The organism is Clostridium sp. FS41 (genome assembly GCF_000954015.1).
Lineage (GTDB): Bacteria > Bacillota > Clostridia > Lachnospirales > Lachnospiraceae > Enterocloster > Enterocloster citroniae.
The window spans coordinates 1-115,343 of record NZ_JYHN01000040.1 but is presented as its reverse complement, the minus strand read 5'-3'; the positions used below and the strand labels follow the sequence as shown (position 1 = coordinate 115,343).

Below are 115,343 nucleotides of genomic sequence, written 5' to 3'. Positions count from 1 at the left end.
AAACGGGCTTCTGGGGTCGTTGGGAACCGTGTTCTTGTTCAGCGTAATAAACACCTCATCACAGCGGTTCTGCAGTTCCTTGCCGGAAACATCCATTCCCCGCAGGTCCACCAGCATCAGGTGATTGTCCGTGCCCCCTGTAAGGAGCTTGAAGCCCTGGTTCTGAAGAGCCTCTGCCAATGCCTTTGCGTTTAACACTACCTGGTGCTGATATTCCTTAAACTCAGGTCTCAGGGCTTCCCCAAAGCAGATCGCCTTGCCGGCGATCACATGCTCCAGCGGTCCGCCCTGGGTTCCCGGGAAGATAGCCTTGTTAAAGTTAAACTTCTCAGCCGCTTCCTTGTTGGCCAGGATCATGCCTCCCCTGGGTCCCCTTAAGGTCTTGTGGGTGGTTGTGGTCACTACGTCAGCGTAAGGAATGGGGCTTGGATGCTCCCCTGCTGCAACAAGGCCTGCGATATGGGCCATATCTACCATGAGATATGCGCCTACTTCGTCAGCTATTTCACGAAATCTCTTAAAATCAATGGTTCTGGCATATGCGCTGGCGCCTGCCACAATGAGTTTTGGCTTTGCCTCTTTGGCGATCCGCTCTAACTCGTCATAGTCAATGTATCCCTCGTCATTCACGCCATATGGTACGATATTGAAGTAAAGGCCGGAAAAGTTAACTGGGCTTCCGTGGGTCAGATGGCCGCCATGGTCCAGATTCATACCCATGACCGTATCCCCTGGTTTTAACATGGCGACAAATACCGCCATGTTGGCCTGTGCTCCGGCATGGGGCTGGACATTGGCGTAATCACAGCCAAACAGTTTCTTGGCACGCTCGATTGCCATGGTCTCCACCACGTCCACACACTGGCATCCGCCGTAGTAACGCTTTCCTGAATATCCCTCCGCATACTTATTGGTAAGTACGGTTCCCATCGCCATCATCACCGGCTCAGAAACGATATTCTCAGATGCGATCAGCTCCAGGTTGCGTCTCTGGCGCGCGCACTCCGCCTGAATGGCCTCGCCCACTTCCTTGTCATATCCGGTAATAAAATCCATTACTTCATTAACCATTGTCCTACCTCTTCCTTTCGTTTTCGCCTGCTAACGTGACAGCCTTTTTCTGCTGATTATAACCTATCTATGGTTAAAAAGCAAGTCATAGAGCGGACTCCGGAGAGAATAGACTGACAACTTTTTAACGCACTTCTTAATGTTTCCGTAATAATCATAGTACTTTCTTTATACTTTAGACACAATTTGGTCACAATTATAGTCTATTATCAAATTCGTTCCAAAAATTTACGTTTTATGGAAAATCTCATCGGGAGGTTTTCAAAGGAGAGGAGAACTATTATGAAAAAATCTATGACAAAATCCATGACAGCTGTTCTGGCAGCAGCAATGATCGCAGCAGGACTGACTGCTTGCGGCGGTTCTGACAACAAGGCAGAAACCACCACAACTGTAGAGACCACTGTAGCTGCTACAGAGGAGACCACCACAGCAGAGGCTTCCGAGGAAGAGACCACTGTTGCTGAGGAAACAAGCGAAGAAGCTGATGCAGAAGCTACCACAGAAGAAGCTGCCGATGCTGAGGAATCCACTGAGGCTGAGGCTTCTGAGGAAGAGTCCACCGAGGCTGCCGCTGACGCAGCAGCTGCTGTAGAGGAGACAACTAAGGCTGCTAACTAATCAGCGTTAGGCAAGACCAAAAGGCCGGGGCATTTGTTTGCCCTGGCTTTTTTAGTCCAAAATAATGACAAATGTCATTCCACCTGTTACAATCAACATCTGTTTCAATTCCCCGGACCAGGTTATAATGATCTTATAAGAAAGGGGGGCGAAACAATGAATTCAAATGAATTTTACAATGAGTTAAAACACCTCACCCAGCTGGGATATCTGGACCAGGTCCAGCTTGACCGGATCCGGGACGAGTACATAGAAACCAGGAGGGACCACCGTAACATGTTCCTGATATTTGCCTTGTTAGGTGTGATCTTTGTGGGAGCGGGCGTGATCTCCCTGTTCGCCTATAACTGGTCCATGTTTTCCAGGGAAATGAAAGCCCTGATCTCATTCCTTCCCCTTTTTGGCGTTCAGGGACTCCTTTACTGGAAAATACGCACCCAGGCGTCCGATGTATGGATCAAATCCCTTACCCTGGCTCTTGGCATTGCGTTTTTATCCGCTCTGGGTCTGATCTACCAGGCGTACCAGATCTCCCTCAGCCTTCATTCCATGCTGCTCACCGGCTTTCTGGTCATGCTGCCCGTGGTCTATCTTTTGGACGGATATTATCTGGCCATCCTGTACATGGCGGGCATATGCTGGGCCGGCGGAAACAGTGACTACACCCTGTTAGTCCTCCTGTTGGTCCCCTATTATATCAATCGGGTGAAACAGGGGGAGACCTGCTGGCAGTTATCACTGTGTTTCTTTTTCTGGATCCTTTATCTGGCCTTCCTGTACCTGTCAGGCGGCGCCTTTTATGCATGTGTCCTTGTGCTGTTTATCTATATGACCATTGAAAAGCCCGGCCTTTACCCCAGGCTGGCGGGAAGGCTGCTGTACACAATGCTGTTTTTAAAAGCTGCCTTTTATGTGTTCTTTAATGAGCTTACAGAACTGTTTGCGTACGGGGAGCCCAACCGGTATTTTCCTCATCTCCCCCGGTTCCTGCTTCTGGCACTGATGATCGCGGCTCTGGTCCGGCTGTATCTGTTTTGTCGAAAACAGCCAGAGGATGGGCGTGTGGGCCTGCTCCTGTCCCTGATCCTGTGCAGCCTGCTGGTAACAGACCTGATCCTGTTCCCAGAGACCTATGTGTTTGCTTATGAAGTCCTTGTGAATCTCTGCCTCATTGCATTCAGCCTGTACAAGCTGCTGGCAGGTGTAAAGGCAGCCAACCTTCCCTCTGTCCGGCGCTACACGGCCGCCATCATCCTGTATATCCTGTTCAAGGTATTTCTCGGGAATTACCAGCTGATGGTAAAAGGGATCGTCTTTCTCATGGCGGGCCTGGCTTTCTTTTCCGTCAATTACATGATGACCTTAAAGCTGAAAGGGGTGAATACGCATGAAACAAAATCGGAATAAAATGATCCTGTCGGCATTTTTACTGCAGATCCTTGTACTCCTCTCTGTCATTGCCCTGGTTTACGTGATATCAGCCAAGGGCCAGACCGTGACCCTTACCATGACCGGATACGATCCCTATGACGCCCTGCGCGGGCGCTACATCCGGCTCAGCAATCCGGACAGCCGAGTCATTCTGGACCCCGGATCCATAGAGCGCTACGAAAACAGGCGGTGCCGGGATCCCTACGTGTACGTGGTTCTGAACAGGGATCCCGGCACCGGCCTGTCCTCATTCTCCTATGCATCCCTGGACCGGCCCGATCCTGCAACACCCTATATCAGATGCTCCTCCGATTATCTGCGGACCTATGAGGGGGAATCGTGGGTCAGCATCCATCCCAGGATCGATCAGTATTATTTAACCGAAAAACATGCCGGGCACCTGGACCAGTCCATCCGCTGGGATACACCGGTCCGTCTGACCCTGAAAATATGGCACGGCATGTATGCCATTGATGGGATCGAGGTGGACGGGCAGGCCTATTAAAGCTCCCGATTTCTAATATCCATACCTAAAAAACGTACGGTTTTCCGCCACAAAGGTTCATACTCTGCAAAAACCGTACGTTTTTCACATTCCATATCTAATTTTGGATCTTGGAATTATAGTCCAGGCAGGCCGTAACCTCCTGGGAATACCGGTTCATATACATAAAATAGATCATGTCCACCAGATACAGCATGGCAAGCCTGCTTATAGTGGAGGTCCTCCGATCCCTGGCTTCGCTGCCGTACACATAGATGATATAATCAAACTCCTCCTCAAACTGCCGGTTGCTATGGTGGGTCATCAATATGGTGGCAGCGCCTTCTTCCCTGGCGATCCTCAGATTATCAAGCACATCCCGGGTGGTCCCGCTGTAGGTGATCCCCCAGAAGATAGTCCCCCTCCCTGCGTTCCTGGCTGCAAAATACTGCAGATTAATATCATTTAATGCCTGACAGTTTTTCTTGATCCTCTTAAACCGCAGTTCTAAATCCTTTGCAATGATCCACGAACTTCCAAGCCCAAGGACCACGATCTCCCCGGCCTCATGAAGCCTCTCGATCATCTGGTTCATCTGAACCGTATCCCGGTCTCTTCCCTCCAGGCTTTAAGGCGTCCGGCCAGCTCATTTTTTATGGTAGCATAATCCGGATGGGAATTCAAGTTCTCCATCTCATTGGGATCAAAGAGCAGGTCATAGAGCTACTCCCCTGCTTTCTGCCGATTCATGATGCCCCCTTCCACCAGGGCCTGCTTGATCACGGACTCGTCACAGTTGGCCAGATTATACTGTTTCCAGTCATTGTCATAATACTCAATATACTTGTACCGGTCTGTGCGGATACAGCGCTGTGGCTCGTAGGACGCATGGAAATTCACTTCCGCAAACACCTCATCCCGCACCCGTACTCCCGGGTCCTTAAACACGGCTGAGAAGTCCCTGCCCTGGGCATATCCGGGCACAGGCAGGCCGCACAGGCTGCACAGTGTAGGCAGCAGATCGATCTGGGACAGCAGGCCGTCATAAACGCGGCCCATAGACTGTGGGAATCCGGGCACCCGCATGATAAAGGAAACCGCCATTCCCGCGTCCTTCAGCCCGCATTTGGAATAGGGGTTGGGGAGGCCGTGATCCGTTGTATAGATAATGATTGTTTGATCGTAAAGCCCGCTCTCTTTTAAGCCCTGCATCACACGGCCGAAACAACGGTCATAGGAGGCCAGTGACTTATGAAGCCTGGCCGTGTCCTCTCGGGTGCTTTGGTTATTCATTACATTTCCAGGAACCGCTATGTAATTGGGATCATACTGTTTCCGGTCCTCATCCGACAGTTCCGGGTAGATCCTGTGGGTGGCATGGGTTCCGTAAGAGAGGAAAAAGGGCCGGCTTCCATCATAGGAATCCAGAAATCCCCTTACCCTTTCTGCATTCCTCCAGTCCCATTCCAGCAGATCCGTATCATTTGCCACAAAGGTATCTTCCACTGATAGATTCGTATCATACCCCAGATCACGGCTTGCCCTCTCCGCCCGCCAAAGGGGTCTCCAGAAATCCCTCTCATGCTGTACCCCCGCCAGTATGGAATGATAGCCGTGTTCATGCAGATAGGATGCCATATGGTGTTTTTTCTCAGTAATGTCATGCCCCCTCTGGGACAGGCCGTTCAGTCCGTTGCAGTGGGAATACTGGGATGTCATCATAGCCCCCCGGCTGGGTGAGCAGGTGGGGCTGGCACAAAACATAGCCTCAAATACCATTGCATCCTTTGCAAACTCCATCAGGTGTCCGGTGGGAACATGAAACCCATAGGGGCTGATGTATTTTCCCGTATCATGGGTGTGCATAAGCAATATGTTCATTTCCCTAGATTCCTTTCTTCTTAATATAAACCGCGGTGAGGACAAATGAGATGCCGGCTGATATGAGGCAGACCAGGGTATACTCCACTGCACCGCCGTTGAGGAACAGCAGGTAACCGGGGATCGCCGAAACTCCCATACCGGTGGCGCTCAGATGCATCAAAGCCGAAAACAGGCCGCCGAATGCGCTTCCGATACAGCCCAGCACAAAGGTCACGCTGTAGGGCAGGGTAATTCCAAAGATTGCCGGTTCCGTGATCCCAAACCATGCCGCAATGCTGCTGGAGCCTGCCAGGGCCTTTAACTTTTTGTCTTTGGCAAAGCAGAAAAACGAAGTCACCACCCCTGCCTGGCCCACCACTGCAGCCGTCCTTATGGGCATGTACATATTGGTGCCCATTTCCTCCAGGAAATTGATGTCAATGACCCACAAGCCATGGTGTATTCCTAAAATAACAAGGATCTGCTGAAGGCCCCCGATGATAAATCCGCCGATTCCAAAGGGGAGCTGGACCAGCATCCGGAACGCGCTCACCACTCCTGCCTCGACCACATGGATCACAGGACCCACACCAAACAGAATAACAAACAGGGAGATCCCCAGGGTAAGGATGGGGGTAAGGATGATATCAAACACATTGGGCACAAATCTACGGCACATATTCTCAATCTTTGCAGTGAGCCATCCGCCTACAATGGCGACCAGCACAGAACCCTGGAATCCGGTGAGCTTAAACGTAATCCCCAGCAGCTGGATCAGCATGGGTTCTGCATTTCCCTTGCCAACCGCTCCCGCTGCCGGAAGGGTGCTGCTGATCACCATCAGGCCCAATACAAACCCAAGTATGGGCGACCCGCCGAACTTCTTTGCCGCGGAATAACAGATCAGTGCCGGAAGAAAGGAAAAACCCGTGTCAATGAGGATTGCCATGATGTTGTACCAGTTGGAATCCGTGGCCATCAGTCCGCTTCCTGTCAAAAATGACCTCACGCCCATCAGAATCCCGCTGGCAACGATCACTGGGATCACTGGGAGAAAGATATCGCCGAACATTCTTGATATCCTCTGGATCCCATTGCCTCCCTTTGCTTCGATCTGCGCTCCATTGCCCGTGCCGTCTCCCGCGCCCTTTTCCAGGCTCTCCCCCGCGCCCTCTCCGGCCAGAGCCGTAAATTCCTTATAAACCTTATTTACGATCCCTGTTCCCAGTATGATCTGGAACTGTCCTCCGCTCTCGATCATCCCCTTTACAAGAGGAAGGTCTTTTAACTCTGCTTCCCGCACCTTTTTTGGATCCCTTAATACAAGCCGCAGCCTGGTTGCACAGTGAGCTGCCTGCATCACATTCTCAACACCGCCTGTATACAGGAGGATCTTTTCAGCCGTTTCTCTATCATCCACCATAATAAGCCCCTTTTCTACATATTATTACCAGCGCGCTTTGGTTGTCTCCATTATATAGTGACCGTGGTTTAAATACAATCATCCCGGGGCCTTGTGGTATTTATTCCGGAAAACAGGTATTTATTTCAGCGGGAGTGCCTTCCCTGCAGTCCCAGTCTCTTATACTGTTCCTCAGGAGCCTCCGACTCCCTCATCAGCCGGATCATGGCTTCCTTCATGCGCTCCTCCACCGCCTTATCCTTTATGGGATGGTTCTGTCCCGGGTCCTCCTTCAGGTCAAACAAAAGGTCCCCGTACTTCATGTGGCGGTCATACCAGTAGGAAGAATTATCCGGTGAGGTGGATGTCTCTGCCGGTATTTTCATCAGTGGCACACCCTTTGTAAACTCAAAGGAATCACACAGCTCCCGCTCCGCCTTTTTCAGTTCCTCCACTGAAAAAGGGGTGAAAATATGGGTGGGCATTATGGTGTAATTGTACAGAGTCTCCTCCCTTCCCGAGCGCATGTACACATAGTCTCCGTCCGTTATATTCACATGCTTTCCAAACCCGCCGAACAGCGCGTACTCACGGCCCACAGCCCCCTGGCGCAAAACCGGAAGCAGGGATCTTCCCTGCATCTGCTCCGGTATGCCAATGTGAAAAAAGTCGCAGAGCGTTGGCGCAATGTCAATGGTCTGTGACAGCGCCTGGTTCCTGACATTCTTTCCCCCTGACACGGGATCCCAGATAAAAAAGGGAAGATGGGTGATCTCCTCGTACAGGGGCATATAATTCTTAGCATAATAACCATGCTCTCCCAGAAGAAAGCCATGATCCGTGTTCACGATCAGCATCGTATCCTTCCACATGTCGTGTTCATCCATAAAATCAAGAAGTTTTCCAAGATAGGTGTCGCAAAAAGTGAGCAGCGCACAGTAATTCAGCCTGACGCTCTCCAGCGTTTCCTCATCCGTAACCGGTTCATAAGGAGGCCAGTCAAAGGAAAGAGCTTTGTCACTGTACATCTTCTTATAGGATTCCGGCACGTAAAACGGCTCATGGGGGTCAAAATACTCCACATGCAGGCACCAGTTGTCCTGTTCCACATTCTTTTCCAGAAACTCCATGGCAGAGCGGAAAACCCTGACATGAGGAAAATCCTCCTCATCCTTTATGTATTCCCGGTTCACATACTCCTGCCGCTTCAGATCCTGAAAATCCGTGTAGCCGCAGACATCCCCTTTCCACAGGTCCCCTTCCTGCCCTCTCACAAACTCATAGGTTGAGAACTTTGTATGATATGTCAGCCCTCCTTCCTGCCAGTAATGGGCATGGTCCGAAATAAAATGCGTGTAAATTCCATTCTTTCCCAAAAGTTCATACACAGAATTGTCATAGGGTTCCATCGGCCCCCAGCTTCTGTGGAGAAAATTATACCGCCCCGTGTGCATCTCCCTTCTGGCAGGCATACACGGCAGGCTTCCCGCGTAAAAACAGTCAAAGGCGGCAGTCCGCTCCTGAAGGCGCCGGAAATTCTCCGTGATGGTAAAGTCACAGCCATACGTGGACAGCAGGTGACGGTTCAGTGAGTCATACATAATGTTGATTACTTTCATTTGTTTCTCTCCTTTGCATACGTATTCATAAAAATGTAAAATAAAATGGCTATGCGAACATAGTCCATTTCATTCCTTAAACCGGACCGCTGGATTCCCTGATAATCAGCTGGGGCAGGATCTTTGGACGGATCCCTTCCCCCTCTTCCCCTCTGAGTTTTGCGTACAAAAGCCGGCAGCATTGTTCCGCGATCTCCTGCCCCGGCATGCTAACAGTTGTAAGGCGGGGACGGAACCAGGCGCCTATCTTTAAGCCGTCAAACCCTGTCACGCTGATCTGATCCGGGATCCTGATCTGAAGCTCCTTTAATGCCTCCATGACTCCCAGGGCCATGGCGTCATTGTACGCGCAGACAGCCGTATAATCCCTGAACATATCCTTATGCTCCATCACGGCCCGGTATCCTGACTCAAATGTAAGGTCTCCGTGGAGAAACTGTTTGGGTTCCAGGATCACGCCGTACTTTTTCAGTCCGTCCCGGATTCCCTGTTCCCTGAGTCTGATGGCCCCCATCTTCTCCATGGCGGACACACACAGGATCCGCTTGTGTCCGCACCGGCCCAGATACTCCCCCAGCACCTCACCGCCATGGTGGTGGTCCACAGCCACGGTGCTCCTCTCCTCAGCCCCCGCCTGTTCCGGATTATAACGGATAATGGGGACCGGGTGGCCTGTCTCATACCACCTGTCCTGGGAAATGCTGGACTCGATCACGATCAGCCCGTCCACCTTCCGGTTGCGGATCACCCGCTCAACGCCTGATATCTTATCCTCCGGTTCATGACCGCCCAAGGCCAGCAGGTCATATCCGTGGGCCTGCAGATGGTTGCGGATACAGTTAAAAAGGTTCCCTATATAGATATTGGAATCAAAATCAATAAAATGGTCCGGAAAGACAACGCCGATCGTCCCGGTGCTGTTGGTCTTAAGACTTTTTGCATTGCTGTTGATCTCATAACCGTACTCTTTGGCCACGGCACGGATCCGCTCCGCCGTCTCCCCTTTTACAAGACTGCTCCCATTCAGGCTTCTGGAAACCGTTGACTGGGACACGCCCAGAAGTTTTGCTAATTCCTTTGAGGTCATCTCATCCTTCCCTCCAATGCCGGGCATGGCCTGCGCCACGCAGGCAGGCCGGGATGAACTTAATCCATCCGCCCCTCTCTTTGCATACGTATGCTTTTTTATTTATACTACACCGGGACAGCGGATTTGTCAATCCTCTGTCCCGTTAAACATATATATTCCATATGCCAGGCCTTCATGCCCTTACATCAGCCCCTGAACCTTAACGCTTCTCACTTTCCTAACCTTGCCTTTTAAGGTTTTATCCTTAAGCGCATCTAAAACCATTTCCCCCTTTTGGTTCAAAATCTCCACATAGCTCAAACTGTCCCTTATATCTATGATTCCTATGTCCGTCACATCCACGCCATCGATGGTGCAGATTGTGGCCACAATATCATTGGCTCTGATCTTTGATTTCCGTCCTCCGCCAATGGCCAGCCTCATTATATCCTTATTAAACCCATTTCCATCCTGGTCCTTTAACCTGGTTTTCACGCGCTGGCTTTCCCAGAATGCTTTTTCCCTGTCATGTTCCGGAACCGGCGCTTCCTCCACGTAAAACGTCCGGCCCATGTACTCCTCCACCATCTTAAGCATCCGCCTGTCATCTTCGCAGACCAGGCTCACAGCAGTTCCCGTCTTTCCATTTCTGCCCGTGCGTCCGATCCGGTGGACATAGGTTTCTCTCCCAGTTGGGAAATCATAATTGATCACATGGGTGATATCCTTAAAATCAATGCCTCTTGCAGCCACATCCGTTGCGATCAGGAATCTGAATCCGCCTCTGCGAAAGGCATTGACGGTTTTCAGCCGCTCCTTCTGCTCCATTTCCCCGTGAAGCATTCCGCAGAAGATCCGGTTCCTTCTCAGCTTCTGGAACAATACGTTCACCATCTCCCTGGTCCCGCAAAAAATAATGGCATTATCGGGATTTTCCAGCTTTAGGACCTTGATAAAGGTATCATACTTATCCTCGGATGCTGTTTCATAAAACAACTGCCTGATGGCAGCCTCCTCCGGCTGTGCATCACATGTCACGGTAACTGCATCCTGAACAAAACCATCTGTCAATTGGCAGACCTCAGGCTTTAATGTGGCGGAGAACAGGGAAATCCCCGCATCCTGCGGAAGCTTTGAAAGAATTTCCTTTACCTCGTCCGCAAATCCCATATCAAGCATCAGATCCGCCTCATCGATCACCACCCGGCTGACCTTGTTAAGCTTCAGGGTTTCCCTGCGGATATGGTCCATCAAACGTCCGGGGGTTCCCACAATCATGTGGGACTTCTGCTTCAGGGTACAGATCTGCTTGTCAATGGGAAATCCTCCGTAAACGGCCGCCACCTTCAGCCGTTTCAGCCGTCCGATAAAAAACAACTCATCCCGCACCTGTTCCGTCAATTCCCTGGTGGGTTCCAAGATCAGGACCTGGGGCAGATTCTCCTCCCAGACCGCGTGCTCACAGACCGGGATTCCAAACGCCGCTGTTTTCCCGCTTCCCGTGGGCGCTTTTGCCAATACATTGTTTCCTGACAGCATAAGGGGGATAACGGACTGCTGGATCCGGGTGGGGGTCCGGTAGCCCAGTACCTCCAGGGACTTGATGATATCGTCTGACAGTTTGTAGCTGTTGAAAAAATTATTTTCCTCTATGTTCATATATCCTCACAATTTTTCTTAGTCATTTATGGTGCGTGGACCATATTCCGCTGCTCTAATGTGCATTTAAATACAACGGGCCATATTACATCACCAACTCAAAATCCTGACCGCACCGCTCCACACCATTGACAATCAGTGTAAGGGAATGGGTTCCCGGATAATGCCTCCTGGTACTTAGATCCGCAAAAGAATGTTTTTTCTCATAAAACTTTTTTTCATTATCATCCAGCAAAATTTCAGAGATCTGGAATATTTTCCTGTTTCTTCTCCCATTGGCCTTTACGTAATCAATTCCGTATTCCAGTCTTACCTTTGCGGCCTCCTTAGCGGAAATGTAAAAGGAAAAAACAATATCCTCCCCTATTGAGACAGCGGACGGCGCCAGGCAAAAGTCTTCCACTTCTATGGAATCAACATCGTGATATCCGAACATAGCCATCACATCCCGATTGCCCTTTTTTAACAATGTCCTGCATCCATGCTTTACGATCCAATCCGTGTATTCGTTTTTGCCATACCAGTCCTTTGCAAGCTTTATGACCAGTTCCGGATGCGTCTTGGAAATATCATTCAGGTTATTGGCAACACTCTTTCGTACATACGGGGATGGATCGGCCTTCAGCTGCTCCAATATAGGCAGGATCGGTGAGGGATCCTTTTTATACTGATTCAATGCCTGTCCCCAGGGCAGCTGAGGCCGGCAGCCCTCACTGGCCAATCTGCGGACATGCTCATTTTCATGTTTGGACCAGGCATACATCTGTGCCATCATCTGCTCCTCATGGTGAATGATAAAAGGCCTTACTGCAAATTCAGAGGAGGAATAGGTGGTATATCTCTCCAGCGCAGCTATGGATAGATCCCAATTCTCCTCATCCTGTCCGTAGACCTCCACAAAATCCGGAAATAAAATCCCAAACAATCCGGAAGGACAGTCCGCGATCACCTGGTCTAAAACAGCAAGGGCCTCCCTGTAATCTGCGGGCAGATATGTTCCCAGACTTATATTTATTTTTCTTACCCTGGCTTTTAGCTCCAGATCATCCCATGTCTCATCCATGGTTGATCTCACAAACTCCTCCGCCTGAAAGGCTGGGTAAACGGATCGAATCGCCGCTGCGATTTCATTAAGAGATTTTGGGTTGAACATGTTTTTTAATAAATCAGCCATGTGTTTTTTCTCCTGTTGTATTATATGTACTCTCGAAGTCTCCTCGGCACCCGTCTTTGCGGCTGAGATTCCGAGAGTGCACTTATTTTTATCAGCTGTTTTCCCGAAGGATGCCATCAATTTCAGCAACGGAAGCCTTCCTGTTCTCCTCATTCCCAAGGATATACACTTCTGCATCCATATGCAAAAGATACTTCTTTAAAAATTCCCAATAATACAGGTCGATCCCTGCCGCCTCATAAGTCCGGATCCCTGTTTCCCTGATCTGACACTGTTCTTTCCACTGCTGCGCCGCCTCCCTTGACCGGAAAAGCAGCAGATTTCCTCCCACTGAATATGTTTTTCCCGTATTACATGCCCCGGAAAATTCCATCAAAGCCCAAAAGGGAGTACCCACGGTCCTCTTTGTGGGCAGACAATGCAGATTTCTCAAGTATCTTTCCGGATTTATCTGAAACATAACATTTCCTATTGATCGGAACAGGTCAATGCCAAGCCATGTATGGGGTGACTCCGGGTCAATACCTGCCACCCTGCTGTCCGTGAAAAACGCCAGCAGCCATTGAAAGCTTTTTAAAACTTCCAACAGATCATCAAAACCTGCAAACAGTTTTAAAAACTCCGGCTGGTCAGCATACAGCACCTGGCCGTCCAGGCCCGCTGATCGCTTCAAGTTCTCTGCCAGCCTCCTGGTCACCGGATAAACAAATACCGTGTCCGGTTTTTCCCTCGGGTTAAAAAACAAGACCGTAAAACAGCTGTCATTTTCCTTATGAGTCAGGTCCCCTATATACAATTCGCCTTTTTCCCTGGCCTTTTGAATCCATTTCAAGCAGTGGGAAAAGTCCTCCAACAGGACAAACAGCATCTTAGACCCGGCTGGTAAAAATCCCGCACGCTCATTTACGCTGTCATATTCCATAAACGGAATCATTAAAAATCCTGCTTTTTCAAGGAAATGCTCCAGTTTCCTTCCGCTCCACTCATAGCCGGAATACCAGGACCCATCCGCCAGGTCAGCTCTGCCTATGACAAATACATCTTCCGCCTTACCTAAGTTATAGCAGTTTTTAATCACCAGCACGCCTTCCTGGCGCAGCATCTCCTCTCCAATGTCCCGTCTTACCCGAATATGCGAAAGATCAAAGGCTTTCACCCGCTCTGCCAGCTTTTCAACATAATCGAACTCATCAATCATACAGCGGTCAATATTTTGCAGTGCATGCTCCACCATATCTGAACAATACTTTATAAGGCCCGCATGTTTTAACTGTCCTATCCATACCTCCGGCTCCCATTGAACTTTCTGGTATCCGGATTTTCCATTTCCCTTTTTCCATTCCTGATACAGACCGTAAAACCGTTCGTCAAAATATCCGTGGCAGTCCAGATATGCCTGAAAAGCTGTTCCATCTCCAACCGCTGCCCGCCATTCCTCAGAAGCCACGTCCATATGCAACGCGTCCTTGCATAGCAGTGTTATCTGCCTGCATTTTTCCGTATGATCCATGTGTGTATCCTGGACCAATTCATAAAAATAAGAAGAAAACTCCCGGTACTCCTTTGTCTTGCTATTATACCCTTTCTGCACCGCTCTAAAGCCGCCATACTGGTAAAGAGACGCCAGTTCCATACTGTTTGCATAAATTTCATGAATTTTCCGCGTTCTCTGTTCCAAAATCAGATTTATCTTCTGTACGTGCTCCGCGTGCCGTTGATCCAGGGAATCTGCCGCTGCCTGTTCAAGGTCCAGGATATTCATCAGAATACCCGCCACTGATATCCCCTGCAGCTGGGCATGATAGATCTCATGGGCTTCCGAAACCTGCCCTGACTGAAACTTCAGATTATCGCCCATTGGCAGATAAATGCTCCCGCCTTCTTTAAAACAATACGTTCCCAGTATAACAGATCCCGCATCAGATTCTGCGTTAGATTCTGCATTAGATTCTACATCATCCCCCACATCATCTCTCCTTTCGCCTGTCCTAACTGGAACACATAACAGATCCTGCAATGGGTGTTATGGCCCACCGTATAGCCTAAACTACGGCCGATCATATGGCCCACATTATGACCGGTATCTTTGCGCCACCCATTCACACAGCCAGATCCCATCTTCATTTACTTTAATGCTTTCGATCCGTTCCAGTTCTTCCAGAATTGTTGTATACCGCTCCTGGGTAAATTCCTTGTTGGAGGTCTGCCTGCACATACGGTTCGCGCAGTCCCATCCCTTTTCCAGGGAAATGATGTGGCGTTCATCCGCATTTTTCCACAATGACATAATAACGACAGCCTGTTCTTTAGTAATCTCAACCGACATCACATTCCTGATCATTTTCCAGATATGCAGGGCGGCACACACCTTTAAAATAGGGATATCCATAGCCAATGCCACGCCGGCCTCCACAGATTCAGGCAATGTATCAATCAGCTTTTTCATGTTTATCTTTATATTCCCAGGCTTGATAGACGTTCCTCTTTTATAATCACTCAGGGAAGACATGACCAGCATATGCATCACAGGCGGCTCCTGCTCCGGGGGAGTCATTATAATACAGCTGTCAAACATAGCATGTTTCACCTCAATGATCTGTGTATCATCTGCCTTCTGGATTCTGCAGTATTGTTCAATCTCTGATTCAAGTTCTTTTCGTTTGGATCTCATTAAGTCATTTCGTCTTTCCATTGTATCTTAATCTCCTTAGCCAGCCATAACATGTACAGTATCCGTTTATTTAAGGCCATCACGAACCGGCCTGTTCTCCTGCAAATACTTTCATAGCAGCTTCTTCCTCAAACTGCCTGGAATACAGTTCATAATAGTATCCCTTTTGTCCCAGCAGTTCCAGATGGCTGCCCCGCTCTATGATCTTTCCATCCTTCACCACCAGTATCAGGTCTGCCTGGCGAATGGTTGATAAACGGTGTGCGATCACAAAGGAAGTATGGCCCTTCAGCAGATGGTCCGTGGCATCCTGAATCAGCTTTTCCGTCTGCGTATCAATTGAGGAAGTGGCTTCATCCAGGACAAAAATAGCAGGGTTGGCCAACACCGCCCGGGCAAATGAGATCAGCTGCTTCTCACCGGTGGACAACAGGCCTCCGCTTTCACCCACATCACTGTCATATCCCTTTTCCATTTTCCCCACAACCATATCCGCGGACACATTTCTTGCCGCCTCTTCAATCTCCTCGTCCGATGCGTCCAGGCGTCCATATCGTATATTCTCCCGCACAGTTCCTGAAAACAGGTGGGGATTTTGCAGCACATAGCCGATCTGGCTGTGCAGCCACAGCTGCGACCGCTCCCGGTAGTCCACCCCGTCAATCAGGATCCTTCCCTTTGTGGGTTCAAAGAACCTTCCCACCAGGTTAACAAGTGTGGACTTTCCAGCCCCTGTCTCCCCCACGATCGCCACATTCATGCCCGCAGGCACATGGAGGTTAAAATGTTCCAGTACATATTCCTTCCCATCCGGATACATAAAGGAAACATCTTCAAACACAATATCTCCCCGTATCTTTTCCCAATTTTCTTTATTAGGTGAAAATGCATCCCCATACTTTTCAAGCACATCTTTCCGGTCCACCACATTGGGCTTCTGTTCCAGCAAATCCATCACCCGCTCGATATTTGCCTGGCAGGAGATCAGATCGGCAAGCAGTCTGGCAAGCTGCTGGATGGGTTCAAATATGACAACCGCGTAAGAGATAAATACAGACAAGGTCCCAAGTTTGATGATATTTTCCCGGACCATGTAGCCGCCCTTTGCCAATACGACCGCGGAAGCCACTGAACTGAAAAACAAAATGGCCGGGATATACACCGCGTTCAGCTTTGCCGAATGGATCGCCGACTGATGCATATCCGATGTCTTTTCAAAGAAGCGCTTCTCATTGTCCCCTTCAATCACCATACTCTTTGACGTTTTAACTCCGGTAATGCCTTCATTGTAGGCGCTTGTGATCTGGGAATTGATCCGTCTCACCTTTCGGTTCCATTTTAAGATACGGTTCTGAAAATACACGGTCAGCAGGGCAATACACGGAACAATCATGGTAATGATACATGCCAGCCGGGCATTTAATAAAAACATGATCACAAACACACTGACCACATAAATCAGGGCCCAAAACATATCCACCAGCCCCCACGCGATCATTCCCGCGATCCTCAGCGTATCACTCATCACCCGGGCATGGATATAGCCCACCGGCGTTGTATTATAATAGGAAAATGATAATGTCTGCAAATGCTGAAACTGCGCCCTTTTTAAATCCTTTCCCACATTCATCTCAATTGTTGTAGCTGCATGGACGGACAGATACACACAAATCGTCTGGGCCACGATCACCAAACTATAAACCAGTGCAAATATCCCAAGCCCATGCATACGATCCGGTATAATAAAGGAATCAATGGCATAGCTCTGGAACAGCGGCACCAGGATATCCACCCCTGCGAGCAGAATATTAAGCCCCAGGGTAATGGCAAAAAACTTTTTATATGGTTTAAAAAACGGAAACAGCTTCATCCAGATCTTAAAACTGAAGGGATTATTATATTCTTGTTCTTCATATGCTGCCATCTGTCATCCCTCCATCTTCTCTCTGTCGTCACGGCTCATCTGTATATCATAAATCTTGCGGTAAATCCCATTTTTCCGTATCAATTCACCGTGGGTTCCGCATTCTTCTATTTGCCCCTGGTTCAGCACCATAATTTCATCAGCTCCCATAAGGGATGTCACTCGGTGGGATATGAGGATGACCGTTGCCTCTCTCATATGTTCCTTCAGGGCGCAGCGGATGTGATAATCGGTCTGGGAATCCACGGCTGATAAAGAATCATCAAATACCATGATCGGCGCTTTCTGAAGCAGCATTCTCGCAATGGCGATCCTCTGCTTCTGCCCCCCTGACAAAGTGACTCCCCGTTCCCCCACAAGTGTGTCATATCCGTCCGGAAAGCTCATAATGGCATCATCGATGCACGCGATCTGCGCCGCATACCGGATCTCCTCCATGGACGCATCCGGCACGGAAGCCGATATATTTTCCCGTATCGTCCTGGAGTACAAAAAGGGCTCCTGCAAGACCGTTCCAATATTTCTCCGAAGCTCCTCTATGGGGATATCCCTGATCTCCCTGCCCCCAATACAAATACTCCCCCTGCTGTCCTTAAGCTCATACAGCCTGGAAAGGAGCTGTACCACTGTAGACTTCCCGCTGCCCGTTCCGCCTAAAACACCAAACGTCCTGCCCTCCGGGATCGTGAATGAAATGTCCTTAAGTACATCTTTTCCATCCTCATAACCAAAGGATACATGCTGAAAGGAAATATCGTACGTTTTAGGGGACGTTTCGTTTTCCTCTCCGAAACCAACATTTCCCTTCCCATAAATCTCCGCCCTTTTCCCATAAGCTTCTTCCTGGGAACGGATGATATAATCCACACGTTCAAATGAGACACCTGCTTTACTCATATCCGAAAGAATACGACCCAGGCCACGGATCGGCCACACCAGCGTTGAATTATAAGCAGCAAACGCAATAAATTCACCAACGGATATGAAACCATTTACCGCCTCCATCACTCCGAAGATAATGACCGCAACCACCTGAAGCCCCGTGATCAGGTCCCCAATTCCCCAATACAGGCCCGATAATGTTCCCAGCCGGATCCACAGCCTGGCAAAGGCATTATTCTTCTTATCAAACCGCTCCATCTCAAACTGTTCCCGGCCAAAGGCCCGCACCACACGCACTCCTGTTGCATTTTCCTGCACAACCGTGGACAGCTCTCCCTCCGCCTCATCCGCTGTGGTAAACCGCTTTGCGATCAATCTGTAAAACACCGTTGAATACACGATCACAACCGGCACGAACAGAAGAACGATACAGGAAAGCTTCACATTCATGGAAAACATCATAACAAACGATATAATTACAAGAAATGCCGTCCGGAATACCTCCAGAAGCTGTGTCACTACAAATCCACGTATCACCTCCACATCAGAGGTACACCGCTGGATAATATCCCCTGTCTGGTTCCTGTCGTGCCACTTCATGGGCAGCTTCTGCACATGGATAAACAACGCATCTCTCAGATTTTTAGCAAAATTCTCCCCTGCCTTGGCCGTATTGGTACGGCTGATATAGGTAAAAATCCCCGAAGCAACCGCCACCGCCACGATCATCATGGCCAGTATCCATAGGTGGCCGGACAGATAAGTCCCTCCGTTTCCGCTGAGCACCTCATCAATGCTGAACCGGAAAATCTGCGGTGTCAGGGCATTTAGTATGGTTGATATCAGGGATGCGGCTACGGCTGCTGCAAAATAGACTTTGGAGCCCTGGAGGAATTGGATGATCAGATGGAGTTTTCTGTATTTTGGCTTTGTAATATTTTTCATGATTCTATACTCTTTTCCCCGTACAAAAAAAGAGACGATTACTCGCCCCTTTTTTAGGTCCTCTCTTGACGGCGGTGACTCACCTGTTACTTAAATTTAGTATACATGATGCGTGGTCCAAAATCAATAGATATTGTTGCCTTTAGGATTCCCTTTTAGGAATCCTCTTTTAGGAATCACCAGCCTTAACTTAGGAATGTATCTCCTTTGCCGGAACCCCGGCCACAACCACTCGGTCCGGCACATTCCGGATCACCACTGCCCCGGCTCCCACCACAGACTCCTCTCCCACTGTGATATCATCCATGATCGTGGATCCGATTCCCAGAAACGACTTTCTGCCGATCTTTGTATGCCCCGCCATGGAAACACCGGGGCAAATATTTGCAAAATCCCCAATGATGCAGTCATGTTCAATAATTGCGCCCGTGTTCACAATACACCCTGTCCCCACATGCGCATTGGGGTTGACCACGGCCCGCGCCAGCACGGCGCATCCCCTGGAAATATGTGAAAAAGGGCTGATGACCGCTGTGGGGTGGATCACTGTTGCCAAGGGAATACCCAGTGACATGAGCCGGGAGGTTTTGGCCTCCCGCAGGTCATTGCTCCCTACCGCTACAATGGCTTCATTGTATGACCTCAGGAATCCGGAAAGATTTACCTTTTCTTCCTCGTAGACCGCATACCCCGGAATGGACCGGTGACCTTTCTCCTTCATATCCAGGAAATCAATCCTGTCATATCGCTTCATCGCCAAAGCGCAGTCCAAGGTAACGGTGCCCTGGTCTCCGGCACCCCAGATTAGTAGATGTTTCATATATTTTCTCCATTTACATCAACGCTTTAATCTTATCAATAAACATATTTATATTCTCTTTAAATTCTTTTGATGTGTCACCTGCAATATTTATATAAACACCATGTATTTGTTTTAATGAAAAATCTTCATTATTGAATTTCAGAACAGCATTTTGTTGTTCTCTGCCAGCTGGGTAACATAAGATCACACGCTTACTATGTAATTCATTTGCATAAAAAAACATTTGGTATACATCTGCATTGCTAAAAGGCTTGGATGTTTTATTCTTCATATCTAAGATACCAAAAGCGGAAATCGGCATTTCATTCTCCTGATACAAATAAAGCATATCCGGTATATATGATTTAAAATAATCATCATAATCAGCACCGGAACACACTGCATACTGTTTTTCTGATTCCCAATAAGTAAAATTATAATCCCCGGAATATGTAACTAAAATCTTTTTAATAAAATCCTCAAAAAGTCTATCAAAATTAACCAGAAAATTCTGACCATATGCTTGATTGCCATAATCGGAAACAGACAGATCATTCAATATCATATATGCTAACGTCAATGCCTTTTTACAATACATTGTATTTGTATTAAGTGTTATTTGGGGAACCTGGTAAATATCGGAAATATCTCCGAAGTCCCTGTTTAACAGGCTTGCTTTTTCCATATCCATTATCCGTATCGCTTTATTATATGCCTTATACAATACCTGATTTATCGTAATATCCCTGGATAATTCATCAAAAGAACAATCAAAAATATCCCGTCTTCCCAATTGCTTATTCATCATAGTTTGAACTACATTTATATTTCCTCTCAGATACTGAAGATTTTCTCTTCCCTCCCTATATTCAACCGGTAAGCCCTTTTTTGCCACTTTATCCAGCTCAGAAATAAAAAGTTCAATGATATCAAAGGTGCCGCCACTATCTACGTCATATATTGGGTCATCCAAATCCGATGAATCAGATGAATATAAAAAATAATATATCCTGATAATATGCCTAAGATTCACACCATTATGCTTGGGATCAATCATAATCCTTCTTGTTGGCAGATTAATATATCCTACATAGGCTTGGGGAAAGCTGACTATATTTTGTTGAGAATCTATACATCCCGTACTAATCCCACGAGGCTCAAATGCTTTTAGCAAAAACTCCTTTTCGCCGTCTAAAAGCCGAAGGACGCTACCTTGCGGAATGTGAACCACATCTGATTCCATAGGCATCCTCCTGCATTAATCCAGTTTAAACTGTGCTTTTATTTCTTGAACAAACTGGTCTGTATCATCAATTCTCTGGGGTAATTTCATTCCCAAGATATTGGCTAAATATCTTGTATTTCCATATGTATATTCCTCAATAATAGGAATGATATAATAATTAAACAGCATTTTTAATACATCTGGTGTCCACATTATTTTTCCATTGGCCATTGCCCATTTCGGAATAAAATATGCATGTCCCAGAAGCATATTTTCATCTTTTAAAACATTAAATATCCCTTTGTTTATATTTTTCAATAACAGGTCTGGCTTAATCTCCTTCATGGATGAACAATCCGAGATTGAAGAAATCAACTCATAGTTCGGATAAAATTTTACAAAGGCAAATCTTCTTCTGATTGCATAGTCAATCTGTGCAATACTTCTATCAGCTGAATTCATGGTAGCAATAATATAAACATTATCAGGAATTGAAAATTTCTTAATCTTTTTATCATTCCATTTAATATCACTTGCAAGATCAGCCGTATATTCTCTGTCTAATGTCAATATTGCTTCGCCAAAAACCTTTGATACATTTCCTCTATTTATCTCATCAATGATAAACAGATATCTGTGACCCGGATCCTTATCGCATCGAGCCGTCTCACAAAAATCCAAGAACACTCCGGGTTTAGAAACAAAATTACCTGCATCATCTATAGAAACACCGCCAATAAATTGCTCATATGTTGAATTAGCGTGGAATTGTACCAATGAACAGCCGGTAAAATCCCCTCTAATCTGATTAGTAATATGAGACTTACTGGTTCCGGGCGCACCATACAATATGACTTGTTTTGTAGCTAAAAGCAGTTCTTTTAAGCTTTCCGCCGTTATATTATTTCCTGTTGTTTGGGCAAGTTCCTGTGTCTTATCAACTTCAATATCGTTGATCACCGCCATATAATCATTTCCTCCTCTTGGTAATTTTGCAATTTCCGGAATGTAGTCTTTACTAAAGTGAAGATGATCTCTCAATTGGATTCCGCTTATCTGAGTGAGCGAAAATTTCAGAATTTCATCTTCATCATAATAAAATAGAGTGCTCAGCTCATCTTCATTTAGTTTTAATTCCTGTATCAGAATTTTAGTACATACCCTTGTATATCCTCTATAAATATCCTCGGTTATAGTCCCATTTATCCATTCATCAGGAGCTTCTACACCACGAAACCTAAAATACCACGCAGCAAAATACACAAGTGATATCTTATTCCCGTTCAGAAAATTAGACAGTAACAGACGTATGTAATTTCTTGGAAATTTGAACTTATCAGGATCAGCATCATCCTTTCTCAAAAATTTTGAATCATCCACCAATGTATTGTCAACCGTATCTCTCATACGGCTTAACAGTCCTTTAAAGGCAGTTCCTGGATTAAACAAATTATTCTTGCCTATTTCATCAATGATTGAAAACGGAAATAAGCAGCATTTCTTTTCTCCACTTTCAGCGTTATAGTCGTACAATGCAGAAAGCTTATATACACTTTGCAAATATACTTTTCTATCTTCAACTGATATACCACTGACTTTAGGAAATGCGCGATACTTCTTCTCGTCAAACCCTATACTCTTGAAAAAAAAGAACATTCCCAGTTGTTCACCGGATATGATATCCAATTGCTTGAAATAGTCTATACAAGATGCGATACTTTCCTCAGAAACATAAAGCAGTTTCATAACCACCACCCCTTTAATCCATGAACTGATTACCCAATTGTCTTTTAATTTCCATACCAATTACTTTTGCTAAAGTAGGCGGTACCGCATTGCCAATTACCTTATACATCCCTGTAACGGATTTAGGATCCTCGGTGAAAAACACAAATTCGTCAGGAAATGTTTGTATACGTGCTATTTCTCTTACATTATATCGTCTATTTTCAGTAGGATGGATAATTCCGCAGTTCTCCGGCTGAGCAGCCGCTGTAATTGTTCCTGCAATCTCATCTCTTGAAAATCTTCGATACATATTGGGGGCATGATACCTTTTCATATTGTCTGCAATCCTGCGGAATCTGTCCGGCAAATATCTATATGGAATACTTTTCCATGATCCTCCTTCAGGAATATGCCGGATCAAATTTAATGCCTGCGGAGAAAACGGCCAATCTACCTGGTTTGGTACATCAGCAGGAATATCAAGTAAATTCCCCACATTCAATCCTTCTTTTAGTTGTTTTGGAGGAAAAACAAATGTTTTCCCAAGATCTTTTCTAAATGCCACCACAACAACCCTTACTCTGTTTTGAGGCACACCGTAATCACTGGCGTTAATAAGCTGATAATTTACATGATACCCTTCACCAATGTCTCCCAAATTTCTAACAATCGTATCAATCAATAAACTTCCTTCTTCATCTTTGATTGACAACAATCCGCGGACATTTTCAAACACTACAACTTTTGGTTTTTTTGCTTCTATTATCCGCAAGCACTCTTTATACAGATTTCCTCTGGAGTCGTTCACTCCTTTTCGGTTCCCTGCATTTGAAAAAGGCTGACACGGAAAGCCTGCAGTCAAAATATCGCAGTCCGGCACTTCCTCTGCCGGTACATCGAGGATACTTCTTTCGTCCATCTCGCCAAAATTTGCCTCATACACTCTCTGTGCATCCTTATCAAAATCATTTGCATAAACAATATCATATCCAGCCTCTTTAAATCCCCAATCCAATCCGCCGCAACCGCTAAATAACGAAACCATCCGTGGATGAATTGCAGCCAATTCATCCGTGGAAAGGGTTCCATTTTCTTCTGTTCCATTTATACACTCAAATATAGATAACTGTTCCATTTTTCCTCCAAATACCATAATCGCTGCATATTTTATCATCTTAGATGACTTCAAACAGACGAATACTGCTGTCTCCAATCTGTCAAGGATATTCTTAGGCCGAAAATATTGTACTCCCCGCTTTTTGAGGTGTCCCTTTGCAAAGATACTTCTTTATTTACATCTTTCTTTATTAATATCTTTCTCTATCAATATCTTCCATATACCTTTTTATAGATGTCATATTACAATATTAACCCATGTTCCCGCAGGGGAACGACCAACGCCGTAGACAAGTCTCCCCCGATCAGTTTTATTTCAATCCACGTTCCCGCAGGGGAACAATTATTATATGCGTATTTGGGCGTAATGTCAAGGGATTTCAATCTGCGTTGCTGCAGGGGGAACGACTGAGTTCTCCCCTCTACTCCATAACCAAAATATTCTATTTCAATCCACGTTTCCCGCAAGGGGAACGACATGGTTATGGCTTCAAGGTCACCCTGGATGAGCATTTCAACCCACGTTCCCGCAAGGGGAACGATGAACCCACGGAATGACACGTACAAAATTATATATATTTCAATCCACGTTCCCGCAGGAGGAACGACCAGGATGGGGCGCTGCGTTGGCCTGGGATGGGGATTTCAATCCACGTTCCCGCAGGGGGAACGACTCACACCATATGTGATATAACGAAAGCCAACATATATTTCAATCCACGTTCCCGCAAGGGGAACGATGCTGCACAGATTACGAAATAACCAAGGGGTAAACATATTTCAATCCACGTTCCCGCAAGGGGAACGACAATGAGAGGGCAGTAACCGGTAATAGTCTGACAATTTCAATCCACGTTCCCGCAAGGGGAACGACTCTCCAATACTTATAGCAGCCTCTTCCAGCTTGCTGCATTTCAATCCACGTTCCCGCAAGGGGAACGACTTGGGTGTTATCTCTAATTTCGCCAGTGCCAGAGATTTCAATCCACGTTCCCGCAAGGGGAACGACTAGAAGTAACTGACGAAATGCGCAAACGCGATGATATTTCAATCCACGTTCCCGCAAGGGGAACGACCTCGTCTTCTTTTGGTAGCCAGTCACTGTTAAAATTTCAATCCACGTTCCCGCAAGGGGAACGACATTTAACCATGTTAAAAGCTGGAAACATTATACTATTTCAATCCACGTTCCCGCAAGGGGAACGACCTTTTGTCGCAATCTTTCCCCCTTCAGCCACTTTTATTTCAATCCACGTTCCCGCAAGGGGAACGACCGAGGCAGAGTATCAGGAGGCGCTTGCAAACAGATTTCAATCCACGTTCCCGCAAGGGGAACGACTACCCCCAAGACGACTAACCAGAGTATTGCAGCATTTCAATCCACGTTCCCGCAAGGGGAACGACTGCAAATATATCCAATATCATAACACAAAACAATCACACTTTTATATCATCTATACATTCCTTTGAATACCACACAGCAGAATCATCGCCTCTCCCTCCCAAACCAAGCGTCTTTTGTGCAATTTTCCCAGTGCGAATCCCCCGTACTTTTCATGTGTGCTTCACATTCGCACTACAAAAACAATGTCTCATCTGCTGCAATTCCTTTATCAACCCCCACATGCTCTACTTTTGTTTTATACTTATTTCCCAAATAATAGAATCTCAGGCTGTCGACCTCTTCATCAATAATTTCAGTCAATAATGACTTCAGCATCACACACTGCGCATTGTCCAGGATACACTCAAATACCGAATTCTGAACTCGCCGCCCGTAGTTAACGCATTGCTTGGCGACCTTTCTAAGTCTCGCTTTTCCTCCTGCTGTCTCTGTATTCACATCATATGTAATCAATACCAGCAAACTCTGACCTCACTTCCACAAAAATGGCGGATATGCATCCAAATCCCCCCGCAGATACCTTGCCAGCAGCATTGCCTGAACATAGGGAACCATACCCCACTCTATTTTCTCCTGTAAATACGGATGCGTCAGCTCTTCCTTTTTTCGGTTCTGCCACTCTGTAAGGAACCGTTTCCGTGCATCATCCTTCATTAGAACAGCTCCATTTTCTTTTTTCAGAAAATCCTTTTTTTGAACGATCTTCTTATTAATCATCGAAAGAACAAAACGGTCCGCCAGAACAGGCCGCAACTCTTCTATCAGATCCAGCGCAAGGGATACACGCCCCGGGCGCTCTGTATGAAGCACTCCCACATAAGGATCCAGACCTACGGTTTCCAGTGCAGATGCAATATGATTGGTCAGCAGTGTATAGACAAAAGACAGCATTGCATTTACATTATCAGTCGGAGGCCTTCTATTTCTGCCGGAAAAGGCAAAATCCTTTTTCTGCTGCAGAATCAGTTCATCAAATACACCGAAATAAACGCTGGCGGCCTCGCCTTCAAAGCCACGCAGGCTGTCTTTTGATTCACAGTTACGGATTCTAAGTGCGGCATCCTTCAGTAACAGAGAAGCATGTTTTACTTTTTCTACGTCAATCTGCATACTATGATCCCGGATCGAGCGCTCCATCACCCACCTTGCATTGTATACTTTTCCAATCATGCAATTTTTCGCGATCCCCAGACTGCTATCTTCATCCATACTCGTCCGGTACTGCTTATCTCTCAATACTACGTTTCCTTTTACACTCCCCGTTACCCTTGCCAGAAATCTGCCGCCCGGACTTACAAAGCAGAGAGAAATATTCCGATCCGCACATGCTCCCATCAAAGCCGGACTGGTTCCACGGTAACCGAACGAGACGATCCCCTCCAGATTATGAAGGGGAAGGCGCCCTATTTCTTTTTCCTGATCCAGAACAACAATATTTTCACCGTCTAAAGAAAGGTAACTGTCATCCGATGTTACATACAAAGTATTCAGTAGTTTCTTCATCCTTCTTCCTCCAGTGCCAGTTTTATATATTCTCCCACTGGCATGGTTTTCCCCAGCTTCGGCAGACAGATATCTTTCAGAGAACAGCCATTACAGCTCTTGCTCCATTTGACCTTCGGAGTATAACGCCGTTCATAGTACTGATGCATTTCCTGAAACATATCCCGAACTCTGTTTCTCAAATCATCTGTCATTTCTATCATTTCACGGCGGCGTGTTTCACCGTAGAAAACAGCCGCTTCCGGAATAACCGCAGAAAACATTTCTTCCAGACAAATGGTCAAAGCTGCGAGCTGCAGAATATCCTCCTCCGAAATTTTAGGCTTCCCCTTTTTATATTCAATGGGGAAAATGCTATATAGCCCACGATGTCCATGAAGATGCACTCCGTCTTCGCTCCGATGAAACTCCACTACATCACATTCTCCGCTTGCGCCCATCGTCCGGGAGGAAACAGGCAGCGCCCTGGTAATCAGTACATCCTTCCGGTTTTCCGTCAGAAATGGATCATGTGCATTTTTATGCATCAGCTCACCTGTAACCGTATGCACATTTTCCGCCCATTGCTGCTCAATATGGATCAAAGCCCACTGCCTGCGGCAAAACCGGAAATGCTGGATGCCGGAAATCATCAAATAATCTTCTTCCCTGTATTCCACTATATCTTTCTTATTACCTCCACTGTTTCCGGAATCTGCCCTTCATGAACAATAACCTCGTAATCCTGATACTTTCTCGGATAAAGGATCCCGTCCTTCCTCGTTACTTCCACAGCCTCAAACAATTTATAGGCAGGACAGTCCCCCAGTTCCTTGCTGTGTTTGAATACAATCAGCTCCCGAACTGCCATTTTCCCCCTTGCCGCCGAATGATCATGTTCAAACATATTAATAATTGCTTCCCACAAAAGCTCCAGATCCTCTTCTGAAAAACCGGTTACCTTCCTTGCGAGATTGGCGGAAATATACCCCTCTACTCTGTAAAGTCCATAGGGTACGATATTCTTCCTTCCCATTTCCGTACTCTTATTCCCCGCATCCTTTTCCGTGGTAATTGCCACCCTGGTAATTGTCACTTCCTGACTCACAATCGGATCAATACTTCTGGCAAATCCAAGCTGCACAGGCCCTCTTACCTGGCCGCAGTTTAAAGAAGCCTTTACAAATGTAGTCATAACCGCGCCAAATGTCCGGATATCAAAGAAATTCTTACACATAAAATCTCTGATTTTCCTGTCTGCTTCCGGATCGTTTTTCTTCAAATCTTTCGTTTTGGTTTCGTCAATATGTAAATACTCAAATGCCTTATTGTCACTCCTGTTTAATGGGATATTCTCTTTGATATAGATCTGATATCCTTCTTCCTCTTCCTTAACCAGCTCCACATAATTGCGAATTTTTCTCTTTAAACACACATCCGTTACCAGGCCATATCCGCTTTCCGGGTCGATTCTCGGCATGTTGCCCGCATCCGGGTCTCCGTTGGGATTTCCGTTCTCCACATCGAATAATACGACAAATTCATACCTGTTTTTAATCGCTTCACTCATTTACTTCTCCTCCTTTTTCTCGAAACGTTTCTGAACCTGATGGTAATATCCCAGTATAAACATGCCCTGTTCTTCTAAAGACAGTCTGCGTGGAAATGCCGCAGGCTGATCATTTTCCACCTCAATCATCCCCTGCAGGCCTGTGAGCATTTTTTCATAGAAAATCCGTCTCCCGGTCTCTACTTTTCTTATGTGACTGTTTTTCAGCTTTAACAAAATAGGAAACACTGACGCGGGCGCCGCACAGGCCGAGTTAAAGTACCGGTCCTTAATGGTCGCATTAATTCCCGGATTGGCGTCTTCCTGAATGGCCTCCAACACTGCAAATTCCCGTCCCAATACATAAGCCACATCCTTACACTGTTCATTTAATCCCACAAAGCTTCCCTCCTCTGTCCACTGTTTACCATGATTCCGTATCAGACAGGCTTTTATAATTGCCGCCCGTCCCCTGGTAATCCTCCCCTGTTCCGCGCGAATCCGTATCATTACATTACTATATAAACTTTCCGGGTACTTTTTCCCGGACAAAACCGCTTCAAACACCGATGCCGCCATATTGGGCTGCGGTTTCTTTTCCTTTGATTTCTGGTTGACCGTCTCAAAAAGCACCCTCCAGACACCCGGAAATTCTATTTTATCCCAGTTTGGTCTGACAATTTCCATCTGTTCATAATGATTTTTGATATTCGATAAGATTGTCCCAAAATGATTCTGATAAAAGAACCTTACCGACAACCGCGCCGCATTGGGCGCCAGGCCCAGTATGTAGAACTTCTGTTCAGGATTAACCTGAACTCCATCTACATCAATCCCCCGTCCTTCTTGCAAATTGGAGAAAATGCCTCGCAGCACTTCCTGGTTATCTTCGGTCGGCTCCATCGATCCCATAAAGAGATCCTGATAAATTTCCTCTCCATCCTCCGCCCAGAAAAGGATGGTCGTATCCCCCAGCATAAATATGTATTTCCTCTGTGAAAGCAGGTAATTAAGCGCTGTAGTGTAGGCAAACATCGCATATTTGCCAACCGGAGCATTAAAACTCTGCGCTTTCCCGTAGGATTCAAAGGAAGGTGCATTAAAAGACACCAGTGCAGCCCCACTGGACTGTGCCCCCTGAACCCCACGGATCACCGTATGGATCCGGGAAATTTCCGTTCTTTTTCCGGTCACAAGACAAATCTCCTGCGTCCCGCTTCCCTCCGCCTGAAGGGACTTCTCCCAGGCATTTCGTATATCCGGGTCTTCATGTGCATACATTGTTCCCACATAAAAAACAAGATTTCCACCGGCCGTGATATCCTCCCACTTCTCAAGCAGTTCCGGATGTTCTTTTGCTTTCATGGGATCCCAATTCTTAAAGAAATGTTTCACCGCCACGGCAGCCTCACTCTGTACCTCCTCCAGAACGCTCTCATGCTTTTCCCTAGCTGACTGAAAACACTCTAACACACGTTTTCCGCTTCCGTCATTGTCGATCCCCAGCAAATACTTGGAATTATCACACAGGAAGTTTGCCGATACTCCCGAAGAACGGGCGGCCATTTCCGGCACTTCAACCATCTGCGGTACCCAGACAGTCTTTTTCCCGCGTTCCTCTTCCTGCTTGAGTGAAATAATTCCCAACAGGTTTCCGTCTGTATCAATATCCAACGCATAGGTTACCTTTGCCCGGCACCAGGCCTGTCTCGACACCTTTCCCTGTTCCGCCAAAGTTTCATAGTGCTTTACCAATGCCTGCAATATCATCGAATCACCTCGCAGTCCTTCAGGTCCACAATCCCACGGCGCATGACGGCCCGGAAGAACATGGGCTGTATGTCCTCCGGATTTGAATAGTCCATATCGTAAAGCATAAATCCCAAATCCTTATCGTCCACAACCTCATAGGCTCCATGGACTTCTTCCTCACAGAGACAGAAATTGGCCGGAAATTCCCGGCAGCCGAAATAAGGTGTATGATAACATTCCCCACGCCTTAACCGCCTCATGATAATGTCCTTGAACTTTCCCGGATTATCGCTGTCATTTGCTTGATCTGTCAACTCGAAATGGGCGGATATGACATACTCCACATCCTTCAATAGCAGAGAAGCTCTCTGGACAATCTCTTCCTTGCTGCTGATAAACAGTTCTTTTTTCGCGCCGTTGTAAACGGATAGCACGTTATTAGCTGAAATCTTGCTTTTGACCTCATTGCGCCGGATGGAAGTAAACTGGATCGGTTTTATGACATGGATACTGTCAATCTTCCAGGACATGCCCGGATGCCAATAGATTGCTTCCAGAATACCTCGGGCGGCAGACGGTGTTATGATATCATAGCTGCAGCGTTCCACTTTCATCTCAGGGCGGGAAAAGAGTGCATAATCCCCCCAGACTTTTACTCTGACCCCCAGGCTCATCGCTTTCCTCCCCTTCATTTTTATCTTTCTTTTAGCTTTCTGTTTAGCTTTCCTTTAACTTTCTGTTTAGCTTTCTTTTAGCTTTCTGTCTATCTTTCTTTTAGCTTTCTGTTTAACTTTCTTTTATCTCTCATTATATCTTTCACTTTGTATGAATGCTAATTATATAATACCATAAACTAATTTTTTACAATACAATTTTCTGTTTTTCTATATGGGATTTTTTATTTTTGGGGTTCTATCATCTTTTATCTGCGTATTAGCATTTCCTTCCCGGTGAATTTGCTTTATTATCTAAATATTCTTACGAATCCACCGAAAAAGCCAGACCTATTCCAGCTCTCGCCGACATTCTATAACCAGATATCCATTCCCAGCTCCACCTTAACCTGTAAACCTGTCTCATCTGAATAATTGCTGCAGTCTTTTAAAACAAAGAAATCCTCCTTCAGCTCCTCCGACACGCCGACAAACATCCCTACATCATACATTTTCCGAAACAAATTATCATAAACATTGACACAGTATTTTCCTGCTTCCCGAATCAGTTTTTTGGAAGCCCCTTTAAACTTCAATTCCTCTGCAATTTCTTTCGCACGTTCCTGGGCGGGAATCAGAATTGTCTTTGTATTCTGCTCGATCAGTTTAAATTCTTTCCCCACCGTAGCAAAGGCAAACCGGCCTTTTTGAAATTCCTCCAGGATATTCTTTTTATCCAGGGCAGCACCTTTGAATTGATACAGTCTGGTAAAATACTCCTGCACCGCGTCAAGAGAACCAATGTCTTCATATCTTCGGATTACCTGTTTTGCCGTATCGATCTGCTGTTCCTGTCCCGGAACCATTCTCGACTCCTCCAGCTGAAAATAGCAGGCAAAGCTGCCAAGGGCATCCCTCTTCCCCTCTCTGTTGCACCGGCCCGCTGCCTGTATCATGGAATCCACCCCGGCAAGTTCCCTGTATACGGTCTGAAAATCCAGGTCCACACCGGCTTCCACCAGACTGGTAGCAATTACAATACATTTTTCTCCCGCCGCTAACCTCTCCCGTATAGTCTCCAGCCGTTCCTGGCGGTGACGGGGATACATGAAAGTCGAAAGATGATAGACTCCCTCCCCCTTTATTTTCTCATACAGCTTTTGTACGTTATTCTTTGTATTCAAAATACACAGCGCCTGTTTTTCGTTCCTCACCCTGTCTATAAGTTCATTCTCTGTTATTTTCCCTAAATTCTTAAATATGGCTCTCTTAAAAAACCGAAATTGCTCTTCCATGCGTGGACACAGCTCTGTATACTGCATGTCCTTTGGGAAAAAATTTTGTAACGATGGCTGGGTTGCCGTACACAGTACAATACTGCTTTCATAATGGCGGATCAGCTCTTCCATCGAAGCAATACATGGCCGAAGATAATCATTGGGCAGCATCTGCGCCTCATCAAAAATGATAACGCTGTTTGCAATATTATGCAATTTTCTGCATTTTGAGGACTTGTTGGAAAACAGAGACTCAAAAAACTGGACATTGGTTGTCACAACGATTGGCAGATCCCAATTTTCCGCTGCCAATTGTTTCAACTTCAGTTCATCTGTGCTTTCATAATCAATACCGCTGTGATGCTCCAGCACATTTTCCTCTCCCAGAATATGACTGAACACCTTTGCATTCTGCTCGATGATACTGGTATACGGAATGACGTAGATGATACGCTTCATTCCATGCTCCGCTGCATGGTTCAGGGCAAATGCCAACGATGCCACCGTCTTCCCTCCCCCGGTGGGAACAGTCAGACGAAACAGCCCCTTCTTTTTCTTTCCCCTTTCGATACAGGATTTGAGAATCTCTGTCCTCCGCCCATTGATCGTATCCTGATCATCATTAACAAGCCATTTTGCTATATGGAGGTTGAGTTTTTCCAAAAGAACCGGGATCGTTTCTCCCGTCATTCTGCTGGTTTCGCCATCCTTCATAAAATCCTCTGTATTGAGATAATCAGCATCTACAAGGCAGGAATACAGCATACGGATTAAAAAGCTCATGGAAAAGGTTAGATCTTTCTTTTCTGCCGCTGATAAAACAGGAGGAGGGAGCGGAGGGATAGAAATCTCCTCCTGATAAGCCCCATAATCTTCTACCCTCTTCTTCATTCTACCTGCAAAGGTCCCTCGATCTCCCGTATCCGCACTTGTCCCTGTATCCGGCAGACCGGCATGATGGCCGGCAATACAGTACGCCGGTGCGACATAATAACTGCCTTTCTCTTTCCCTAACCGCAGGCACAACTGCGCTCCTGCCGTGGCATGGTCCGTCTTCTCGCCGCTTCCCATGATACGCCCCTGGAATTTAGTGGAATATTTCCCTATGTCATGGAGCAGCCCACAGAAATATCCCCATTCTCCATAGCCAAATTCTTCTGCAAATTCTTTTGCAAGAAGCGCTGTTTCCTCTAAATGGCTTTTTATGCTCTGCTCCCGTTGTTTGTCCTCACTGATATGCGCCAGATATTTCATGGGGGCTCCTTTCTGATGTAGATTGGCTGTTGGCTTTATTTTCTCTCACTTCCTAAAACGGCAATTCCTCCTCAAACAGTGACAACTGATGGTATCCATCCTTCCTGCCGTCTTTCTCATATTCTCCCCATGTATATCCCTTCAGCACTGCAGACGGAAGTTCATTCCGAAACTCGCGAAATACTTTCCTCATGGCCTTTGTTAAAGGCATGTTATTTTCTTTCATTACACCATCAATCCAAGTGAAATATTCCTGTTCTGTGTCTCCCATGGCAACACATTTTACTAAATGCTCCAATAAAGCTTCTGTGTCTTCCGGGCTCCATCGTCTCTCCCAAAATAGATAGTGAAACGTTTTTCCATAAACCGGACAGGCCCCTCTCCAGCTTCCTCCCAGAAGCGCATCTTCTGCTTCCTTATCCAAAGTACAGTACCGCTTTACAGGATATTTCTTCCGTCTTTGCAAAATCACCTCTGTGATTTCACTGCAAAAAGAGCTTATGTAAATGGTTCCATCTGCCCCTATCTTATTATTCCAGAACTTCCAATGATTAAGCTTTTTTATTATGTCTTCAAACAGTTCCTTTGAACACCCGGAAACGCTTTCTATCTGACATAATAATACATAGAGCATATCCTGTTCAACCACTCCATAAATTCCCACCAGTGCTACGATCACATGTTCAAGGTCATACCGTTTCTGAAGATTATCCCAAATCCCATACTCCTTATAATCTGCTTTTCCCCGCTTAACCCTTAAAAACAAATGTGTCTCACTCTCGTCCACCTCAACGAGTCCGGCTTTCTCCAGTCGATACAGCAACTCTATTTCTTCATCGCCAGCCATTGGAAGATCCTCCTTGACAAGACGAATCCACATATTTTGAAGGATTGCCGGTATTGACATCAGCTTCTCTTTGACAACCACGTCATCTTCATAGACCGGCGTAATTGCCAAATCATCCGCTGCCGCAAAACCATCCTCACCAAAATCCCCCTCATCGTAACTGTCCTCTTCACCATCCCAATCTTCTTCGTTTTCCCAATCCTCGTCCCAGTTCGGATATTGACAGAGTTCTCCCTGTCTAAATGTTATCTTAGTCGGGATTTTCAAGTCTGTCTCATTGACTTTCATTACAGTAATATAAAACATCCAGTCATCGCCAAAATCGTATAAATATAGATACTTATTTTTTACAACCGGATTTACATCCTGCAGCCGAACCCGGTCCGCACGTTTCCCCTGTTTTCCCATCGGATGATAGATTCCGTTGGGATCATAAGCCTTTCGATTCAGACTGAACATATACAAATGGTCTTTGTCGAATTCAAATGCATCTAAAATACAGTCGCTTAGCTCTGCAAACGTCCTGTCTCCGCTGATCTCCATAATCCGGTAAATGTTGCGGTTAAACGCCGATTCGATTTTTAATTGATAGCAAAGATATGACATTTTATCGATCTCCCCCCTCCTCTTTTTCCGCTACAATCTCCAAGAGCTCTGCTGCCACCTGCGCCGACTTAATTCTCATCAAATTGTCCCAGGCATCTTGTTTCCCCAAAAGATTCATGCCACCGTGCCATACAAGCTCATCATCTATGATTGCAAAATGCTCTGCAATATCCTCCCCTGTAATCACATGAATGCCGTTTTGCTGCATTTCACATATAAGTCCATAGCAAAATTCCGGACTCCCATAAAAGAGATTCTGGGGATCCAATGTAACAACAGTCACCTTGCATCCAGCTTCCTGTCTTGCTTTCACAAGATAAGAAAAACGTTTTACCTTTTCCATTGTAAGCTCAGGGCTTGAAACAATAATTCTTTTCTCCGCTTCTATCAGATCCTGTTCAAATACATCCGTATAATTATCACTGTCATAAATAGCATTTGCAGTCTGCTTTGGAAAAATTCCATTTGCAATCAACTGAAATCCTGTACGTTTGTATGTTCGCAGCCGCTTAGCATACATATTATCAAAGGTCCTGATGTGTGAGTCTATATAATCATAGACAATAACTTCGCTCTTGCCCTCATAATCACGGTTCAGCCTTCCCAGGTACTGCTCCAGCCGTCCGGAAAATGAAACCGGCGCGGCCAGCATCAGCGTATCTAGTCTCGGATAATCAAAACCTTCTCCTATCTTCTGACCTGTCGCCACCAAAATAAGGCTCTGATTCCTGGAGATCTCTTTTAATTGCTGCCTTACATGTGAGTTTTCTTTATTACTATTATCTCCATAGAGAATCAATACATGATCCGCATCCATTTGCAGATGATCATACAGATATTTTGCCTGTTCTTTATATCTGGTCAGAATGACCGGCGTTCTTCCTTTTTTCACGCATGCGATCGTATCCTCAAGAATCATATCGTTCCGAGCACGGCTGCTGCTGATCAGGGAATATGCTTCATTAATATCATTTCTGCTCTCATCGGTATCAATTACTCTTGTATATCTCGGATACACATAATGACCGATCCGCTGCTCAATAGCGCGTTCCTTTGCCGTATAACGATGACGGACCGGTCCCAGCAGCATATAAATGATTTTATCCAGATTATCACTTCTGTTAGGCGTTGCCGAAACCCCGTACACATATCTGGCATTGACCTTTTGCATCACTTCTACCGAAGTATTGGAACCGCAATGATGACACTCATCCATCAAAACCATACCATAAGAATTAATGCGGTCATTAAATTTTCCTTTACTATAAACAGATCCCACCATCGCCACATCTATAATACCGGTCAGCGTATTCTTACTTCCATGCAGAATTCCGATCACACTTTCCCTACGTTTTTCCCTGCCGCTTTTCGTTTTATAGATTGGCGGTTCCTCATCTATGATCAGGAATTTATTCAGTTCATCTACCCACTGTTCCAGCAGTTCCTTACTTTGAATCAATATGAGTGTGTTTACTTTTCTTTCTGAAATCAGATAACTGCATACTACCGTTTTTCCAAAGGCAGTCGCTGCACTAAGCACTCCCTGATCATAGGCAAGCAGCCTGTTTGCCGCCAAATCCTGCTGCATCCGAAGATCTCCTTGAAAGGTAACCCTTATCGGTCTTCCCTTTTCCCTGTGGTCCTCGATTTCATAGTCGATTCCTGCTTCCCGGCAGGATGCTATCAGACTGTCACGAAGTCCTCTCGGAATACAGATATAGCCATCCTCATCCTTCCCCATATATACTGCACTGAAATTATAATAATTGGAATACCCAAGTCTTTTATTTTTATAAAACACGGGGTTATCAAATGCCGCCATGCTTCTAATCTGATTTTGCAGATGCGGCATTAAATTCAGTGCATCAACATATACACCGTTCCCCTGTATAATATGCATTTTTCCTATAACATCCGACTTCACAAAGCCATCCTTTTTTCTCCATGGTTTAGGTCTGTTTTGTTGCATAACCGCAACTGGAATGTCTCCATAACCCGAAAGCTCTTCCTGCCAGTCTTTCATCCGTCTTATGATATCCTCCATGGAAAGTTTCTTTGTATGATTCAAAAGAATATCCCACTGATCCGGATAAGCATTCCAGTTTTTATCGACAAATGCACTATTTCCATTTTTAAGTGCCCTTCCCTGTAATGGCAGCGCTATCAAATTTCCTATACTGCTTGCCACATCCTGTGACGGGTACATGCGGTCATAATAATGAAATGATTTCAGATTAATAGATGCAGACCCTTTATCCAATAACAAAAATCCGAAATTTCTTGCAAGTGATGCAGATACCGGTTTCTTAAAAAAGATCCATACATGAGCACCCCTGCCGGACCTTGACCGTTCCACCAGGGGTGTAATACCGTTACTCTCACAGATTAATCGCAGTGCATCAACTTCCTCATTCCATTCTTCCGTAACATTAGCAAAATCCGTCTGCTCCGCTCCTTTTTCATGATTATCAAAATCAAATACGATAAATCGGCAAGTGCCATCGGAAAGTAGCGGATATACCCCCAGTACGTCAGATCCATCTTCTTTATATCCAACAAGATGATCTATTATTTTTTCCGGCGTAAGCTTCGTCCATTCCCTATGTTCACAAGCTTCACAGCTTAATTTCTCTTTGCGCTGCTTCGGACATATCCTGTCATTCCATCTGTTATTGCACTGTGGAAAATAGCCGCCTTTTCTTCCTCTTTTAGCATACACATCCGTTCGGCCCCAGAAAAATGAAAAAAACTGGTTAGCCAAATCCTTTGTGATATATCTGTCCAGGATGCGCCCACCCTGATCCGGATCATACTCTTCAATATTCTCAATTCTCTCTATAAAAATATTGGACGTTTCACAGGGAATATTGGCCCTTGACAGCTGGTCTCTTAATCGTCTGTTTTCGTCTTGAAGACTCCGTATTATTTTTCGGAGAGAATCCAGATTGTATGCTTGTATGTGCATGAAAATGGCACCTGCCTTTTTATAAATTTCCTGTCGCTTTTATTTTTACTCATTTCTATTAGCTTTTACTATCAGTCTATATGGTCTGTCAAAGAAGATATCATTACATCGGACATCTTATAATTCCCATGTATTAAACAGGACGTCATTTGGCATACTTTCGTTTTACTCTTTACTCAAAATGTTTTTTCTTCTCCAATTACCGGAAACATCCTTCACTCTAATCAGTTAAAAGTACACTTTCATATTCCAGACAACTTTCTGGAAATTTAGATTTATTGGCATTCTGAACAGGAATGCCGTCTACACATGTGTTGTCATATTATTTTTGATGACGTGTCCACATTCTGGTCTCTTGCCAGCCAATCACTAATCTTGTCCTTATTTATACTTTTGACAGCATACATCAAGCTTCGATATGTGGTGAGTGTGCGATAATGATGTCGAAAGAGTAGAACTTCCCCTGGGTGGAAACCAAGTTTCGACATTCCATTACTTGCTTGTTCCGTCCAATTTATCCAATTCTTCTATATTCTGCAAAAAGAGACATTCCACAGGAGATAATACATATTCCTTATTTTTTATACTTCTCATACTCCGAACGTGCCACCCTCAATGCCTGCTGATGTGTCACTTTTCCCTTTGCGGTTAATAATTTCCGCCGCCAAGGTTCATCAGACGGTCATCATCAAGAGCAAACCCCTTTTTCATATATTCTTTTAAAGCATTTGTAGCCCAGATTCTGAATTGAGTTCCTTGTAAAGATTTAACCCGATAACCAACAGAAATGATAACATCAAGATTATAAAAATCCACATGATATCTTTTCCTATCAGCTCCAGTTGTTGCAAAATTTGCAACAACTGAATCCCTGCTTAGTTCGCCTTCTGAAAAATTTTTTTAATGTGCCTGGATATCGTAAACTTATTTCTTTGAAATAGCTCAGCAGCGATTTGATCTAATGATAGCAACACAGTATCATGATCAAAAGTAACTTCAACCGTGGTGATGCCACCCTCTGTCGTATACATCAAAATATTTGATTTCCAAGTTTCCGCTTTCCTCCAAAAATACTCTATATTAATAAAAATAATAATGCATAAGTTACTTCCCTTTAACTGCACCCACACACTACAACAAGGTAAGGGATCGCAGTGCCTCGAGGTGGTGAAAAAGATTATCTCCAGGTAGAATTGGGCCTTAGCGGGAGCTCCACGTTCCAATTATTATTTCATATTATACACCCAACGGGTGCATAATTTAATCGTTAATTTTTTTTTCATTACCCGCCATAGTTAGGCAAACTATCTTTTAATTCATCTGTCATTTCATTTAACAACTTATAATTACTGATTCCCATCGGTTTATTTACATCGTTCAAGGCATATCCACCACTTTATCTTTGCTTTCACAGCAATAACGCAATTGTTGGATTATCAGATTCACCTCTTTTGGTTCTCCATAATGATTATCACCTTTTAAGGATATACATAATAGCTTCAGCAATGGCAACTGCCTCTTTTTCTGTATTTTCTATGCCAAATGTTATCCGAATAGTCCCCTCGGCATAAGGCCTAGGAACTTGAATAGCCTTAATTACGTGGGAAACTTGTGTGTTCACAGAATCACAAGCTGATCCTGTAGATACGCATATTCCCTTCAAATCCAACCTATGCAGTAGCATTTCTCCATCAGCCTCTCGAATGGAAATATTAATATTTCCAGGAAGGTGATTACCGCTGCCATTGCGCACATAATCCAATCCGCCTTGAGACAATTGGCTTAGAAAGGTGTTCTCTAAGTTTCTAAGCTGTGTAGTCGAGTTTCCCATCCTGTCACAATTTTTCTTTAGAGCTGTTGCCATTGCCACAATTGACGCAATATTCTCTGTTCCTGCCCGCTGTCCACGCTCCTGCGCTCCTCCATCTGAATATGGATGAATCTCCACCCCTTTCCGAATATAAAGAAAGCCGCTGCCCTTCATTCCGTTAAATTTGTGCGCGGAGGCAGAGAGCATATCGACTTCTAGTTTTTTTACATCAATTGGAATATGCCCAACAGCCTGCACAGCATCCGTATGAAATATTGCTTTGTGCTCATGTGCGATACCACTCAACTCTCGTATTGGCTCAATGGTACCAATTTCATTGTTAGCCAGCATCACAGAAACAAGCGGCACATCCTTTTTTAGCGCTCCCTCTAAAGTTTCCGGAAAAAGCAAACCATCTCTGTTAACAGGGAGAAACTCAGTACTAACTCCGAATTCTTCCAGAGAACGGCAGGCATTCAACACTGCGTGGTGCTCGATCTGGGAAGTGACAATACATTTGTTCCTGTTTTTTGAATATAAAATAGACTTTATTGCCCAATTATCACTCTCAGTCCCCCCGGAAGTAAAATATATTTCTTCCGGCTCCGCACCAATGCATGTGGCAACTATTTCCCGCGACCTTTTTAGCGCATCTCTCGCCGATTTGGCAAATGAGTATGGTTGAGAAGCATTCCCATACTCTGTTGTCAAATAAATTTTCATCGCCTCAAAAGCGTCTCTATCAAGTTTTGTTGTAGCAGCATTATCCGCGTATATCATTTGCCCCACCTGCCTTATTCAAAAAGTTTACATCCTTCGTTTTTAAACTCCTCAATTTTATCAAGAAGTTCTTCTTCCGTAACCTCTAATTGTTCAGCAAGACAAGCAAGACAATAAAACTTTTTGGTTTTTTGCCCCATCAATTTTTTTGTGAGTCCAATTTCGTTTTTGCTCACATTTTTTTTCCCGCAGACATAACAATCAGTCATTTTATTCTCTGTCATAATCCCTGCATACCGTAAAGGCAGGGATATCCTTTCCTTTATACTCAGTATCTAAGATACCAAGCTGATATTTGATGGTATCTCTCATCTTTCTTGCCCTATCCAGACAATAACGTTTAAAATCATCGGAAGATATGTCCCCTGGTTGGCGAACATTTGGGAACAGCAATTTCAAGTATGCTGTGCTGATACGTTTTACTGCTTCAGTGTCTCTTGTATCAGCCCCATCTGGAACAACAACAAGCTCATCCACTATAGCTCTGTAACTCATGTCATCTCTTAACTCGTGCATAACAGAGCAGAAATATTCAGAATTCAAAGCCCACCCAGAGGCCTTAAGATCGTCATTCATTCTCGGTATGTTCCAGCCTTTTATAAAGCCGTGGAATCTGTCTATCAGCGCAGATTCATGAAAGACTTTAGGAAGTTCCTCAAACATATTGCCAAAACCATCTTCCTCCATCACCTTCTTGCTTATATTGCCACAAAGAATCATTCCAGCATATGCCGTTCCTTCATGATTACCTACGGTGTAAACTCCAGATTCAAGATACCCCTTAAGTACTGCTCTCATTTCATCAACATCAGTAAAAGATATGGTTTGAACTTCATCTAATGTAATAAAATCATTTCCGGCAACAAGACCCTCTGTATGCCTGTTCTGGTCATAGAACATCTTTGCTCGACTCATAATACCGCCACTGGACAACCATCCATATCGACTGACTCGTCCAAATAAATATGATTTCCCAGTACCCTTTGGAGCAAGTTCAATCAAGTTAAGTCTTTTCTCTATAAACGGCAGGATCCTTGTCAACATTGTAAGCTTCTTCTCTTCGTCATTACCGTATCCTGTTGAATTATAATCGACTGCACCAAGAACCACATCGATCCATTCTTTTGTTGTGAATTCTTTTCGCGAATCCTTGAAATAGTCGATATCAATCCTGTAAGGGCAAAATGATTTGAAAGAAAGAAGTTTTATTTTCCCTTTCTTGCCAGCCTTGGATCTATCTTTATTTTTATTGATGTTGAACGACCATTCGTGCTCGTATTCGTCAGGAGACTGATAGCCAAGTTCTACCATCCCCCATGTTTCATACTCATTAACAAGGTCTGCCTTGCATTCATCCCACACAGATTCATCGATCATTGTATCCTTGTATGATAGTCCAAAATCAGGAAGCGAAAATGATACCTGTCCAGTTTTAATATCAATATCAATGGAAACCTTAGCCAAAAACCTGACTGTTTCCTGTTCGATAACAACACGATTCTTTATCGCGTTCCAGTCCTCTTTCTTCGGAAGATATGTATGTACAAATTTTGATACCTGGTCAGCATCAAATACTCCGTCTTCATCTTCAAATTTCTGAAGAATCCAGTCTCTCATAAACGATGGAAGGCTGAGTGCAGAGAATATGTTGCTCTGCTTCTTGAGATCTTTATATACAACCATCTCGTCAAAGCAATTTCTCAGTTTTTCTTCAGTGTTCGTCACTTTGCTTCCCTCCTATTAAAACAGTTCATCAAAGTCATCACTCATCGATGCACTCTTACCTGTTGCTTTTATTTCAATATGAGCCGCAAGGTCTTTTCCAATATATACATCTGCCGGATAAGTTCCTGCCCGCTTTATATCTGGAATTTTCACAGCGTAATGGTTATCATCAATTCTTTCCGATGAATAGCGTTTATTGCCGTATCCAAGTGATAATGTATCTCGAATTGCCTTATTTACATACAGCGATATTTGGATTCCCGTCTTATAGTCTGCTTTTATCTTTTCTTCATCAATAATCGAGACCACAATACTGCTGTCATTCAACGACAATGTAATTAAGGGAACAACTACTTCCTCGAGTGAAGCACCTCCGTGAACTTCTACATTTGCAGCTCGGCTACCTTTGAATCTTCCATAATCTGCAAGAACGATATATCCTCGTTCTTCTTCGGATATGGCAAAAGGGAGGTCACAATCCGAGAAGAACTTGCAGCATCTTCCTGAATGCTCTCCTTTTGTATCTGTTTCATATTTTTCTTCTTTATTTTTTAGAACAGCAAGCCTTGATGCGCCATGATCACTTGCGATTACAACACGGTCGTATTTCCTTAATCCTAAGGTTGTTGCAATATCATTCACAGCTCGTTCGATTATCTCCAGCTCTTTTGCAAGGTGAATAGGATATGGGGTTTTAGCGCTGTAATAGTATCCACCTTTATCTTTGTGCTTGATTTCATCGAGTTCTTCTTCCTTAGGGTGTCTTGATTCCTCAGGCCAATTCTTGAAGAAGTTACTATTTTCACACGTAATCGTTGGAAGTAATGCCCTACCAATCTCCACCTGAATCTTTAATCCACGCCTTTTTGCAAGCTCGATTATATAACTTAGATACTCAACCCCAAGGGCATCAATCCAAAATAGCTGCGTTGATTTACAATAAGCTTGTTTTACGAGTTCATCCCTGCTCGGAAGACGATTGTATATTCGTTCCCGTGCAAGCCTATCAACCTCGTTTGAAAATTCCTCTGTTATAAGATTCCTGAGTTTAAGTTCCTTATATTTTTCAAAATATGCTGTAAGCCTTGCCGCAAACCCCGGATCAAGATTCTTCCCGCTAAAAGAATATTTTTTCATATATGCAGCAAGATCGGGATATATCACTGTAAGGTTATCCGGAATACCGTGACAAGCAATCCAGATAATTACTTCCTGTCTTTCAACCAACGTATTATCTGTCAGTTTATAAACGCTCTCATCCGCGTTCTCCCTATTTTCACTAACAAAAGAAGCCATTTCTGGTTCTGGATAATTAGAAAGTAGCTTTTTCCTCTCATTGTAAAACATGGAAAATCCGGGGTCCACATGTGAAATACCTATTATCGCGTTCATGACATTACGCTTAAAGCTTTCAATTCCTTTGCTCTTTTTTAAAACATAACCCAAATATTTCCCATCATATGATTTTGCATTTACCATTAAATAAACATAAAAAAGCCAGCTCTCGTATTCATCCCTATAAAGAAGTTCATAAAAATCCGCATCTTGATACCCTGGAAAGCCATAGTCAGAAAAAATTTCCTCAATTTTAAATTTTTTATCTCGAAGCTGTAAAAGTAACTTCTCCCACATTTCCTCTGTTCCGCACGCCTTTGGAACAACATACATGTTTAGCTTCCTCGAAATTGCTTCATACGAGTCTTTTACCCGTTGTACGGGAAGAATGGAGTCTTTGAACTCCATAACTGTACTCGCGGAAATCTGTCCTGACGAGCCTGCTTCCAGAGTCTTAAGGACATTTTTTATTCCGCTTATTTCATATATCCCGAGTCCGGGATCTGAGAACTTAAAGCTAACTGTAGTGTCAAGATCATCACCGAATGCTACCCTGCCACTTTCAAGAAGTCTTTTATCACTTCTAACAAGCTCCTTAACCTGCGTTGATACGCATCTCAGAAGCAGCACCACCTGTGCACTGCCAAGGTTGTAATTAACAAGCTCCAAAAGAACGTCTTTTGTCCTTGTATCCCCACTTAATGCAAGATACTCTCCTAACCCAAGTAATACAACGTTGTTATAAGCACACGATACATCAGCAGTCTCCAGCCTTTGCCTGAGGGCATCCATGTCCGGAACCTTATCCTCACTCCTACAACAATCGCTCACACTTATGATACTGATAGCACGGCTTTTAAGGCTGTCTATAATTTCTCCGTATTCCTTATCTCCAACTGCCATAAAGAATGGCTTATGGAGCCTGGAGACAAAATAATCATCGATTACCTTCATATTCATGAAGATCATTCACCTCCATTAATGATTTCAATTCCAAGTGTCATATTCTCCTTGATAAGCGATATAAGATGCTCCTTAAGCTCGTCCCTACCCATTGCATTGATTTTTGCAATCGCCATATCACTGGCGCCGGAATCGTATTCTGCTTTAGCAAGCTCTCGGATCTTTTCCTGAACACTCGGATGAGTTCCCCAATCATAGGTCTCAACAGGCAGGGTTTCTAATACATCTCTTACTCTATCAATGTCTGTTAATATTTTTTTGTAAGTTCCAAGAATGCTTCTGAACGCAGTGTCAACTTTCTCCTTATTCTTCATTGCTACAAAAATAGTCGTTTTACCAAGGAAGCCAAGAGCTTCTTTCAATTCACTTTCCGATGCATTTCCACGGTTAAGAATGTCAAATGTCTTTTTAGCAGAGTCGTATTCTGCCTTTGGTACGATAGCAAGGATGGGCGTCCGATTAACTGCCGACCACGCCATCGGAGTTTTAGAAGTCGTGTTATCTTTCCAGAGCTTAAAGAGCTGTGTCTTTGTTTGATTTTTGCGAAATTCATCTGCAATTCTCCTCACAATCGCATTGCTCTCTGTCTTGGACTTTTTGAAAACCTCTGCAAGCTCAGTTGTGCGAAGCAGCGCCATGTCCTCATCTGTTAAGCCTTCCAAATAAGGCGCATATATCTTCGCAAATGCTGGAATTTCATTAGAAAGATATCCCTCGACAGCAGACGTATTTTGGACAAATTCATCTGTATATGATTTCATTTGTTCCGGTAAAATATCAAGATCAAGATAAATCTTTCGCAGAAACTCAAGTGTTCCTTTCAGATTGGGATATTCCTCCTGGAGCGCCTCACAGGAGCACATCACAAACTTTAATTTTTCATGCCATGTGCTATCGGCATCTTTTTTTGAGTGTGCTGCCGCATGAAGAATATCATTTGTAGCCTTCACATATGTATAATCAACAATTAACTTTCTTATTTGATCTTCTCCGGTGTCAAAATTCCAAAGGCTTGAATACTCCACAGAAAACAATCTTCCGATATCAGTAAGCAGCCTATCATCATTTGCACCGATTTTATCTGCCAGAATACGAAGTTGTCCACCATCAAAACAATCTATGAATTTCAGTATGCCTTTTCTGCAATTTTCAGTAGTAAGAAGACTTTTCAGCGAATCCGTCAGTGATGTATTCTTTCTGGCCTCAGCCCCTATTTCATTTGCAACCAAATGCGTATCTGCTCCTTCTTTCTGTACAAGCTCTATGTATTTGGAAACTATATCATAAACACCATCATTGTCTACGCTTTTCAAGCACCACACAGGGAGTCCCAGCATCTGCATTCTTGATTTAACAGCCGCCGCCGCTTTAACCGGGGAAGAAAGTGTGTTCTCCGGAATGCCCCACGCTTTTTCAGTGACCTCATAAAAAGCACGTTCATCTGGAGTCATCTTAACAATGTACGTCTCTGTTTCTTTGCTGATACAGTTAGCAATCAGTTCCGCCAATTTGTCTGGAGTCATTTCTCCGTTTGCCCCATTTTGATCTATATACCGAAACTGAGGTTGGCTGTATTCCTTAAGCAAAAATCCGAGCAAAAAAGCGGTAAGATTACTCTGAGCGTATCCGTACTTAGAAACAAGGTGCTCATATACCTCAGAAACCGGTACTGGCTTATCATTTTCAAATTTCTCTCTAATAAGTTCCTCTATAGAGCTCTTAATTACAGAAATGCTCTGTCTGGAAGTTTCAGGTTTTGTCCAATAGTCAGCAACATTCCAGACTCCTACAAGGATGCTCTTTTCCACACCTGCAACGACACCACTCGTCTTCTGATTGATTCCGCACAGTGCGGCTGCCTTTGCATTCGTAAGCTTGAATTGTGATTCCGTCAAACCTTTACAAAAATCCGGAACATATTTGAATTTTCTTAAAACGACCGTCTGAAGAATATCAGCAACGCCTGTACCTCCAGCAACTTTCTCTCCATCAACATAGTCTTTATTCCAGATTGTAAATGTTCCATTATATATGCGGTTCTTCCAAATAATAGAAAGTACCTGTTCAGCCTTCTTGGAATTATCACGTGCAGACAGATTATTGTTACCCTGATAATAATTTGCCATAGCAGAGTATTCTATATATGCATCAAAGTCCTCATCACCAAGCGGGCTAGCCGTTGCATCGATGACAAGGATATTATCGTAGTCTCCACTGACAATTGCTGCTTTTATCTTTTCTCTTAAAGCACTTCCTTCCACGCTATCTTTTGCAAAAGCAATTACCGTATTAAAATGCCAATTTTCCTGACGATTCTTTAGCGTATTAACCGTCTTTGTAAAATCATTTATCGTCACCGGAGTAATCTGCCCAGAATTATCCTCTGCAAAGCGAAGCTTCAAAGCAGGGTTCAGAGAAAGACAAGTCCCCAGCTTTCCATCACTTACAAGGCTTGCGGTGGAACTGCTATTTCTTATTGATTTTTTGTATTCATTAATTTTTGCTTGATCGCCTGCTAGCACAGCGACTCCATAAGCGAACTTATTGTTTCCAATCGGAGTTTGAACAAGTACTCCACTCTTGCAAAGCTGTTTTGCAAGATTCTTACATGCTGAATCCAATCCTGAAGAGATTCCTTCAAAGGCATAGCTGATATTCTGTTCCGTAGGTTTGAGGATATCGATCTCTCCATGTAAACGCTTGTCGATTGCCTGCATGATAAGAATCGTCTTCAATACTCGCTGCTGATCATCCCTCAGATTTTTCTGCTGTGGGAACGCATCGAGAATCATACGTATATCAGGAGAAAGATTGTCTTTTCCTTTCTCGTAGAAGAAATCCCAAAGCATGTCTATCGTAAGAAGTGGATAGTCATCATCCGGACCATAATTTGAAATAAACCATTGGAAAGCCTGGGAATCGTCCCTCACTTTAATAAAGTCAAACATACTCCGCTGATTAGATGCAAAAGCAGATGCAATGTTTTTTAAGACAAGTGCTGCCATAGGATGAATCGGCATTATATCCTTGATGACTTTCTGTTCTTTGATATTGGCTGCCTTCATAACAGCGTTTCTCGAGTCACTCAATCTACTGTTCAGAGTATCCGCACAGTTATTCCAAGTCTCTTTTGCAGCAGATTTCACCTGAAAGGCGTGACCAATCAGATCAAACGCAATATTGTCAGGCAAAGTGATTTCTACCTTCTCAAAGCGCTGTTGAACAACCTTCCACGACTCATCCTGATCGTCAATAATACTGCCCGCCTGATGTGTTACGATTACAAGATAAAACGGACTCTCCTGACAAAGTGCGACAACCTTCTGGAACTCGTCCAATGAATACTTATTGTTTTCAAAGAATTTACTGAACTCATCCCAGAAGAATACAATCTTTATATGGTTCTGCTCGATAACATCCTTCAGCCAATTCTTAAGCTTATCGGCATCAAGGTTCATCGCCGTGATTCCTTCTTTATCCGCAAGCTCAAAAATATTTGACATAAGTTCTTTAATATCAGAAGACTTCTTCAGAGTGTTCAACACTTCATCTGCATTAGACTGTGAAAATTTAGCCATCCATTCCGGCTTCTCAAGTAGATCGCCAAAAAATCTCTTGTGCGCCGGATCTTCGATCCATGCAATAACATTCTCTTTAAGCGTATTTTCTCCCATGTATGTAACGCGGTCACTCTCTGTTAAAGCCTCCCTGACGCTCTCCTGAACGGCAGCAAAGAACTTCTGAGGTGTTGTGATACCTCCCGTCGCATATCGATAAGCTGTAACAATACCTCTGTCACGGTGTCCCAGAAGTTTTGTCAGGAGATCACTTTCTTTTCTCAGTGTATCATATCTTTCCCAATATGTTTTCAGTTCCTCCTCGGGCACTTCGAGGACCTTTTTCAGCGTAAATGCACACTGGGATTTACCAGTACCATAGGCACCGTGAATCCAAACAGAGCGATTCGTGCTACCACCCAACATATTTTCAGCTGCGCGAAGCAGTTTAACGAATGTTGCATGAGGATACGTAGTATCCCATCTGGCGCCTCCAGCTATCGCGGAATCATCAATGCACGGGAAATATTTCTCATTCACATCGAAGAACTGATCGTATTTTCCTCTTCCAAAGTCTGCCATAATTATTCCTCCTCAAACAGACGAAGGACATCTCGCGACGTCTTGTCTGTCAATGATATTTTATCCAGATCGTTCGTAAACGTAGCATTAATAAATTCCGAATACTTTGCCGAAAGTCCCATAAGAATGGACTTTGTTTCCTCATATTCGAGTCCAAACAATCGAGTAGGGCTGATGCCGGCCCGATCAATATCGTCGTTCATCATCCAGGCCAACGTGAATTCTTTATAATCGTTACATTTCTCTGCGAACTTATAAAGAGCATAGAGAACAACGCGATTATCGGATATAACACACTTAGTTCTGCAAATAGAAGCTATTTGATTGCCATTATCCACAACAAATCCCCAATTTAGCGAAGTACCCATTGGCAATTCACAAAACCTCTTAAATGCATTAACGATTGATGTGGTATCACCTTTACTAACACCTTCCGCCATAAGTAAGTCCCTTACTTTTTCTCGGTCGTAATATATTCCTACGTCTAAGTTATTAACATACCAAGCAAACTGCGGATTTTCGACAAAATTAATGGCCATAATCCCCCATGATGTCTCGCTTTCCCATCCAATACTGGTAATAAGATCAAACAGACCTACACACTTACTATCTTTATCAATTACGCCAGACTCTCTAAGAAAACGCTTGACCTTTGGCTCCTGATTTTTCTTATTAAGTGTATTATTATCCCAATAATCATTTCCGAGCTCAAAAAACTCTCTGATCCACTCCACCTTAGGTGCGTGATTTGCGAAAGAATTAATACTTTTATCTTTCATAGTTCCTCCTGTTGATGTTCTTAGTGAATGAAATAAAAGGCATCCATCATCTATTTCATGACATTGTCCACAATGAACACAATTATTTATTTCTAATCCGTGATCAAATGTAATACACCCCTGTCTGCAATTTGTCTCGCATACCCGACATCCGTTACAATACGCTGCCTTATGAAAGACTTGCTTAAATTTCTTTACTTCTCGCGGATATTTTTTTAACAAAGCGGCATCACATGTAACTATGTATCCCTTTTCAGACTCCTCAAAAGAATAGTCAAATGGAAGTTCTCCAAGTGTTTTTATCCATTCACGCCAATCTGTTGCCGGATCTTTCACTGTGATAATAATCTGACCTTCTTTTACTTCATCTTTATATTTTTGCTTATTTATGGTTAAATCCCTGCCGTTTTTCCGAGCATTCCAACCGCCTAAGGAAACATATGTATTTAACGCTTGATCATTGTCCTTATCTCTTGCATCCATCATCTTAATGAGATCTACATATTTTTTTACCTCAGATGGATATGAGCTATATTGCACATAATCTCCCTTATTGCCACCCATAGGGCAAAACAAACATCCAGCTCTCGAATTTCCTTTCTTATATGCCTCATTTACATAGAGGTTCTTCGCAAAAATATAAAGCCACACCTCTGCAGACGTCCACTCTAGAATAGCATTAAAGCTATACTGTCCTTTCTGTTTCTTCCCATAATTTTCGTACTTGTATTCACTTCTAGCTACGCTTTCGTGTTTACGCACACCTACAAAGTCCATACCCACATAATCGTCTTTACCGGTTATCTCTCGAAGTTTCAGTGTCTGCGGAGCACTTTTGTGAACACTACAGCACCACCGTAGCACTCTCGCTGGTGGCCCGAATATTTCCCACGATTCATGTGGATCAAGATGTGATCTGGCAATATAAAACGGTGTTCCATCTGCATCGCACACTTCCTTGGTCTTTTCAACTACTGTGTAGGTATCCGGGAACTCCATACCAGTGTCTCCAAATATCACTACAAAGCTTTCCTTAGGAAGTGCTCGTTTTACAAGGTCGAGAAGGACAGCACTATCTTTGCCTCCTGAAAACGCCACGTGGAACACATCTAGCTTGTTTTTGTATTTCTCGTAGATAGCAATAATTTTCTTTGCCGTAGTGTTTTCAATAACATCCAACATATCTCTGTTTTTATTCACCATGGCGGCTATATCAATCGGTCGTAATTCCCTACCATCCACCTCAGGTTGCACTGGTTTGCCGTTCTCATCCTCAAGAATGATTATTTCTGGCGCTTCATAGAGATTACCACCTTTAAGTTTTGCTATCGTTTTCCCTCTATACCAGTACTGCACAGACTCAGCCCACATATACGGGATATCGGACTGTTTATCATATTTCCAATATTTATCAAAACCGAGCAAATCAAGTTCAGGCGCGTATACAGGTCTCGGCTCTTTAGAGAATACCGTAGGCGTGGAATTTAAGAGGATCCCGCCTGTTTCTTCGTCATATGTATATGAGTACATGCTACTCCCTCCTTTCCCGCAACTCTGCGGCATCATTAATAAGCAAAGTTATATTATTGTATCGTTTTCGCTCTATATATCCAGCTTCTGTCAAAAAATCAAATACGTCATCCTCGGACAAACTCCTTCCGGAACGAGCTACGGCATGTACCATAATATCGTGATAACTGAGTGTGCAGGACCTGGCTACCACAGCACCAGAATTGGATGAATTTGCCCGGCGCGTATCATATCTATATTTCTTACTAAATCTCCGACAATAGCTTTCTAGCAAAAAGAGATTCCAACTATATCCGCAGAAAGGAAAAATGCTGAAGGTCGTGACCTCCCTCATTCCCATAAAATCAGCTTTCACAATATAGTCAAGCGCTGTATCAATCCTGTCGACATCAAACTTTATCAGCCTATCCGCAACAAAATTATCTTTGTCAATTCGCACCATGACAGCATTTGCTGCCTCAACAATCTCTGATTGCCTTATGGTACCAGCGACTCTTTCCGCGATATGCATCAATCGGTCGTATGTACACTCCTCCTGTTTTCGACAAAACTCGATAACTGCGGTGTATGTATCTTCGCTCGCTCCCTTTCGTGTCAAAATTCTTGCATTACGATCAAACCCGTCTTCTATGAGTTTGCAGAAACATCCAATAAAAGCAGAATCGGAGAACTCTGGGTTCGCATCCTTCAGAGCACCGAAAGGAAGCTCATCAAGAGAAGCCCTGCCGTACTCTTCACATTTCTCATCAATAAATGTGACAAGATTTTCCATCTCGTTTTCGTCCGCTTCAAAACGATCGAGCCTTGCATAAGTCTCAAAACTATTCCAAATAAAGGCTGATTGCTGGCCAAGTGTAAACTTAATCTTATCAAGCGGTATTAATGGCAATTTTACAGAAAGTTCATCAAATGTCCGTAAAACGCTCTCTCCCCATACACGAAGGATATCATTTCTTACTAATTCAAGCTCGGTTTGTCGTCCCTGTACTAATGCAAAGTAATTGTCTCTATATCTGAAGTCCGGGAGTAAGTTTTTCATTATAGCCTTTAGCATTTCAGATGACATAATCTTAGCTTCAAAATAATGTTCTGAATTCAGATCATACAGAGATTCGTAATATATTATGTTCACACCCTGAGTTTCAAATTCTCTTATACTCTGTTCTATACTCTGCTTTTCATCATCAGCTATAAGATAGACTTTACCTTGAAACTCAAATCCCATTTTCCTTATTACCGTAAGCAACTGTTCGTCCTCGAGAGAGCACTCAACACTATTGACACTTAAATAGGATGCTCGGAATCTGTATAGTTCTACTTCATCATCCTTAAAACCATACTCAAAACGAGGAAGCTCCAGTGTTGTCCTAATCCGCATTTGTTCATCCGTATTGATTTCTTCGAGATCATTCTTCGCTTTCGGCTGCTGTATAGGCGAATATTGCCTAGCCTGGCCGCCTTCAATCAAACCAAAATACTTTTTGTACTTTGCAAGTGCAGCAGTAAATCTATGGTGCTGAGTATCGTTATAGGCCTGAAATTCTGCATTGCTTACAAGAAGGTCTATATTTTGATTTATTTCATCCAAAGATTCTGCGCCGTATATTCTTCCCGTTCCAATATCATGCTCCCGACAAAACGTGTCACAGTTGTTTATTCCAGAAGCATAGCTTTTTCCAGTCTGAGCTGTCAGCCCCTCTATTTCTATCAGCCATGTATAGAAATCTCCGTTGATTTTATTCGCGGCGTCTCGTGTCGAATCACCCAAAGAAGGCACTTGTTTCTGGGAAGCTCCCTTCGGCATATATCTAATTATGACATCCGAGTAATCAATTCCGCAAATGTCCATCAGTTGTTTTATTTTGCTGATAATTCCAGATGCGCTGCAGTTTGTTTCTAAATACAATCCCCCTGTTATTTCTTTCGGAGCTATTAGATAACGCTTCCCCTGTTCATCCGTGATATCTACGCATTTTCTTCCGCCTATATTTTTACCAATGAGTGATTTAATCTCTTTTGAATAATCATCAAAAAAACAGCTCACTGTCTGTACATATGCTTCTGACCAATTTTTGACAGGGTATACCTCTCCGAAGTATTCTACAGAAACTGGACGGGTATATGAATAATCCATCTTTTCTGTGAAAGATGCGGTTTGAGGTTCACCTTCCATACCATCAGTGGGGATAACTTCATCTATAGAATTAGACTCCAAATACTCCTTGTATACATTAAGAGTGCTAAGCATATCCGCTCGGCGTCCTCTGGAATGAATTCTTATACCTCTGTTATTTTTGATATTTTCTATCAAGTCGATAATCTCATCAGAACTATCGATATCAAAAAGTTGAGAACTGATAGTTCCGTTTTTTTGTAACAGTATATTCAGAACACTTATGGACAACTTGATGTCAGACGCCATCTTCTCTGGCTTATTATTTTCAAGCCAAAGAAGGAAGTTCTTCCTGTTATCAGGAACTGACTCTGACATTACTTTCGCCTCCCGTAATAACTTCTCATATATTTCTCGTTCATCCTTATATATTCGGACGATATCAAAATACCATCCGTTTGTAACGTGCAGTCCTGATTGTCCTTCTGTATAGGCATACTCAAGGCAATTCATCTGCAAGCTTACTCCATTTTCGTTTCTATATTTTTCATCAATCTTTATCCCTCGTCCTATAGCTATTTCTCGCAGTCTGGATGAGACATCCGAAACAGCCTCTTTTCTTTTGATCTCACCCGCTAAAACGCGGAGCATAGCCTGAAAAAGAACTGCAGCCTCATGCATATCCCATAGAATCCTTGCGGCCATCCGTATGCTGCCTCCTCTCTTCATTTTATCAAATAGGCTGTCCGATTAAACAGACTCATACGGCTAATCGCTCATGCCCTATTCATCCTTTACACTCTCGCAAATATCCGAAATGTCGCAATTCAGCTCTTAGCTTATTTTTACTAAGACATCAGTTGTGACGTTAGCGCCTTTTCTGAGCTAGCAAATGAAGCAGAGCTTATCTTGACCGCCTTTGTAAACTCTGTTTTTTATGTCTCTTTCTACGAGCATTATCCACAATTCGTCTTTGTGGTACGTTACCACAGTGGCATCCTTTGCTTTAAAATCCATATTCTCTGGTATAACAACATTCAGGTTATCCGCTATGCTTACTTGGCATCCTCCTGACGATTGATAAAGTCTTGAAACAAACTATCCTGGATTATTTCCCCATCAAATTCCTCTTATCTCCCACCTAGAAATAACAATTTTCTACAGCGTTATTCTAACATAAAAAGGATTGCTCGTCATCCTATTTATTAGCAGTATAGAACACACGAATTTTTTATTTAAATTCCACTGCCCGCTCATGCAGTAGAATTCTCCCCCACCCAGATGATATTCCTTCTCTCCTGTATCGAGTTTGTATATTTCTATTTTCGACTTAGCTCGACAATTATTTCACAATGATTCGTCCCCGGAAACATATCCACCGGCCACACCTCCCCCGCCACATATCCCAGCTTCCTCATATACCTCACATCCCTGGCCAAAGTCTCAGGATTACACGACACATACACAACCTTCCCCGCTCCCATCTTCCCTACAGAGTCCAAAAACTCTCCTGTACTGCCGCTCCTTGGCGGATCCATAATCACCACATCCACCTTTTCTCCCCGTTCAGCCATATTTACCAGGAACCGTCCCGCGTCATTGCAGTAGAAACGCACGTTCTTCCTATCATTCATCTTGGCATTGCTCACCGCATCCCGCACAGCATCCTGATTTAATTCCACGCCAATAACCTGCCCAGCCTGTTTGCTGGCAATGATCCCAATGGTTCCAATGCCGCAGTACGCATCCACCACCAGTTCCTTTCCGGTGAGTCCTGCCAGTTCCAGCGCCTTTCCATACAGCACTTCCGTCTGGACCGGGTTCACCTGATAGAAGGATCTGGAAGAGATACGGAATCTGCAGCCGCACAGTTCGTCCACAATATATCCCTTGCCATACAGCACATGTTCCTTGTTCCCCAGAACCATACTGGTACCGCGCCCATTGATATTCTGTACAATGGTGGTGATCTCCGGATGTTTTTCCCTCAATGCCTTAACAAAATTATTTTTAGATGGAAATACAGGAGATGCCGTGACAAGCACCACCATGATCTCATTGGTTGTAAATGCCCGGCGGATCAGCACATGGCGCAGTAGTCCAAAGCCAGTATCCTCATTATAAATACGTATCTTAAATGACTTGAGCATATTGCGGATCGTACCGATAATCTCATCCGCCTTTTCATCCTCTATCATGCACTTCTCCACAGCAACCACATCATGGCTGTTCTCCTGGTAAATACCGGAAATCACATTTCCCTTTTCCCAGGCAAACACAGCATGTACTTTGTTGCGGTAATGGAATGGATCCTTCATTCCAATGATCGGCTTAACAGGGCAGATACCCTTAAACAGTTCCTCCACCTGCTTCTGCTTTTGTTTCAACTGTTCATTGTAATCCAGATCCAGTATCTGACATCCCCCGCACCGTTTCATAACCGGGCAAAGTCCTTTTCCCTCCGGCTTTCCTTTTTTATCTGCCATCCGGTCAGATACAGGTCTGCCCATCTTCCGTCTATCCGGGCTCTGCCAATCCGTTATCCGTTGATCCACTGTCTGTCTTTCTGGCCTTCCCTTTCCTATCCCCCTTTTATCATTCAAACCGCCAATATTCTCACTGGACTTACCCATTCTAAATCCCCGGTCATCCCTGCCGCTGCGCAGTTCCCGTTCATCCCTCTTATCCTTACGCCGATCATCACGCTGCGGCCCTCTATCCCCTCTCTTGGCCGCTGCATCCTGTTTTCCCCCGTGATTTCTCTTGGACATTTTATCCAAATCCTTACCAGGATGTTTATCAGTATCCTTGTCCGTATATTTACCGGTATGTCTATCGGTATATTTATCACTATATTTATCGTCATATTTATCACTATGTTTGTCCATATATTTACCGTCCCCCCTGCCACGAGTACCGCCAACTTCCGCCTTTTTCACCGGTCTCTGCTCCCACCGCTTCTCTGCTTTCCCCCCGTTCCTCTTCTCCGTTCTGTTCCCACTTTCATTTCCACCAATTCGGCTCATTGTCTTATTCTCCCATTCTGACAGCTGTTTTTACTTAAAAACAGTACAGACAGCGGCTCGATCCCCGCTCTCCTCTGCTATAACATATTTGTCATCATCACTTCATGTCGGTTTTGGGGCGCTTGATCCCACTAAAAACCCTATCGACATTTTACCATATATTTAATATAATGTGTAATTTTATCATATATCCGCCCAATCCCCTCCCACATCACCACCAGCTGCCTGCAATTATCACCCAAGTTATCACCCAAAAACGGATACAGACATGATCACACATTCCCACACAGTCTCCACCGTTCCATCCACATACAATTCCACACAAAATCTCACATATAATCCCACATCTGCTCCCGATCCCCCATACAAGATCGACCCCACCCGATACATTGGAAGGCCATCCGATCCCACCGGACGCATTTCTCAGGAGATCCGCTCCTACGAACTTTTGGGCTCCCTCCTCATTCCCTACATTCGCCTGGACCACGATGCCATGCCGACCGTAGAGGCATGCCAGGAGATCGACAAACTGCTAGAACTGAAGGTATACAAAAACTTATTTCTGCGAAATGCTCAAAGGACCGGTTTCTACCTGCTTATGCTTCCCGGCAGTAAAAAATTTAAAACCTCTGTTTTATCCAGACAGCAGTTCTCACCTATCATTTGCGAAACCGGAATATATGAAAATGCATCTGGATATCACGCCCGGTTTCGTCAGTATCCCTGCCCTTATGAATGATGCAGAGTATCATATCCAGCTGCTTATTGACAGGGATGCAATGCAAAAACAGGAATATTTCCCCTGCCATCCCTATGTCAATACATCCAGTATCAAATTCCGTACCCGGGATCTGTTGGAGAAACTCCTTCCGGCCATGGGCCATTCCTATATCGTGGTAGACCTTCCAGGTGCGTAACAAACACTCCCCCCTATTGGCAGCCACACCACTCAAAAACCGGAGCCATCAAAGACAGTCATTGATATGCTCCCATATCACATGCTCCGCCTGATGGTACTCCGGTTTCTTTTTCACCAATTTTCCTTATAATCTCCGCCTTAGATCGCCGCTGTCACATCCTTCAGCCACGCCCTCTCATCCTCATTCAAATGGGGGCCGATCTTCTCATATACCTGTCTGTGATACTCATTTAAAAGCTCCACATCACTTTCTGTCATCAGCGTTTTGTCAACCACTTCCAGGTCAATGGGGGCAAATGTGAGAAATTCAAACTTCAGGAACTGCCCATACTCATTTTTTTCATCCTTTACGCACACGGTCAGGTTCTCTGTCCTGATACCGTGGCTTCCCTCTATATAAAGTCCCGGTTCATCGGATGTGATCATACCGGGCTCCAGAACCCCGTTATCCTGGCGCTCAGGCACCATTTTAAACCGGATCCCGTTAGGCCTTTCATGGCAGTTAGACAAGTAGCTGACGCCATGGCCTGTGCCATGTTCAAAGTTAAGCCCCCTGCTCCACAATGGTTCCCTGGCCACATAATCAATACTCAGTCCTCTGCAGCCGTGAAGGAACTTCACCGCTCCCAGGCGCAGCATGCTCATAAGTACCAGTGTAAAATGCTCCTTTTCCTCGTCTGTCACCGGTCCCAGCGCAATGGTCCTGGTGATATCCGTGGTTCCCTCATAATACTGGCCGCCGGAGTCCACCAGATACAGCCCCTTTGGCTCCAGGGGGATATTGGTCTCTTCCGTAGCTGAGTAATGACACATTGCCCCATGTTCCCCGTATGCGGATATGGTTGAAAAGCTGAGTCCTATGCAGCCCTCCTGTTCCATCCGCAGTTTTTCCAGGTAATCAGACACACTGATTTCATCCATGGGAATCCTGCCAATGTTTTTCTTCAGCCAGTAAATGAATTTGGTCACCGCCACGCCGTCCTTGATATGGGCATTCCTCTCATTTTCAATCTCCACATCATTCTTAACAGACTTCATCAGCGCGGTGGGGTTCATCCTGTCAATGATCTTATTGGAGCTGTCCAGCAAACGGTAGATCGCATAATTGACGCGGCTTTTCTCCAACAGCACCTTCTCATTCCTGAAACCTTCCACCATATCATAAAGTTGATCATAAGGCAGCACCGTAACCCCAATATCTTCCAGATACTGCCTGGTGGTAATGTTCTCTCCATTATCCATATACGGATATGCCCGATGCTCCAGTACCTCCTCATTTACAAACAGATACAGCTGTTCCATGGTAACCACCACATAGGACAATACCACGGGATTATGGCGTATATCGCCACCCCGGATATTTAAAAGCCATGCAATGTCATCCATGGATGTGAGCACATGAACCGAGGCATGAGCTTTCTTCATGGCCTCTCTCACATCCTGTATTTTATCTTCGCTGCATTTTCCTGCATACTGCTGGGCCAGAACCCAGGCCGGCTTTGCCGACAACTCGGGCCGGTGATCCCATATGCTTCCGATCAGATCCAGTCCATAGGATATCCTGACGTTCTTGTCTTCCAGCACATCCTCCAGATTTAACCCGGCCGCCGCATTAACCACCCGGCCGTCAAATCCAAGGCACCCCTTTGAGGGAAGCGTCTGCTCCAGATATTCCTCTACATCAGGTACGCCCTCCCGTCCCATTTTCATCATGGTCACCGAGGTTCCCTCCAGTTCATGGGAAGCCTGGACAAAATAGCGTCCGTCCACCCACAGGCAGGCCTCATCCATGGTCACCACGGCCGTTCCTGCCGAGCCTGTGAATCCTGTGATATATTCCCTGCATTTAAAATGCTCTCCCACATATTCAGACTCATGAAAATCTGCTGTTGGAACCAGATATGCGTCCATCCCCTGCTCCTTCATCAAAGCACGAAGTGCACACAGTCTTTCCTGAATCACACCCATCATCTATTCCTCTCTTTCTCTTGATTAACACTTTTTCCCAAACAGTGCTGTCCAAACCTTCAGCCCATCTATCTCCCGCACCTGCGCGGGTCGTCTAACCCGTGCCATGTAACCCGCTCCATCTAACCTGCGTCATCTAATCTAACCTCACCCATGGTTCCCTACACCGGCTCACGCCTCATCGCGTCCTCAATGGCGGCTCCAATCCCTTCATTATAAGTGGGCTGCGCTCTCATGGCAAAGGACATTTCTTCCGCAGTGAGCCCATTGGCGATAGCAGTGGCAATCTCCCCGATCATGTCCGTTGCACGGGGACACATCATCTGAGCGCCCACAATGGTATTGGAGTACGCCTCGAAAACCAGGCGGATAAATCCGTTCTCTTCACCGGATATGATGGACTTTCCATTGTCCCTCATGGAAAAATGTCCGCAGCGCACCTTTAGCCCGCCCTGTTTTGCCCGCTCCTCCGTAATTCCAACCGTGGCAATCTCCGGATCCGTGTAAATACAGTTTGGCACAATGGGAAGGGACACAAACATGCCGTTGGGCACTACCTCCAGCTTGACGCTGTGAGCCCTTCCCGCGATCTTTTCCACTACGTACGTGCCCTGGGCCGCCGCCACATGGGCCAGCTGTGTCCTGGCAGCCACATCCCCTATGGCAAATACGCCCGGCTCACTAGTCTCAAAATCACTGTTCACTGCAATCTTTCCATTCTGCATTTCCAGGGAAATGTCCTTGCCAAAAAGCTTATCCACATCCGGGCGCCGCCCAATGGCCATCAGCACCTGTCCTGCCCTTGTCTTTATGGGTTCACCCCCATGGTTGGGCGTGATCACACAGCTGAGGCTTCCCTCTTCCTCCATGATCTCAGTGACCGTGGCATCGCAGTATACCTGGATACCTTTGCGCCGAAGCTCCTTTTCCAGTTCCGCCGACATGACGTCATCCATGGGAGCCATCAGGTGCTTCTGCTTTTCCACAATGGTCACGCTGGAGCAGAGATTGCTGAACATGGTTGCAAATTCCACTGCGATCACGCCTCCGCCCATAATGGTCAGGCGGTCAAAATTCCAGTTTTCCGCTGCCAGAAGCCTGTCGCTGTTCCACACTCCCGGCAGGCTTGCCCCAGGTATGTCGTTCATCATGGGGACGGCTCCTGTTGCTATTATGACTGCATTTCCCTGAAGAAATTCGCGTCCGCCTTCCGCCAGTTCTACCTCCACGGTCCTGTCCCTGCGCAGGGTGGCTGTCCCGTGTATGATCTCCACTTTCTCCCGGTCAAATCCGGCCTCTATGCCTTCGCGGTATTTTGCCACGGCCTGCTTTTTGTATTTCTGCATCTTTCCGAAATCAAAGGCAATAAAGTCCGTTGATACGCCAAACACATCGCAGTTCTGCATCATATGGAACATGTTGGATGCATGAAGCAATGCTTTTGTGGGGATACAGCCCCTGTTGACGCAGGTACCGCCTATTTTCTTTGCCTCAACCAGCGCCACCGAAAGGCCAAACTGCGATGCCTTTTGTGCCGCTGTATATCCGCCTGGTCCTGCCCCAATGATTACCACGTCAAAATTTCTTGCCATATCAAATCTCCATTTCTTTTATGTAACTGTTCAGGGCGGCTCATCTTCTTGACCGGAAAACCGGTCAAGAAGCATCGGATGTCTATCCGATGTGAAAATGGGGACGAAAACGGACTTATAAGCAAGCTTAACGCCCGCTTTTGCCCCCATTTTCCCGCCGTCCTGAACTGTTACCCTTTTATTTTAGATCCATCCAAAATGCCTGCAGGCTTTCCAGACCCCATCCCTGTCAATATCGTCCGTAACATAGTCAGCCACTGCCTTCAGCTCATCCACTGAGTTTCCCATGGCGATCCCGATCCCCGCCTCCCGGACAATCTCATAATCATTCATGCTGTCTCCAAATGCAATGGTGTGCTCCATACCGATCCCGTAAAACTCGCAGATACGCATAAGCCCTTTTGCCTTGGACGCCTCCCGTTCCACCACATCAGCTCCCATATTTCCAGAAAACATGGGGAATTTAAAATCCGGAAAATGCTCCTCCATCTCCTTGGCCCCCTGGGGCCCTCCTATGTATGCCAGGGTCCTCACCGGCAGCTCCATCAGCTCCCAGCCATCCCTGTAATTGCGCTCCGACACTCCCCAGCGGATCTCATCCATGCGGGTAACCCCTTCCGGATGAATATAATAATCATATCCTCCCGTGCTGATCCCCATGGAATAGCCATGCTCATCCGCATAGGACAGCAAAGACCTCAGCCGGTCCTTGTCCATCTGATGCTCAAACAGGACATTTCCTCCTGCTACCACCCGGGTGCCGTTCATATGAATGACCCCGTCCGGTTTGATGATATCGCAGTACATGGAACTCATTTCGTGGTCCATGTTTCTTCCGCTGGCAATGACGATCACGGAATCCTTCCTAATATGCTCCAGGGCCTCCATTGCGCTGGGAGGGACCTCCCATGTCTTGTGATCCAGTAACGTCATGTCAAGATCGAAGCTGAAAATCCGCTTTTTTACTGCATTTTCCTGTGTCATTCTTATTTTCTCCTGAATAAATTAAAATTAGGGCTTTTCAAAATGAAAAATCTTTGCTATAATCATAGAGGTTCGAAAACGGAGTATGGCGTAGCTTGGTAGCGCGCTCGGCTGGGGGCCGAGAGGTCGCAGGTTCAAATCCTGTTACTCCGACTGTGGAAACCCTTGATTTTACTGGAAATCAAGGGTTTTTTGTTACCTTGTCATCAGTTTACATAAAGCTTTTTCCCAACAATCTTCTAACAATCTTCCAACACTTTTTCTACGCCGGCAGCCGAATCAAGTTATTTTACCTTCTCTTCCACACCTTTTTCTAATGCAAGTACACTGAATTTTCCACTTAGAACAGAGCCTATGTTACTCTCGGGATACGTTCGGGATACGTTTTCCTTGTGTATTGTAAAAGTTCAATACTGCATAACAGCACTTTCCTTTAGTTTGTAAGCTACCAGTCATATATCTCATCTTCCTTTGTCCGGCAGCTCTGCAAATGAATCATTGCTATTATACCCCAAACACAGATAATCTTCAAGATAAGCTGATTGGATACGGTAACGACACCCAATTCTTTTGGATTTCGATGTTCCTGACCGAAGCAGTTTGTAAACACTGCTTCGGCTAATACCGAGAATCTGTGTTATCACGGATATAAGACCGGCCACTGCATCTAAACAGTGCCGCAAAGGCCAGATTAAAGCGTTTAAAGCCGGATGTGAATGGCGCATTACTCGACTTGCATCAGAGCATTATATTTATGATGCCAGTCATTATTCACATTAGAAACATGATACCCATAGATTGCTTTTCTTCTAAATTTGGGTGCAAATATAATATGGTATTTACACATCCAACTCATATGTGTTAATGTGTTTTTGTCCATTAGGGCACCCCAAGTTTTTTATTTGTGGCTTGTTAACCTACTTTTATTATAGCTGGAAGTTTTGAATATAACTAGAAGTTTGACTCCCTCCCCCTGTAAAACAGGGTTAAAAACCATCTGGCAACATCACCTTTGCCTGTAATTTACCGTACCAGAGCTTTACTCTTTTGCATATTTATCATTAATTTGAGCACCCAACACTACTTGTTATCCACAGACACATCATTTTTTGCCAAGAGATACACGCAGTATTGATTCATACTTACCCCTTCCCGTTTGGAGTGCTGTGTCAGCTGCCGGTGCAATGATTTCGGCAAACGCAGTTTAAACTGGTCTGAATACTTTTCCAAATCATCCGGCTCCAAAATATCACAGCCTGACTCTAGAGCGTATTTGAAAATAACATACAGCTGGCAGAAAGCAATTTTCAAACAGGCTCTAGCGCTGCTTACAGCCATGCCAACTTTGCATCCTTAACATTGGCTATTGCCGCTTCCATCGTATCCGTGCAAGTAATACGCCCCTTTAAATCGGGATATGACACCACATAACCTCCCTCGGATATATCCTTCCACTGTCTCCATTCTGTACCCTCAGCGTGCAAGGAAGCTTGATATATTCATCAATCGTTCCCATGATCTGACGCCCCACTTCCCACAACTTCCTTTACCATCTGGACATATACTTTTTTAATCGGCTCATGCTTTGGGTTCGTTATCGGCATACAGCCTGGCTTACAAAATGTATTAGGTTGTAACCATATCCGAACTCCTTTGGGACCATCTGCTCCACCGTTGTATCCCCAGGGCAGCGAAAGACGTTTTTGATTCACTCCAGCCGGCCATAATCAACCTATCTCATGGTCTTTCTTGCATCCAAACCGGCAAAGTTAAGCATAGGAGCCATTTATACGGATGACAGGGGTGGTGATCACAGCAAATGTTCGGCAGTCTGAACTCCATGGAAATACACATATATAAAAGTCACGACCTTTAGAAACCAGGACCGTGACTTTTCTGCATACAGATAATAACTTCCACTCACACATCTAAAGAACCGATGTCAAATCCTTCACACTGGACCTCACAACCAGCCGCCCGGTGATCTGCGTTTTCATAGGCATGAAACGCGGATCCTCAATCAGCTGCATCAGTTGGATGACAGACTGCTTGCCCATGATGTTCCGCTGCACATGGATGGTTGTGAGGGCAGGGGAACTGATCGAGGAATAGGGGATGTCGTCAAAGCCCATAAGGGACACATCCTGGGGGATTTTATATCCCTTTTCCTTCAGGGCCTTCATTGCCCCCAGCGCTATGGTATCATTCTCAGCGAAAAAGCAGGGCGGAAGGATTGGCTTTTGCTCCAGAACCCGTGCAAAATCATCCCGCGCCCCCAGCATGGTGGGTTTTACACGAAATTCATTGCGCGGGTCAAAATGGAAATCCATTTCTTTTACGTATTTGATAAAAGCATCGTGTCGCTCGTTGAAGTTCTCGGCTCCCGTGGTACTGCCCAGGTAGCCCAGTTCGGTGTGTCCGCATTTTCTTAAATACTGCAGGGCGATGTACACATTCTCTCCATTGTTCATGCATACACTGCTGCAGTAATGGTTGGGAACCGTATTATCCACCACCACATAAGGGATGGGGATGGAATCCAGATGTACGAAATCCTCCCTCATGACTTCTGTGGCAATCAAGAACATTCCGCAGTATTTGCTGTAATCCAGCGAATCAAGGGCGGATTTAAGGCCTGTCTTTACCACGGTCAGGGTCATGCCAATCTGCTCTGCACGGAGCTGTTCTTCAATTGAATCAATAATCATGGTAATAAACCCCTGGTTCTCTTCTACCAACAGACCGCTTTTATAAAATTTCACCACAAGTACATTCTTACCGCTTTTAGGTTTGCGGACAGGAGGCATGTACTGGTAAGTCTTAAGTGCGTCTAATACCTTTTTACGTGTCTCCTCGCTTACCCCTTTTTTACCGTTTAACACAATGGAAATGGTTGCGGGTGAAACACCAATCTGCTTGGCCAGTTCTCTGACAGTCATATGGTTTCTCCCTTTCCGGAATGCAGAAAGAATGCAGTAAACATCTTTAAACAATCCCTGTAACTTACGAATCATACTATGATGAGATTATAGCACACGGTATGAAATGGGTCAATTCTTTACAGAGAAAACAATATGTGTTTACTAAACAACATATAATACAGCAGTAACCAGGGGCATATTATTTTTTGATTTGTTCAACCAAAATGCACAATAAATATAATTTAATATGTAAAATAATAACAAATATGTCAAATATATATTGACACGCCAAAAGAATCGTTGTACTATTTAGTTAACACGTAGGGAGCAGTTCAAATAATGTTTAGTAAACAATTTCAATAAAAAGGAGGAAACGTACGAATGAAAAAAATGAAAAAAGTGGTCAGTGTGATTGCGGCAATTACCGTGGCAGCATCATTGCTGGCAGGGTGCGGAGGTTCAGGCGGTTCAGGAGCCACCACGGCAGCTGAGACCAAGACGGCGGAGACCACGGCGGCGCAAGCAGAGACAAAAGCAGCACAAGCAGAAACCGCAGAAGCAACAGCGGCAGCGGAAAACCCGGTGGCAGGCAAAAAAGTAGCTTATATCATGCTTCTGCCATCCGCAACCATCTTCCAGATGTGGAAGGATTCCTGCGCATCCCTTTGCGATGCCCTGGATGTAAAGTTTGATTTCTTTTTCTGTGACGGTGATTTTAACAAGTGGCAGGACACCATCCGTACCTGTGCATCTGCGGGATATGACGGACTGCTGGTCAGCCATGGCAACCAGGATGGTTCTTATGTATTCTTAAAGGAGATCACAGAGCAGTATCCGGACCTGGAGATTGTTACATTTGACACTCAGTTTTACACCGATGGCGAGTATCAGAAGCTTCCGGGCGTTACCCAGATGTTCCAGCAGGATGAGTCTCTGGTAACCGTTCTGCTTGACCAGATGATCGAGGAGTACGGTGAGGGCGTCCGCCTGATTAAGGTATGGAGAGGCCCTAACTACAACAGCCCGTTTGACCGCCGTGAGGTTGGCTGGCAGAAATATGAGGCGGAAGGCAAGATTGTGACGGTAGGCGAGGTACAGCCGCTGCAGGATTCAGTTGATTCCGCCAATACGGTTACAGCCGCATATCTCCAGGGCGTTAACCGTGCGGATGTGGACGGCATCATTGCTTATTATGATCTGTACGGCCAGGGTGTTTATAATGCAATTGCTGAGAATGACAATTTTAATGGCAAGAATGGCGATGCACTTCCCATGGCGTCTGTTGACATTGACCCGGTCGACATTACCAATATGCAGACCCGTCCCGACATCTGGACCGCGGCAGGCACCACTGACTGGACCATGAACGGAGAAATCGGAATGCGTATCCTGATGCTGCAGCTTGCAGACCAGTATGACAAGATTTTTGACCCGGCAACCGGAAAGAACGGTGTGGACGTGGTAGAGGTTCCGGGAACCGCAATCAAGGCTGATGCGCTTCAATCAGATTCCACAGTAGAAAACCTGGGGACTATCGCAGGTGAAACTTACGGTAACCTGGACTATCTGTCTGAAGCAGACTGGATGCCAAAGGATTTAATCCACTAATAAGCTGACAGTGAAAAACGAGGTTTTCTTTCGCACACAAAACCATAGGCAATCGTTTTTTAAAGGGAAGCGCGGGTTTTGGCCTGCGTTTCCTTTTTTTAAAAAGATTTTATCGCTGAAAAGAGGGACTCCATGGATAGGATCAAATTAGAGACAAAACGTGTTTCCATTGAATTTCCAGGTGTCAAAGCACTTGATGATATTGATTTTGAAGTGACAACCGGTGAAATCCGCGCAGTGGTTGGAGCCAACGGCGCGGGCAAGTCAACGTTGATGAAGGTGCTGGCAGGGGCCAATTCCAATTATACGGGGGAAGTGTTCTTAAATGATAAAAAGGTTGAGATCAGAACACCGGTGGATGCAAAAAAACTGGGAATACAGATTGTTTATCAGGAAGTGGATACTGCATTGTATCCTACTTTATCAGTGGCAGAGAATATTGTCCAGAACGATATGGTCATGGGAAAGAGCGGCTATATCGTAAACTGGAATAAGGCATATAAACAGGGGCGCGCGGCCCTGGACCGGCTGCATATCAGCCGTGACCAGGTGGATGAACATGAGCTGGTACAGAACCTGTCCCTGGCTCAGAAACAGATGGTGCTCATTGCCAAGGCTATCCGGTCAGAATGCAATTTCCTGATTCTTGACGAGCCGACAGCTCCTTTGAGCAATACGGAAACAGAGGAACTGTTCCGTATTGTGCAGCATTTACATAAAACAGAAAATATAGCAATTCTTTTTATCTCCCACCGGTTAAATGAAATTCTGGAAATATGTGAGAATTATACGGTGATGCGAAATGGTAAGATCATTGACACAACGCCGGTAACAGGGCAGACAACCACAAAAGAGATTGTGGAGAAAATGCTGGGACGTGCCTTTGAAGAAAATTTTCCAAAAGAAGCCTGTGAAATCGGTGAAATGCTGTTTGAAACCCTGCATTTATCCGGCGCACGCGGCAAGGTAAAGGATGTTTCCATCCAGGTAAAGAGCGGCGAGGTGGTTGGAATCGCAGGTCTGGTGGGCGCAGGCAAATCCGAACTCTGTAAAACCCTTTTCGGCGCATTTAAAATGACCGATGGCAAAATCATGCTTAAGGGCAGGGAGTTGAAGATAGCAAACCCATCGGGCGCAGTGAAGAACCGCATGGCCCTGGTGCCTGAGGAAAGACGTAAAGAGGGGGTTTTGGTTCATGAAAATGTCAGTTTCAACTTATCAGCCGCATGCCTCTCCCGATTTTGTACCGGTCCTTTTATCCGCAGGCGAAGGGTTGACGCCAATGCCAAACGGTATGTAGAGGACCTTGGAATCTCCACGCCCAGCGTGAGACAGCAGGTAAAAAATCTTTCCGGCGGTAACCAGCAAAAGGTTGCGGTTGGAAAATGGCTGGCAGCGGACTGTGATATCTATATCTTTGACGAACCCACAAAAGGAGTGGATGTGGGAGCAAAGCAGGATATATTCCATCTGATCAACCAAATCGCCAAACAAGGCCACGGAGTGATCTACGCATCCTGCGAAAACTCTGAGCTGCTGTCCTTAACAGATCGGATGTATGTGATGTATAACGGAACGGTGATGGCGGAACTGGAGACAGCTAAGACCACGGAGGATGAGATCATGTACTACTCGGTTGGCGGAACAGATAATAAAAACCGGATTCAATAGACAGGAGGGATACTGTAGCAATGAAAAGTCGTACAAATGTTAAAAGGTTTCTAGTGGATTGGGCTGCAGTCCTGGCATTGCTTGTTTGCTTTATCGCATTTACTGGGTATAAAGGAAGCGCCTTTATGTCGGGAAGCAATATGGTTAATATCCTTAGGGCAATGGCCATCAATACGGTATTTGGAATCGCAGCAACCATTACCATGGCACCGGACGGATTCGATATGTCTGCCGGAACACTGGCAAGCTGTTCTGCCTATGTGTTCGTATCAGCCTATCTGTGGCTTGGGATGTCCCTGGGGATGTCCATCATTACCTGTATTTTTGCTACCCTGGTCATGTACCAGCTGACCATGTTCCTGATCCTTGTGTGCAAAATTCCGGACATGCTTGCCACTTGTGCACTGATGTTTGTCCATCAGGGTATCGGTCAGTGGTATATTGGCGGAGGCGCAGTATCCACGGGCATGAAGACCTCCTGGGGGGCTATGCCTGCCCGCACCGCTCTTTCGGAATCATTTTCAGCCATCGGACGTGCGCCGTGGATTATCATTATCATGCTGGGATGTGTGTTTGTGGCTTATCTTTTCCTTAATTTTACCAAACATGGCCGTTATCTTTATGCCATGGGCGGAAACAAGGAGGCCGCCAAGCTGTCCGGCATCGATGTTAAGAAGTACCGCTATCTGGCAGGTATGATTACCGCAGTGTTCATTGCGGTCGGCGGTATCCTGGTGGCATCCAGAGGAAGTTCCGCACAGGTTATGTGCTGTGACAATTACCTGATGCCTTCGCTGGCAGCTGTTTTCGTGGGACGCACCGTAGGCGGCGCGGAGAAGCCCAATGCGCTGGGAACCATGATTGGCGCCATGCTGGTGTCCACGCTGGAGAACGGGCTTACCATCTGTGCTGTCCCGTTCTATGTTCTGCCTGCAGTAAAGGGCGCTGTTCTGGCACTTGCGCTTATTGCAGCTTATGCATCTAAGAGAGAAGATTAAGTGGGAGGTTACTACATATGTCAAGATTTAATCATTATTTTCAGATGAATGTGGATGATGTTATCGAATACACGCTGGAGAAGGCAGGGGAGATTCCCTGGGACCGTGATTCCATGGAAGCAATCGTACCATCGTCCCATGGCAACTTAAACTATGTGTACCGGGTCTGGGACGGCAAAGGCCATTCCATCTATATCAAGCAGGCGGGAACCGAGGCCAGGATATCCAAGGATATGAAGCCTTCCAGGGACAGAAACCGACTGGAATCCGAAATCCTTATGCTGGAAGATAAGTTCGCGCCCGGTATGGTGCCTCATGTGTATTTCTTTGATACCATAATGTGCGCCTGCGGAATGGAAGACTGTTCTGACTATGCGGTCATGCGGGATGCCATGCTGAGACATGAGACTTTTCCAAAGTTTGCTGAAGACGTATCCACCTTTATGGTAAATACGCTGCTGCTGAGCAGCGACATTGTCATGGACCACAAAGATAAAAAAGAGCTGGTTAAAAAGTTTATTTCACCGGACCTCTGTGATATTACGGAAAAACTGGTACTTATGGAGCCTTACAATGACTTGAATAACCGCAACAATGTATATGCGCCCAATGGGGATTTTGTAAAAAGGGAGCTTTACGGTGACGAAGCCCTTCATTTGGAAGTTGCAAAGCTTAAATTCCGTTTTATGACTGATGCCCAGGCTCTTTTGCAGGGGGACCTTCACACCGGCTCGATCTTCATCCGTCAGGACGCCACAAAGATTTTCGACTCTGAATTCGGGACCTACGCCCCCATGGGCTATGACATCGGCAATGTGATCGCAAATCTGATTTTTGCATATGACAACGGCCTTTCCACGGATGACGCACCTTTCTGCGGCTGGATTTTAAAGACCATTGAGGAAACAGTGGATCTCTTTATAGAAAAGTTCAGCAAAAAGTATGATGAAGCGGTAACCGAACCCATGGCCAAGGTAAAAGGATTCAAGGCGTGGTATTTTGACGGTATACTTCGGGACACTGCGGGTTACGCGGGAACAGAACTGCATCGCAGGACCGTGGGCATGGCCAATGTTGTGGATGTGACAACAATAACGGATGAAAAAAAGCGCCTTCTTGCGGAACGGATCAATATCCTGGCCGGAAAAGACTATATCATGAACCAAGGTTCCTTTAGGACCGGTGCCGATTTTGTGGCAGCGGTAAAAAGGGCAAAGGAAGCGGCGGAAAAGACACTTTGAAATGGACAGCATCATACAAAACTGCTCTTAAGGTAAAGGAGGCATGAAGCCATGACGGTTGAAGAATTTTTTGACAAAGTAATTACGGTCCGCATGAAGGAGGACAGGAACGCGCTGGATATTATTGACCAGACCCTTCTTCCGGGCACCATTAAACGAATCCGGATCAGCACAAAAGAGGAAATCTGGGAGGCCATCAAGAAGCTGAAGGTACGGGGGGCGCCGGCCATCGGAGCAGCGGCCGCCTATGGAATCGCATTGCTGTCCTCACGCATCACCGCGGACCGGTACGAAACCTTTTATCCGGAATTTAAGGAATTAAAGGATTACCTGGCTTCCTCCAGGCCCACTGCGGTCAATCTGTTTTGGGCGCTGAACCGTATGGACAGAACCGTGGCTGCCAATCAGGAAAAGGATGTTGCAGAGATTAAGGAACTTCTTTTTCAGGAAGCAGATGCTATCCGTGAGGAAGATGTCCAAATCAGCCGAGTGATCGGAGAGATTGGTTTTGGACTGTTAGAGGAGCTTAAGCAGGAGGGAAAAGAGATTGGCATCATGACCCACTGCAATGCAGGCACACTTGCCACTGCAAAGTACGGCACCGCAACGGCCCCCATGTACATTGCACTGGAAAAGGGCTGGCCGGGAACAGCCATGCACGTTTATTGTGATGAGACCAGGCCGCTGCTCCAGGGCGCCCGTCTTACCTCATTTGAACTGTATAACGCAGGTATCACAACAACCCTGCAGTGTGATAACATGGCCTCTATCCTGATGCAGTCCGGAAAGATAGATATTATTTTCGTGGGCTGTGACCGGGTTGCAATGAACGGTGATTCGGCCAATAAGATCGGAACCAGCGGCGTGGCGATTCTGGCAAAGCATTATGGGATTCCCTTCTATGTGTGCGCGCCCACATCCACCATTGATATGGACACACCAACCGGAAAGGAGATTCCCATTGAGATGCGAAGCCCCGATGAGGTGACACAGATGTGGTATAAGGAGCGTATGGCTCCTGAGGGTATCCATGTGTATAATCCTGCCTTTGATGTGACGGACCATTCGCTGATAACAGGCATCATCACGGAAAAGGGAATGTGCCACGCACCCTTTGACAAGGCGTTTGAAATACTGGGAATCGGAAAGTAGGAGGAACATGATATGCTTGAGGTATTAAAAGAACAAGTGGTTGCAGCGGCAAAGGAAGCGGACCGGCTTGGCATGTGCAAACATAAGTCGGGCAACTTCAGTATATATGACCCGGAAACAGGGTATGCGGTCATCACACCCAGTGGGGTGTCCAGGGATGTGCTTACAGCAAAACATATTTGTGTCATGGATCTGGACGGCAAGGTGATTGAGCGGCTGGAGGATTTAAAACCGTCCAGTGAGGCCATGATGCACCTGTATATTTATAAGGAACGAAAAGACATTCTGGCAATTGTACATACACATGCCCGGTATTCAACTGCATTTGCCATCATGAACAAGCCGATTCCGCCTATTGTGTATGAAAGCGCGTACCTGGGGAAAACGGGCATGGTTCCCGTGGCGCCCTACGGAAGGGCGGGAACCGTTGACCTGGCATGGAAGGTGGCAGATGTTATGAAGGATCACGAAGTCTGCCTCATGGAAAGCCATGGCGCCATTGCGGCAGGAAGCAGCCTTGAGGATGCCTTCTTAAAGGCACAGTATGTGGAGGAAATTGCTGAGATGTATTATATTACCCTTGCCAGCACAGGCGGAGCCGAGCCAAAAGCGCTGCCTGTGGAAGAACTTGAGAAATGGGCCTATCCAAAAGAAATCATTCTCTAAGGAGGACGCTATGAAAAAGATAATCAATGCCCCCGAGCAGTATACGGATGACATGCTTAACGGTATTTACGCGGCGCACCCCGATATGGTTAAATACACTGAAAATGATTTGCGCTGCTATTGTATCGCGCAGAAAAAGCAGGGCAAGGTGGCAATCATAACAGGCGGAGGAACCGGGCATCTGCCCCTGTTCCTTGGCTATGTGGGCGAAAACCTGCTGGACGGCTGCGGTGTGGGCGGCGTGTTCCAGTCTCCTTGTGCAGAGCAGATATATAATGTGGCAAAAGAGGTGGAATCAGGAGCCGGAATCCTGTTCCTCTATGGGAACTATACAGGCGATATCATGAATTTTGACATGGCGTCCGAACTGCTGGAAATGGATGACATTAAAACCGCAAGCATTGTGGGTGCGGATGATGTGCTCTCCAATAAGGATGTGGCGGTGCGCCGAGGGGTGGCGGGCATATTCTTCATGTATAAATGTGCCGGGGCCAGAGCCGCCCGGATGGGGACACTGGAAGAGGTACTGGCAGCAGCAAAAAAGGCAAAAGACAATACCCGCACCGTTGGCTTTGCCCTGACTCCCTGTATCATCCCGGAAATCGGCCGCTCCAATTTCACACTGGCAGACGGCGAGATGGCATTTGGAATGGGCATCCATGGAGAACCGGGTGTATGGAACGGGCCGGTGAAGACCGCGGATGAACTGGCCGGCGAGTCGGTGGACAAAATCTTAAGTGATATGCCTCTGGGTGCAGGTGAGGAAGTTTGTGTGCTGATAAACGGACTGGGCGCAACCAGCCAGGAGGAGCTGTACATCCTTTCAGGAAGCGTACACAAGCTTCTGAATAAAAAGGGTATCAGGATCCACCGTACTTTTGTAGGCGAATATGCCACCAGCATGGAAATGGCCGGGGCATCTGTTTCCATCTGCCGTATGGCGGATGAAGAGATGAAACAGTGGATAGATATGCCTGTGCACACGCCGTTTTACACCCAGGTATGATGATTCCGGATCTGTGAAGGAGGAAAAGGATGGACAGCATAAGATATCATGAACTCCCTGCATTCTTTCAGGGTGCAGCGGAAATCTTTGCAGAGAAAAAGGAGGAACTCTGTGAGATGGATGCAAAAATGGGTGACGGAGACCTGGGTCTGACCATGGAGAAAGGCTTCGGTGCCCTGCCCCGGTTAATTCGTGAGAATGGGGAGGATGGGAATATTGGAAAAACATTAATGAAGGCAGGCATGAAAATGTCCGGTCTTGTTCCGTCCACCATGGGTACCCTGATGGCCAGCGGAATCATGGAAGGCGCCAAGGTCCTTGGCGGAAAGGCGGAGATGGGGCCAAAAGAGTTTTCTGAATTCCTGGATGGCTTTGCCAGGGGAATTGAACGCCGGGGAAAATGCCGGCCCGGCGACCGGACACTTCTGGACGCAATGGATGCAGCCGCTAAAAAAGCACTGGAAGCCAGCAAAGACGGAGCGGATATGGTTACGGTAATCCATGCAGCTGTGGAAGGTGCAAGGGCCGGTGCCGCAGCCACCAAAGATATGCTGCCCAAGTTTGGTAAAGCCGCAGTGTTCTCAGCCAGGGCCAAAGGGGTTCCTGACCAGGGGGCGGTGGCGGGACAGTATTTGCTGGAGGGAATGGAACGATATTTCCTTTCATAAAATCATTATGGGGCTGTCGGGAAACAGGCAGCTCTTAAAAAATCCCCCTAGATATTTCTATCCGTGGGGAAGCGTTCGTCACATTTCCGGGCTCCGATCAACTCCATGTCAATCGGAGCTCATCCCCTGCGCCCATTCTCTTTTTAGAATCCGCCTAACTATATGGAAACTAAATATTCAAGTTTAAAATATGATTTGACAGTCTAGTTAAATACCGATCCTGCCGCTATGAACATCATAATCATGCCTACTGTTTCAATGACCTTTTAATTACATCATCTCCTGCCGGCAATTATTTTTCAAAATATGCCCATGGTATCCGGTAAAGTTTTCCACCAGATATAAAATCCCAAAAAAGGCACCGCAGCACAAAGCCTTACCGCTCCGTACCGCAGCACCTTATTTCTTTTATCCCTTATCCCTTTGCCAGGTATATAAAACATAATACCACCCGCTACCCAGGAAAATATGTCTCCGCATCATATAAAAGTACCTTATCCGAAAATACTTCTCCTCCCACAACCTCTGCAATTACCAGAACATGATCTCCCAGGTCAATGCACCTGTTCACCTCACAGTCCAGCCACGCTGCCGAACCATTGACCACAGGAAGCCCTTTCTCATTTGTTTCACATGACACCAGCTTGGACTTGTCCACGTTTCTCCCCGACTGGGTACCACAGATCCTGGCAGCCTGTTCCTGCCCCTCTGCCAGCACGGAAAGCGAAAACTTCTCCTGCTCCCTCACAAGCCCGGCCGTGAGATGGCTGGCACCAATTGCCACTGCCAGCTGGTTGGGATTTGCCGACACCTGTGTCACCCATGCAGCCGTCATGAGATTATAAGTTTCATCCTTCTTTGTTCCGATCACATAGACTCCCTGGGAAAGGGAATTCATACACTTTGATATGGTTGACATATGATTTCTCTGCCTCCTTGCGCATATTTAACTTTCACCTTCAGTGGACAAGGGGACACACGCCCCTTGTCCACTGAAGGTATGGTTCCACAAATAACCTTTAAATCTATATTGGTAACAAATTAATTATACGCCTTTTGTGCAGATACTTCCATCCTATATTTTGCCTGTCAGCTATCATATTTTGCGCAGATGACTATTAGGCATAATTATCTATTTTAGTGCAGTTAGCCAACCATCCCTATCCATCCTTAATCATCCCTGTTCCCACGCTTTAACTCCAAAGCCCCCGCGGCCAGATATCCATGGCTTTTCCCCTCCGCGCTGTCAGTGATCCAAAATGAATATAGTTTTCCATTTTTCAAAATGAACCTGAGACGTATTTTGTCCCCCGGCAGGTCCAGGCGGTCCCTTGTTTTCCACCGGATCCTGTATTTCGTCCGGTCCTGGGCCATTGTGACACAGTCCGCAGCCGAATAGCCTGGGATCACATTTCCGCCTTCATCCAGGACTTCCACTGCCAGCTCCCCTTTGGGACAGTCTGCATTTACAAACACATACTCTCCCTGATATTTCAGTATTTCTGTGGTCAGTTCCCCCTTTTCGTCCTGCGGTTTCATGGCTGCAAACCCGTCACGCCTCAGTTTTGCGATTCCCATGGTTCCCCCGGAATATTTATGGGTACCAAACACAGGGGATTCTCCTGAAAATGCCGAATAAAAAAACCATATCTCATCTCCCACAACCGTACAGATGCCGTTGGCCGGATGGAGATATCCATAATCCCATTCCCCACATATGCGGGAAGATGACAGGAAATTATCATAGGTCGGCCTGTGGAAATGAAACCCGTCCCTGCTGAATGCCAGTTTCAGATCATTTATCTTTGGCATCCCTGTCTTTTCACACACAAAATTGGGAGGACCCATAAAAACGGAATAAACACCCAGCATCACACTTTCATATGCCACCGCATCCAGATTGTATAGTTGTGTGTAATATCCCATCTCCGGGTCCGGCTTATCATAGATATCCGTCCTTGCCCAGAATCGGATATCATCCTGCGTCCATTGGCTGCCCCTGAAGAAATCATCTGTTTCATAATATCCCCGCACTCTTACCCGGCTGTCCAGCTTGGAAAATGTCCTCATGCTGTATACCCACTTGTTCCGGAAAGGGTTGTGGAAAAAGGTGGTGTTATCCCCTGAAGGACCTGTCTGCCCCGCCTCCTTCCAGTGGATCCCATCTGAAGATTGGTATAAAACAGTCATCTCCCTGGGGGGAATGGATTGGGGATCGTCATGTGCATGCTTGGGTTTTAAATGATAATATCTGTAGTCTTTGTCAAAACACCTGTAAAAGGTCAGCATTTTATAGCGTTCTTCCAGGTTATCTGTATCCGGGTCCATCCAGACCGCATCCCCATCCCTCATATATCCGGGAACATGCTCCAATACCCGGTCCGTTTTGGAGCCGGATGCAAGTTGGCTTAAACGGGTCCAATGCAGCCCGTCTTTGCTCTCGGCATAGGCGCTGCCGTCAAACCATCCGGCCTGGTACCACATTTTAAACATTCGGTCATAAGTATCATAAAACACGCCTCCATTAAAAGGGCTGGCACAGGTGCAATAGCCATCATTTAATTCCATATCTGTCTCGGGCCGGAAAACAGGGGCTTCTGATGTCTTTGGAGACGGGAACTCGCGGATCAGATCTGTGTGACTAATCAGGAAATCATCCACAAACAGCTGCCTTCCAATTGAAATATCGATGTAGTCCGGTTTATTTTCCAGGTACGGAACCGGCAGCGGCTTGTCCAGCGTCTCCTCCTTGTAACGGGGTGGCCATATATCAGGCAAAATTATATTATTATACAGTCGTTCCATGATACTCCTTTTATTTCTCAATATTACTCTTCAACTGGTTTATACATCACATAGGTCAATACAAAAGCGGTTATAAACCCAATGAGGCATGCAATCAAATACGTTCCAAGCTGCCCGTTTAAATACAGGAGCATGCCCGGCAATGCGGTGATGGACATACCGGTTCCTGCCAGACCCACAATGGAGGAAAATACTCCTGCGCATCCGCCTCCGATGCATCCGCAGATAAAGGGAGTCAGCCTTGGCAGGTTTCCGCCAAAGATCAAAGGCTCTGTGATGCCTAAAAATGCAGGTACCACGGATGTAAAGTAAAGGGACCTCTGCTTTTTATTTTTTGTCTTGAGCGCAGCCGCAATGCCTGCAGCCCCCTGTGCCACGATCGCGCCGCACACCAGTGCGTTAAAGGGATTGGCTCCTGTATTTGCCAAAAGCTCGATCTCAAGCGCCTTAAAGGTATGGTGTAATCCGGTTATGACAACCGCCTGCTGCAGGGCGCCTACCATAAAGCCGCCGATGCCAAAGGGAATATTCATCAGCATGGAGATCAGGACCACCAATCCCTGTTCAACCATGTGCATGATCGGGCCAATCACGATCAGTCCGATAAAAAGACTGCTGAGAAGTGTGATAAACGGGGTTACGATCAGGTCCAGGACATCCGGTACGATTTTTCTCAATCCCTTTTCAATCTTTGCAGCGATCGCGCCCAGGATCAATGCCGGAAGCACCGAACCCTGATATCCTATGATTGGAATGTTCAGCCCCATCAGACTTAAATAGATGGGTTCCACGCTACCGCTTGCCACCTGGTTTGCATTGGGCAGCTGAGGTGCAACCAGCATAAGGCCGATCACAATACCCAGCGCAGGGGATGCGCCAAACCGTTTCATTACAGAATATGTAACAAGAGCCGGCAGGAACGAAAATGCCGTGTCGATCAGAACCTGTGACAGTGTCAGGAATGTGGGGTTTAATTCCACTCCCAGATTGGTGATCAGACTGCGCAGTCCCATAAAAAGTCCTGTTGCAACCAGGATTGGTATGATTGGAAAAAATACATCCCCCAACAGCCTGGATGCCTTTTGAACTGCATTCATGTTCACGGCCGCGGCCTCTGCCTTGGACATCATCTTTCCTGTGTCCATTCCTGTAATCTCAAGCACCTGCTGGTAGACCTTATTTACAAATCCGGTGCCCAGTATGATCTGATGCTGGCCGGATGCAAAAAAGCTCCCCTTTACGCCGTCAATGGCTTCAATTTCTTTTTTATCAAATTCAGATGCATCCTTAAGAACAAGTCTCAGCCTTGTGGCGCAGTGTTCGACATTTAAGATATTCTCCTGACCGCCGATATGTTTTAATATCTCCTGTGCTGCCTGTTTCTCTTTACTCATAATGACCTCCTATAAAATTATGCAACAATGTACGCGCGTTCATTTGATGAAATAAGCTTAGCTCAGAATTAAATCTCTGTCAAGCAGTTTCATAATTTTTGTACCTTTTCATAAAATACCCACATGATTTTTATAAAATATTCACAATAAACTGGAGGTGGATTCACGGATTACCAGTCTTGGAGACAGATTGACCACTTCTTCCTCCAGATCTCCCTCGATTCCCTGAATGACCAGACCGACTGCGTTTTTTGCAATCTCCTCTATGGGGGATGCAACAGAGGTGAGGGTGGGGATCATCTTTTTTGCCAGCAGTGTATTATTATAGCCGCATACGATCACGTCCTTTGGGACGCTGATCCCACGCTCCACCAGTGCTTTTATCACATCACTGGCAGCAATGTCGCTGTGTGCAAACCATGCAGTGATCTTAGACGGGTCGTGGGATTCAAAATATTGATCAATGATTTCATAGGCCTTTTGATTTTCTGCTGTCTCATGCTGGCTGCACTCCACAATGGCTTTTATCTTCAGTCCGTTTTTTTCAAGCTCATCCCGAAAGCCTTCCAGCTTATTGTTGCCTGCCAATGATCTCAGCGGTCCTATATACCCCACATTCCGGTGACCTAGTTCGCAAAAATGGCGCGCCACCTGCATGCCGCCCTCCTCCGAACTTATAATGATATTTTTCTTATCCGTAAGTTTAAAAAGACTTACCAGGGGTACGCTGATCCCGCTGTACAGCTTCCTGTTAGGCGTTCCGATAGGCCTGACAATGATTCCGTCCACTTTCCTGCGCTTAAAGCCATTGATGATATTGGCTTCCCTAGCCCGGTCTCTCTGGGCATCCCCCAGGATCACGCTATAGCCGTAGATCTCCGCCTCATGTACAATGGCGGTCATAAGGGATGCATACAATGGATTGGATAAATCTGAAAACAGCACTCCGATAATATTGGTCCTATTCCCCGCCAGGCTCTGGGCCACCTGATTCGGCTCATATCCCAGCTTTTTTACCCAGTACATGACATGACTGCGCGTCTCCATCTTGATGGAAGGGTGATTGGATAAAACCCTTGATACAGTTGCCCGCGATACATTTGCCGCTTTGGCGACATCTTCCATTGTAACCATGCTACCTCCCGTATTACATAAACGTTCTGTTTTCAGTATACTTTTTTTTTGCAGGATATGCAATGTAAAAAATGATACCCCGCCATCGGCTTCAACAAAAAGATACCATCCGACAGATAATAGTCTTCCTGCCTGATGGTATCTTGATTTTCCGGTTCAGTATCATTTCTCCGGTTCAATCATATATAGTTATATCTTTGTCAGGTTATAAAGTGTCCTTCACCGCCCCTATCTTGCCAGCTCCTGGGCTACCCCGTCCAGTACGATTTTTGCACAGGACATGGAATCGCTCTCCCCGTAGCTGGAAAGCTGAAGGGCGTTAAAGAATGTGCCGTCCGCGCCGGTAAAGGAATTTCTTTCAAAGGTAGGATCCATCTGGAAGCTGCTCCATGCCACTGCCTTTGCATTGGCCTCTGCCACCTGGCTTCCGCTTAAGTCCAGCATGGCCAGTCCCTCCTTGTTGGCAGGAACACCGCGGGTGTCTCCCAGGGTCTTTACACCGTCTTCCTCAGCTACCAGGAACTGGATCAACGCAGCAGCCTCTGCCGGATACTCCGTGGTTGCGCTGATGCCAAATGCCTGGTTTACCTTGATAAAGCCACCGTGGTAATCTCCCATCTCAACGTAATCACCAATCACAAACTCGCCGTCCTTTACTGCCTCCGCATGCTTTACAACTGAGGTGTCATACAGGAAAATGCCGGCATAATGGCCATCGATCCAGTTTGCGTTTGTGTCGATCAGATCGGCGCCATCTCCCGCCACCTTCTGAAGGGTGGGGATCACGTGATTGTCCTCCAGGTTCTTAAGGAAGTCAAACCCTTCTGCAACCTCCTCCTGGCTGTACTGCAGCGCGCCATCCTTTACCCAGTCCTTGCCGTACTTACACTGCAGGTAATAAACCATGAGGAACGCGCGGTCCAGTTCCTTTGTGACCAGTGGATAGTAGGATTCGTCATATGCCTCGAATGCTTTGCCCGCTGCCAGCAGTTCATCTAATGTGCCCGGAATCTCCACGCCGATCTTGTCAAAGGTAGTCTTGTTCCAGCAGAACACCCTTCCCGTATTGCTGATGGGGATCGCGTCCAGCTTGCCGTTGATGGTAAACACAGCCTTGTCCCCCTCTGTATAATTGTCCAGGTTCAAGATATTGGATACCTTATTCAGATCATAGAAGTTGTCCCCGTTTGGCGAATAGGTGGGAACCCAGCTCCAGTCCAGCTGCATCACGTCCGCCGCATTGCCGGACTTGATTCCCAGGGCGATTTTCTCCTCATGGCCGTTAAATGCCTCATACTCGGCTGTCACCGTAATGTTGGGATATTTCTCCTGAAATTTTTCAATGGCAGCCAGGGTGGCCTGATGTCTGGAATCTCCGCCCCACCAGTTCATCCTCAGGGTGATGGGCGTCTGGGTATCCACCGCCAGTTCTGCTGCGGCTTCCCCTGCGCCCTGTGCAGCCTCACTTCCACCCGCATTTTCCTGCGCCGTGCTGCTCTCCTGCGTGTTCTGTGCCGCTGTGGCATCCTGCTGCTTTGCCGTTGGCATACAGCCCGCTGTGCTGACAGCCATTGCTCCTGCCAGAAGCAGGGCCCCTAATTTTCTAACATTCTTTTTCATTTTTCTTCCTTCCCTTCTACATTATTTATGATTAAAGTAAACTTCATAAGCATTTTCATAAAAAACCAGTTCTTTTTCCATGTCCGTAAGCACAGGAGATTCATCTATATAGCTGACATAATGTCCATATACATCTTCTTTCAGGGCCGAGGGCATATCCGTGCCGAACATCAGTTTCCCTGCTCCCACGATCTCCTTGGCCATTTGGATAAAATCAATGGCTTTGGGATACGGGTATTCATCCGGCCTGCAGTTATGGACCAGGCTTGACAGGTCAAACCAGAGGTTGGGGAGCCGCAGCAGCTCTAAGGCCCGGCGCAGCCTGTCTCTGTCCTTATCCGATGGGGCCAGCAGATGGCAGGCCACAAATTTCATTTCCGGATATCTTTTAACCAGGTTTTTAAGCTCCGGAACCTGCCAGCTGTCACTTCCGCATTTTCCAATGTCAATTACAAACACATGACCATGGTCACAGGCGTAGGAACAGGCTTCATCCATCACAGTCCCGTCCAGCTTAAATTCTGGGTGGATGGCCATCAGACCGGAACCGGTGCTCACCTCGAACTTTTCTATCATAAAGCCCAGCTCTTCAAACAGGTATCTGCGGATTCCATCCCTGTCCCTGGAAAATGGGTCGTACGCGCCGGCACCGGCAAACCGGTCCGGGTATTTTTTGACTGCCAGGTGGGTGTAATAATTCTGATAACCGTAGAAATTCCCCTGAAGCAGCACTGCCTTTTCCACCCCGTTCCCATCCATCACCTGCAGCAGCTGCTCCGGTGTCACGCAGTCCCCGCCAAACTCCTGGGGTATCATCCTTACGGTCTGTCCATTGGCATATACGGCCATTCCGTTTCCAATACTGCGCAGCTCGCCGCCCGCACCTGTGCCGGCAATGTACTGGACCACATGGGCATGGCTGTCAATGATCCGCCGGTTTCTCATCCTTTCACACCTCCTGCCGCAATTCCTTCCACAAAGGAATCCTGGGCTGCAAAGAATACAACCAATGACGGAATGATGGCAATCAGCGACATTGCCAGCACCCTGTTCCACTCAAATCCCACGTCCGCGTCCATGGACATGCGGAGGAAAATGGACACCGGGTATTTGGCCACTGTATTGACATAGATCAGAGGGCCCATAAAATCATTGGACGCCCACATGAACTGGAACAGTGCACAGGAGACAATGGAGGGCTTCAGCATGGGTACGATCACATACCACAGCCTCTGCATGATCCCGCATCCATCAATCTCAGCCGCTTCCTCCAGTTCCCTTGGTATCCCCCGCAGGAATTGGATCAGCATGTATACAAAGTAGGTATCCCCTGCCAGCAGGGAGGGAATCACTATGGGCAGGTAGGAATCCAGCCATCCCACCTGGTCAAAGAGTATATACTGGGGCACATTCAGCACCACCTGAGGCAGGAAAAGGGTGGACAGCAATACTGCAAAGGAAAAGCGTTTGCCCATAAAGTTAAACCGTGCAAACCCATAGGCGGTCAGCGTGGCTGAAGCCACGGTAAAAAGCACTTTGGGTATCACAAATTTGTAGGTGTTTGCCATGAAATGGAGAAGCGTCATCCCCTGGTATCCTGCAAAGCCTTTTTTATACCCATTCAGAGTGGGTGCCTTTGGTATAAAGCTTACACTTGAAAATATCTGTTCATTGGTCATAAAGGAGGCTCCGATCATCCAGATCAGGGGATATACCATAAAAACTCCCACCACCAAAAGGATGACATACCTGCAGACCATATTGACTTTATAGCGTGTTTCACGAGTCATTGCATTTACCTCCCATCCTCATCTGAATAATATACCCAGTATCTCTGGCTCAGGAATGATACAGCCGTCAGGGTCATGATGATCAGGAACAACAGCCAGGCAATGGCGCTTGCCATTCCCATCTCATAACTCTTAAAGGCATTGTTATACACCAGAAGGGATACCAGAGTGGTGGAGCGGAGCGGTCCTCCCTGGGTCACAATAAAGGGACCGTTAAATTCCTGGAACTTATTGCACAGCTGGGTGACAAAGTTATAAAAAATAACAGGTGTGATAAGGGGTATGGTTATGCTGAAGAACTGCTTCCATTTTCCCGCCCCGTCAATGGAAGCCGCCTCATACAGGTCCTGGGACACGCCCTTTAAGGCTGCAAGGAAGATCACCATGGGCGAGCCAAACTGCCATATCCTCAAAAGCACGATCACCCAGAAAGCCCCGGTGGGATCCCCCAGCCAGTTAAAGGGCTGGATGCCGAACCTGGATCCGATCATGTTCACAAGTCCCTCTGTCTTAAACAGGAATCTCCACAATACCGCAATGGAAACCGACCCGCCCAGAATGGAAGGGATATAGTAGGCTGTCCTGAAAAAGTTCACACCCTTGATCTTAAAATTCAGGATATAAGCGATAAACAGGGCAAATATCAGTTCCAGCGGAACTGTAAGAAACGCATACTTAAAGGTCTGCACAAAGGCCTTCATGATCAAAGGGTCGCCCAATATCTTTTTATAGTTGTTCAGACCTGCAAAGGAGGCTGTCCTGAAAAGATTGTAATCATGAAAGCTGTAGATCAGTGACGATGCAAAGGGGTACAGCTTAAAGATCACAAACCCGATCCACCATGGCAGGATCAGCAGCAGCCCCACATTCCTTTTTTTGAATGTCTTAAATTTCATTCCATTGCCTCCTTACGGTTACCAATTTTTCGGATAGTATATTTCCCTGCTCTCCATAAGCCCGTCCTTTTCCAGCTTATCGATGTCCATTCGCTGGGGATTGCCCGGAAGCTCCGGCTGGCAGTAGAAGCGCCCGTTCTTTTCCTCGGGCTGGAACAGGGTGTAAGCGCCCACAGGACGGCTGATCGGCTCATGGTATTCGATCCATTCATCCTCGCTGTAAAGGCAGCCAAAGATGGCGTTCAGGTATATTCTTCCACCGGATGTGAATTTAACTCCCTTTTCACGGGCCAGATCACGGATTCTTATGATGTCATCCATTCTTGTCATCCTGCCCAATGACGGCTGAACATGGTCCACGCCCTTTTCAATATAGGTTTCATATTCATAATAGATTCTCATGGACTCCCCAAAGGCAATGGGAATGGCCACCCCCATGTCCTTTAAGCGGCGGATCCCGTTCATGTCATGGGAGTGGATGGGCTCCTCCAGCCATGCCAGGTTATATGGCTCACACAGCTTCGCAAACCGGAACGCGCTGTCCACATCCCATCTCTGGTTGCAGTCAACCGCCACCCCGATCCGGTCTCCCACAGCCTTTCGGACCATCTCGATCCTGCGCAGGTCCCGCTCCATATCCATGCCGTCCTGGCTTCCCACCTTAAACTTAACCGTGGTATATCCTTCCTCCACATACCGGACCATATCCTCTACCAGCTCATGATCCTCCAGGAGAAGGGAACCGCCTCCCTTATAAGCCTGGGCCCAATCCTTATTGGCCCCCATAAATCTGTGAAGAGGTTTTCCCTCCCTCTGGGCCAGCATGTCCAGCATCATCAGGTCCAGCTGCCCCACTTCCACCGCCTTCTCACTTTGAAATCCGGCGTTTCGTATCTTCCAGTAAAGGCTGTTCCTCCACTCATTGTAGCTGTGCTCCTCCCCATTCAAGACCATGGGAAGGATGTCCGCAATAAACCCGGGTCCCACTGCCAGGTGGGCGCATGCACCTTCCTGGTCATACAGTTCAATGCAGCCCTGTTCCGGCGCAAACTTTCCCATTCCTCCGGTTCCGTCCTTAAAGGGCTTGGGCAGGGGTATTTTATGAAAATGATAGTATACGGCTTTTATAAATTTTATTTTATCCTCAAACGAAAATGTAAACATCCTCATTGCCTCCCGTTTATCTGTTATCTTACGTGTACATTATATATTTTTCCGTCATAATAACAATGGACATTATAAACGAGAAAACGCATGGTGATTATACAAATCACACATGCGCCGTTCCGACTATTGCATTGTATTACATTTCTTTTTCAAACCTTTTCATAACCCATTCAAAACGAATGTATACACGCTTAAATTTCAATGCCGTAAAGCTTCATTTTTCTCCACAATGTGGTGGTGCTGATGCCCATCTTTTTGGCTGTAAGGGTTCTGTTCCCATTGCACAGCTGAAGGGTTTCTATGATCGTTTCCCTGATCCTGTCCCTGCCGCTGTTAGTGGGCGCCGGATCCGGACAGCTTCCGTTAGGCATTCCCTGTCCTGTCTGCATCTGCCCCGCTGCGTCCTGGCTGCCGGGCGGCGTCAGCCCATGCTGAATGTAATAATCCGGCTCCTGGGTATGCTCATACAACTCCTCCAGCAGTCCCTTCACATATTCTTCCGTGATTGTCCTTCTTCCCACTGTCAGGATCATCCTCTCGCAGAATGATCTCATCTGTATGGTATTCCCCGGCCACCCGTAGGCCAGTAGCATCTTTCTGGCCCCGGCTGTAATGGCGTGATAGCGGTAGTACTGGTCCATATACTTTTTCATATAGGAATCCAGGAGATAGGCCATGTCGTCAGGGCGCTGGCACAGTCCCGGAATCTTTATCTTCAGGGCGTTGAGGGAATAATAAAGGTCGCTTCTCATACGGTTCAGGCGGCGGCAGGTATCAATATCCTTGGATGTACACGCGATGATCCGTATATCCACTATCTTCATATTCTCAATGGAGTTAAAAAGGATCCTTCTGCTTCTCAGCATTTTGGAGAAATGATACTGGACCGGCAGGGTCATCTTATCAATACTCTGTATCACAAGGGTTCCCTTGTCCGCCTGCCACACAGCCCCCTTTTCCACGTCCTTGCCCTTGGGGTCGGCTGAACCGAACAGGGTCTTCATCTGCTGGTCCTCGCTCATCCCGGCCAGATTAATGGCAATGAACGGATTGTTCTTTCTCAGGCTGTAATTATGTATTCCCTGGCAGATGGCATCCTGCTCCGGGCCCGCATACCCCTCGATCAGGACCGGGCTGGAGGACTGGGCATAGAGCTTTGCCAGCCGGATCGTATCCTTAAGTCCCGGCAGCTCCTGCTCAATGTCCTCAAATGTGCCATGGGCCACATACCCTCTCAGATACTGCTCGTGAAGGCGGTTCTCCTCCTCTATTTCAAGGCGCTTTAACCGGTTGCAGGAGAGGATGGCCCCCTCGGGCCTGCCTTCCACCATAATAGGCTCGATTACCATCACAAGGGTGGAGGATCCCTGGTTGATAAAGGTGGTATAATTCTCCATGCCGCCGCTTATCACCTTGGAAAGGATCTCCCCGTCCAGTTCCCCAAACAGCTTGCCCACCGGCATTCCCACCGCATTCTTTTCAGCAACCCCGGTAATCTGTTCCATCACCCGGTTCATCACAAGCACGGTCCCGTTGTTTGTCACCTTCATGATCCCGTTAAAGGAGCTGTCCAGAATGGTGGAGAACTGGGCATAATTGCGCTGTTCCGCCTGAGCCATCCTGTACAGTGATTCGGCATTGTCCATGGCCGTTCGGATGGATTCTCCTGTGGAGAAAAACGCCAGGGACGGGATCCCCTGTCTGTCGGCAGCCTCCCTGGTGGATTTTCCGCCTATTATGATGTCGGGATGATCCTCACAGGCCCGCGCAAATACGCTGCGCCATTCCTCATCCTCCTTAAACTGGTAACGAAGCAGGCGGACGCCGTACAGCTCATCAAAATACGTGGTGTCACACAGCATATTTTCCCAGTAAAAGACAGCTATCTTTGGATTCTCCTTACCCACTGCCGCCTTGGCCCGGTTGACCAGGACTCCCATCTCCTGTCCGGTCATCTGTATCTCCGAGACAGCCACATTTGTGTACCAGCGTATATTGGCCAGCTGCTTTCCCCTGGCAACAATGATATTGATCCCCTGCTCCGATATGGCCTTCCTGGCCTCATACACGGCTTCCTCTGTCTCAATGACCTTGAGGACCTTTACATGATACTCTTTTTCCTTTAAGATCTCTTCTACCTGTCCGTACATCTCCTGGTCCGGCACAAACACTGCAATCCCTGACACAATATCCTCTCCTGACTTTTCCTGTCAACCGCTTCTCCTGCAACATTTCCACCAAAAGGGCGCTGCAAGCTGATCCTGCAGCGCCCTGTAGGCACGATCCATATGCACCCCTGCGGACTTATGCCAAAGGCACGCCATGCTCCACATAACATGATGCATCTGCGCGTCTTCGCAATCCGCCAAAGGATCCATTACTTATATAAGGACAGTTTATCCATCAGTATAATGGGATCATCCCACTCATTGTCTGTTACCAGGGAAACTTCCACCCGAACCTGGTTCTGTCCGGACACATCCGCACCAAAGTACATGATCTTCTCATTATAGTGGATGTCAGGGGATGTATAAAGCACCACATCATTGTCCCCGTACACGGTCACCTTGCCAAGAAGGCCGCTGCTGAACTGGGAGGACGGTGCAATAGCGCCTGAGAGCAGCTTATACTCGCCATTGGTATTATACTTTACATAGCTGCCTTTTCCCTTGAGACGGATCGCATTTTCCCAGCGGTCCCCATCTGCGGTCTTGCCTGAAGTGATAATATTATATCCTTTTGTGGAAAAGCCTTCCTGCATGTTCTGCACCAGGTATCCATTGGATAAGTCTATATTGTTGGACGGCTCTGCCTGGCCCTCGCCCGGGATCCAGACACCGTCAGTACCCAGCTGGCGTCCGTCAATCACAGTGCTCGTTGCCATGGCTCCGTTTGGAAGCAGGAAATACCATTTGTCATTATCCTTGAACCAGCCATTCTGCATCACACCGCTCTGGTCCAGATAGTACCAATAACCCTTGATCTGCTGCCAGCCGGTCTTCATAAAGCCGTCATTACCTATGTAATACCAATTATCATTGTCCTTGATCCATTCGTTGTAAGCGTACTTGTTCGCGCCTCTCTGGTACTTCCACTGATCATTTACATATTTCCATGTACCGGCATATGCGGGTACTGTCATAACCACACTCAGCGCCAGAGCTGCCAGTGTCATTGCCCAACGTTTCTTCATGCCAAATCTCCTTTCATTTACCACGTCATCCGCTTCCTAACAAGCAGATTCAATACATCCTGCACTTGTTACATTATAATTCATTATTTATTTTTATGCAACTGTCACTTTCCTCTGGGTGTACAGGCCAATGAGCGTGCCGGTGCCGCAGGTTTACCATTTCCCTGTGAACGCCCTCAGGGATAAGCACTCCGGCGCAGCCCCTTCCAGCCGCCCAAATACCGTGCTCCGGGCAGTTCCGCTCCTGCTGTGCCAAGGAACCGTTGATCACTGCTTTAAGCTGCTTCTAACAGGATTATTTGTCAAATATGGTATGTAATTGGAAATTCTGGAACCTTATGGCTTACCTGGTCATTCACTGACCGTACGTTCCCTTGCTGAGTCAGGCATATCGGTGCCCTCCTCCCCTGTTTTGCCATCGCCGCGGGGCATTCTGCCGCCGCCGGGCATCCCGCCTTTGCCCTCGGACATTTGGCCATCTCCGGCTGCATCTTTGCCTTCCGGCCCTCGGCCGTCCTCCGGCATCCTGCCTCCAAAGTCACCCCCATTACCTCCGCCAGGGCCTTTGCCCATTCCTCTGCCGTTCATCTGCTCTCCCAACCGGGTCATGACCTGGTCCAGGGTAATGTCCTGTTCCTCCCCTGCCGTGGACAGCTGATAGGTCTTTCCCTGTTCCAGACCCGGCAGGCTTAAGAGAATACATCCAAAATCCTTCTTTGGCCCAAATGTGAGAAGCTCCCTGCCGTCCTCATCGGACAGGACCACCTGGGAACCGGCTGCCTGGTTTTCACTGTAAAACACCAGGATGGAATTCTGGGCAGATTCTTCTGAAAATCCCTGCATCATGCCGGAACTTCCCGCCGCTACGAATATACCGCCGTTTATGACTGCCGTCCCGTTATAATCCAACGCCCCGTCCCCGTTGCTTACAGGGCCGTTAATATAGGTTTCCCCGCCTTCCACGTACAAGTTTCCATTGGAATCGATCCCGTCCGCCATGGCATCCACCACAATGGTCCCTCCTGTGATCCGCACATATGCTTCCGGGTTATTCTGCATTTTTTCCCTCTCACTGTCCTGGCCGGACCCGCCGCTTCCTCCCGCGGCATTGATCCCGTCATCCGTGGACTTGATCCTGATGTTTCCGCCGGTTATATCCACCTTCAGCCCCTCCAGGCCTTCGTAGCTCTCCTGTATATCGATGGTGCCGCCTGAAACTGTCAGCCATGTCTCCCCGTGGACCGCGTCATCCCCGGCCTGAATGACAATGTCTCCCCCTTCTATGATCACGTATCCCTTTTCAGGATCCTTATCATTGTTGGATTTAATACCGTCCTCCCCGGTCTTGATCTGAATCCTGCCGTCCCTGATTGTCACGGAGTCTTTGCCCTTCAGCCCGTCTTTTACAGCCGTTATGTTGAGGGTGCCGGATATGACCTTAAGATCGTCCTTGCTCCGCACCCCATTGCTGTAGTTTCCGTTGACTGTAAGGCTTCCCGTTCCGTTGATGGTCAGGTCGTCCTTGCTGAACACGGCGGCGTCAGGCTCATCCTCATCTGTGGATCCAAATATATATTCCGCACCGTCCGTCACTGAATTATCAGTTCCCTCCGCCAGGATCAGGATGATTTTTTTGCTCTGTTTTCCATACACGGGGGATGTGTTTGCATTAGAAATGTGGAATCCGTCCATCACAAGCCTGACCAGATCGTCCTTGCCCGCATCCACCAGAAGCTGCCCGTCAAAATTTCCCCGCAGCACATAGGTTCCGGCAGCCGTTATGCGGATGGTTCCGTTTTCCGCCACCCCATTGTCCCCCTGGATCGTCACCTCTGATCCACTGCAGTCTATGACAGTGGAGGATGCCTCATCCCAGCCCGCATCCAGATCACTGTCGTCATATTCAGCTGATTTTCCGTGTGTGCCAGCAGCATCCGCTCCATCCGTCCCATTCAGATCCCCTTCCGCCTGGCCAGTGCCGCTTTCAGGCTGTTTGGAACCATCCTGGCCGGAATCCCAGCCGGAACCTTGCCCGGAGGTTTCCTGGGTTTTACCGCCCCCGGCGCCCTCCCCTGTTCCTTTGCTGCATCCGGCCAGCTGCAGGGCCAGTATGAGTGCCGCCAGCGCCGCCGCCCATCTCACCTTTCTTCTGCCGTTCTGCCTTTTGATCTTTATCATTTCAAACCACCTTTCTTTCCTTTTTCCGTCTTTTCGTAACTGTTCAGGACATCCGATGCCTTACTAAAACCTCCGGCTACAGGTTCTCATTTCCCGAATCCAGCCTGCCGCATACCACGGTCAGGTTCCCATTGCGGCACCGGATCTCATCCAGCAAAGCCTTTTCCACTTCCTGAGATTTAAGTTCCACATGATAACACAGCTCATACAAGCTTCCCATGTTCACGGTTCTCACCCGGATCATATCTGCCTTTTTGGCATATTTCTGGAAAATGTCGTCAAAGATTCCGGTGTAATCCAGATTTTCCGGTATGGTCACCTTCAATTCTTTGCGAAGAAGCTGCCCACTCATATCGGGAACCATCAAAAGCAGGATGGTGACAACTCCCACTACGGCTACCATAAACACGCCGATCCCTATGAACCCCATCCCTGTGGCCAATCCCACTGCCATGGCCAGGAACACACTGCTTATCTCCCTGGCATTGCCCGGCAGGGAGCGGAACCGCACCAGGCTGAATGCACCCATCACAGCCACGCCGGTCCCCAGGTTTCCATTTACGATCATGATCACCATCTGCACAATGACGGGAAGCACGGCCAGGGTCATAAGGAAGCTCCGGCTGCTCTGGTTCCTGTACATGTGAACGGCTGCCAGTATCAATCCCAGGGCCAGGGAAACAGTTGTACACACTGCCATATGTACCATTGTAATATTAGATGTTGTTTCATTTAAAATACTCTCAAGCACAGATAAGCCCTCCTTGTTCATATTGGGTCCGGCCGCTGTATCCCCCATTTTCCTCCTCAATGGCCGCCATCAGCATGGGATGGATGTATTTTCCATAAAATGTTCCATACTTGGAGTAGGAAACCGGAAAGATCCCAAAATCCGCCAGTATCCTGCTAAACCACACCGGCATGGCATCCGTTATCTTGATCTCCATCAGGACCATGTCCTGGGGCAAAAGGCATTTTCCATATGGTTCCACCCGCAGATCCAGTTCTCCCAGCCGTCCCAGGATATTTTGATCAAAGGTCACCCGCAGCTCCCGGTCCATCTGACAGGTATAAGCCGTCCTCTCATAGGAGATATAAGCCATGGGCCTTAACCCATACCGCTTGACCGTATAATCCACTTCCTTAAGGATCTGTCCCTCTTCCTTTGGTTCAATCCCATAATAGAGATATTTCCTGGCTGTCTCCAGGCTCATCTCCACTCTCCGCTTATACACCACGGACTCAAACTTCTTTTTGATCTCCACAAATACAGTGGAGCTGTCATCTATTGATCCGCCGTAACAGCGCAGCCTTACCTTTTCCTTGTACACGGGCTTTTCTATGGAGGTGCGTATCAGCTCATAATCCGGCGTATCCAGATAAATATTGCGGATGGTATGGCGGCCATACACATCCATGTCCATAACACCGTTTAGGACCAGCATCAGACGCTGGTATTGTTCGCCTGTCAGCAGATACTTTTTCTCATGCCGTTTGAATACGATCTGTGCCATTTTCCTTCCTCCTTTACTGTTTCGTCCCCTTTAGATTAACGTGAAAATGTGTCAGGCTTTTGTAATATTTGTGTTGACAATGTGAAAAAAGGCACTGTCCCTGCTTTTATTCAGGAACAATGCCTTATGGGAAATACCTGCTTGCATCAGGTATTTTTCATGATCACACTCTCTACAATATCAGCCACGTGCTCGCAGGCATCGCAGCATTTTTCCAAATACACATAGATCTCTCTCCACGCAATGATCTCAATGGGATCCTTCACCTCTGTGTGGAGTTTCCGCATGGAATCAATGAACATGCGGTCCCCTTCCTCCTCCAGTGCATTGATCTCAATGATCAGCCCATGGAGTGTTTTGGATTTCTTAAAGTCCGCAAATTCTTCCATCACTTCCTTCAGGGCATTGCAGCAGCGGATAATGACCTTTGTAAATTCCACTGCCTCCGGCTTAATAGTATGTACATTGTTGATGTAGATACGGATCAGAACGTCCTCGATCTTGTCCGTCACCTCGTCAATGCTCTGGCTCAAAAGGATGATATCCTCACGCTCAATAGGAGTAATGAACGCCTTTACCAGAACCCCCATCATCTCATGTTTTTTCTTGTCCGCGTCATGCTCGATCTTATGCAGCTCATCCAGCTTGTCCTGCAAAAGGCCTGTGTCAAAGTTCATCAGGTTATCCTCCAGCATCTTTGCCGCCTCGCAGCCGCACTGGACACATTCTATAAAATTCTGAAAATAGTAGCTATCGCTTTTCTTAGACATCTCATCTTCTCCTTATCCTAACCGTGGAACAGCATCATAAACAGCTTTGCTATGAAGAATCCTATGATACCGCAGCCCGGGAACGTCATGATCCAGGTCATTACCATATCCTTGACAACACTGAAATTAATGGCTGAAAGACGCTTCACCGCACCCACTCCCATGATCGCAGTGGTTTTTGTGTGGGTGGTGCTCACCGGGATTCCAAACATCGAAAAGCCCAGCAGACAGGCCGCTCCTGCCATATCCGCCGAAAAGCCCTGGTATTTCTCCAGGCGGACCATATCCATTCCCACTGACTTGATGATCTTTTTTCCGCCAATGGACGTTCCAAGAGCCATGGCCGCAGACCCCAGAAGAAGCATCCACAGCGGGAACTCTACCCCTGCCGTGCTGCTGCTTCCGTTCACCATACAGATTCCAAGAAGCATGACACCCATAAACTTCTGTCCGTCCTGTGCGCCGTGCATAAAGGCCATGGCCGCCGCACCGGCGATCTGTGCGTACCGGAAAAACCCTGTGGTCCTGCGCCTGTCCATATTCCGGCAGGTCCAGGAGACCAGCTTACAGGAAAGATATCCGCTTGAAAATCCCAATACCACGGAAAAGACCAGACCATAGACCACCTTCATCCACTCAGAAGCATTGATGGCGGAGAACCCGCCGCGGATCGCCACAGCCGCTCCTGTAAGGCCTGCGATCAATGCATGGCTCTCACTGGTGGGACAGCCGATGGATACTGCGAAGGATGACCACACCACAATGGAAAACAGAGCCGCACACAGCGCAATCAAGGCAATGGAAGTATCATCACCAAAATTAACCATGTTGGTGATGGTGGACGCAACCGTGGCATTGATCATGGTCATGACAACAATTCCGGCGCAGTTACAGACAGCAGCCATGACAATGGCGACATTTACATCCAGGGACCTGGTGGACACACAGGTCGCAATGGCATTGGGTGCATCCGTGATACCATTTACACAGATAACCCCCAAGGTCAGAAGGACTGTGATCAGCAAGGCCGGATTCGTCACTAACTGTTGCAGGAAAAAGGAAAACGACATATCCATAATTCTTTTTTACCTACTCTCTCATTCTTTTACTTTATCTTTACGTAAATTTTACATACTCACGATTTTTATTCTAGCACGGTTTTATATCGGAGTAAAGTTTTTATTTCATTAATATAGGGGGGAAATGTTCAAATTTTGATAATAGGAAAGCCGGCATTATCCAACATCGGATAATACCGGCATTTGCATTGATTTCCTTATACATAAGTGGTCAATACGATATGTCTATCCTTTTGACTTGTTGATCATAAATGACTGCAATGACTTCTCTATATTGAGACGTTCATAAAAGCCTTCCGCTTCCGGCTGAGCGCCAAAAAACAGGGATGTTGGGGAAATGTCCGCTGCACGGTCCATCAGTTCTCTGCCTATCCCCTGTTTTCGGTATTCTTTCAGGACAAGTATTTCCGATATGGTGCCGAACAGATAGCCGTCACTTAATATACGGATACAGCCCACCAGCTTATCATGATCCCATGCAGTGATATTGATCGTTTTGTCAATGGCCTTTTGCATCCTCTCATTATCATAGGAACCGGGCCACACTTGATTGGCCATTTCAATAAAAATATCTGCCTTTAACTCCTGATCATCATTGATATAACGGATCATAGCATCCTCCCTTTTAATTTCCTGGACTCAGGCCCCTTTCCCTATGGACCTCTTATCTGTTTTCTTCAATCCCCACATCCATACTTCCTGAACGGAATCCCTCCATATCCAGGGTCACATAGGTAAATCCCAGCATTTTCAGCCTGCGGACCACTTCCTCCCTCATCTCCAGCAGGCTGGGAAATGCGCTCTGGTCCACCTCCAGCCTGGCGATCTGGCCATGAAGGCGCAGCCGTACATTGCCCCCTAAAACACTCTTAAGGTACTCCTCCCCATGGGCGATCCGCTCCAGCACCTCATAGTCAATTTTTGTATTATACGGCAGCCTGGTAGCCATGCAGGGGGTGGAGGGCCTTGATGCCACAGAGATATTGTACTCGGCGGCCATCTCTTTAACCATCTCCTTTGTAATATGCAGCTCCGCCAGAGGGCTTATGATCCCCAGTTCCCTCAGTGCATGGATTCCCGGACGGTACACGTGCATGTCATCCTCGTTGGTGCCGTCCAGGATCCAGCGGACCCCCTTTTCCTGTGCCAGATCCTTCAGCGTCATAAACAGATGGCGCTTGCACAGATAACAGCGGTTTTCGGGGTTGAAGCGTATTTCCTCCTGCTCCAGTTCATCCACCTTTATGACCTGGTGGATTCCCCCCAGCTCACCGGCCACCCGTCTGGCGATCTCCAGGTCACAGGATGGGTGGAGCCTGCTGTCAAATGTCACTGCGTACACCCGTTTCCCTGTTTCGGCAGCCGCGTCAGCCGCCAGTTTAAGGAGCAGGCTTGAATCCACTCCCCCGGAAAACGCAAGGCAGATATCCTCTGATGCCAGTTCCCTCATCCTGTAATGGAGCATTTCCCTTTCATTCATATTTACAATCCTTTCCCCTGTGCTTCCATCTGCACTTCCCGGTATACGGTCATAAAGTCCCGCCCTGTTTCACGGCAGATGCGGCGCACACTCTCATACTCCGGATAATAAAATCTCTTATCCTTATAGGCGCATACCTTTACCTCCGCCTGGCCGCAGTCCATGTCCACACTCATCTTTTCCCTGGAAAGCACGGTCCTTGTCACCGGGTACTGTCTGATCCCAATGGTCGTGGTATGGATCAGTATGATATCCTCCAGCTTTTCCCGGTCCTCTTTCCTGCACAGCACGGACAGAGTGTACGCAGGCCTGTTCTTTTTCATAAAGATCGGTGTATACCACACATCCGCAGCCCCTGCCTCTAAAAGCAGTTCCATTGTAAAGCCCAGGATCTCTCCTGTACAGTCATCCAGATTGGTCTCCATCATCCACATGGAACAGCCATTCCAGGAAGTTTCCCCTGCCGTGTCTCTGTCATAGCCCAGGTCTTTGTTATAGCCCGGGCCGTTCCCATGATCCGTTTCCTTGTCTGCTTGCGATGTCTCCATCAACATGGCGCGGAGCACATTGGCCTGTTTAAATACCCGGTTTCCTGCTCCCATTCCGATCTTAAGGATCCGGCAGGAATCCGGCAGATGATCCATGGTGCGCAGCGCTGCCGCAATCGCTGCCCCGGTAGGGGTGACCATCTCCCCGTCATTGTCCGTAAGCCTGAGATCCAGCCCATAAGCTGATGCAATATTGGCCGTGGCCGGAACGGGAACAGGGAGGATCCCATGCTGGCAATGTACATGGCCATGTCCCTCAGACAAGGGTGACACCACCACGTCCTCCACTCCCAGGTTGTCCACACACACCGCCACACTGATGATATCCACAATGGAATCAATGGCTCCCACTTCGTGGAAATGCACCTGTTCCAGCGGCAGACCATGGGCCTTGGACTCTGCCTCGGCCACGATCCTGAACATCCGGCGTGCTAAATCCTTCACATGGTCATTGGATTCCAGCCTGTCGATGATCTGGTATATGTCAAAAAGATTTCTGTGCACATGGCCATGGTCATCTCCGTGGGAATGAGAATGCTCATGGGGGTGTTCGTGGCTGTGGGAATGTTCATGGCTATGGGAATGTTCATGCTCGTGGATCTCCTCATGGGGATGGACATGCTCATGGATCTCCCACTGGTCATGAGTATGGGACTGCGCCTCTGCATGATGGTGGCTGTGCTCATGCCCTTCCTCATGACCATGGCTGTGCTCATGCCCTTCCCCATGACCATGGCTGTGCCCATGCCCTTCCCCATGCTCATGACTGTGCCCATGCCCTTCCCCATGCTCATGACTGTGCTCATGCCCTTCCCCATGTTCATGACTATGCCCATGTCCGTCCTTTTCCAAATGCACATCAAAATCATAGGAATCCAGCCCGCACACGTTCTTCCGCCCAAAGTGCAGATGATATCCGCCCACTCCCAGGCTTCCAAGGGCGTGTTCCAACACATGCCTGTCCGCGCCCAGATCCAAAAGCGCCCCAACCGTCATATCTCCGCTGATCCCTGAATTACATTCCAAATACAATATCTTTCCCATTTTATCTTACCGCCAATCTGTTTATTTGCGTGGCCAGGTAACCGGCCCCGTATCCATTGTCAATATTTACAACTGAAATTCCATTAGCGCAGGAATTCAGCATGGTCAAAAGAGCTGACAAACCATGAAAACTGGCCCCATAGCCCACGGATGTGGGGACCGCGATCACCGGGCAGTCTGCAAGACCTGCGATCACAGTGCCCAATGCGCCTTCCATTCCCGCCACTGCAATGATGCAGTTGGCTTTCATGATCCGGTCCCGCTGGGAAAGCAGTCTGTGGATGCCCGCCACTCCCACATCAAAGATCCGGTCCACCGCGCATCCGAAATACTCCGCTGTCTGCGCAGCTTCCTCCGCCACGGGTATATCCGCCGTGCCGCCTGTGCATACTGCGATCAGCCCTTTTCTTTCCTTGCCCGGGCGTTCCACCTTGAGGATCCTGGAGATGGGGTCATAGACCACCTCCGGCACAGCGGACTGGACCAGCTTAAACTGTTCCCCGGTTGCCCTTGTTCCCAGCACCTCCCCGTCCCGCTCATAAAACCGCCTGTAGATCTCCAGCAGATATGCGTCCGGTTTTCCCTGGCAGAACACAGTCTCTCCAAATCCCGATCTGAGTTTTCTGTGATGGTCCAGCTTTGCATATCCCAGATCCTCATAGGGGAGATCCTTTAAAACCTTTTGTGCATCCTCTATGTCAACTGCCCCTGTTTTCACCTTTTCCAGCAGTTCTCTTACGTCCATCTTCAAATTTCCTCCTTTAAATCCACAATCCTGGTGCACACCCGCTCCAGCAGTTCCCCGGAGTGGCTCACCACCACCAGCCCGATCCTGCGGCGGCCAACCTCCTCCAAAAGGAAATTCCATATCTGGCTCTGTGTGATCAGGTCCAGCATGGTGCTGATCTCATCCGCCAGCAGAAACCGCGTCCTTTTTCCCAATGCCCTGGCAATGCAAAACCTCTGCAGCTCCCCTCCGGAAAGCTCACCCGGGAACCGGTTCATCCAGTCCGGTTCAATTCCCAGACCATTCAGGATCCGTTCCTCCACCCCGTCCCCTTCCTTTATGACCTCCGCCATCCTGAGCCGTGGATTCACGGACATCTCCGGGTGCTGCCACACCATCTGAACCGGGCAGTAGGGTCCATAGCCGGAAAGAGGCTTTCCATCCAGCAGGACACGCCCATGGTCCGGATCTTCATATCCGGCAAGTATTTTACAAAAGGTGGTCTTTCCAAATCCGCTGGGCGCCGTGATCCCTACCCGCTCATCCTGCTCCAGGCTCATGCTCACATTGTTCAGTATCTTCCTGTTTCCATTATCATATTGAAAGGAAATGTTCTCCGCCGCCAGTCTCATGGTACCGCCTTCCTACATTTTACCATACCGCCCCTATAAGAGCGATACTCTATTTCTTCCAAACAGCCGGGATCCATATGGGGACATCTGGGTCCGTATGGGCAGCCGGGTGGAAGATCCTTCACATAGGGCTGTGCGCCGGGCTCAGCCTCAAATCCATGTGCCGGCATCGCCCTGAACAAAGCCCTGGTATAAGGATGGCGCAGCCCTTCCTCCCTCTCAAAGTCAGACACGGCCGCTTCCTCCACATTGGTGCCCGCATAGAACACCACGATCCGGTCAGCCACCTCCAGCGCCAGTTCCAGGTCATGGGTGATCAGAAGCACCCCTGCCCCCTCATCCGCGATCTCCCGAAAATGTGACAACACCCGCTTGGCCGCGCTGATATGCAGACCCGGTGTGGGTTCATCCGCGATCACCAGCTTTGGTTTTTCCATCACGGCAGTGGATATCAGAATCCGCCTTGTCATTCCGCCGGAAAGCTGGAACGGATAAAGCTCTTCCGTCTCCTCCCCCAGCCCATACCTGCCGGTGACTTCCCTGCTGCGGGCTCTGGACGCCTCATCCTTATGCCCCTTTCTCACCTGGTCTCCCACCTTCATAAGGGGATCCAGATAGGAAACACTTTGGGGCACCAGGACCATCCGGTTCCCCCTCAGTTCCTTTACCCGCTTTTGTGTCAGTTCTTCCCCCTCAAAGGAAATTGTCCCCGACCATGAAGCATTGGCCGGAAGCAGCCCCATAACCGCGTGGGCCAGCAGGCTTTTTCCTGAACCGCTGGAACCAACCACGGCCACGATCTCATGTTCTTTTATATTGACGCTTAAATCCCTGATGACAGGAAGCTGCGTCTTCCTCCATCCCCTCTCATACTGGGAAAATGAGATCATCAGGTGTTCCACTGATAATATTGTCTCCATACCCCTAATCTCCTTCCATTCCCGGCCGTGTGCCGCACATCTAAAGCTCATGGCGCCAAGTCCATGCCCCTGTTCTACAGATGGGCCTTATTGGGATTGGTCAGCGTCACCAGGGTGTCGCCGATAAAATGGAACAGCACCACCACAAACACCAGCAGCAGTCCCGGGAACAGGGCCAGCCACCATTTCCCCATGGTCAGATACTTCATGCTCTCAGACAGGATCACACCGATAGCCGGCTGTTCCGGGGGAAGTCCGAACCCAAGGAAGGTAATGCTTGCCTCGTGGAGGATGGCGTGGGGAAACAAAAGGACCACGCCCACCAGCACCTGCGGCAGCAGATGGGGCATCATGTGTTTCCACGCGATCCGCACTTTTCCCATTCCAAGTTTGCCCGCTATCTTAATGTACTGGCTTTCCTTCAGCTGCATGACCTCCGCTCTCAAAAGCCTTGCCAGGGATGTCCAGTGTGTCAGGGAAATCCCTATCATCACACCCCAGAATCCTTTACCGGCCGCAAAGGAAATAAGAATGAGCAAAAGGATATGGGGGATCCCCATGACCAGGTCAATGATCCCTGCCACAATTCCATCCGCCGCCTTTCCCAGGCAGGCTGCCGCTGTTCCCATAAAGCAGGCGATCACCGCACTCACCGCCGCGGTCAGAATGCCGATCCTTATGCTCAGCGACAAGCCCGTGATGGTCCTCACAAACATATCGCGCCCCATCCAGTCTGTCCCAAAGGGATATTGAAGACAGGGAGCCAGATTCTTTCTGGAAAAATCCGTCACCATGGCTTCATCCGCCAGAACCCTTCCTCCCACTGTAATGGCTGCCAGAATCAGGGCTGCCATGATCAGAAACAGGAACAGGGTCTTACGCCGGTTCCACTCTGAAAACCATCCCATCACCCAGCCCTCCTTTTTCTGATCCTCGGGTCCACAACCTGGTAAAGTACATTTGCAGTGAGATTGCCCCCGAACACAATGGCGGCGCTGATCATGGTGATACCCAGCAGCAGCGGCACGTCCCCTCCCAGTCCGGCCGTAACAGCAGCACGTCCCAGTCCGGGATAGGAAAACACCTGTTCCACCAGCACTGAACCGCCGAAAATTTCACTGACCGAGGCAAACTGAAGGGTCATGGCCGGAAGCAGGATATTGCGTATTCCATGCCGTTTCACGATCTCCCACTCCGACTCCCCTCTTGCCCTTGCAAACAGCACATAATCGCTCTCCATCACCTCTGCCATCTTCTCCCTTGTATGAAGGGCGATATTGGAAATGCCGGTAATGGAAAGTGCAGCCACCGGAAGGATGCCGTGGACCAGCCGGTCCCCCAGGGTGACCGCGGACGCCTCCATTCCAATGGGAACGCTGAGCCCAATGGGAAGGATCTTCAGCCACACCGCAAACACCATCAACAATACCAAGGCCAGCCAGAAAGCCGGCGTGCTGGCAGTGACAAGGGCGTACCCGGAGATCAGCTTATCTGTCAGCCTTCCCTTCCTGGCTCCTGCAGCCACCCCCAGCACAAATCCCACCACGCCGGATATCACCCAGGCCGATGCCATCAGCCACAGGGAATTGGCCAGCTTTTCCCCAATCACCTTGGAGACAGGCCGGCGGTACAGCAGGGACATCCCCATATCCCCTTGCAGAAAATCTCCTGCCCAGGACACGTACCGTTTCACAGGCGGCGTGTTCACGCCCCAGTACTCCTCAAGCTGTGCGATCTGCTCCTGGCTCATGCTTCCCAGCGCCGCCTGCCCCACATTGGTCTTTAACGGATCCAGGGGCGACACGGTCACCAGGAAAAATGCCGCAATGCTGACCAGCACAAGAAGCACGCCCAGCCGTATGATACTCCTTCCAACCTGTCTCAAACTCATGTCATCGTCCTTTCATCCAAACCACAAATCCTATTCCCAGCTCCACTGGTCCACATTATTCACAATCGTCCAGCCATGGCCGTGGGGATGAAGCTTCTGGTCAGCCACCTTAAGGTTCTCCCTGGACCAGTACAGATGGTCAATGTTCACCAGCCAGATCCACGGAATATCCCCGTCCTGGGTTATCCCTGTATTTCCATCCCACTGCGCCTTTTTCCACAGCTCATAGGACTGCTCCAGATCACTGGATGCCAGAGCCTCATCCATATAGCGGTCCACGTTCTCATTGGCATAAGGGGAATACTCCGCCACACCGGAGTCCTTTATGGTGTGGTAAATATTGTAAAGTTCCATGGGCGTATGGGCGCCCCAGCCCCACATCAGCGGCTCGGCCTGGGCCCTGTCATAAGCAGTATCCCATCCCACGCCCTCTGTCTTTACCTCGATACCCACCTTTTTTAACTGGTTGGCCGTGTCTGCCGCCAATGCCTGACGCACAGAATCACTGGCAGGATACATAAGGGTCATGGATGCCCTGACGCCATCCTTTTCCCGGATCCCATCGCTGCCCGCTTTCCAGCCTGCCTCCTCCAGGATCTGCTCCGCCTTCACCGCATCATAGGAAACCTTTGCAGCGTCATTATACCAGGGCATCTTGTCACACACACTGTAGGCCGGACTTCCGAATCCGTTGAGCACATTGTGGATCATCTCATCCCTGTCAATGGCTAGATTGATGGCGCGCCTGACCTGCACATCGCTGGTAAAATCATTTCCCAGGGGGATACCGTCCTCATTCTTCCCTCCTGCCGAAACAGACGGCAGGTTAAATCCCCTGTTATCCACTGTCTCAAAGGATAAAAGTTCATATCCCGGCAGGGCCTGGTCAGAGTAGGAAGCCGCTGTATACGCCAGATCCGCCTGTCCGGACATGACCGCCGCATAAGCTGCGTCTTCCTCCATGAACAGGATCGTTACCTTTTTCATTTTCGGCTCTTCCCCGTAATAACCAGGGTTTGCCTCCAGGATCACCTGCTGTCCCTTATCCCACTGCTTCAGCATATAACGGCCTGAACCCACCGGGTGTTCCCCGTATCCTGCTCCGTAAGCATGTTCGGGCACGATCCCCACAATTGCCATGGTATAGGGCCAGATGGAATACGGTCTGTTCATCCTGAATTCCACCGTGGTATCATCCAGGGCAGCAGCCTCCTTCAGCATGGTAAAATCATTGACTGAGCTGGTGTCCCTCAGTGTATTATACGTAAATGCCACATCCTCTGCCGTCAGCTTTTCCCCGTCTGTAAATGACACATCATCCCGTATGGTCACGGTCCAGGTAAGTCCGTCATCGCTGGCCTCCATTCCTGTTGCCAGGTCATACCCTATTTTCAGATCCGTTGTGGTCACGGTCAACGTGCTCTGGATCAAAGGCTCATGTACATGCTCTCCCGCTCCCCATCCGTAAGCCGGGTCAAATCCCGCCTCTGGTTCCGATGTGGGCCCCATGACAACTATGACATCGTTCCTGTCCGTTCCTGCCTGTGATGTCCCCGGCTGTGATGTTCCCGGCTGTGGTGCTTCTGACTGTGCCCCTTCTGACCGTGACACTTCTGACTGTGGTGCTTCTGACTGCTGTCCATTTTCCGGCTGTCCGGTTTTACTTGCACTGTTCCCCCCACATCCGGCAGCCATCAAGGTCACTGCCAGGATCGCCGCCACGGTATAGCTTATTTGTTTCTTCATTCCCGTCCTCCTCTAAATCATGAAATGCCATCCCTGATTCCTCAGGTCCAACTGTTTTATTTTTTCTCTGCCGCCCTTTCAAGACGCACAAAAATACCAGGAAACTAGACTTATCCCTTAAGGATAAACATACCTTCCTGGTATTTTCCTGATATCATATCTGATTTGCTGCTGATCTGCTGCTCTTGATCCAAATCCACTTATGGATCATAAAAAACTTCAACTCTTTAAAGATGTTGACTTCTGTCAACCGTTAATGAAAATTATACGAAAATCTTTGTGGCACGTCAATCATTTTCTATTAAAATCCATCCATATTCTATGTTGTGACAGTCACATCATCCCACTGCGTGATCCCGTCCTCCTGCGCCGTGCTCTCCGCTTTCCCACGGTTCCCTTTTCAGATGCCGGCCTGTTCTGGCTTTTGTACTCCCTGATCACTGCTTCGATCCGTGTATAATCCCGTTCAAACAGTTCCTCGCTCACCAAAAGGGACCGCTGCTCCTCCGGAACCTTTTGGATCATTTTCTCGATCACAAAGGCCTTACTCTTTTCCTTATATCTGGGCATTTGGGTCAACTCCTGAATGTGCACCAGCTCCGGGCGCCACAAAAGGCTGAGCTTGCGTTTCCAGTTCATCTGAGGATTTTTCCCTGCCTCCCGCCGAATATAAAAATCAATCCCCTCCTGTGTCTGCTCCACTGTAATGATACCCCACCATTCAGGGACATGTTCCTGTACATGGGCCCCATGGGTGGAACCTGCCACCACGATGTTTTGGTCAAAATACCGGTCATAATCCCTGACCTGGCGTTCCAGGCGCACATAGGTGTCCGCATCACTTTTTATTTCAATCCCTGTCAAACGCCCCGGAAGGACCATCACAATATCCGCCCTTGATCTTCCCACCTGTTTTTCTTCTATGATCCTCATTTTGCCATAGGTTTCCTCCAGAAACTCAAAAAGAGGTTCCCTAATATCCTTGTCATACAGCATACTTTAATCGTTTAAACTCCTCTGCCTCCGTCAGTCCGCGGGCTCCCTGCCCCTCTGACATATTCTGTAATAATTCTACTATAAACGCACAAAAAAGGACAGCCATTTCTGACCGTCCCCATTACCTTTACATCTCCATGATCCATATCCCTGCACATTTCATATCTCTGCACATTCCATATCCCTGCACATTCCATATTTCTGCACATTCCATATCCCTACGGTATCAGCCTGCTGGTTCCCAGCCGGTCGGCTCCCAGGGCAATAAAATCCTCCGCGTCCTGTAAAGATGCGATCCCGCCCGCGGCCTTGACCTTGACCCGGGGACCGGAGTGTTTTCTCAATAACGCCACATCCTCCCGGGTTGCTCCGCCTGTGGAAAAGCCTGTGGAGGTTTTAATATAATCCGCGCCGGACTGCGTTACCACACGGCACATTTCCTTCTTTTCATCTTCCGTTAACAGGCAGGTCTCAATGATCACCTTCAGGCATTTTCCGGCGCAGGCAGCTTTTATCTGTCTGATCTCCTCCAATACCTGTTCGTAAAGCCCTTCCTTTACCATCCCGATATTAATGACCATATCGATCTCATCCGCGCCGTTCCTGACCGCGTCCTCTGTCTCAAACACTTTAGCGGCCGTGGTCATATTGCCGTTGGGGAATCCGATGACCGTGCAGATGGCCAGATTTTCCCCTGTATACTCCTTGGCGCGCTTCACATAGCAGGGCGGGATGCATACGGAAGCAGTTGCATGTTCCATTCCCTCCCTGCAAAGCGTCTCGAACTGTTCCCATGTGGCGGTCTGCTTTAACAGCGTATGATCCACCCTGCCCAAAATATCCTTCTTTTCCATGTTATCAGCTCCTGTCTTCCTTGATCAGCCTGCGGATGGCTTCCACCGCCACCTTGATCGCAGCCTCGGTGTCATGTACAATGGGATTATCCAGCCCCGCATTCTGCCGTTCCTGGTTACCCACCACCAGGAAATCGGAGCCGCAGCGCACGCGCAGATGGCTTGCTGCAATAAATAAAGCCGCGGATTCCATCTCAGACGCCTTGCATCCCATGCGCTTCCATGCCTCCCACTTATTGAGGAGCTCATAGCTTACCGGCATCCTTTCCGGTTCATGCTGTCCGTAAAATGCATCCTTGCACTCCACAACCCCTGCATGATAGGTATATCCCAATGCCTTTGCCGCTGAAACCAGCGCGTTGGTCACATCCAGGTCCGCCACCGCGGGATATTCGATGGGGGCGTATTCCTTGCTGGTTCCCTCCATACGGATGGCTCCCGTGGCAACTACGATGTCCCCGCCTTTTACATTCATCTCCATCCCGCCGCAGGTTCCCACCCGGATAAATGTGTCCGCGCCGCACAGCACCAGCTCCTCCAGGGCAATGGACGCGGAGGGGCCGCCGATACCGGTTGAGGTCACACTGACCTTCTCCCCGTCCAGCCAGCCTGTATATGTGATATATTCCCTGCTGTCCGCTACCAACCGGGCATTGTCAAAATGCTTTGCGATTTTCTCACAGCGCTTCGGGTCCCCCGGCATGATCACATAGCGGCCCACATCGCCTTTTCTAATCTGTAAATGATATTGTAATCCTTCTTCTCCAGAATAATTCTGCATGCTGCTTCTCTCCTCACAAGGGCGTGTCTTAACATTGGTTTTGCCAGCTGCACGTCCGATCCTCTTATTCTTTTCCACGTCTTTTGATCGTAGGCTTTCCTATGATGTTTTAGGCAGAGCGGCCGTCATTTGCGGGAATCCGCAGGCACTGCCTCCTTCAGGTTATCCGGCCCAAAACCCAATGGCAGCAGTTCTTCCAGGAGGAACGTCCTCACCTTGCCACCGCCGTTTTCCAGAATGATCCTGAAGGTTTTTGGATCGCAGAATTCCGTCATTACCTGACGGCAGACTCCACAAGGGGCACACATCTCCCCTGTCCGGCCTTCCCCGGGACCACCCACGATCGCAATTGCTTCAAATTCCCGTTCTCCCTCTGATACTGCTTTAAAAAACGCGGTGCGTTCCGCACAGTTGGTGGGACCATAGGAGGCATTCTCAATATTGCATCCGAGATAAACCGTTCCTGATCTTGTAAGAAGCGCTGCCCCTACCCTGAAACCTGAGTATGGGGTATATGCCTGTTCCCTGCCTTTGCAGGCCAACTCTATCAGCTCTGTTTCATTCATCCTTTATTCCTCCCTACTGCTCGATGATCTTGGATATGAACCCCCGTATCATTTCATACTGTTCCATATCAATGGATATTTTATTTCCCTGGCGTGAGATCCATCCGTCATCCTCAAACTTTTTTACTGCCCGGTTCACTGTCTTTACACACAGACCGGAGGAATCCGAGAGTTCCTGCCTTGTACTGCTGATCTGAAGCACGCCGTTCTTCTCATATTTCTGGTACATGTCCATCAGCAGCAGCGCCAGACGGTCGGAACCCTGAAGAAACAGATAGGCCCGGCTGCTTCTCCCCTGTTCCAGGAGATATTCCCCAATGGCCTTTGCCTCCTGCTTCAGGGCGCGTATATCTGTCCTGAGCCACTCCGCGAATTTGTCCCTGGGTATCTTCACAAAGGTACAGGGGGTTACTGTCTGGAGGGTGGTCTTGTAGGTATCCAGATCCATCACCACCTCCATCCCGCCCATGGCATACAGGCCTTCAAACCGCATAAAGTCAAAGGCGATTCCGTATATACGGTAATCTACGGCCTTGATCACGCCCTTTCCGATAAAGAAAATGGCGTCCGCCGGTGCATTTTCCTTGACAAATATAACGTCCTTGTCCATCTCGACAATCCGGAAGGAGTCCATCAGCCAGGCCGGGGCGCTGCAAAAATAATCCTCAAACTGCTGTCTCCGTCCCTTATCCAATTCATTCAAAAAAGGCAATGCCCTGCACAAACTGCTCATGTCCATGCTGATAGTCCTCCTGATTCCCAATTGTACTTATATTACTTGATCAAATCAACCTTCACGATGTCGGTTGGAACAGCACTGGCCTGCGTTGCAACCGTGTCATTGGCAACCTGAATGGTTCCGTCCTTCAGCATTTCATACAGCTCATCATACTTTTCCTGGGTAAACACCTTAAACTTAGATGTCTCCATGGGGAGCATGATGCCGTTTTCCTTTGCATCCAGTGTCACTGACTTTCCGCCCTCAAAGTTTCCGTCATAATATCCTGCAACCGCATCATAAACAGAATCGCCCAGATTCTTCATGGCTGAGGTGATAACGGTAGCAGACTCGGAAGACTGATCCACGTCCACGCCGATCACCACTTTGCCTGCAGACTCCGCAGCCTTCATAACAGAGTTGCCCACACCGCCGCCGCAGGCGAAAATGCACTCGGTCCCTTCATTATACCACGCTGCCGCCTTGGCATTGTTCTCCGGTGACGCGTCAAAATTTCCAACGTATGTATACTTAACTGAAACACTCCCCGGCTCAAGCCCCATCTCCTTGGCAGCCGCGTCCGCGCCCTGGATGAAACCGTAGCCGTAACGGATCACTGCAGGAACAGCAATACCGCCCATGAAACCTAACTGAGTATACCCTTCCGTCACAGCCGCATAGCCTGCCAGGTATCCGGCCTGCTCCTCCGCATAGAAGATTGACAATACATTGCTTTCGATCTTAACATCATCGCCGGACTTAGGTTCCGCATCAATGATAATGAACTTAATATCAGGATACTTAGTCTGTGACTCATAGATGGGAACCTCGAACAGGAAGCCCGGTGTCACGATCACCTTTGCCCCGCCTTTTACAGCAAGGTTGATGGAGTTGATACAGGCCTCATCCGACTTCTCATTGGGCTTATAATACTTGCAGGTCAGGTTGTTGTCCTTGGCATATGCTTCAAGTCCCTCCCATGAACCCTGGTTAAATGACTTGTCGTCAATGGTACCCACGTCCGTGATCAGGGCCAGTTCATATCCCTCCTGGGAACTGCCTGCTTCTGCGCCGCTCTCAGCCGCTGTCCCGGCGCTGTTGGAATCCGTGTTGCCGGAAGCTCCCGGTTTCTGTACACATCCGGCAAGACTTGCCGCCATGGCTGCTGCCAATACCACACTTAATAAACGTTTCTTCATTTTTACTTCCTCCATTTTACTATTTATTTTAATTAATTAAAATCACTATCTGCTTCCCTTGTCATATGGGATCCCCTCTGCCCTGGGCGCCTGGGATGCCTTGGATAAAAATGCCAGAACGACCAGGGTTGCGATATAGGGGATCATCTTATATACCTCATTGGGTATGGGCAGGGATTTTAACACCGGTATGGCCGAATAAGCGCTGGCCAGCGTCTTCATGATGCCGAAGAAAAATGCCGCCATCAGTATTTTGTTGCTTCTCCACTGACCAAAGATCAATACCGCGATTGCCAGGAAACCGTAACCGGCCACGCTGGCATTAAAGTTGGTGGATGTTGGGATCACGAATACCAGGCCTCCGATCCCACCCAGCACACCGGATATGATGACCCCGGCGTAGCGGATCTTTACCACGTTCACACCCACGGAATCCGCCGCACCGGGATGCTCGCCGCACGCCCGAAGCCTCAGTCCGAACCGTGTGCGCTTGATCACAAATGCTGCCGCAATAAAGATCAGGATCCCCAGGTAAGTGGTGATGTAACAGTTTTTAAAGAACATATCTCCCAGCACCGGAATATCCCCCAGCACCGGCACCTTATCAATATGAAATGTGTCATTAAACTGGATCTGCTGCACTCCCTGGATCATCCGCGCCGTGAAAATAGCAAAAGCAGGCGCGAACATGTTTAGGGCCGTACCGCTGATGGTCTGGTCCGCTTTCATGTTGATGGCTGCAAATGCATGGAGCAGTGAGAAAATTCCTCCGGCCACGCCCACGATCAGAATGGTCAAAAGCAGCAGTCCCTGTCCGCTCATCCTGTCCTGGAAGGTATTGATGAAAAAGATTCCCACAAAGGCTCCCATTACCATAATGCCCTCAAGGGCAATGTTGATCACGCCGCTGCGCTCCGAGTACATTGCACCAATGGCCACAATCAGAAGCGGGATTGCAAAATACATGGTCTGCTGTACAACAAAATACAATACGCTCATCGCGTGCCCTCCTTTCCGGTCTTAGCCCCCGGCTCCTGCTTCTTTGCTCCATCTGCATCTTTAGTTCCGGCTGCCTTACCCGCCTCCGCCTTTTTTGACTTGCGCATCTGGATTTTATAGATCAGTGTGCGGAACAAAAGAGACAGCGCGCCGCAGTAGATGATGGCCGCAATTATGATATCGATCACTTCCGGCACAAAATCAAAGAGCTGCATATTGTACCCGCCCACTGTGATGTGTCCGATAAACAGTCCCGCAAACAGGATCCCCACGGGATTGGAAAGTCCCAGAAGGGCAACTGATATTCCTGAAAAACCTTCCGGCGCGATCACATCCAGCACCTGCATATATTTTCCCGAATTAGCCAGGTATAAAAGGGCTCCGCCAATTCCTGAAAGTGCTCCTGCGATCACCATGGACAGTACAATGTTCCGCTTTTCGTTAATACCCGCATATTTGCTGGCGTCAGGATTCTTGCCGCAGGCTTTGAGTTCATATCCGAAGGTAGTCTTATTCAGTATGACATAGATCAGGATAACGAACAGGATCGCTATAAGGATCCCCACATTGATGTTGGTCCCGGGAAAGAGGCGGTCAAGACCGGCCTTGGGTAAATTAGCCCCTGCCGCCACTGGAAGCGTCTGGTTCTTAACCTGGTCATATACGGTCTTCTGGATCAGCATGTTAACAAGGTACATGCCGATATAGTTCATCATGATGGAGGCGATCACCTCATTTACATTAAAAAATGCTTTTAAGAATCCTGGTACAAACCCCCAAATGGCACCGGCCAGCAATGCTGCCATGAGCGCCACAAGGCAATGGACGCCTGCCGGAAGAAAGGTGAACTTAACTCCCACAAATACCGCTGCGAAAGCCCCTGCCGTAAACTGCCCCGAGGAACCGATATTAAAAAGTCCTGTCTTAAATGCAAACCCCACGGAAAGTCCTGTCATAATGATCGGTGTTGCCAGGTAAAGCATTTGCCCGATCCCCTGGATCCCATCTGTAAATCCTCCCTGAAGCACCATCATGAACCCATAAAAAGCCTGTCCGGGATTGCTGGCAAAAAGGATGATCAAGCCGAATAGAAGCCCGCAGATGATCGCAAGAATGGAGGAACTGAAATTTACGATCCCCTCTCCATGAAACAGATTCCTACACTTATCTTTCATACTCCACACTCCTTTTTGCTCCAGCCATATACAGGCCCAGTTCCTCTGTGGTAATTTCCCCGGGATTCAGATCCCCCACAATCTCCCCTTCATACATCACCAGGATCCGGTCGCTGATGTTCATGACCTCATCCAGTTCCAGGGATATCAGCAAAACAGCTTTTCCTGCGTCCCTCTGGGCGATCAGCTGTTCATGGATATACTCAATGGCTCCCACATCCAGTCCCCGGACCGGCTGCACTGCTATGACGATCTCAGGATTGCGGTCCAGCTCCCTTGCAATAATCGCTTTCTGCTGGTTTCCGCCCGACATCCCCCTCACAATACTCTTTTCGCCCTGGCCGGAGCGGATGTCAAACTTTTGGATCAGGACTTTGGCATATTCCCTTATGGCGTCAAACCTGAGGAATCCATGTCTCTGAAACCGCCTTGTGTAATAGGACTGAAGCACGAGATTTTCCTCCAGTGTATCATCCAGTACCAAACCGTGCTTATGCCGGTCCTCAGGAATATGGGCCATGCCGTCCAGACATTTCTGCCGGATGGATTCCTTTGTGATATTCTTTCCATTGAGGATCACCTCCCCCTTTTCCACGGGCATCAGTCCTGTAATCCCATAGACCAGTTCCGACTGACCGTTACCGTCAATACCGGCCACACAGAGGATCTCCCCTTTTCTTACCTGGAAGGAAACATCTCTGACAGAATCCTTTCCTGAATGCCTGGATTTTATGGTCAGGTTCTTCACCTCCAGGACGGCATTCCCAGGATCCATGTCCTGCTTTTCAATAATGAAATTCACTTTCCTGCCAACCATCATTTCAGACATTGCTTCCTTAGAAGTCTCCGCCACATCGATGGTCCCAATATATTTCCCTTTGCGCAGAACGCTGCACCGGTCCGCCACTTCCTTGATCTCATTTAGTTTATGGGTGATAAAAATAATGGACTTTCCTTCCTTTACCAGCTGTTTCATCACCTTCATCAGTTCGCTGATCTCCTGGGGTGTCAGCACGGCCGTGGGTTCATCGAAGATCAGGATCTCATTGTCGCAGTAAAGCATTTTCAGGATCTCAACTCTCTGCTGCATGCCCACTGTAATGTCTTCTATATAAGCATCAGGGTCAATTTTAAACTTATACCGTTCGCTCAGCTCCACCACCCGCTTCCTGGCTTCATCCATCTTGAGAATGCCCATGTTTGTGGTTTCCCTGCCCAGCACGATACTTTCCAGGACCGTAAAATTATGTACTAATTTAAAATGCTGGTGAACCATCCCAATCCCCAACGCATTGGCATCATTGGGATTGTCGATCTTTACCTTTTTCCCGTTCATGAGGATTTCTCCCTCCTCCGGCTGGTACAAACCAAAGAGGACACTCATAAGGGTAGATTTTCCCGCCCCATTCTCCCCAAGCAGCGCATGTATTTCCCCTTTTCTCACCTTCAGGGTAATATCATCATTGGCTTTAAAACTTCCAAACTGCTTGGTAATGTGGTTCATCTCAATTACATATTCCACATCCGTACCTTCCTTTCACTGTAAATTGATCCATCAAACTGATCCATCAAAGTAATCCTTTAAAGTAATCCTTTAAAATAATCCTTTAAAATAATTTCTCAAAATCCGTTCCTCAAAACAACGTTTTGTTCTGCAACAATATTAAAACATTTGTGAAATTTGCAAAAGGACTCCAGTCCTTTTTTGAGTATTAATTTGTTTTTCAGTTATATTATCCATAAATTACGTTTTACTTTTATGCAATATGCACATATTTTTAATGTGCTTTTTATCAATGATCATAGCGGCTAATAAACAGATCCATAATTTCTGTCCAGTTAGCAAAATAAAATAGCGTCCCCGGCTTTGGTTCCCCCCTTAAGGAAAACCGCTGCCGGAAAACGCTATCTTATATTTCTGCAATCATTATTTCCGCCTGGGAATGCGATACAAGCTCCCTACTTTTTTAAATCCTCCACTGTCACCGACTTCACATTGGGAGTCCTCTGGTCATCTGACATGGGAATGGATATTTTCCCTTCTTTTACCAATTCCACTGCCTTATTATGATCTTCCTCATTCCAGGTATTCCCGGTGATCTTCCAGTTATGGTCAACCTCCGGAACGAGCACTCCGTTTTTTACATTTACAATATAATCCGCGATCAGCTCCCTGACCCCGCCTATATTTCCTTTGACATCCATTTCCAAAAGCTCCGGAAGCACTTCCCCCTCCTGGTATACGGTGCCGTAATTGAGCAGTTGGGTACCGGCCCTGTAATTATTGACCGCCACTATGAATACATCGTCATCCAGAACCGGAGTCCCGTCCTTCTTAGTCAGGTTTTCGATCCGGCTGCCCGGTTCCTTTGACACGTTGATCTCATAATTAACTCCTGCAAACATATCATAATTAAACATACGGATATCCGGATTAAACGAAACCGTCAGATCCCCATCCATGTATGTATTATAATATTCCGCACTCCACTCCATGTAGGTTCTCAGCTGTTTGCCGGTCATTCTCAGCTTGTACAGCGTATTCGTGTATTTATAGATCAGCGAAACATCCGACTTCTTAATATCCCCTGCTCTCAGATTTGAGTCCTCATTAAACAGGGCTGCCGCAGAAACATCCGCATCCGTATAGTACATCTGAACCTGGTTGATAAGGTCCAGCATGGCTGTGTCTTCAATGGCTGCCTGGGGAATCCCCGGAATCTCATTTTCCGGCGCAAGGTCGCCGCCCTCTAACCTTCCAATGACAGTGTTAGCCACCTCTTTGGCACGTTTATCGTACGGCTCCAGCTCTGCCATTAACTCGGCTTCCGGCTCATATCCGCTGATCTCAATGCTCTTTGAATCCCTGTCTGTGACCTGATAATTACCATTTTCATCCTTTTCCAGGGTAATATCAATCTGGGCCATGGTCTGGGCGCTGTTCTTATTTTCTACCACAAGCACATTGTTTATAAGCCTTCCTTCCACCAGCTTGTGCTCATGGGCAGCCAGGATCACATCCAGCTCCGGGCACTTCTCGGCTAGATCCGTGACACCGGAATCCGGCACATCATACTCATTATCCTCCCCCATATGCTCTACAGCGATTAAGAGGTCCACTTTTCCTTCCAGTTCGTCAATGGCCTTTTTCGTTTCATCCACCGGGTTAGTAACCGTGCACCCCTGCAGATTGACAGAGTCCCACTTGGTAATGTTGGGGGTCACCATTCCAATCAGGCCGATTTTAACTCCGCCTTTTTCTATCACTGTGTATGGATCCGCAATGGCCTTCCCTTCCTGGTCCAATACATTTCCCGTAAGGATCTTTGCATGGTTCTGGGAAAGGATCCGCTTTAATGTATCCATCCCATAATTATATTCATGATTGCCGGTCACGCATACATCATAACCTACTCTGTTCATGGCCAGGATCATTGGATGTATCTCATCCTCAATAAACAGGTCGGCAGAATTGTCCTGGATCACATCCCCCACATCAACTACCAGCGTATTCTCATTGCGCAGTTCTTTGACAGCGGTAGCCACCTGTGCCACACTACCTGACATGCTCTCTTCATTCAGAGCATAGTCATAGGGAACAAACTTCCCATGCATATCACTGGTAGCCAGGATACGGATCTGCACCGCCTCATTCCCCTTTTCCTCAGCCGCATCCGCCTGTGTCCCCTCTGTCGTCCCCGGCGCAGTTGATTCATTTCCCAGATCAGTATTCGCGCCCGGCTTTTTTGCACACCCTATCCCCGATAATGCCACTGTCAATACCAACATCATACTCAGAACAGCCTTTTTCATATTACTTCCTCCAAATTAATTATTTTCCTCTACGGAGATCATGGATTTTACAGAGATCATGGGTTTTACCATCTATTATCATGCAGCAAACCATAATCACCACAGGAGCTGTTCTTAATATTAAATTATATGTGCATTTTTTTATAGGACTGGTGTCCGATTTTGGATCAAAAATATTTCTTTGTTACTTTATGCTATTATTAAGGATTATTTTTGTACATATATACCATATCGCTGTTGACTTAAATAACTGTATTTCTGCAGAATAATTCTGTAGAATACTCCTGCCTTTTCCCTTACCTCTCTCTGATACGCTCCCACAGCTTTGCAAAACTCTTCTCCGACAACACCTCATTGGTAACAAACTTCCCATTATAAAACAAGGCGTAGGTGGTGAACAACACAGGCGCTGACTGTGCGGCCTCCCTTGAATCTATCTTATGAAGCCTGCACTCCATTCCCTGGCCCTTAATAATATCGGCCAAGAGCGGCGCATACTTCTCTGTGTGAGGACATTGGTTAGAATAATAGAGGACCCAGCCCATCTCATCGATCCTGCCGTCCTTGGCACATGCTTTCACCCACGGCACGCCGGCCTCACTGTCAAAAGGCAGATACAGCAGTTCAAAATAAGGGCTGGATGTATCTGCCAGTTTGAAGCCTTTATGCCTCATAAATCCCGGATCAGACAAAAAAGGCATTTTCTTCTTGGAAGAAATGCAGACCAATCCCAGCTTTCCCTTGTCTTTGCTGTCCTGAATGCACTGTTCCATCAGGCTGTCCCCGTATCCCTTACCCTTATATTGGCCGGAAGCCCACAGACAGTCAATATACATATATCCCTTGGCCTCAATGGGCGCCCAGGCGTATTCAGCCGGTATATATTCAATAAAAACCTTTCCGCGCACATCCAGCTTATTAAAAACAAGTCCCTCCTGCAGTCTGTCCCGAAGCCATTCTTTCTTAGATGCCACGCAGTTCTCCCCTTTTTTATCGGAAATGCAGCAGCATATATGTTCCTTATCCAGGTTGTCCATTGTTATGCGTTTAAATTCTTCCATCGTACCTTAATCTCCCTTCACAAATGAACCGATCTCCACCAGATTTCCCTCCGGGTCCGCCACGTAACAGGTACGCTGTCCCCAAGGTTCTGTTGTAGGTGCCATGACAGGGACCGCGCCCTTTGCCACCACCGTCTTAAAAGTCTCATCCACGGCTTTATAATCATCAACACTCAGCGCAATCTCAAAATGCCCATTCACCTGATCCGCATATTGGAACTGCTTCCCCGTCATACTCTCAAAATCCCTTCTGCCATAAAACAAAAACAGAGTCCCATCCTTTTCCAAAAACACATTACTGCAATTCTCGTCTTCCCTAATCTCAAATCCAAGCACATTCCGGTAAAACCGTATCATTGTCCCCATGTCCTTAACAAAAATACCAAATCCATCTAATTTCATATGCCGCTCTCCTTTAATTCACTGTTCCCTAGTCCGTCCTTCCTTAAGCCGTTCTTCTTTAAGTCATTCTTCTTTAAACATTTTCTGCCTTAAACATATGCTAAAATTACACTGGCTTTTTTATTATAACAGGTCAAACATGACAACTATATGTCATATTATAAACATACCTTATGATCCATTCAAAATTGGCCCCGCCATACAACACAGAATGCCGTACATCAAATGCAGCACATCAAAATGCAACATCTCAATTTGCAACATCTCAAAAAATGTAAGAAAAAAGAGCCTTATAAAATAAGACTCTATCGCATGCGGCTAACAGGACTCGAACCTGCACGGTCTCCCAATGGGACCTAAACCCATCGTGTCTGCCAATTCCACCATAGCCGCTAACCCAATATAATTACAAGAAAAGTCCCAATACCTTTCAGCATCAGAACTTAATTGCAATGCGGGTGGCCGGACTTGAACCGGCACGGTATCGCTACCGAGGGATTTTAAGTCCCTTGTGTCTGCCTATTCCACCACACCCGCATAATACAAATGGGGCCTACAGGGCTCGAACCTGTGACCCTCTGCTTGTAAGGCAGATGCTCTCCCAGCTGAGCTAAGACCCCAAAATGCATATAAATTGTGTCGCATTATAAAATGCAAACGACCCGGAACGGGTTCGAACCGTCGACCTCCGCCGTGACAGGGCGGCGCTCTAACCAGCTGAGCCACCGGGCCATTATGTTGATTATATAGTTCTCAATCTGCTTTAGTTAGGAAGAGTGGACCTTCGGGGACTCGAACCCAGGACCGACCGGTTATGAGCCGGTTGCTCTAACCAACTGAGCTAAAGGTCCGAACTATATTATCTTTGATTTTGATTACTGCTTTTACAGTAAAAGCCGATGATCGGACTCGAACCGATAACCTGCTGATTACAAATCAGCTGCTCTGCCAATTGAGCCACATCGGCATATCTTTGATGAACACATTCGTTCAAATGACCCCAACGAGATTCGAACTCGTGTTACCGCCGTGAAAGGGCGATGTCTTAACCGCTTGACCATGGGGCCTAAATTAGGTAGTGGTCGCCATGGACTTCCACTAAAAACTCCCCGAGTAGGACTTGAACCTACGACAGCGCGGTTAACAGCCGCGTGCTCTACCGACTGAGCTATCGAGGAATA

At 47.1% G+C, this 115,343-nt stretch carries 87 protein-coding genes, 9 tRNA genes, 2 pseudogenes and 1 CRISPR repeat array (1 of these 99 running past the window's edge); of the genes and pseudogenes, 13 read left to right on the top strand and 85 right to left on the bottom strand.

The features are described 5' to 3' along the window. On the bottom strand, positions 1-1,071 hold the 5' portion of the coding sequence (gene glyA, locus CLFS41_RS06160; protein ID WP_007863354.1) for a serine hydroxymethyltransferase. 177 nt of this gene lie to the left of the window's left edge; only the first 1,071 of its 1,248 coding nucleotides appear in the window; its start codon is at positions 1,069-1,071; its stop codon lies beyond the left edge, outside the window. Between the two features lie 282 nt (positions 1,072-1,353). Between glyA and CLFS41_RS06155 the strand changes: the two genes are divergently transcribed. From CLFS41_RS06155 to CLFS41_RS06145, 3 genes are all read left to right on the top strand, one after another. After that, positions 1,354-1,692 (top strand): hypothetical protein, encoded by a 339-nt coding sequence (locus CLFS41_RS06155; protein ID WP_007863356.1) that lies wholly within the window; start codon positions 1,354-1,356, stop codon positions 1,690-1,692. A 156-nt stretch (positions 1,693-1,848) separates the two neighbouring features. Next, the gene (locus tag CLFS41_RS06150; protein WP_045091765.1) at positions 1,849-3,099 is read left to right on the top strand and encodes a DUF2157 domain-containing protein; all 1,251 of its coding nucleotides are present in this window, start codon (positions 1,849-1,851) and stop codon (positions 3,097-3,099) included. Then, complete coding sequence (locus CLFS41_RS06145) at positions 3,080-3,628, top strand: GDYXXLXY domain-containing protein (RefSeq protein WP_045091764.1); 549 nt, start codon at positions 3,080-3,082, stop codon at positions 3,626-3,628. Before CLFS41_RS06150 ends, CLFS41_RS06145 begins: the two co-directional genes overlap by 20 nt. Before the next feature lie 97 nt (positions 3,629-3,725). Here the strand turns inward: CLFS41_RS06145 and CLFS41_RS06140 are convergent, their stop codons facing one another. The 33 genes and pseudogenes from CLFS41_RS06140 to rlmD form a co-directional block, all read right to left on the bottom strand. Further along, positions 3,726-4,202 (bottom strand): SIS domain-containing protein, encoded by a 477-nt coding sequence (locus tag CLFS41_RS06140; RefSeq protein ID WP_007863360.1) that lies wholly within the window; start codon positions 4,200-4,202, stop codon positions 3,726-3,728. Positions 4,203-4,330: 128 nt separating this feature from the next. After that, a complete protein-coding gene (locus CLFS41_RS06135) occupies positions 4,331-5,488 on the bottom strand; it encodes a sulfatase (protein WP_045091817.1) in 1,158 nt (385 codons plus the stop codon). Positions 5,489-5,492: 4 nt separating this feature from the next. Continuing rightward, positions 5,493-6,893: a PTS transporter subunit EIIC gene (locus CLFS41_RS06130; protein WP_045091763.1), complete on the bottom strand. Its 1,401-nt coding sequence runs from the start codon at positions 6,891-6,893 to the stop codon at positions 5,493-5,495. A 125-nt stretch (positions 6,894-7,018) separates the two neighbouring features. Next, entirely contained in the window at positions 7,019-8,491 is a 1,473-nt protein-coding gene (locus CLFS41_RS06125; protein WP_045091762.1) for a sulfatase, read from the bottom strand. Between the two features lie 76 nt (positions 8,492-8,567). Next, positions 8,568-9,578 carry a LacI family DNA-binding transcriptional regulator gene (locus CLFS41_RS06120; RefSeq protein ID WP_007863368.1) on the bottom strand — a complete coding sequence of 337 codons (1,011 nt, stop codon included), beginning with the start codon at positions 9,576-9,578 and terminating at the stop codon, positions 8,568-8,570. 183 nt (positions 9,579-9,761) lie between these two features. Beyond that, entirely contained in the window at positions 9,762-11,219 is a 1,458-nt protein-coding gene (locus CLFS41_RS06115; protein ID WP_045091761.1) for a DEAD/DEAH box helicase, read from the bottom strand. Positions 11,220-11,304: 85 nt separating this feature from the next. After that, on the bottom strand, positions 11,305-12,393 hold the full coding sequence (locus CLFS41_RS06110; RefSeq protein WP_045091760.1) for a DNA alkylation repair protein: 1,089 nt from the start codon (positions 12,391-12,393) through the stop codon (positions 11,305-11,307). 91 nt (positions 12,394-12,484) lie between these two features. Further along, the gene (locus CLFS41_RS06105) at positions 12,485-14,359 is read right to left on the bottom strand and encodes a hypothetical protein (RefSeq protein ID WP_045091759.1); all 1,875 of its coding nucleotides are present in this window, start codon (positions 14,357-14,359) and stop codon (positions 12,485-12,487) included. A 105-nt stretch (positions 14,360-14,464) separates the two neighbouring features. Then, the gene (locus CLFS41_RS06100; protein WP_143111271.1) at positions 14,465-15,085 is read right to left on the bottom strand and encodes a hypothetical protein; all 621 of its coding nucleotides are present in this window, start codon (positions 15,083-15,085) and stop codon (positions 14,465-14,467) included. A 58-nt stretch (positions 15,086-15,143) separates the two neighbouring features. Beyond that, positions 15,144-16,988, bottom strand: coding sequence for an ABC transporter ATP-binding protein (locus CLFS41_RS06095; RefSeq protein ID WP_007863388.1), 1,845 nt, complete (start codon positions 16,986-16,988; stop codon positions 15,144-15,146). A gap of 3 nt (positions 16,989-16,991) precedes the next feature. Further along, the gene (locus CLFS41_RS06090) at positions 16,992-18,815 is read right to left on the bottom strand and encodes an ABC transporter ATP-binding protein (protein ID WP_007863390.1); all 1,824 of its coding nucleotides are present in this window, start codon (positions 18,813-18,815) and stop codon (positions 16,992-16,994) included. A 190-nt stretch (positions 18,816-19,005) separates the two neighbouring features. Next, a complete protein-coding gene (locus CLFS41_RS06085; RefSeq protein ID WP_007863392.1) occupies positions 19,006-19,635 on the bottom strand; it encodes an acetyltransferase in 630 nt (209 codons plus the stop codon). Between the two features lie 13 nt (positions 19,636-19,648). Further along, on the bottom strand, positions 19,649-20,860 hold the full coding sequence (locus CLFS41_RS06080) for a hypothetical protein (protein ID WP_161797481.1): 1,212 nt from the start codon (positions 20,858-20,860) through the stop codon (positions 19,649-19,651). A 15-nt stretch (positions 20,861-20,875) separates the two neighbouring features. Beyond that, complete coding sequence (locus CLFS41_RS06075) at positions 20,876-22,588, bottom strand: AAA family ATPase (protein WP_045091756.1); 1,713 nt, start codon at positions 22,586-22,588, stop codon at positions 20,876-20,878. A gap of 13 nt (positions 22,589-22,601) precedes the next feature. Then, positions 22,602-23,744 (bottom strand): DNA cytosine methyltransferase, encoded by a 1,143-nt coding sequence (locus CLFS41_RS06070; protein WP_242849235.1) that lies wholly within the window; start codon positions 23,742-23,744, stop codon positions 22,602-22,604. A 190-nt stretch (positions 23,745-23,934) separates the two neighbouring features. After that, a CRISPR array of direct repeats spans positions 23,935-25,090; the repeat unit is 31 nt; unit sequence ATTTCAATCCACGTTCCCGCAAGGGGAACGA. A gap of 172 nt (positions 25,091-25,262) precedes the next feature. After that, the gene (gene cas2 / locus CLFS41_RS06065) at positions 25,263-25,553 is read right to left on the bottom strand and encodes a CRISPR-associated endonuclease Cas2 (RefSeq protein ID WP_007863407.1); all 291 of its coding nucleotides are present in this window, start codon (positions 25,551-25,553) and stop codon (positions 25,263-25,265) included. Between the two features lie 9 nt (positions 25,554-25,562). Further along, a complete protein-coding gene (cas1c, locus tag CLFS41_RS06060) occupies positions 25,563-26,594 on the bottom strand; it encodes a type I-C CRISPR-associated endonuclease Cas1c (protein WP_045091755.1) in 1,032 nt (343 codons plus the stop codon). After that, the gene (cas4, locus tag CLFS41_RS06055; protein ID WP_045091754.1) at positions 26,591-27,253 is read right to left on the bottom strand and encodes a CRISPR-associated protein Cas4; all 663 of its coding nucleotides are present in this window, start codon (positions 27,251-27,253) and stop codon (positions 26,591-26,593) included. The genes cas1c and cas4 overlap by 4 nt, the downstream gene beginning before the upstream one ends. Then, entirely contained in the window at positions 27,253-28,143 is an 891-nt protein-coding gene (gene cas7c, locus CLFS41_RS06050; protein ID WP_045091753.1) for a type I-C CRISPR-associated protein Cas7/Csd2, read from the bottom strand. The genes cas4 and cas7c overlap by 1 nt, the downstream gene beginning before the upstream one ends. Beyond that, the gene (gene cas8c / locus CLFS41_RS06045) at positions 28,144-29,892 is read right to left on the bottom strand and encodes a type I-C CRISPR-associated protein Cas8c/Csd1 (RefSeq protein ID WP_045091752.1); all 1,749 of its coding nucleotides are present in this window, start codon (positions 29,890-29,892) and stop codon (positions 28,144-28,146) included. Next, a complete protein-coding gene (cas5c, locus tag CLFS41_RS06040; RefSeq protein ID WP_045091751.1) occupies positions 29,889-30,548 on the bottom strand; it encodes a type I-C CRISPR-associated protein Cas5c in 660 nt (219 codons plus the stop codon). Before cas5c ends, cas8c begins: the two co-directional genes overlap by 4 nt. A 353-nt stretch (positions 30,549-30,901) precedes the next feature. After that, positions 30,902-33,058, bottom strand: a complete 2,157-nt coding sequence (locus CLFS41_RS06035) for a CRISPR-associated helicase/endonuclease Cas3 (RefSeq protein ID WP_045091750.1) — start codon at positions 33,056-33,058, stop codon at positions 30,902-30,904. 52 nt (positions 33,059-33,110) lie between these two features. Beyond that, complete coding sequence (locus CLFS41_RS06030) at positions 33,111-34,511, bottom strand: hypothetical protein (RefSeq protein ID WP_045091749.1); 1,401 nt, start codon at positions 34,509-34,511, stop codon at positions 33,111-33,113. 1 nt (position 34,512) lies between these two features. Continuing rightward, the gene (locus tag CLFS41_RS06025) at positions 34,513-36,579 is read right to left on the bottom strand and encodes a DEAD/DEAH box helicase family protein (RefSeq protein WP_347467735.1); all 2,067 of its coding nucleotides are present in this window, start codon (positions 36,577-36,579) and stop codon (positions 34,513-34,515) included. A gap of 1,554 nt (positions 36,580-38,133) precedes the next feature. Continuing rightward, positions 38,134-38,507 (bottom strand): annotated as a pseudogene (rhuM, locus tag CLFS41_RS31125) (RhuM family protein); the annotation flags it as partial. 440 nt (positions 38,508-38,947) lie between these two features. Next, on the bottom strand, positions 38,948-40,066 hold the full coding sequence (locus tag CLFS41_RS06015) for a cysteine desulfurase family protein (protein ID WP_045091747.1): 1,119 nt from the start codon (positions 40,064-40,066) through the stop codon (positions 38,948-38,950). Positions 40,067-40,080: 14 nt separating this feature from the next. Next, positions 40,081-40,290, bottom strand: a complete 210-nt coding sequence (locus CLFS41_RS06010) for a hypothetical protein (RefSeq protein ID WP_045091746.1) — start codon at positions 40,288-40,290, stop codon at positions 40,081-40,083. After that, entirely contained in the window at positions 40,277-41,791 is a 1,515-nt protein-coding gene (brxL, locus tag CLFS41_RS06005) for a BREX system Lon protease-like protein BrxL (RefSeq protein WP_082082506.1), read from the bottom strand. The genes CLFS41_RS06010 and brxL overlap by 14 nt, the downstream gene beginning before the upstream one ends. Before the next feature lie 15 nt (positions 41,792-41,806). Next, complete coding sequence (pglZ, locus tag CLFS41_RS06000; protein WP_161797480.1) at positions 41,807-44,086, bottom strand: BREX-4 system phosphatase PglZ; 2,280 nt, start codon at positions 44,084-44,086, stop codon at positions 41,807-41,809. Between the two features lie 5 nt (positions 44,087-44,091). Beyond that, a complete protein-coding gene (locus CLFS41_RS05995) occupies positions 44,092-48,228 on the bottom strand; it encodes a hypothetical protein (RefSeq protein WP_045091744.1) in 4,137 nt (1,378 codons plus the stop codon). 2 nt (positions 48,229-48,230) lie between these two features. Beyond that, positions 48,231-50,537 (bottom strand): phosphoadenosine phosphosulfate reductase family protein, encoded by a 2,307-nt coding sequence (locus CLFS41_RS05990; protein ID WP_045091743.1) that lies wholly within the window; start codon positions 50,535-50,537, stop codon positions 48,231-48,233. Between the two features lies 1 nt (position 50,538). After that, positions 50,539-53,355, bottom strand: coding sequence for a hypothetical protein (locus CLFS41_RS05985; RefSeq protein ID WP_045091742.1), 2,817 nt, complete (start codon positions 53,353-53,355; stop codon positions 50,539-50,541). A gap of 614 nt (positions 53,356-53,969) precedes the next feature. After that, positions 53,970-55,676, bottom strand: coding sequence for a 23S rRNA (uracil(1939)-C(5))-methyltransferase RlmD (gene rlmD / locus CLFS41_RS05980; RefSeq protein WP_152649014.1), 1,707 nt, complete (start codon positions 55,674-55,676; stop codon positions 53,970-53,972). A 680-nt stretch (positions 55,677-56,356) separates the two neighbouring features. Between rlmD and CLFS41_RS31120 the strand changes: the two genes are divergently transcribed. Then, entirely contained in the window at positions 56,357-56,593 is a 237-nt protein-coding gene (locus CLFS41_RS31120) for a hypothetical protein (protein ID WP_347467727.1), read from the top strand. A 140-nt stretch (positions 56,594-56,733) separates the two neighbouring features. Here CLFS41_RS31120 and CLFS41_RS05970 read toward each other — a convergent pair whose 3' ends face one another. The 3 genes from CLFS41_RS05970 to CLFS41_RS05960 form a co-directional block, all read right to left on the bottom strand. Further along, positions 56,734-58,563 (bottom strand): aminopeptidase P family protein, encoded by a 1,830-nt coding sequence (locus CLFS41_RS05970; RefSeq protein WP_045091813.1) that lies wholly within the window; start codon positions 58,561-58,563, stop codon positions 56,734-56,736. 161 nt (positions 58,564-58,724) lie between these two features. Continuing rightward, entirely contained in the window at positions 58,725-60,155 is a 1,431-nt protein-coding gene (lpdA, locus tag CLFS41_RS05965) for a dihydrolipoyl dehydrogenase (protein ID WP_007868139.1), read from the bottom strand. Positions 60,156-60,338: 183 nt separating this feature from the next. Continuing rightward, a complete protein-coding gene (locus CLFS41_RS05960; RefSeq protein WP_007868143.1) occupies positions 60,339-61,139 on the bottom strand; it encodes a Cof-type HAD-IIB family hydrolase in 801 nt (266 codons plus the stop codon). Between the two features lie 79 nt (positions 61,140-61,218). Between CLFS41_RS05960 and CLFS41_RS05955 the strand changes: the two genes are divergently transcribed. Continuing rightward, positions 61,219-61,292, top strand: a tRNA-Pro gene (locus CLFS41_RS05955). A gap of 637 nt (positions 61,293-61,929) precedes the next feature. On the opposite strand, the pseudogene CLFS41_RS29340 reads toward CLFS41_RS05955, so the two are convergent. From CLFS41_RS29340 to CLFS41_RS05945, 3 genes and pseudogenes are all read right to left on the bottom strand, one after another. Continuing rightward, positions 61,930-62,019 (bottom strand): annotated as a pseudogene (locus CLFS41_RS29340) (IS200/IS605 family transposase); the annotation flags it as partial. 200 nt (positions 62,020-62,219) lie between these two features. Next, positions 62,220-62,477, bottom strand: a complete 258-nt coding sequence (locus CLFS41_RS05950) for a toxin-antitoxin system HicB family antitoxin (RefSeq protein WP_347467724.1) — start codon at positions 62,475-62,477, stop codon at positions 62,220-62,222. A 590-nt stretch (positions 62,478-63,067) separates the two neighbouring features. Continuing rightward, positions 63,068-64,153: a LacI family DNA-binding transcriptional regulator gene (locus CLFS41_RS05945; protein ID WP_117451968.1), complete on the bottom strand. Its 1,086-nt coding sequence runs from the start codon at positions 64,151-64,153 to the stop codon at positions 63,068-63,070. A 288-nt stretch (positions 64,154-64,441) separates the two neighbouring features. Between CLFS41_RS05945 and CLFS41_RS05940 the strand changes: the two genes are divergently transcribed. From CLFS41_RS05940 to CLFS41_RS05905, 8 genes are all read left to right on the top strand, one after another. Then, positions 64,442-65,668, top strand: coding sequence for a hypothetical protein (locus CLFS41_RS05940; protein ID WP_007868320.1), 1,227 nt, complete (start codon positions 64,442-64,444; stop codon positions 65,666-65,668). A 132-nt stretch (positions 65,669-65,800) separates the two neighbouring features. Then, complete coding sequence (locus tag CLFS41_RS05935; protein ID WP_007868322.1) at positions 65,801-67,339, top strand: sugar ABC transporter ATP-binding protein; 1,539 nt, start codon at positions 65,801-65,803, stop codon at positions 67,337-67,339. Between the two features lie 20 nt (positions 67,340-67,359). Continuing rightward, a complete protein-coding gene (locus tag CLFS41_RS05930) occupies positions 67,360-68,337 on the top strand; it encodes an ABC transporter permease (protein WP_007868324.1) in 978 nt (325 codons plus the stop codon). Positions 68,338-68,354: 17 nt separating this feature from the next. Next, a complete protein-coding gene (gene mtnK / locus CLFS41_RS05925; protein ID WP_007868325.1) occupies positions 68,355-69,578 on the top strand; it encodes an S-methyl-5-thioribose kinase in 1,224 nt (407 codons plus the stop codon). 51 nt (positions 69,579-69,629) lie between these two features. Then, positions 69,630-70,730, top strand: coding sequence for an S-methyl-5-thioribose-1-phosphate isomerase (gene mtnA / locus CLFS41_RS05920; protein ID WP_045091741.1), 1,101 nt, complete (start codon positions 69,630-69,632; stop codon positions 70,728-70,730). 12 nt (positions 70,731-70,742) lie between these two features. Beyond that, the gene (locus tag CLFS41_RS05915; protein ID WP_045091740.1) at positions 70,743-71,396 is read left to right on the top strand and encodes a class II aldolase/adducin family protein; all 654 of its coding nucleotides are present in this window, start codon (positions 70,743-70,745) and stop codon (positions 71,394-71,396) included. A 10-nt stretch (positions 71,397-71,406) separates the two neighbouring features. Beyond that, positions 71,407-72,402, top strand: coding sequence for a dihydroxyacetone kinase subunit DhaK (locus tag CLFS41_RS05910; RefSeq protein ID WP_045091739.1), 996 nt, complete (start codon positions 71,407-71,409; stop codon positions 72,400-72,402). 29 nt (positions 72,403-72,431) lie between these two features. Beyond that, positions 72,432-73,070 (top strand): dihydroxyacetone kinase subunit L, encoded by a 639-nt coding sequence (locus CLFS41_RS05905; protein WP_045091738.1) that lies wholly within the window; start codon positions 72,432-72,434, stop codon positions 73,068-73,070. Between the two features lie 454 nt (positions 73,071-73,524). Here CLFS41_RS05905 and CLFS41_RS05900 read toward each other — a convergent pair whose 3' ends face one another. The 45 genes from CLFS41_RS05900 to CLFS41_RS05675 form a co-directional block, all read right to left on the bottom strand. Beyond that, on the bottom strand, positions 73,525-73,989 hold the full coding sequence (locus tag CLFS41_RS05900; protein WP_045091737.1) for a flavin reductase family protein: 465 nt from the start codon (positions 73,987-73,989) through the stop codon (positions 73,525-73,527). A gap of 251 nt (positions 73,990-74,240) precedes the next feature. Beyond that, complete coding sequence (locus CLFS41_RS05895) at positions 74,241-75,875, bottom strand: hypothetical protein (protein WP_045091736.1); 1,635 nt, start codon at positions 75,873-75,875, stop codon at positions 74,241-74,243. Positions 75,876-75,898: 23 nt separating this feature from the next. Next, positions 75,899-77,269: a PTS transporter subunit EIIC gene (locus tag CLFS41_RS05890; protein ID WP_007868337.1), complete on the bottom strand. Its 1,371-nt coding sequence runs from the start codon at positions 77,267-77,269 to the stop codon at positions 75,899-75,901. 141 nt (positions 77,270-77,410) lie between these two features. Then, positions 77,411-78,403: a LacI family DNA-binding transcriptional regulator gene (locus tag CLFS41_RS05885; RefSeq protein ID WP_007868340.1), complete on the bottom strand. Its 993-nt coding sequence runs from the start codon at positions 78,401-78,403 to the stop codon at positions 77,411-77,413. Between the two features lie 228 nt (positions 78,404-78,631). After that, positions 78,632-80,023 (bottom strand): ABC transporter substrate-binding protein, encoded by a 1,392-nt coding sequence (locus CLFS41_RS05880; RefSeq protein WP_045091735.1) that lies wholly within the window; start codon positions 80,021-80,023, stop codon positions 78,632-78,634. A gap of 21 nt (positions 80,024-80,044) precedes the next feature. Next, the gene (locus CLFS41_RS05875) at positions 80,045-80,968 is read right to left on the bottom strand and encodes an amidohydrolase family protein (protein ID WP_007868345.1); all 924 of its coding nucleotides are present in this window, start codon (positions 80,966-80,968) and stop codon (positions 80,045-80,047) included. Continuing rightward, a complete protein-coding gene (locus CLFS41_RS05870; RefSeq protein WP_007868347.1) occupies positions 80,965-81,813 on the bottom strand; it encodes a carbohydrate ABC transporter permease in 849 nt (282 codons plus the stop codon). The genes CLFS41_RS05875 and CLFS41_RS05870 overlap by 4 nt, the downstream gene beginning before the upstream one ends. Positions 81,814-81,818: 5 nt before the next feature. After that, positions 81,819-82,709, bottom strand: a complete 891-nt coding sequence (locus CLFS41_RS05865) for a sugar ABC transporter permease (protein WP_045091734.1) — start codon at positions 82,707-82,709, stop codon at positions 81,819-81,821. A gap of 18 nt (positions 82,710-82,727) precedes the next feature. Beyond that, entirely contained in the window at positions 82,728-83,873 is a 1,146-nt protein-coding gene (locus tag CLFS41_RS05860) for an enolase C-terminal domain-like protein (protein ID WP_045091733.1), read from the bottom strand. Positions 83,874-84,067: 194 nt separating this feature from the next. After that, positions 84,068-86,062, bottom strand: coding sequence for a sigma-54-dependent Fis family transcriptional regulator (locus tag CLFS41_RS05855; RefSeq protein ID WP_007868353.1), 1,995 nt, complete (start codon positions 86,060-86,062; stop codon positions 84,068-84,070). Between the two features lie 191 nt (positions 86,063-86,253). Then, positions 86,254-87,069 (bottom strand): glucan-binding protein, encoded by an 816-nt coding sequence (locus CLFS41_RS05850; protein ID WP_045091732.1) that lies wholly within the window; start codon positions 87,067-87,069, stop codon positions 86,254-86,256. 351 nt (positions 87,070-87,420) lie between these two features. Further along, positions 87,421-89,247, bottom strand: coding sequence for a carbohydrate-binding domain-containing protein (locus CLFS41_RS05840; protein WP_052665634.1), 1,827 nt, complete (start codon positions 89,245-89,247; stop codon positions 87,421-87,423). Positions 89,248-89,323: 76 nt separating this feature from the next. Then, on the bottom strand, positions 89,324-89,998 hold the full coding sequence (locus tag CLFS41_RS05835; protein ID WP_040417260.1) for a DUF4956 domain-containing protein: 675 nt from the start codon (positions 89,996-89,998) through the stop codon (positions 89,324-89,326). Then, positions 89,991-90,761 carry a polyphosphate polymerase domain-containing protein gene (locus CLFS41_RS05830; RefSeq protein ID WP_007868365.1) on the bottom strand — a complete coding sequence of 257 codons (771 nt, stop codon included), beginning with the start codon at positions 90,759-90,761 and terminating at the stop codon, positions 89,991-89,993. Before CLFS41_RS05830 ends, CLFS41_RS05835 begins: the two co-directional genes overlap by 8 nt. A gap of 146 nt (positions 90,762-90,907) precedes the next feature. Further along, positions 90,908-91,531: a DUF47 family protein gene (locus CLFS41_RS05825; protein WP_007868367.1), complete on the bottom strand. Its 624-nt coding sequence runs from the start codon at positions 91,529-91,531 to the stop codon at positions 90,908-90,910. Positions 91,532-91,548: 17 nt separating this feature from the next. Further along, the gene (locus CLFS41_RS05820; protein ID WP_007868369.1) at positions 91,549-92,607 is read right to left on the bottom strand and encodes an inorganic phosphate transporter; all 1,059 of its coding nucleotides are present in this window, start codon (positions 92,605-92,607) and stop codon (positions 91,549-91,551) included. Positions 92,608-92,835: 228 nt separating this feature from the next. Then, entirely contained in the window at positions 92,836-93,222 is a 387-nt protein-coding gene (locus CLFS41_RS05815; protein ID WP_200895081.1) for a GNAT family N-acetyltransferase, read from the bottom strand. Between the two features lie 52 nt (positions 93,223-93,274). Beyond that, on the bottom strand, positions 93,275-94,090 hold the full coding sequence (gene larE / locus CLFS41_RS05810) for an ATP-dependent sacrificial sulfur transferase LarE (RefSeq protein ID WP_045091730.1): 816 nt from the start codon (positions 94,088-94,090) through the stop codon (positions 93,275-93,277). 2 nt (positions 94,091-94,092) lie between these two features. Continuing rightward, the gene (gene larC / locus CLFS41_RS05805; protein ID WP_045091729.1) at positions 94,093-95,682 is read right to left on the bottom strand and encodes a nickel pincer cofactor biosynthesis protein LarC; all 1,590 of its coding nucleotides are present in this window, start codon (positions 95,680-95,682) and stop codon (positions 94,093-94,095) included. Position 95,683: 1 nt separating this feature from the next. Then, positions 95,684-96,427, bottom strand: coding sequence for a nickel pincer cofactor biosynthesis protein LarB (larB, locus tag CLFS41_RS05800; RefSeq protein WP_007868382.1), 744 nt, complete (start codon positions 96,425-96,427; stop codon positions 95,684-95,686). A 2-nt stretch (positions 96,428-96,429) separates the two neighbouring features. After that, a complete protein-coding gene (locus tag CLFS41_RS05795) occupies positions 96,430-97,041 on the bottom strand; it encodes an ATP-binding cassette domain-containing protein (protein ID WP_007868383.1) in 612 nt (203 codons plus the stop codon). Then, positions 97,038-97,961 (bottom strand): ABC transporter ATP-binding protein, encoded by a 924-nt coding sequence (locus CLFS41_RS05790; RefSeq protein WP_007868386.1) that lies wholly within the window; start codon positions 97,959-97,961, stop codon positions 97,038-97,040. Before CLFS41_RS05790 ends, CLFS41_RS05795 begins: the two co-directional genes overlap by 4 nt. Positions 97,962-98,035: 74 nt before the next feature. Further along, the gene (locus tag CLFS41_RS05785; protein ID WP_045091728.1) at positions 98,036-98,869 is read right to left on the bottom strand and encodes an ABC transporter permease; all 834 of its coding nucleotides are present in this window, start codon (positions 98,867-98,869) and stop codon (positions 98,036-98,038) included. Further along, on the bottom strand, positions 98,869-99,852 hold the full coding sequence (locus tag CLFS41_RS05780) for an ABC transporter permease (protein ID WP_045091727.1): 984 nt from the start codon (positions 99,850-99,852) through the stop codon (positions 98,869-98,871). The genes CLFS41_RS05785 and CLFS41_RS05780 overlap by 1 nt, the downstream gene beginning before the upstream one ends. 30 nt (positions 99,853-99,882) lie before the next feature. After that, positions 99,883-101,598, bottom strand: coding sequence for an ABC transporter substrate-binding protein (locus CLFS41_RS05775; protein ID WP_045091726.1), 1,716 nt, complete (start codon positions 101,596-101,598; stop codon positions 99,883-99,885). A gap of 333 nt (positions 101,599-101,931) precedes the next feature. Then, entirely contained in the window at positions 101,932-102,594 is a 663-nt protein-coding gene (locus CLFS41_RS05770; protein WP_045091725.1) for a sce7726 family protein, read from the bottom strand. 218 nt (positions 102,595-102,812) lie between these two features. Beyond that, on the bottom strand, positions 102,813-103,448 hold the full coding sequence (gene deoC, locus CLFS41_RS05765) for a deoxyribose-phosphate aldolase (RefSeq protein WP_045091724.1): 636 nt from the start codon (positions 103,446-103,448) through the stop codon (positions 102,813-102,815). 4 nt (positions 103,449-103,452) lie between these two features. Continuing rightward, positions 103,453-104,229, bottom strand: coding sequence for a uridine phosphorylase (gene udp, locus CLFS41_RS05760; RefSeq protein WP_007868398.1), 777 nt, complete (start codon positions 104,227-104,229; stop codon positions 103,453-103,455). A gap of 125 nt (positions 104,230-104,354) precedes the next feature. Then, positions 104,355-104,795: a cytidine deaminase gene (locus CLFS41_RS05755; protein ID WP_045091723.1), complete on the bottom strand. Its 441-nt coding sequence runs from the start codon at positions 104,793-104,795 to the stop codon at positions 104,355-104,357. Positions 104,796-104,808: 13 nt separating this feature from the next. Further along, positions 104,809-105,534, bottom strand: coding sequence for a Crp/Fnr family transcriptional regulator (locus tag CLFS41_RS05750; RefSeq protein WP_007868404.1), 726 nt, complete (start codon positions 105,532-105,534; stop codon positions 104,809-104,811). Positions 105,535-105,569: 35 nt separating this feature from the next. Next, a complete protein-coding gene (locus CLFS41_RS05745; RefSeq protein ID WP_007868417.1) occupies positions 105,570-106,712 on the bottom strand; it encodes a BMP family ABC transporter substrate-binding protein in 1,143 nt (380 codons plus the stop codon). 45 nt (positions 106,713-106,757) lie between these two features. After that, positions 106,758-107,711 (bottom strand): ABC transporter permease, encoded by a 954-nt coding sequence (locus CLFS41_RS05740; protein ID WP_045091722.1) that lies wholly within the window; start codon positions 107,709-107,711, stop codon positions 106,758-106,760. Continuing rightward, positions 107,708-108,886, bottom strand: a complete 1,179-nt coding sequence (locus CLFS41_RS05735) for an ABC transporter permease (RefSeq protein ID WP_045091721.1) — start codon at positions 108,884-108,886, stop codon at positions 107,708-107,710. The genes CLFS41_RS05740 and CLFS41_RS05735 overlap by 4 nt, the downstream gene beginning before the upstream one ends. After that, complete coding sequence (locus tag CLFS41_RS05730; protein ID WP_207740152.1) at positions 108,876-110,390, bottom strand: ABC transporter ATP-binding protein; 1,515 nt, start codon at positions 110,388-110,390, stop codon at positions 108,876-108,878. Before CLFS41_RS05730 ends, CLFS41_RS05735 begins: the two co-directional genes overlap by 11 nt. Positions 110,391-110,845: 455 nt before the next feature. Next, positions 110,846-112,699 (bottom strand): 5'-nucleotidase C-terminal domain-containing protein, encoded by a 1,854-nt coding sequence (locus tag CLFS41_RS05725; RefSeq protein WP_082082505.1) that lies wholly within the window; start codon positions 112,697-112,699, stop codon positions 110,846-110,848. A 296-nt stretch (positions 112,700-112,995) separates the two neighbouring features. Beyond that, positions 112,996-113,760, bottom strand: a complete 765-nt coding sequence (locus CLFS41_RS05720) for a GNAT family N-acetyltransferase (RefSeq protein WP_045091720.1) — start codon at positions 113,758-113,760, stop codon at positions 112,996-112,998. Positions 113,761-113,766: 6 nt separating this feature from the next. Beyond that, on the bottom strand, positions 113,767-114,162 hold the full coding sequence (locus CLFS41_RS05715) for a VOC family protein (protein ID WP_045091719.1): 396 nt from the start codon (positions 114,160-114,162) through the stop codon (positions 113,767-113,769). 313 nt (positions 114,163-114,475) lie between these two features. Next, positions 114,476-114,555: transfer RNA gene (locus CLFS41_RS05710), tRNA-Leu, on the bottom strand. A gap of 60 nt (positions 114,556-114,615) precedes the next feature. Next, positions 114,616-114,699: transfer RNA gene (locus tag CLFS41_RS05705), tRNA-Leu, on the bottom strand. 10 nt (positions 114,700-114,709) lie between these two features. Next, positions 114,710-114,782: transfer RNA gene (locus CLFS41_RS05700), tRNA-Val, on the bottom strand. 38 nt (positions 114,783-114,820) lie between these two features. Next, positions 114,821-114,894: transfer RNA gene (locus tag CLFS41_RS05695), tRNA-Asp, on the bottom strand. A gap of 45 nt (positions 114,895-114,939) precedes the next feature. Beyond that, positions 114,940-115,013, bottom strand: a tRNA-Ile gene (locus tag CLFS41_RS05690). Positions 115,014-115,056: 43 nt separating this feature from the next. Continuing rightward, a tRNA-Thr gene (locus CLFS41_RS05685) sits at positions 115,057-115,129 on the bottom strand. A 28-nt stretch (positions 115,130-115,157) separates the two neighbouring features. Continuing rightward, positions 115,158-115,229: transfer RNA gene (locus CLFS41_RS05680), tRNA-Glu, on the bottom strand. Between the two features lie 38 nt (positions 115,230-115,267). Continuing rightward, a tRNA-Asn gene (locus CLFS41_RS05675) sits at positions 115,268-115,340 on the bottom strand. Positions 115,341-115,343 lie beyond the last annotated feature (3 nt).

What these genes read in the sequence shown, in the direction of transcription:
- CLFS41_RS06155 (WP_007863356.1), top strand. Translation starts at nt 1,354, where the DNA reads ATGAAAAAATCTATGACAAAATCCATGACAGCTGTTCTGGCAGCAGCA.
- CLFS41_RS06150 (WP_045091765.1), top strand. Translation starts at nt 1,849, where the DNA reads ATGAATTCAAATGAATTTTACAATGAGTTAAAACACCTCACCCAGCTG.
- CLFS41_RS06145 (WP_045091764.1), top strand. Translation starts at nt 3,080, where the DNA reads ATGAAACAAAATCGGAATAAAATGATCCTGTCGGCATTTTTACTGCAG.
- CLFS41_RS06140 (WP_007863360.1), bottom strand. Translation starts at nt 4,202, where the DNA reads ATGAACCAGATGATCGAGAGGCTTCATGAGGCCGGGGAGATCGTGGTC.
- CLFS41_RS06135 (WP_045091817.1), bottom strand. Translation starts at nt 5,488, where the DNA reads ATGAACATATTGCTTATGCACACCCATGATACGGGAAAATACATCAGC.
- CLFS41_RS06130 (WP_045091763.1), bottom strand. Translation starts at nt 6,893, where the DNA reads ATGGTGGATGATAGAGAAACGGCTGAAAAGATCCTCCTGTATACAGGC.
- CLFS41_RS06125 (WP_045091762.1), bottom strand. Translation starts at nt 8,491, where the DNA reads ATGAAAGTAATCAACATTATGTATGACTCACTGAACCGTCACCTGCTG.
- CLFS41_RS06120 (WP_007863368.1), bottom strand. Translation starts at nt 9,578, where the DNA reads ATGACCTCAAAGGAATTAGCAAAACTTCTGGGCGTGTCCCAGTCAACG.
- CLFS41_RS06115 (WP_045091761.1), bottom strand. Translation starts at nt 11,219, where the DNA reads ATGAACATAGAGGAAAATAATTTTTTCAACAGCTACAAACTGTCAGAC.
- CLFS41_RS06110 (WP_045091760.1), bottom strand. Translation starts at nt 12,393, where the DNA reads ATGGCTGATTTATTAAAAAACATGTTCAACCCAAAATCTCTTAATGAA.
- CLFS41_RS06100 (WP_143111271.1), bottom strand. Translation starts at nt 15,085, where the DNA reads ATGGAAAGACGAAATGACTTAATGAGATCCAAACGAAAAGAACTTGAA.
- CLFS41_RS06095 (WP_007863388.1), bottom strand. Translation starts at nt 16,988, where the DNA reads ATGGCAGCATATGAAGAACAAGAATATAATAATCCCTTCAGTTTTAAG.
- CLFS41_RS06090 (WP_007863390.1), bottom strand. Translation starts at nt 18,815, where the DNA reads ATGAAAAATATTACAAAGCCAAAATACAGAAAACTCCATCTGATCATC.
- CLFS41_RS06085 (WP_007863392.1), bottom strand. Translation starts at nt 19,635, where the DNA reads ATGAAACATCTACTAATCTGGGGTGCCGGAGACCAGGGCACCGTTACC.
- CLFS41_RS06080 (WP_161797481.1), bottom strand. Translation starts at nt 20,860, where the DNA reads ATGGAATCAGATGTGGTTCACATTCCGCAAGGTAGCGTCCTTCGGCTT.
- CLFS41_RS06075 (WP_045091756.1), bottom strand. Translation starts at nt 22,588, where the DNA reads ATGAAACTGCTTTATGTTTCTGAGGAAAGTATCGCATCTTGTATAGAC.
- CLFS41_RS06070 (WP_242849235.1), bottom strand. Translation starts at nt 23,744, where the DNA reads ATGATAAAATATGCAGCGATTATGGTATTTGGAGGAAAAATGGAACAG.
- cas1c (WP_045091755.1), bottom strand. Translation starts at nt 26,594, where the DNA reads ATGAAGAAACTACTGAATACTTTGTATGTAACATCGGATGACAGTTAC.
- cas7c (WP_045091753.1), bottom strand. Translation starts at nt 28,143, where the DNA reads ATGAGTGAAGCGATTAAAAACAGGTATGAATTTGTCGTATTATTCGAT.
- cas8c (WP_045091752.1), bottom strand. Translation starts at nt 29,892, where the DNA reads ATGATATTGCAGGCATTGGTAAAGCACTATGAAACTTTGGCGGAACAG.
- cas5c (WP_045091751.1), bottom strand. Translation starts at nt 30,548, where the DNA reads ATGAGCCTGGGGGTCAGAGTAAAAGTCTGGGGGGATTATGCACTCTTT.
- CLFS41_RS06035 (WP_045091750.1), bottom strand. Translation starts at nt 33,058, where the DNA reads ATGAAATATCTGGCGCATATCAGTGAGGACAAACAACGGGAGCAGAGC.
- CLFS41_RS06030 (WP_045091749.1), bottom strand. Translation starts at nt 34,511, where the DNA reads ATGTCATATCTTTGCTATCAATTAAAAATCGAATCGGCGTTTAACCGC.
- CLFS41_RS06015 (WP_045091747.1), bottom strand. Translation starts at nt 40,066, where the DNA reads ATGATATACGCGGATAATGCTGCTACAACAAAACTTGATAGAGACGCT.
- CLFS41_RS06010 (WP_045091746.1), bottom strand. Translation starts at nt 40,290, where the DNA reads ATGACAGAGAATAAAATGACTGATTGTTATGTCTGCGGGAAAAAAAAT.
- pglZ (WP_161797480.1), bottom strand. Translation starts at nt 44,086, where the DNA reads ATGAATATGAAGGTAATCGATGATTATTTTGTCTCCAGGCTCCATAAG.
- CLFS41_RS05995 (WP_045091744.1), bottom strand. Translation starts at nt 48,228, where the DNA reads ATGGCAGACTTTGGAAGAGGAAAATACGATCAGTTCTTCGATGTGAAT.
- CLFS41_RS05990 (WP_045091743.1), bottom strand. Translation starts at nt 50,537, where the DNA reads ATGTACTCATATACATATGACGAAGAAACAGGCGGGATCCTCTTAAAT.
- CLFS41_RS05985 (WP_045091742.1), bottom strand. Translation starts at nt 53,355, where the DNA reads ATGGCCGCAAGGATTCTATGGGATATGCATGAGGCTGCAGTTCTTTTT.
- rlmD (WP_152649014.1), bottom strand. Translation starts at nt 55,676, where the DNA reads ATGAGCCGAATTGGTGGAAATGAAAGTGGGAACAGAACGGAGAAGAGG.
- CLFS41_RS31120 (WP_347467727.1), top strand. Translation starts at nt 56,357, where the DNA reads ATGAAAATGCATCTGGATATCACGCCCGGTTTCGTCAGTATCCCTGCC.
- CLFS41_RS05970 (WP_045091813.1), bottom strand. Translation starts at nt 58,563, where the DNA reads ATGGGTGTGATTCAGGAAAGACTGTGTGCACTTCGTGCTTTGATGAAG.
- lpdA (WP_007868139.1), bottom strand. Translation starts at nt 60,155, where the DNA reads ATGGCAAGAAATTTTGACGTGGTAATCATTGGGGCAGGACCAGGCGGA.
- CLFS41_RS05960 (WP_007868143.1), bottom strand. Translation starts at nt 61,139, where the DNA reads ATGACACAGGAAAATGCAGTAAAAAAGCGGATTTTCAGCTTCGATCTT.
- CLFS41_RS05950 (WP_347467724.1), bottom strand. Translation starts at nt 62,477, where the DNA reads ATGGCTGTAAGCAGCGCTAGAGCCTGTTTGAAAATTGCTTTCTGCCAG.
- CLFS41_RS05945 (WP_117451968.1), bottom strand. Translation starts at nt 64,153, where the DNA reads ATGATTCGTAAGTTACAGGGATTGTTTAAAGATGTTTACTGCATTCTT.
- CLFS41_RS05940 (WP_007868320.1), top strand. Translation starts at nt 64,442, where the DNA reads ATGAAAAAAATGAAAAAAGTGGTCAGTGTGATTGCGGCAATTACCGTG.
- CLFS41_RS05935 (WP_007868322.1), top strand. Translation starts at nt 65,801, where the DNA reads ATGGATAGGATCAAATTAGAGACAAAACGTGTTTCCATTGAATTTCCA.
- CLFS41_RS05930 (WP_007868324.1), top strand. Translation starts at nt 67,360, where the DNA reads ATGAAAAGTCGTACAAATGTTAAAAGGTTTCTAGTGGATTGGGCTGCA.
- mtnK (WP_007868325.1), top strand. Translation starts at nt 68,355, where the DNA reads ATGTCAAGATTTAATCATTATTTTCAGATGAATGTGGATGATGTTATC.
- mtnA (WP_045091741.1), top strand. Translation starts at nt 69,630, where the DNA reads ATGACGGTTGAAGAATTTTTTGACAAAGTAATTACGGTCCGCATGAAG.
- CLFS41_RS05915 (WP_045091740.1), top strand. Translation starts at nt 70,743, where the DNA reads ATGCTTGAGGTATTAAAAGAACAAGTGGTTGCAGCGGCAAAGGAAGCG.
- CLFS41_RS05910 (WP_045091739.1), top strand. Translation starts at nt 71,407, where the DNA reads ATGAAAAAGATAATCAATGCCCCCGAGCAGTATACGGATGACATGCTT.
- CLFS41_RS05905 (WP_045091738.1), top strand. Translation starts at nt 72,432, where the DNA reads ATGGACAGCATAAGATATCATGAACTCCCTGCATTCTTTCAGGGTGCA.
- CLFS41_RS05900 (WP_045091737.1), bottom strand. Translation starts at nt 73,989, where the DNA reads ATGTCAACCATATCAAAGTGTATGAATTCCCTTTCCCAGGGAGTCTAT.
- CLFS41_RS05895 (WP_045091736.1), bottom strand. Translation starts at nt 75,875, where the DNA reads ATGGAACGACTGTATAATAATATAATTTTGCCTGATATATGGCCACCC.
- CLFS41_RS05890 (WP_007868337.1), bottom strand. Translation starts at nt 77,269, where the DNA reads ATGAGTAAAGAGAAACAGGCAGCACAGGAGATATTAAAACATATCGGC.
- CLFS41_RS05885 (WP_007868340.1), bottom strand. Translation starts at nt 78,403, where the DNA reads ATGGTTACAATGGAAGATGTCGCCAAAGCGGCAAATGTATCGCGGGCA.
- CLFS41_RS05880 (WP_045091735.1), bottom strand. Translation starts at nt 80,023, where the DNA reads ATGAAAAAGAATGTTAGAAAATTAGGGGCCCTGCTTCTGGCAGGAGCA.
- CLFS41_RS05875 (WP_007868345.1), bottom strand. Translation starts at nt 80,968, where the DNA reads ATGAGAAACCGGCGGATCATTGACAGCCATGCCCATGTGGTCCAGTAC.
- CLFS41_RS05870 (WP_007868347.1), bottom strand. Translation starts at nt 81,813, where the DNA reads ATGACTCGTGAAACACGCTATAAAGTCAATATGGTCTGCAGGTATGTC.
- CLFS41_RS05865 (WP_045091734.1), bottom strand. Translation starts at nt 82,709, where the DNA reads ATGAAATTTAAGACATTCAAAAAAAGGAATGTGGGGCTGCTGCTGATC.
- CLFS41_RS05860 (WP_045091733.1), bottom strand. Translation starts at nt 83,873, where the DNA reads ATGTTTACATTTTCGTTTGAGGATAAAATAAAATTTATAAAAGCCGTA.
- CLFS41_RS05850 (WP_045091732.1), bottom strand. Translation starts at nt 87,069, where the DNA reads ATGAAGAAACGTTGGGCAATGACACTGGCAGCTCTGGCGCTGAGTGTG.
- CLFS41_RS05840 (WP_052665634.1), bottom strand. Translation starts at nt 89,247, where the DNA reads ATGATAAAGATCAAAAGGCAGAACGGCAGAAGAAAGGTGAGATGGGCG.
- CLFS41_RS05830 (WP_007868365.1), bottom strand. Translation starts at nt 90,761, where the DNA reads ATGGCACAGATCGTATTCAAACGGCATGAGAAAAAGTATCTGCTGACA.
- CLFS41_RS05825 (WP_007868367.1), bottom strand. Translation starts at nt 91,531, where the DNA reads ATGTCTAAGAAAAGCGATAGCTACTATTTTCAGAATTTTATAGAATGT.
- CLFS41_RS05820 (WP_007868369.1), bottom strand. Translation starts at nt 92,607, where the DNA reads ATGGATATGTCGTTTTCCTTTTTCCTGCAACAGTTAGTGACGAATCCG.
- CLFS41_RS05815 (WP_200895081.1), bottom strand. Translation starts at nt 93,222, where the DNA reads ATGATCCGTTATATCAATGATGATCAGGAGTTAAAGGCAGATATTTTT.
- larE (WP_045091730.1), bottom strand. Translation starts at nt 94,090, where the DNA reads ATGAATGAAAGGGAAATGCTCCATTACAGGATGAGGGAACTGGCATCA.
- larC (WP_045091729.1), bottom strand. Translation starts at nt 95,682, where the DNA reads ATGGGAAAGATATTGTATTTGGAATGTAATTCAGGGATCAGCGGAGAT.
- larB (WP_007868382.1), bottom strand. Translation starts at nt 96,427, where the DNA reads ATGGACGTAAGAGAACTGCTGGAAAAGGTGAAAACAGGGGCAGTTGAC.
- CLFS41_RS05795 (WP_007868383.1), bottom strand. Translation starts at nt 97,041, where the DNA reads ATGAGACTGGCGGCGGAGAACATTTCCTTTCAATATGATAATGGAAAC.
- CLFS41_RS05790 (WP_007868386.1), bottom strand. Translation starts at nt 97,961, where the DNA reads ATGGAGACAATATTATCAGTGGAACACCTGATGATCTCATTTTCCCAG.
- CLFS41_RS05785 (WP_045091728.1), bottom strand. Translation starts at nt 98,869, where the DNA reads ATGGGATGGTTTTCAGAGTGGAACCGGCGTAAGACCCTGTTCCTGTTT.
- CLFS41_RS05780 (WP_045091727.1), bottom strand. Translation starts at nt 99,852, where the DNA reads ATGAGTTTGAGACAGGTTGGAAGGAGTATCATACGGCTGGGCGTGCTT.
- CLFS41_RS05775 (WP_045091726.1), bottom strand. Translation starts at nt 101,598, where the DNA reads ATGAAGAAACAAATAAGCTATACCGTGGCGGCGATCCTGGCAGTGACC.
- CLFS41_RS05770 (WP_045091725.1), bottom strand. Translation starts at nt 102,594, where the DNA reads ATGCTGTATGACAAGGATATTAGGGAACCTCTTTTTGAGTTTCTGGAG.
- deoC (WP_045091724.1), bottom strand. Translation starts at nt 103,448, where the DNA reads ATGGAAAAGAAGGATATTTTGGGCAGGGTGGATCATACGCTGTTAAAG.
- udp (WP_007868398.1), bottom strand. Translation starts at nt 104,229, where the DNA reads ATGCAGAATTATTCTGGAGAAGAAGGATTACAATATCATTTACAGATT.
- CLFS41_RS05755 (WP_045091723.1), bottom strand. Translation starts at nt 104,795, where the DNA reads ATGAATGAAACAGAGCTGATAGAGTTGGCCTGCAAAGGCAGGGAACAG.
- CLFS41_RS05750 (WP_007868404.1), bottom strand. Translation starts at nt 105,534, where the DNA reads ATGGACATGAGCAGTTTGTGCAGGGCATTGCCTTTTTTGAATGAATTG.
- CLFS41_RS05745 (WP_007868417.1), bottom strand. Translation starts at nt 106,712, where the DNA reads ATGAAGAAACGTTTATTAAGTGTGGTATTGGCAGCAGCCATGGCGGCA.
- CLFS41_RS05740 (WP_045091722.1), bottom strand. Translation starts at nt 107,711, where the DNA reads ATGAGCGTATTGTATTTTGTTGTACAGCAGACCATGTATTTTGCAATC.
- CLFS41_RS05735 (WP_045091721.1), bottom strand. Translation starts at nt 108,886, where the DNA reads ATGAAAGATAAGTGTAGGAATCTGTTTCATGGAGAGGGGATCGTAAAT.
- CLFS41_RS05730 (WP_207740152.1), bottom strand. Translation starts at nt 110,390, where the DNA reads ATGAACCACATTACCAAGCAGTTTGGAAGTTTTAAAGCCAATGATGAT.
- CLFS41_RS05725 (WP_082082505.1), bottom strand. Translation starts at nt 112,699, where the DNA reads ATGAAAAAGGCTGTTCTGAGTATGATGTTGGTATTGACAGTGGCATTA.
- CLFS41_RS05720 (WP_045091720.1), bottom strand. Translation starts at nt 113,760, where the DNA reads ATGGAAGAATTTAAACGCATAACAATGGACAACCTGGATAAGGAACAT.
- CLFS41_RS05715 (WP_045091719.1), bottom strand. Translation starts at nt 114,162, where the DNA reads ATGAAATTAGATGGATTTGGTATTTTTGTTAAGGACATGGGGACAATG.